Genomic DNA, 115343 nt, shown 5'->3' on the forward strand with positions numbered 1-115343 from the left:
TCAAATTGAACCGTATTATCAGGTAGTGGGGGATCGTCATCTTTACAAGCTGTAAAAATGCAGGCCGATATCATTAACATCAGCAAGAATGTACTTATTTTTTTCATGATGCTTTATGGTTATATATGTTTTAGGAATTGTTGAATTCTTATTAGTTTTTAGCCAGTCTGAAGTTTAAACCCAAGAAGAAGGAGCGGCCGTAACTGTATGGAACGGCCCCACCGCCTGTGCTGTGTGCACTTCCTGTATCAGTTGCAGTGTTATTCAGATTGGTTATATCCAACAGGTTTTTTACTCCCCCCGAAATCGTAAGGAAGTTCTTAATTGACTTACTGATAGTTATATCAGCCCAATTAAACGATTCGGTTTCGGCTAGTTTTATGCTGGTAATGCCGTTTGATGAACTATATTGATAGCTTGGGCTTTTTCCGGAGAACTTATAAGACAGACTAAATGTTGTTCCGATTTTTCTTGCCAGGAAAGAGAGATTACTGTTCACTTCAGGCGACCAAACAAACTCCGGAAGATCATTCATTTCCGAAAGTTCATTATATCTTCCTATGTAGGATAAGCCAAGTGATGCAGTCAGGTTTTTATAAATCAATGTGTTTTCAAAGGTTCCGCCGGTTGTTTTAAAGCGATCTACATTAATGGTCATTGTAACTGTCGGATCATTCGGATCTGTACCGTAATTGATCAGGTTATTGAAATCATTATAAAAACCGCTGATTACAGAACGATAAATGCCTTTGTTCCACTCGATCGATCCATTAAAACTGTTAGAATGTTCAGCCTTCAGATCAGGGTTTCCATTGATAGAATGACTGGCATCAAAGAAATTGAAGTAAAGTTCGCGCAGGGCAGGAGAGCGGAAACCTCTCGCATAGGCAAGCCTTAAATCAAGATGATCCGAGAGATTGAATTTGGTATTAATTGATGGAATTACAGGGGTAGCGTCGTAAACGGAATTATGAATAAAGCGTAATCCTGGACGTATGTTCATGAATGAAAGCGGTTTTATTTCAGCAGAAATAAAGAGCGCATAATCACTGATAGAAGGGAAACCTGCTATCCGTTGACCTGAAGCAGATTCCATAGTTAAATCCAAACCAGGCTGAATAGAAAGTTTATCCGAAATTTTGTATTGTGCTGTTGTTCTGAAAATAGTGCTGTTAAACTTGGAAGCATCCTGTTCTGCTGCATCGGTGGATAATGTCCTGCTGTTTGTAACCAGATCCAAAACTGTTGTTTGTGTTTTTCTTTTATAGTTAGTGAATGAAGCCAGAAAGCTTAGGTTAAGTTTATTAGTGACCATCCAGTTCGATTGAAGTTGATTAGTAAATCGATCTGTTGTGTATTTTTTATCGCGGGCAATTGGATTGTCATATAGCGGGCTTATAAGTTGTCCGCCATTTGCCAAAATATCTTCATTTAATACATCAATACGATAGTAAATATTGAAGTTACCAATGGTATAACCCACTTTGGCATTTCCTAAAAGTTGATTTTTGGGATGCCATTGCTTAACCCTGTCGCTCGTATCACCTTGCCAACCTTCAAAATTATTGTGAGTAAAACCTGCTGAGGCGTTCCATTCGCTCTTTTGCCAACTAAGGTTGATGTTTTGATTATGAATACCTTCATTGCTTAAGGTTTTATATTCGTTTCCAGCACTTTCTTCCTGGATTTTAGCAGTTATTAATAATTTTTCGGCTCCTGGTTTTTTGGTAATAATATTAATTACTCCGGCCAGCGCATCCGTTCCGTAAGAAACAGACATCGGTCCTTCGATAATCTCAATGCGGTCAATTGTATTTACATCGATTTGGTTTAAACTTTCTCGAGTCTCACCTCTGTCAACCATTGGAACTCCATCCAATAGAATTTTCACATTTCTTCCCGACATGCCCATCAGCTGAATATCCGATGTTCCTAAAGTCATGTCGTTTGAAAAGCGAATACCAAGTTCGGTGTTTAGTACCTGTTGAATGGAAGTTGCAGCCCTTGATTGTATAGTCTTGCTATTAATCGTACGGACCTGATATACCGATTTTCGCACGCTTTGTGGTTCATACTGCCCGGTCACAATTACTTCATCCAGTTTTCTTGCGGTAGAATCACTTGTTTTCTGTTGAGCGTAAACAGTTGAAGACCCAGCTAATGCCAGATAAAGTAGGCTGATAGTTTTCATGTTTTATTTAGATTTATTCTAAACAGTTGCAAACATAGCAGTCATTTTCTAATTCTGCAAGTGTTAAATTAAATTAGATTAAATAAAAATAAATTTGAATGTTTGGTATTACTTACCATAGCTTTGTCATTGTTTTAAATCAGATCAATTATAAATAATGTCAAAAGTTTTTTGATAACTATCTGATAGTTTGTTTAATACATCAGCTATTCAGTTGGTAATGCATCAACATATTAAGTCCTATTAAAGAATCAAGAATTAAGTAATCATTTAGAAAACATAAATAAAAACATGAAAAATTATCTTCTGGCAGCAGCACTTTTACTTGCGGGTACTTCTGCTTTTGCTCAAAAAACAAAAGACAAAGAGTCTATCAAATCGATGTGTGGTTGCTATGAGGTTAAGTTTGAATATGCAGAAACTTTTGCAAGTGATACGGCTTACAAAAAGGCTAAGAACTACAAAACTGGTGGTTTGGAATGGATTTTAGCGGATGTTGATACCGATAATAAAATCGTATTACAACATTTATTAATAATTAATGATTCAACTGTTATTAAACACTGGCGTCAGGATTGGCTTTTTCAAAATACAGATTTCCTGAACTACAAAAAAGGTAAATCATGGAAATATGCTACGGCAAATGCTTATGCTGTAAAAGGGCAGTGGACTCAGAAAGTATATGAGGTTGATGATAGTCCCCGTTACCAGGGTACTGCCACATGGGTGCATCTGGATGGTAAAAACTACTGGGAAAATATAGCTGACGCTCCGCTTCCTCGTCGCGAATACACAAAACGGAGTGATTATAATGTAATGAAGCGTACAAATCGTCACGAAATAACCTCGTATGGACATGTTCATGAACAGGATAATGCGAAAGTAATCCGTTCAGAAAGTGGAGATAAAATCCTTGCTTGGGAAAAAGGAATGAACACCTACAAAAAGGTGGATGATTCAAAATGTCAGGCTGCAGCGAAGTTTTGGGCTTCTCATGCCGACTACTGGAGAAAAGTTCGCGGTGCCTGGGATGAAATTTTAGCTCGCAAAACAGATATTACTTTATTGCCTAAAGTAAATGATAAGTATCTGTATGAAGTGTTGGATGAAATGGAGAAGGATAAAAATGTTACGCAGGCACAATTGGTAAAAACACTTGATGCATTTATCTCAAAAGAAGAAATCACTAAGAAATAGTTTACTTGTAATGATTTATTTGAAGAGATTATAGTACAAGTAATCTTTGTAAAAGCCGTGGTTATCTGATAACTACGGCTTTTTTGTTATTATATTTTAGTAAATTAATGTACTAAATCCATTCAGAAATGAAACTTATGAAAAAATGGTTCCCATTGATGGTCGCATTAATGTTTATGATCTCTTTAATGCCCACGAAATTGTTTGCTCAAGAGTTGAGTAAAGAAGAAAGGACATATTTGCTTGACTATCTTAACAAAACCAAAGATGATTATATAAAGTCTATAAAAGGGCTTTCTGACGCACAATGGCATTACAAGGAAGATACAAGCAGATGGTCTGTTGCTGAATGTGCAGAACATATCATTAAATCTGAAAAGATGCTGAGGGGGTACGTTCTGGACTCGGTATTAACCTCCCCGGTTGATCCTGCAAAGAAGGCGGAGGTAAAGGTTAAGACTGAAGATATTGCAAAAATGATTGAAGACAGGTCGAAGAAATTTAAAACCGGAGGCCCCTTAATACCTAAAGATATTTATGCAACACCGGCAGAGGCACTTAAAAGCTTTGAAGAAGAACGAAATAAAACGATTGAGTATGTTAAGTCAACGAAAGATGATTTGCATGGTCATGTAGGAAAAGCACCTCTTGGCACATTGGATGCTTATCAATGGTTGGTGTTTCTTACCGCCCATAGTGCCCGGCATATCAAACAGATAAATGAGGTAGAAACCGCTGCCGGCTATCCCAAATAAAAAATGCTGCTGCCGCTTTGCCAAAAGCAAAGGTCAGTTCGTTCTTATATACGATTGGAAATATTGAGGCGTCCCTGGCATTGGGCGCCTTTTTTTGCTTTAGCGAATTTGTACCTTATTTCGTGATAACAAGTTTTATATAAGATTCTTGTATATCATGGTTTTTGTCGATCATTATTTTATGAGCAAGTAGAGTGCTATTGTCCAGCCATTTTATCTCTCTGATAGCCCAGTCTGTAATTTCTTTTTGTTCAATTAATTTCACTGACTTACCATTGCTTTCCAATAATTCAATTCCGTTGAATGTAAACTGTGCTTCTAAATCTTCATTTACTGTGATCACATATTTTTTAGTAGGAGAAACCACAGGTAATCCAATTAAATGAGTTTGTTTTCCATTGCTTTTATCCACCAGGATGTAGTCATAAGCTTCGTAATAAATGGCAAAAACGAGCCATTGATTAATTGATTTCAGATCATCTGTTAAAGTATACCTCGCATAGTCATCACCTTCAGACACAGTATCATTTTTCAGAACAATAGTTCTTTTGGATAATGTTTTGAAGATCAGTGAATCATTGCTACGAAGAACTTGTCCGGCAGTGTTTTGCAAGCAATGAACCTCATTACTGTCAGATTTGTACGATGGAATTCGGTTAAATTCTTCTTTGGTTGACGGAAAAATCTGAAAGCGAACGCTTCCAATTGTTAGCATCTCTGAAGGAGAACCGGTAGTAACAGCGTCTTTTCCAAATTGAGTAAGTTCGTTAACCAGCGAGTCGGTTGCATTACTATTTGAGTTATCTGTTTTTCCTGATTTTGAACAACTGAACTGGATTGCTGCTAAAAGTATAAGTAAACTATATTTCATGTTAATAGATAAAAGTGGGTGCAAAAATGCAATGTTTGAAGTAAAGCAGCAAGAGGTTGGAGAGAAACAATACAGATGATTCCATTAAGAGATATCGCTCTATATGGAGCTTACATTTTTTGGAAATCTAATTACTATTGAGATTATGCTTCTGGAGCTGATGTGTCGATAATTCATCACATAGCATTCGGCTTCAGAGAAGCCTAATCTTAGTAGGCATAGAAGCAAAAAAGCACTTTACCTAACGATAAAGTGCTTTTTTGCATTAAACAGCAATTCTGAATTTATTTTACAGTAGCCATGTATTCTACTAAATCAACGATTTTGTTAGAATAACCCCACTCGTTATCGTACCAAGAAACAACTTTAACGAAGTTATCAGTTAAAGCAATACCTGCTTTAGCATCAAAGATTGAAGTGCGGGCATCTCCTAAGAAATCAGTTGAAACAACTTCATCTTCAGTATAACCTAAAATACCTTTTAATTCACCTTCAGAAGCATCTTTCATTGCTTTTTTAATCGCATCGTAAGAAGTAGGTTTTGCTAAACGAACAGTTAAGTCAACTACTGATACGTCGGCAGTAGGTACGCGGAAAGCCATACCAGTTAATTTACCTTTCATTTCAGGAATTACTAAACCAACAGCTTTAGCAGCACCAGTTGATGAAGGGATAATGTTTTGGTAAGCACCACGGCCACCTCTCCAATCTTTAGCTGAAGGACCGTCAACTGTTTTTTGAGTTGCAGTAGCAGCGTGTACAGTAGTCATTAAACCTTCAACGATACCAAAGTTATCATGTAATACTTTAGCAACAGGTGCTAAACAGTTAGTAGTACAAGATGCGTTTGAAACGATATTTTGAGAAGCAGTTAATGTTTTGTGGTTAACACCCATAACGAAGGTAGGAGTGTCATCTTTTGCAGGAGCTGAAAGAACAACTTTTTTAGCACCAGCCTGAATGTGTTTAATTGCAGTATCTTGTGTTAGGAATAAGCCGGTTGACTCAATTACATATTCAGCACCAACTTCATCCCATTTTAAGTTTGCAGGATCTTTTTCAGCTGTAACTCGGATAGTTTTTCCGTTAACTACCAAATGACCATCTTTTACTTCTACAGTACCGTCAAAACGACCGTGAGTTGAATCATATTTAAGCATATATGCCATATATTCAACGTCAATAAGATCATTGATACCTACGATTTCAACACCTGGTCTGTTGATAGCAGCGCGGAAAGCTAATCTTCCGATACGGCCGAATCCGTTAATTCCAATTTTCATGTTAATCTTTATTTAATAATAATAGTTTGTGATTCTGTTTGCTTGTTGCGATATAGTAATCTAACAAATTATAGCCACTTAATTTGAACAGATTGCTAAAAACCTCTTGGTTGAGAAGGTTTTGATTAGATCGCTAAAATGTTTACTAGTTCAATTAATGATTCGTCCATTTCTGTTTTATTCTTTATTGCAAGGTCAATGCTTGTGAGCGCAACTTTGTTGCTAATCATTCCAGCCATTTTGCGCGAATAACCTTTTAATAAAGCTTCTACAGCGGCTTGGCCTAAACGGCTTGCCAGTACTCGGTCGAAACTTGTAGGGCTGCCACCTCGTTGAAAGTGACCTAAAATGCTAACCTTGGTATCATAGTTAAAGCGTTCTTTAACTTTTTCAGCGATAGCCATCGCACCACCACCGTGTTCCCCTTCAGCAACAACGACAATGCTTGATGTTTTAGCATTTCCAAGGTCAATCATTAATTTATCAACAAGATCGTCAACCGACGTTTCTTTTTCAGGAATCAGAACAGCTTCAGCTCCTCCTCCGATTGCTGACCATAAAGCAATGTAGCCTGCATCACGGCCCATCACTTCTACAAAGAATAAGCGGTCGTGAGAGGCAGCTGTATCTCTGATTTTGTCAATGGCTTCAATTACGGTGTTGTTGGCAGTGTCGAAACCAATCGTGAAATCAGTTCCGAAAAGATCATTGTCAATGGTACCCGGAACACCCATTACCGGAATGTCATATTCTCGCGAAAAAATTTCGGCTCCGGTGAAACTTCCGTCTCCTCCAATAACAATTAAACCATCGATTTTGTGTTTCTGAAGATTTTCATAGGCTGTTTTTCTTCCTTCGGATGTTTTGAACTCCATGCAACGGGCTGTCTTTAAGATGGTTCCACCTCGCTGAACAATGTTGCTAACTGATTTGGAGTTTAATGGAATGATTTCATCCTGAATCAATCCTTGGTAGCCTTGCATGACGCCAAACATTTCAATGTGGTGGTAAATACCTGTTCTAACCACGGCGCGGATGCAAGCATTCATACCGGGGGCATCGCCTCCCGATGTTAATACTGCGATTCTTTCAATTTTTCTCCCCATAAAGCGATAAAATTACAAATTTTATTCAAAAACTTTGAGTAATTTCAATATTTGAATATACTTTTTGTGGCTAACGCAAAAATAATAATATTGCTGTTTGAATTTGTAAACTTAGTGTAATTTATACAATATCCCAATTTTTTTTGAATGGAAACAAAGGATCTACCTAAACTTCACTCCGATTTCTCGGTTGACTGCGTGGTGTTTGGTTTTGATAAAGGAGAATTAAGAATATTACTCATTGAACGAGCGGAAGAACCATTTAAAGATTATGTGGCTTTGCCAGGTAACCTGGTTTATGATAATGAAAATATCGATCAGGCAGCAACTCGCGTTTTAACGGAATTAACCGGTTTGAATGATGTTTACATGGAGCAATTGTATGCTTTTGGTGATGTAGACCGCCACCCGCAGGGACGAGTTATTACAATTGCCTATTTCGCATTGATTAAGGTTAAAAAACATACCTTAAGTCCGTTATCTGCTTATGCGCGAAAAGCTCAATGGTACACCATTAACGAACTCCCTCCGTTAGCATTTGACCATGCCCTGATTTTGGAGAAAGCGTATAAGCGTTTACAAAGTGGCATTCGTTATCAACCAATCGGGTTTGAGCTATTGCCTGAGAAATTTACGTTAAGTCAGTTACAACAACTTTACGAGGTGATTCTCGAAAAACCAATCGACAAGCGTAACTTCCGTAAAAAGATTTTAAGCTTTGGGCTTTTGGTTGAATTGGATGAAAAGCAAAAAAATGTTTCTCATCGCGCTGCCAAGTTGTATAAGTTTAACAAAACCCGTTATAACAATCTAAGGAAGATGGGATTTTCTTTTGAATTATAATTACAATTCAGCATATGACTATCAGAGAAGCATTACCGAATGATTTTATAGAACTACATGCGATAAGAGTCGCTGTAAAAGAGAATATATTACCTGATCCGGGTATGATCACAGCTGCCGATTATGAGTTGTATATGACTCAAAAAGGTAAAGGCTGGGTATATGAAACTGAGGAAGGAATTCTGGGATTCTCAATAGTAGATTTAGAAGATAAAAGTGTTTGGGCGCTGTTTGTGAAACCTGGACATGAAGGGAAAAGTATTGGGAAAACATTACACAAAGTTATGTTAGCGTGGTATTTTGATCAAACAAAGGATACCATTTGGCTTTCAACTGCGCCTAAAAGCCGGGCTGAACAGTTTTATAGAATGCAGGGTTGGAAAGAAGTTGGCGTAGAACGAAATGGCGACCTTAAGTTCGAATTGAGCGAAGAAGACTGGAAGAAGTAATATAATTTCAAGCTTCGAATTATTCGTTACTGATTTTAATTGTACAGCTATGCGAATTTAGCCTGATTTAAAATAAATAAGGCCGTAGATCAGTTCTTCGGCCTTATTACATATAATTAAAAACAGGACATTATTAATTCAAAACTCATAACTCACACACGTAATTAAATTACGCAACTGTAAGTTTCAATTCGTTGATATGATACTGAACTAAATCGTCAATAGGTGATCGAACAATTTTGCCCACTTTCATTCCATATTCTGTACTTACCTCAACTAAAACGTCACGGAAGTTATAGCCAACAGAACCAATACAGTTGAATGTATGTTTTTGATAATCAGGATAGCGACTAACTAAATCGCGGAAAAATGCAGTGAAAGAATCTTTTATAACACCACGTGCATAAGGCTGAACGTTGTTATTGTCGTATAGGAATTTACTGAAACTTGCTAAGAAACGATTAGGTAATGGTTTTTTGTAGATACGATCAAGAATTTCATCATGTGAATGACCATAGGTACGATCAAAAGCATCCATTAGTTCCTGCGGCATTGATCCTCTCATGTAGTCGCGTAGCAAACGACGTCCGATGTAAGAACCACTACCTTCATCACCTAACATATAACCTAATGAATCTATATTTAAAGTGATTTCTTGTCCGTCATAATAACAAGTATTAGTACCTGTTCCCAATATTGCTGCAAAACCTGCTTCGTTACCTAATAAAGCACGGGCAGCTGCTAATAAATCATGGCTAACAAATACTTTAGCTTTGGTAAATACGGTACGGAGAGCGGATGCAACTACTTCATTTTTTTCAGCATTTGAACACCCTGCACCATAAAAACTCACATGTTCAATACTGTTGATATCCAGATTGTCTGGAAGGTTGTTTCTCAATGATTGGATGATGCCTGGTGAATCGATAAAATAAGGATTATATCCCTCGGTGTTGAAGTAAACCTTTTTATTTTCCTTATTTAACAAACACCAGTTGGTTTTTGTAGAACCTCCATCGGCAATAATTATCATAATATACGGTCGTTAATATTAATTCCTATCGATCTTTTATCTAATGATTCATTAGAAATTTTTCAAAAATAGCAAAAAACAAGAATGTTTAATGTGAGAATTAAAAAAATATTAAGAAATCACCGTTTATTTTTTAACACATTAGCTAAAAGTTAAAAAATAGTTACGTAAATAATTGATTTATAGCGTTAAAAGGTGCAAATATTTGGTTGGCTTTAATTTTCTTCTTGTACGTATTACACTAAGGTTTTTTGGGGTAAATTAAGGCGTTTTATGACATAAATCAGGAAGTTTGGAGAGGCTTTTTCCTTTTGATAGGAAACTTGAAGAATTGATTAGAGATTTTTAATCGCAACTGCCTTTTGAAGGAGTGTTTTTAAACGTGTTTCATATTTGTAATCTGAATGCAAAAAATTAAGGATTCGGTATCTTTATAACGATAATCTTTTATTTTAGCTAAATGCTAAAGAGATTATCAGTTTTAGTATTATTTGCTTTACTCTCCGTTTTATGCAGGGCCCAGGTAGTTATTAAAATTCAATCGGTGCCGGCAAATACTTCCTCTTTTGATAAACTTTACCTTGCAGGAAATCTCAATAATTGGAATCCAGGGGATGAAAAGTTTATGTTTAAAAGGTCTTCAGATGGGACCTATTCACTAACGCTTAATTTAATACCCGGTAAATATGAGTTTAAAGTAACCCGTGGAAGTTGGGAGAAAACGGAGGTGGATAGTATTGGCAATCCGATCAGGAATAGGTTTGCTGAACTACAAGGTAATGAAACAATTGTTTTGGATGTAGATGGTTGGAGTGATACTTACATGAAACAATTGGTACATACCGCATCAAAAAACGTATACCTGATTGATTCAGTATTTTATATTCCGCAGTTAGAGACTCACCGTAGGGTGTGGATCTATTTACCAACCTCTTATTTTGATAAATCAACCAAAAAGAAAAAATACCCGGTGCTTTATATGCACGATGGACAAAATCTTTTCGACGATTATTATGCACCCTATGGTGAGTGGGATATTGACGAGATTCTGGATAGCTTAAAAAAGGAAATAATTGTTGTTGGTATTGATCATGGTGGAAATGAGCGATTGAATGATTACTCGCCTTATCAGAATTTAAAATATGGAGGTGGTAAGGGCAATAAATACCTTGATTTTGTAGTCAACACTTTACGCCCATACATTAATAGTAACTACCGGACATTAAAGGATCAGCAAAATACAGGGATTATGGGAAGCTCGATGGGTGGATTGATCTCATTTTATGGAGGTATTAAATACAATAAAATATTTGGGAAAATTGGCGTCTTTTCTCCTTCTTTTTGGTTTCATCCGATTATTTATGATTATGCAGAAAAATGGAAACCTGAACGCAAATCCCGAATCTATCTATTAGCAGGAGAAAAAGAGAGTGATTCGTTAGTTTACGAGGTAAAACGGATGGAAAACATTCTTGTAAAAAAAGGACTGAAAGATGACGAACTAAAAGTGGTTTTTAAGCCAGATGGCCGTCATGCCGAATGGTTCTGGAGAAGAGAGTTTCCTGAAGCAATAAACTGGTTATTTCCTGAGCCTCAAAATGCAACAATAGTGCGAAGGATTCTTCACCGTTTTAAATAAGATTAATTATTGTTTGTCTGATTAATGTACAGTTACTAACTTTGCGGCACAAAAAATCGAGGAACTTCGGGCAATAAACCACCAAAGTTCTCAAGAATTGATGAAGAAGCTCGTATCCATAGTTTTAATGATTGCAATTTTGCTGCAGACATTCAGCTCATGGGTTATTGTTTCAGGTTATCAAATGAATAAAAGCTTTATTGCAGCTTACCTTTGTGAGAACAAAAACAAACCTCAGCTTCATTGTAACGGACAATGTTATTTGATGAAGAATCTTAAAAAAGAGGCTCAAGAGCAGGAGCAAAAAGCTAATAACACCCTTCGCGATAAATTTGAGATCAATCACTTTGTCTCAAATTCTCAACAAAACTTTATCGATACAAGTTATATTGAATTAACTCAAATTAATTTCTTTCTGCAGAAAGAGCCTCGTAATATTTCTATTGCTATTTTTCAGCCTCCGCAAGTTTAAATCATCTGTTTTTCCGGATACTTATTAGACTTCTTCAAATTGGAAGATGAGCCTGTTGCGCTATATTATTTTGTGAATAGTACAAGCTGTAAGTCCTGTTTTCCGGAATATTCCCCTCATATAGTTTAATTAAAATTTTTAGGTGATCCTTAAGGAATTTCTTAAGCAGATCCTGAATTATTATTTATTAATCGGCAGGTTAATACTGCCAATTTGATGTATTATGAAGCTGAAAGTATACCTTATTATACTGTTCATATGTTTCTGTGCACCTGCTTTTGCACAGAAAATTATAAAAGGAAAAGTTTACGATGCAACTACGCTGGAGCCTTTGTCGGGAGTATCTGTTTACATTACAGGCACCACCAAAGGAGCAAACACAAATGCCCAGGGTGCTTTTGCATTTTCTGCAGATAACGACAATTCAATTACAGTATCGCTGCTAGGTTATGAAACCAAACTAGTAACGGCTAATGATAAAAGCCTGTCAATAGCCCTAAAGCAATCAACTGCTAATATGCAAGAAGTGATTGTAACAGCAAGTCGTGAAGTGCAGTTACGCCGGGATGCTCCTGTTGCAGTTAGCAAAATAGGGGCTAAGGTTATTGAGGAAACCCAGCCAACCGTTATCAATGAGTTGATAAATAAGGTTCCTGGTGTTGTAATGACCAATCTGAATAATGAACAGCACAGCATGTCTATTCGCCAACCCTTAACCACTAACCCTTACTTTTTATACATGGAGGATGGTATTCCGATTCGTCCGTTGGGAGTATTCAATCATAACGCATTGTTAGAGATGAATGTAACCTCTATAAATTCTGTAGAAGTAGTGAAAGGACCATCTTCATCATTGTATGGTAGTGAAGCTATTGGCGGGGCTATTAATTTCATCACACTTAAACCTTCTGCCATTCCTTCAGCAAAAGTTAGTGTACAGGGCGATAATTACGGCTATTTGCGTGGACAATTTAGTGCCGGTGGTTATGTAAATGAAAAATTGGGTGTAATTGCAAGTGGCTTTATTGCTCGTCAGCGCGACAGCTGGTTAACTTATAGTGATTATGATAAGGGCTCAATTAATCTTAGAACTGATTATAAGTTGAGTAACCGATCTAACCTGATTTTTTCGGCAACGTATGATAAATACTATTCAGAAATGACAGGGTCTGTTGATAGTTCAGGTTTCTACAATAAAAAATATAAATCCAATAATTCGTTTACATACCGTGATGTAATGGCGCTTAGAGCAAGAGTTACTCATGAATTTACAATAAACCCTTCTACCGCTTTGCATACTTCAGTTTACTATCGCAACAATAGTATTGGACAACTTCCAAGTTATGCGATTAAGAATAGTAAAAATGCATCTATTTCCTACGGGCAAATTAATGAAAACAGCTTTCGGAGTTTGGGTGTGATCTCACAGGGAAGTAAGCGATTTAAATTTTTAACCAGTAAACTAATAACAGGAGTATCTGTGGATTATTCTCCAAATGATTATATCGCCAATTTTGTCGAAATCCAAAGAGATCCGTCAACAGGGAATTATCCCGGCTTTACAAATAGGCCCGATTCTTTATTAACAGATTACAATGCCAGAATTTCAAATGTAGGCACTTATCTGCAGTATGAGTTTAGTCCTCTAAATCATTTGATTATTGTAGTAGGGGGCCGATACGATTATATCAATTATAATTTTAATAATCACTTGCCTTCAACCGCTTATACGGGTGCTGCTGATAGTAAGAATAGCTTCAATAAGTTTACCCCTAAGTTTGGTGCTACTTATAATTTCACTTCCGGAGTGGGGGGTTATGTGAACTTTAGCCAGGGATTTGTTCCTCCTTCGGTTAATCAGCTTTATAGTGGAGTTAAAGTGCCAACATTACAACCAGCTGTTTTTAATAATTATGAAGTAGGTGGATGGATAACCTTATTAAATGACAAGTTGTACGCAGATGTGAGTTTATACAGAATGTGTGGAAAGAATGAAATTGTAAACTACCGTTTTCCTGATAATTCAACCGAATACCAAAATTCCGGAGAAACTTTACATCAGGGAGTAGAATACAGTATAAACTATACGCCTGTTCACCAATGGACACTACGATTTGGCGGAACGAATGCGATTCATAAATACGAAGAGTATAAAATAAATTCGAAAGAAGATTTTAGTGGAAAATACATGCCTCAGGCTCCAAAATTTGTGGCCAATGCAGAAGTTACCTATCGTCCTGAATTTGTTAAAGGATTTAGAATTGCGGCTGAATGGCAACGCATAAGCACCTATTTTCTGGATAATGCTAATACGCAACAATACAGCGACGAAACGTTGTTTGGCTTTAAAGGTGTAAGTGCATTAAATCTTCGGGCCGGTTATAATTTCAAAGGAATTGAGATTTTCTGTAATGCCTTTAATATTACCAATGAGCTTTATGCACATACAGCAAGTTTGGGTGCTTATGGTAAAAATTATACCCCGGCAGCTCCCCGAAATTTTGTAATGGGTTTATCTTATCAGTTTTCCAGAAAATAAAAAATAGTGTCTAGCGATTTTGTTAGATACTTTAACTCATTGTCATGATTAAAAGAAATATCTATAAATGGCATCGTTCCCTAAGTGTATTAATTGCCTTGCCGGTAATTATGTGGACGCTCAGCGGAATTATGCATCCTGTAATGACATCCTTTAAACCAAAGGTGAAAAATCAGTTTTTGGCTTCGGAGAATATTGATTTGTCAAAAGCTAAAATTCCCTTGGATGCGGCATTACTTAACAATCATATAACTACTATATCAAATTTCCGATTGGTTGAAATAGGAGATAGTCTGTACTATCAAATTATGAAGTATGATGATCAATTGCTTTATATTAATGCAGAAACCGGAATTCTAAACAAATATGCAGAAGAGAGGTATGCAAAAAAGATTGCCCAGCAATTGTTAGGGGACTCAACTTCTAAGGCTGTTTCAGTAGAGCTACTAAAGGATTTTGATGAAGAATATTTAGCTATTAACCGATTGCTCCCGGTTTACAAAGTTTCTTTCGATCGTGCGGATGGAATAAGGTTATATGTCGATGCAACAACCGACCGCTTAGGTTTGGCGATGGATAATAATCGGGCAATATTTCATTCTTTCTTTCGAAATTTTCATAGTTGGGAGTTTTTAGATCATCTGGGAAATTTCAGGTTGTTTACACTCACCCTGATAGCTTCCATTGCTTTTGTAACTGCAATACTAGGTATTTATATCACCTTTATTACTAAATCTAACAAGGCAAAGAGCAATCAGAATTCTTCGGTAAAATACCGTAGACTACATCGTCAAATTGCCATTGTTGTTTCGATAACAACCTTGATGTTTACATTTAGTGGCGCCTACCATGCTATAGTGAAAATTGAGCCAGATACTCGTCAGAATTATTTTGTTAAAAATGATTTTAACGTTACTGAACTGAAGTTTGATTTGGATTCTGTTGCGAAACGTTACCAAGTTAAAAACATCTCCATCATAAAGATGAATGACACCACTTATTTGCGTTTAAGCTGCTCAGCTGATAAAGGCTTTAATAAGGAAGCGTGTTGTGAGAAAATGTTGGTTGCCGCATCTAAATTTGGACTTGAAAAGAAAAAGGATGCCCCGGTTATTCATTATTTAAGTCTCCATTCATTAACAGAATTAGCCAATGGTGATGTGCAATATGCACGTTTCATGGCTGAAAAATTCAGCAAAAATGAAGATATAGTTTCAGTCACGCCGATTACAGAGTTCAAAGGCGAATACGGTTTTATTAATAAACGTTTACCAGTTTACAAGGTTCAATATAAAGCTAATGATAATGAACGCTGGTACGTAGAACCCTCAACAGGTGAACTGGCTGCCAAAATTAACGACACAAACCTACGCGAAGGATTGAGCTTTGCCATGCTGCACAAGTTTCATTTCGTCGATGATATAGGAAAAACAACCCGAGATGTATTAACAGTAATAGCAGCTTTAGGAAATTTAGCAGTAGCGTTAATTGGCATTGTTCTACTAGTGTTTTGGTATAAGAAAAAGTACATAAAAGCAAGAGTATAACCTCACCCTAAATCCCTCTCCTCAAGGAGAGGGACTTTGAGACAGTGCTTTCAATTGATCAGTGCTTCAATATTGATTAGTCTTTTGTTTCAGTCAATTAAACAAGCGATTAAAACATTCCGAGCGCTCCCTTCTCCTTAAGGAGAAGGGCCGGGGATTAGGTGATCAAGCTATTTCCCCCAAAATCCTCATCAAAACATAATTTAAATCATACATAACCTCATCATTACTAAACCGAACAATTGTCAATCCCAATTCCCTCAGCTCAAAAGATCTTCCTTCATCATATTCTTGCTGTTCTTTTGTTAAGTGATATCCGCCATCAACCTCAATGATTAATTTATGAGAATGCGCATAAAAATCCACGATATAAGTAAGAATTGGATGTTGACGACGAAATTTTATCCCATTTAAATTTCGATCTCTTAAACAATTCCAAAGTAAATCTTCAGCTGCAGTAGATCTTTTACGTAATAATCGAGCTTTTTCAAAAAGAGAGGGATATGCATCAAAATGCAAAGAGTCATTCATAATAAAAATAGATAGCCTGTAACGTTCAATTAGAACAATCGCTATTTACAACGTTTGAGTGAAAAAATCAAGCACCTCACACCTCACCCTAAATCCCTCTCCTCAAGGAGAGGGACTTTGAGACAGTGCTTTCAAATACGTTTAATTCGTATTGTTCATTCATGTATTCAAACGATTAAGTATTCCGAGGGCTCCCTTCTCCTTAAGGAGAAGGGCCGGGGATGAGGTGTTATAGCGTTGGATCAATCCTCTGTTGCGAATTTTCCGGTTCATGATCTTGAGAAACCAATCGATCCGTATTATAACCTTTATCCTTACACCTTCTGATAATATCCTGAAAAAGCTTTGGCTCCAGGAAAGGCCTTCTTGATAAGATAAATAGCCATTTCTTTTTAGGGTGACCAACTACCGCATAAGAATAATCATCAGCCAATTCAATTATCCAATAGTCACTTTTGAAAGGCCATACGAACTGAATTTTCCATGCAGCATTGTTAGTTCCTCGAACAATAAAACCTTTTGCTGTTGAAGACTGCTGAATGCGATCCTTTATTCTTCGGTAAGTGGTAAGAATATCAATATAACCCTTTGAATTGATGCGATAGGTTTGCGTTGTTTCACGCCAGTTATTATCGAACCCAGTTGGGATTGAGGAAAGGGAATACCATTTACCGGAAAATTTTTCCAGGTTTACAGATTGAACCGTTCCATCCATTGAACTGCTTTGGCACGCTATGCTGAGAATAATCATAGTTAATCAAAAGAATAATGTGCATTGATTCACTTCTCTCACAAAACCCTAAGGTTTGTATCATGAAAATAGTGTTATTTCTCTGTAATTGTTGCTTAAAATCATGAAAACTTCATGCCGAAAGTCCTATATTCGTGGCACTTTAATAACCCAATAAATACTTTTAATATGAAAATAACTGTAGTTGGTGCAGGTGCTGTTGGTGCAACCTGTGCAGACAACATCGCTCGTAAAGAGCTTGCCTCAGAAGTAGTATTGCTAGATATCAAAGAAGGTTTTGCCGAAGGTAAAGCTATGGATATGATGCAAACTGCCATGTTATTAGGTTTTGATACTAAAATTACCGGCTCAACTAATGACTATACCAAAACTGCAGGTTCTGATGTAGTTGTTATCACTTCAGGTTTACCACGTAAACCGGGTATGACTCGTGAAGAGCTAATCGGTATCAATGCAGGTATCGTAAAAGGCGTTGCAGAGAATATTTTAAAACATTCTCCTGATGCTATTTTTGTAATTATTTCTAATCCAATGGATACCATGACTTACCTTGCGTTTAAAGCGTTAGGTTTGCCTAAAAACCGCGTTATCGGTATGGGTGGTGCGTTGGATTCATCTCGCTTTAAGTACTATTTAAGTCAGGCTATTGGCTGTTCTTCAAATGAAATTCATGGAACAGTAGTTGGTGGTCACGGTGATACTACCATGATTCCTTTAACTCGTTTAGCAACTTATAACGGTGTTCCGGTTTCTCAGTTCTTAGACGCTGACACATTGAAAAAAGTAGCTGCTGATACCATGGTTGGCGGCGCTACATTAACAGGTTTGTTGGGTACTTCAGCTTGGTATGCTCCAGGTGCAGCAGGTGCGGCAATGGTTGAAGCTATTGTTCGTGACGAGAAACGTGTTTTCGCTTCTTCAGTTTTCTTAGAAGGTGAATACGGTCAATCTGATATTTGTATGGGTGTTCCTGTTATCGTTGGAAGAAACGGTTGGGAAAAAATCATCGACTACAAATTAAATGATGAAGAGAAAGCTGCTTTCGCAAAAAGTGCAGACGCTGTTCGTGCAATGAACAACGTATTAAGCGATATGAAATTAGTTTAATCTAATTAACTTAATAAGAAAGAGGCTGTCTACAAAAAGGCAGCCTCTTTTTTGTTGGGTTCAAAACAAATTTGGTTCAATTATTATTCTTATAGTTTATCACCAATTGATTATACTTATCAGTATTGTCAAAATTTAAGTTCATTTTTGTGCTATGTTTTTCAATCTCACAATATTTAAGCCCGGTCCGAAGGAAGTAACATTGCCACTAGATATATTCAGTCTAGATGGAGATGGATATCATCCCAAAATTGAGGTAGTAATTAATGGAGTTAAGCTGAAAGCGATTCTTGATACCGGAGCTTCTAAGACAGCTTTGGATCATGACCTTTTACAATCCATTGCAGGAGAACAGGTGTTTCACCTCGACGAAAAACTTTCAACCGGATTAGGAACCAACTCGATGCAATGTTATAGAGCAACCGTTGATTTAAAGCTGGGCGAATTGGAAATATTGGAATATGACACTGCTGTATTAGACCTTTCACATATAAATATTGCTTATGAAAAGTTGGGATTAGAAAAAGTGATAGGAGTGATTGGAAGTGATATTTTGGTAAGGTATAAGGCCTTAATTGATTACGAAAAGAAAATATTGATTTTGAAGTCATAAAAAAGATCGAAAGGTCATTTTGTTACGACCTTTCAATCTTTTATCTACTTAATTAATCTTTTAAATGTCCACGTACAACGCCAGAAGGGAATGTTGTACTATGTGCATTTACATATAATGGATTATTGAATAACAGATCAAATTGTTCATCAGAAATGGAACGTGATTGGTCTGAACCAAATTGACTAGCATTGTCTGCAAGGTTTATAATTACTGGTCCATTTTCATCAGGAGCACCACTGTGAATATGAGCGATAACCAGTGCATCTCCAGCATCCAGATTATCCACTGTTATATGTGAGAATAGTATTTTGTCTATTGAAATACGAACGACTGCATGTCCTGAAGCCCCACTCACAACCGGGGGAACCTGATTGTCGGGTGATAAATCTACATCAGCTCCAAATTTTAAAGGATGATCTAATTGGTTTCTTAATAAGCCCGCAGGATGTTGTGTAGAGTGAATGTTAACGTACAGGTTATTTCCATCTAATATTCGATTATACTGATCAACTGTCAAGGCAATGGTTCCTGAAGCTTTGTTGCCACTAAAAGCTATAGATGATCCATCTACCAAGCCAACCACAATCGGACCCGCGTTGAGCGGATCTGCATCATGAATGTGTGCGACTGTCAATTGATCTCCGGCTAATAAATTCTTTACCTCAAGTTCAAAATAAAGTGTCATATCATCAAAAAGATGAACGCAAGCAGTTCCTGTTTCTTGTCGGTCCATGTGAGCAGGTACTTCAAAATTAGGACAAAGGGGGATGTCATCGTAAACCTTAATTTTTTCAGCGGTTGTGGTGGCTTTCTCTAATAATTGGGTGTCCTTCTGGCACGATGTAATTAAAAATCCGAGGAGTAAAAAGTATCCAATACTTTTTACAAATAATAAGTCTGGATTCTTCATAATAATTCAATTTAGTTTGAGAAAAACGGTTGAATGATTCTTCGAAGGTTTGTTTTGGTCAGCAGGAAGAAATGATTGGTCTGGTACCGAAGAATTGTATACAAATATATAATTTTTAATACTTAAAATATTATATATCAAATATTTAGTTAAAAACAAAAGGCTACCATTTGGCAGCCTTTCTACTCTATTTTCTAAAAAAAAGTTAACAAAGATTATGCATCAATTTTAGCGTATTTTGCATGTTTCTCAATGAAATCACGGCGTGGTGCTACTTCATCGCCCATTAACACAGAAAACGTATGATCACATTCTGCCGCATTTTCAATGGTTACCTGGCGAAGTGTACGTGTATCAGGGTTCATTGTAGTTTCCCAAAGCTGTTCTGCGTTCATCTCTCCCAAACCTTTGTAACGCTGAATGTTTACGCTATCTTCTTTACCATTACCCTTCACTCGTTCAATAGCGGCTAAACGTTGCTCTTCCGTCCATGCATATTCAAAGTCTTTTCCTTTTTTAACAAGGTAAAGGGGAGGAGTTGCAATATAGATATAACCTTGTTCTACTAAGGCTTTCATATAGCGGAAGAAGAAGGTAAGAATCAGCGTGGTGATGTGTGAACCATCAACGTCGGCATCCGTCATGATAATGATCTTGTGGTAACGAAGTTTTTCAAGATTCAATGCTTTATCATCTTCTGGCGTGCCGATACTAACACCCATAGCGGTGAAAATATTCTTGATCTCCTCATTTTCGTAGATCTTATGCTCCATTGCTTTCTCCACGTTCAAGATTTTACCTTTCAACGGAAGAATAGCCTGGAAGTTCCGATCGCGACCTTGCTTTGCTGTTCCACCCGCAGAGTCACCCTCCACAAGGTATAATTCACAAGCTTCCGGATCATTGTTAGAGCAGTCAGATAATTTACCAGGTAATCCTGAACCTGACATAACACTCTTGCGTTGCACCATTTCACGTGCCTTACGGGCTGCAGCTCGTGCAGTTGCCGCAAGAACAACCTTTTGAACGATCAAACGCGCTTCCTTAGGATGCTCTTCAAGGTAAACCCCTAAAATTTCACCTACCGCCTGGTCTACTGCACCTATAACTTCATTGTTTCCAAGTTTAGTTTTAGTTTGGCCTTCGAACTGCGGTTCAGCTACTTTAACAGAAACTACTGCCGTTAAACCCTCGCGGAAGTCATCGCCGGTAATTTCTACTTTTAAGTTCTTTAATAAACCACTTTTTTCGGCGTAACTCTTTAACGTACGTGTTAAACCTCTGCGGAATCCGGCAACGTGGGTACCTCCTTCAATAGTATTGATATTATTTACATACGAATGCACATTTTCTGAATAAGTGCTATTGTATTGTAAGGCCAATTCAACCGGAATACCGCTTTTGTTACCGTCGATATAGATTGGTTCCGGAATTAAAGGTTCACGATTACCATCAAGGTATGTAATGAACTCTTTTAATCCTCCTTCAGAAAAATAAGAGTTAACTACATATGAACCATCATCATTAGTTTCACGCTCATCTGTTAACGTTAAGCGAATACCCTTGTTCAAATAGGCTAATTCACGTAAGCGAGCTGCTAATGTATCGTAGTTATAAATAGTAGTGAGGGTGAAAATTTCTGTGTCAGGGGTAAATGTTACAATAGTTCCGGTGATGTTTGTTTCACCAACTGTTTTAACATCATATTGTGGTTTCCCTCGTTCGTACTCTTGTACCCAAACCTTACCTTCACGGTGTACCTCGGCTTTTAAGTGGGTTGATAATGCATTTACGCAGGAAACACCCACACCGTGCAAACCACCCGATACTTTATAAGTGTCTTTGTCAAATTTACCTCCGGCGTGAAGAACAGTCATTACAACCTCTAAAGCAGATTTTTTCTCTTTAGTGTGCATTCCTGTTGGAATACCCCGTCCGTTATCTTTAACTGAAATTGAATTGTCTTTGTGAATAGTAACGTAAATGTCATTACAGAATCCGGCTAAAGCTTCATCAATAGAGTTATCTACAACCTCGTAAACCAAGTGATGTAAACCCTTAACGCCAACATCGCCAATATACATGGCCGGGCGTTTTCTTACTGCTTCTAATCCTTCAAGAACCTGAATATTATCCGCTGAATAATTCGCAGCCTTTGTCTCCGCTGTTTCGCTCATATTATCCTATAGTTACAAAAGTTCAAAGATACGATTTTTTGGCCTCTTACTGAAATGAAAAAGGCGATTAAATGCTCGATATTAGTAATTTATTGTGGATAATTAAAACCCAATGATAGATAGTTATACACAATTTTTAGCTTAACGTTTGAACCCTCCCTCATCGTCTGTACATCCATAAATTTTAACAAAGCAATAGTTAAAAATCTATCTGGTCTCCCTTTATTCTTACTTGTTGATCCAAATATCGGAAAGCTTAATATTAAGTAGTTGTTTTTCAATATTTTACTAAATTATTTGTTGGTATGAGGATTGAATTTTACTTTGTTGTACCGATAATTCTGCAAAACTTTATATAGATTAGAACCTTTAACAAATCAACCAACCAAACCAAAAAATGAGAAGAAATGAGTTTTTAGCCAAATTAGGTATTGGTGCTGCTCTTGTTTGTACGGGCAATTTATTGCAAGCTTGTGGAAAGAGCGATGGCAATACTAATCCGGATGACGGTAATCAAGATCCTAAACCGGTAAATTTTACACTAAATATCACTATTGATTTACCAACTGTTGGAAGCTCGAAAACTAAGCAGGATATAATAGTTGTACGGACAGCAAGTGCACTTGTGGCAAGTTCATTTGTTGCATTGGAAGCTGTTTGTCCACATGAACAAGGCTCAATTTTTTATAATGTTAATAAGGCCAATCTTGAGTGTAGCTTGCATAGCAGCCGTTATAATCTTGATGGAACAGTAATTAACGGACCAGTTAATAGTTCTGGCAACACCAGAACGTTAAAACTGTACTATATTTCTGTAGAAGGGAATGTCATTACAGTAACTGATAAAGTTTAAATCACTTAAAAAGTCTTACAAAATAAGATTTTGAAAATCGTTTGAATAATTATATTTGCCGCAAACTGAATAATATGAATTTGAAAAAATCTTTTGCCCTTTTGCCTGTTAGTGGAATTGCATTATTAGGAATTATGGCTGCTTGTAATAATAACCAAGGTTCTAACACTGCAGCTAAAAAAGACTCAACCGGAACTAAAGTTGATGTAGCAAAATCAGAAGTGATCGTATATGTAAATTCTGATTCATTACAAAAACACTATGAGTACTTTACTGATATAAAAAAGAAACTAGATGATAAAAATACTGTTCGTCAGCAACAGTTTGAAAGTAAAGGAAAGGCGTTTCAGCAAGAAGTTGCCAATGCTCAACGCGCCGCACAAGGTATGTCTCAGGAGCAGCAACAACAATTGAGCTTAAATTTACAGAAAAAACAACAAGATTTAGGTCAGTTACAACAAAGCTTAGCAGGTCAGGCAGCTAAAGACGAGCAGGAGGAAACTGAAAAATTGTATGCTAAGATCACTGAATATTTGAAAAAATATGCAAATGAGCACGGCTACAAAATGGTGATTTCCTACTCAAAAGGTAATAGTGCAATTTTATATGCAGATGAAAGTCTAGATGTTACTAATGATGTAGTAAAAGGCTTAAACGAGGAATATAAAGCAGCTAAGAAATAATTACGAGTTGAGAGTTACGAGTTTAATCCGTAGCCCGTAACTCGCAATCCGTAATTTTTTTATTAATCTCCACTACCTCTTAAGTTATCCAGGTCGCGGCGTTCGCGTTTGGTAGGGCGACCGGTTCCTCGGGCTCTTGTAAATACCGGAGACGTAAATACCGACATATGTCTTGGTTCGGTGTTTACCGGACTCAAATCTTCATAGTATAGCACCGCTGTTTTTGCGTCAACCCGATTTTCAAGCAAACCGGTAACCTTAACTATTTTTTTATCAATTCCTTTCTGAATATGGTAAGTATCTCCAACTTTAACTACATGCGCTGGTTTTAGGTTATTACCATCTAGTTTTACTTTTCCACCTTTACAAGCTTCGGTTGCTAAACTTCTGGTTTTAAAAATCCGGATAGCCCATAAATATTTATCGATCCTTAATTTTTCATTTTCACTCATGGTACAAAAATAACGTATTACTAAATAGTTAAGTCGCTTTCAACGACAGTAATCAATCTTTTTATCCAAACACTTTAGGTTGATATTCGGTTTGTCTCTAAAAATTGCGTTATTTGCAATGTATTAACCTAAATATTGATTTTACCTATGTTTTTCAGATTTGAAATTATCAGGTCTGTAAATTTGTAAGTAAATTCATACTCAAATTCAAACATTTAAAAACGATAAAAATGCCTTTAAGCGCACTAAAAGACAAAGTTGAAAAAGCATGGGAAGATCGTTCTCTGCTAAATTACAGCGACATTATTTTAGCTATTGAAGAAGTTATTGAATTATTAGATAAAGGTAAGCTACGTGTAGCAGAACCTGTAATGGGTGGTTGGCATGTAAACGAGTGGGTAAAGAAAGCCGTTATTATGTATTTCCCAACTCGTGAAATGGAAGAGATCAAAGCAGGTCCGTTTGTATTCCATGATAAAATCAAATTAAAAACTGATTTTAAAGAGACTGGTGTGCGTGTAGTTCCTCATGGTTTAGCTCGTTATGGATCTTATTTAGCCAAAGGTGTGATCTTGATGCCATCCTATGTAAACATTGGAGCTTTTGTTGATGAAGGTACGATGGTTGATACATGGGCAACTGTAGGATCATGTGCGCAAGTTGGTAAAAATGTTCACTTAAGCGGTGGTGTTGGTTTGGGTGGTGTGTTAGAGCCAGTTCAGGCTGCTCCGGTAATCATCGAAGATGGCTGTTTTATTGGTTCACGTGCTATCGTTGTAGAAGGTGTTCGTGTAGAGAAAGAAGCAGTTTTAGGTGCAAACGTTGTATTAACTGCGTCTACTAAGATTATTGATGTAACCGGTTTAGAGCCTAAAGAATACAAAGGAGTGGTTCCTTCTCGTTCAGTAGTGATTCCGGGTAGTTATACAAAAGAGTTTCCGGCAGGCAAATACCAGGTTCCTTGTGCGTTAATTATTGGTAAACGTAAAGAAAGTACCGACTTAAAAACATCGTTAAATAATGCATTACGTGATTTTAACGTTGCTGTTTAATTGAAAATAAGTTAACAAGATAATCCATAAGGTATTAATTTACCTTGTGGATTTTTTTATTTTAAGGCTATGAATAAAGTTATTAAGTTACTCCTACTCATTCTTCTTGTATCTACATCTCAGGGTTTCGCACAAAAAGAAAAAGTTCTTGATTCTATTACAGCGAAGATGTGCAACGATATTAAGAAAGTTGATATTAATAAGGTTTCACCAGATTCGTTATCCATCATGTTCGAAACTATGATGATGAATGCCTGTACACCCCATTTAGGCGAGCTTATGCAATACTATGACCTGATGGGACCTAATTCAAGTGAAGCGGGAACTAAACTAGGTGAAGATGTGGCAAAAAGACTTTTTGCTAATTGCCCTATTGCGGTAAACTATGCTGTTAAGATGGCAGAAAATCAAAACAGCGCAAGTCCTCCTCCAATAGATATGACGAGCAGTAACGCTAATTTTAAAGGTAAACTGACTAAAGTAGTAAAAGGCGATTTTTACAAATTCATTTGTACGGATGATAAAGGTTTACAGGAAACATTTTACTGGTTCCAGAATTGCGGAGCTGAGAAATTATTGCCGGATCCATCAAAACATATTGGTAAAATACTGAAGATCAAATTTGTTGAGGTTAACTACTTCATTCCATCAGAAAATAATTATAAAAAAATTAAGATGATGGCTTTGGTGGAAGTGGTTAATTAATCTGTCGAAGTAAAACTCATAAAGTGATTTATGTGTAGCTTTGCGATGTAGCACATTCATGGATAAACGAACAGCAATAATAGGTTTTCTTGAATCAATATCGGAGTCATTACAACTTTTGGAAGATGATTTTTACTTAATCGGAAGCGGGGCCTTAGTGATGGAGAGAATTGAAATTGATAAAGTAAACGATATTGATCTGTTAACATCCGAACGAGATGCAGATAAACTTAAAAAGATTTGGAACGATAAATTGTCCCAAGGATATATTCCGGCCGATGGTCAGCTGTTCAAATCAAACTTCGGACGTTTTCGATTTAACACATTTGATTTGGAGGTAATGGGTGATTTAGCGGTAAATACTCAGAATGGATGGCATAATTTAAGAATTAACGAATATTTAACCGTCAATATTGCTGGGTTATCGCTCCGAATTCCAACACTTTTAGAACAATATCGTGTGTTTAAGTTGTTTGGACGGCCCAAAGATTTACATAAGGCTCAACTAATAAAAAATAGTGATCAATAGTCAATGCAAAAAGAAATAGAAAAATCACTGGAAGTAATTAAAGCAGGTGGAACACTATTGTACCCTACCGATACTATATGGGGATTGGGATGCGATGCAACAAATCCTGACGCAGTTGAAAAAATCATTCAGTTGAAAAAACGATCAGGAAAGAGTTTCATCGTTTTGCTGGACAATATCAATGATCTTTTCAAGTATGTTAAAGACGTTCCTGAAGTTGCTTATGAACTCATAGAGGTTTCGGATAAGCCATTAACCATTGTTTTTGACGGTGGTAAAAATCTTGCTCCAAATGTCTTAAATGAAGATGGAAGCGTGGGAATTCGTATTGTTAAGCACCCTTTTTGTGAGCAATTGATAAGAAAATTCCGCAAGCCAATTGTGTCAACCTCAGCAAATATTAGCGGAGAGCCCTCAGCAATGAGTTTTGACGAAGTTTCTGATGAAATTAAATCAGGTGTTGATTATGTGGTGGATTTTGAAAGGAGCAAAAAATCACATGCAGCTTCGTCAATCATAAAATTAGGCAGTGGAGGCTTAATTAAAATATTGAGAAAGTAATCGTGTTAAACTCATAGAGTGACAGTGCGATTCTAAGTACTTTTGTACAATACTAATTTTGAAATAATTACTTCCTGAATGGAAGTTGGAGGACTAAATGAGAAAACATCTCAATCATCCTATATTTAAAACCATATCGGAACAAGCCGCAAAAGCTAATGTTGAAGCTTATGTGATAGGAGGTTTTGTACGCGACATTTTTCTGAAGAGGCCGTCAAAAGATGTGGATATTCTGGTAATAGGTAATGGCGTTGAATTTGCCAAGTCTGTTGCTAAAGAAGTTGGATTGGAGAAAAGACTGGCGGTGTTCAAAAATTTCGGAACCGCTATGCTAAAGCTTGAAGACCTGGAAGTAGAGTTTGTTGGCGCTCGAAAAGAATCGTATAGGGCGCATTCCCGTAAACCTATTGTTGAAGAAGGGACATTGCAGGATGACCAGAATCGTCGGGATTTTACGATAAATGCCATGGCGATCCGTTTAAATGACGGCAGCACGTTCGGCGAATTGGTCGACCCTTTCAACGGACTTATCGACCTGGAATATAAAACCATTCGTACTCCGCTCGATCCGGATATTACTTATTCGGATGATCCATTGCGTATGATGCGGGCAATTCGTTTTGCAACGCAGCTACATTTTACGATTGAAGAGAAATCGCTGAAGGCCATTACGAAGAATAAAGAAAGAATAACGATCGTTTCGGCAGAGCGAATTTCCGATGAATTAAATAAGATCATTCTTTCTAAAAAGCCGTCGATCGGGTTTAATCTATTGTTTGATACGGGTTTGTTGGAATTGGTATTTCCTCAAATGGTGGCATTGTATGGGGTTGAAACAATAAATGGCCGTTCTCACAAAGATAATTTTTATCACACCTTAGAGGTATTAGATAATATTTGTAAGCTCACCGACGATCTATGGTTGCGCTGGGCAGCAATACTGCATGATATTGCCAAACCTGCGACTAAACGTTTTGAGCCAAATCATGGCTGGACTTTTCATGGGCATGAAGATAAAGGGGCCCGTATGGTATCTAAGATCTTTCGCCAATTGAAGCTTCCGTTAAATGAAAAAATGAAGTTTGTAGAGAAAATGGTACTGCTGCATCTTCGACCAATTGTATTGGCTCAGGAAATCGTAACAGATTCTGCTGTTCGTCGCTTGCTTTTTGATGCTGGTGAAGACATTGATGCATTAATGAAACTTTGCCATGCGGATGTAACCACTAAAAATGAGTACAAGATCAAGAAGTACAAAAAGAATTTTGAGCTTGTTCAGCAAAAGTTAAAAGACGTAGAAGAGCGGGATCAGATCAGAAACTGGCAGCCTCCTGTTAGTGGAAACGACATTATGGTGATGTTTCAGCTCCCAGCGGGTAAAGAAGTGGGTATTTTAAAGAACCTGGTTCGAGAAGCAATCCTTGAAGGAGATATAAAAAACGATAGGGAAGAAGCCCTCAACTTTATTGTTCAAAAGGGTGTTGAAATGGGGTTTATCGTTTATGACAGAGCTCCTGTTCCTGAAGAGGAAAAGGATAAGAAAGAAGTTTAATAAAATCACGCAAAGTCGCAAAGAATCGTTAAATCTTAGCGCCTTTGCGACTTTGCATGAATATATTTTTTACTTCAATTCTTTCCTCCGGAAATCATACCAGTCGACTTTACGTGAAACATACATCACGATTCCTAATATTACAAAGAGTCCGACACTACCTATCAGTAATGCATAATCTTCCATTTGCAATAAAATAAACAAGAATAAATACAATGCTGATAGCAATGAGCCCATCAGCACTGCCAATCCTTTGCTTTGTAAAACACTAGCGGTAAAGAGTGTGATCAATATAATTGTAGCTCCTGATGCAATTAAATAAGCCCATCCAAAGAACATGTGCTCTGTAATTGATAATAATAACGTATAAAAAATAACAAGGGAAATACCCACTAAAATGTATTGTATAGGATGTATCCGTTTTTTATTAACAAGCTCTATGAAGAAAAAGGCGGTAAATGTGAGTGCAATAAACATTAAAGCGTATTTAGCCGATCGGTAAACTTTTTGATAAAAATCGACTGGCATTAATAAATCCACACCAAATTCAAAACTTGACTTTTGAGCAGAGGTGGCAACTTCAGCTTTATTACCATCGTAAGCAAGCTGATTTTCATTAGCCGACTGAAATGAGTATTGATCTCCTGTCCATTTTTGAGGGAAGTTTCTGTTCAGCTCTAATACTTTCCAAGTTGCTTTAAACCCTTTTTCATTTACTTCGCGGGGCTCAGGTAAAAACGCACCTGAGAAACTAGGAGTTGTCCACGGAGATGAGAGATTAACAATAGTTTCTTTACCCAATGGCCAAAAATTTAAACGACTACTTCCATTAATATCCAGGTTAAAATTGAAGGTAATGGGCCGCTGATAAAAACTGGCATCAACTGATTGAACCGGAATGCTCAACCCCGAATCGAAAACTCCACCTATGCTTATTCCAGGGTTAACAATAAGCTGTTTTCCGTTGACTTCAAATTTAATAACCTCCTTGATACCTCTCAGGTCTGTAACTCCAATTGTAAAAAATGCATCGTTCCACATAACACTTTCAGGATTAACTTTTAATCCATTTAGGTCCGGAGCAATAAAACTGCCGGTACATGCTAATTTTCCATTGTAAAGAATGGCTTCATAAATCCCCCGATACTTAACAGATGGATTGAGTGTTCCATTAATCTTTAATTGCTCAGGCAAAAAATGCAGGTAATCAATCGATTCTTCAACTTTACCCTCCTTGTTTTTAATGAAAACTCGATAGGGTACATTCAAAATCGGTCCAGAGATGGTTTGTTGCTCACCCCATTTACTGTAAATGTCTTTTACTGCATTGTCACGGGTTTCAGAACGCTCTATTACTAGATTTTGAATCATTGCAGATGGAATCAATAGAAGCAATGATAGAATACCGATGGTGATAAGTTTTAACACGATCGCATTGCGTTCCCAAAAGTTCGGTTGTTTGAAGTCTGATAAGTGAGTTTCCATTGTTTTTAAGTTTAATGTGCTTCGAAATTCAAAGTTTGTTGACAAAAAATATTGATAACTTTTAGTGTTAATTAAGGTTGTTTAAATGAGTTGAAGGTGTCTTTTTGTTTTCTTGCGAGATCATAAAAGACGTATTGGTTTTATTTTCAATGAATTGTTTAATCTGATTGTTGAGCTCCATGGGAGATGCAGCACTTATATTCACCAGCCAAAAACTTTCATCGTTGATCAGGCATCTCTTTCTCCATTCCAGTTGATCTATTGTAAAGTGAACGTTGCTTTGGTACCACCAGGCGGTATACAGTTTGTCCTTTTTATTCGTTAGCTCGCCGAAATAGATTTTTTTGTCATCGATAGTTTTCACCGTAAAAAAATCCATTTTATACCCACTTCCTTTCCAGCAAATGGACGGATTGTGGTCTGTGCTATAAAAATTTCGTAACGGCTTTAAATAGATTAAGGATTGATCGTTACTTAATTTCACAATGCCATGTGTTAAGTTTTCTGATTTGAAACCGGAAACAGAAACAGTCGGATTTACCAGATACGTTTTTGTTCTCACAAAATATCCTGCAAATGCAACGATGCAAACTAGTATCAATGAAAAAACATGGAAACTAGTTGAATGATGACTGGCAAATGGTGTTACTGGATTTACTTGTTTTCCTTTACAGTATTTATTGATTAATAGTATAAGGGGCAATACGCAATAGCATAGTAAACAGATTATGCCTGCTGTATAATGGAAAGGGTGTTCGGGGCCAATATGAAATAGTACAAGGAAAATGATCCTGAAAAAATTAGCCACCAAACCGAGTAGCAGGGTTAAGGCAATCCATTTTAGTAGTTGGAGGAAACTAAGCTTGTAATGGTGTTTTTTACAAACATGAGCCAGTATTAAAATCACTAATAACATCGATGTTTCGAGCATTTTTAGACCCGAGCAAGCCTCATCAATATTGAAAGTAGCACCTTTAACTGTTATTAAATTGCCACCTGCTTGTATTGGATAACCAACTGTATTTAAGCAAATGGTTACCAACTGGGTTAATTGCAGGCGGAATGGAAAGGTTAGGGTGTTAAAAATATAATCTCCTATGGGTGATACAACCGTTAATGCAACAAACGGTAGAAGGTTAATTTTTCCATAGTAATTCTCAATGAGCCATCCTAGTGCTAAAACACAACTGATAAAATAGAATGTTTTAACACCTTGGGTGCTTAAGTAGAAACAAACAGTTAACGGTAGCAACCACCAATTGCGTTTACTCGCTACTTCAGTTGGTTGTAATGAATAAAGCATTATCAAAATGCCACCAATAAATAGCGGTCCTGTATTGAAATATGATTTTAAAACCGGAAAGGATGCTACAATCAATAGCACAATCCTGCTATAAAAGAACAATCTTTTATACATTTCATCAGGAATGGTCATTTTATTAGTTGCTATCATTATGATTATTGCTTATGAATGTTTAAGAATAGGAAGCCTTTCAATTTTGGATAAAAGATGTAAATGAATACTCCTGCTATCAGTATTATTAGCATCCATTCATGTGGTTCTGGCACGGCTCCTGAAGAATTCATAGCGGCATTTCCCAAGCTGTTGTCATATTTCTTTATGTTGAATTGGTCGTAGTCACTTTGTCTTTCCAATACGACTAAGCTTGATACCGGACTAACAATGTTGGTAATTCCGGCCTCTGAAATTAAGTTGGTTGCTACCGAATTAGTCGCCATGCCTTTATTTCCGATCTTAAATAAAAGATGGTTATAAGCAAAAAGCCGTAATAAATGGTCTGGAGCATTGTTCGTTAATGAAGTGTCTGTAGTTCGCTCAATTCGTAATCCTGCACTGCTGATAACTACACTATTTTCATTTTCAGGATAGGCAATGAACTGCTCTTTGTTTATTAAAGTGGATAAAGTTTCCCAATCTTGTTTAATGGATTGAATTACCCGAAGCTCTTTTAACGATTTAAGGTATATGCTCTCATTATCGCCAATCTGAATGACTTTTAATGGAGTTGGATTATTTGAGCAATATGTTTTCAGTTTATTATAGAATTCAGAGTCTTTTAACTCATCCAACGTAGGACTGTAAAGGGTTGAACTGGTGACGAGTAGGGCAGATGTGAGGTCGGTAACTTGGTGAATAGGGAACAACGAAAATGTTAGGGAAGATAATTTTTCAAATAGCGCATTTCTGTTTTGTGTTGTCACTTTCACAAACTTATTATCATAGATATAGACATCCTTGTTCCAAAATATCTTTAGTGCTGCAGTAAAATCTTGTTGCGACCAGGATGAATTAACATCAAGGTAAATTGATTTTGGGTCGAAATGTTGTATCTCAGGTTTTAAAGGGGCAAAATGGTACGAATAGCCATTAAAAGAAAAAGAATGCGGTAAAAGTGGCTGCTTCTTAAAACTTAACATCCAATCCGGTTGATAATCCCTGTTTGATAAATAAGTATTGGTAACTTCCTGATTAAAACCCGATGGAAGTTTTAAGTCCTCAGGCGTACGCATAAACTGAACCTTGACAATTTCTTTGGCATTACTGTTTTCCGGGCCTTCAAACCATATATTTTCATAGCTAACAATATTATCAGCTACTGGTAAAGGTGATGTAATACCAATCTTCACAATACGGTCCTCTTCATTTGTACAAGGAAAAACCCGTACAGTTACCGTATTTCCTTCTTGCCATTTTACTACAGAAGGATCTCTAACTTCAACTCCTACAATGGTTTCATAAGCCTTTTCGGCATTTGAGCGGGTAGTGATAAGCCCTTTTTCTTCTTTTCCATTGACCCATAATGAGAGGCTGGTAATAACACTTCCTTCAGGTAGGTGAAAAGTGAATAAAGCTTCCTGATTCTGATTCCATCCACGTTGATCATTGTTGTGGATACTGATTGTTTTCTCTGTATAGGCTAATTGAAGCTCTGGGTAAATTTTAACATTACTATTGATTCGGCTAACACTTAAATGATCGCCACTCCATAGTTGTTCCTGAGTCTGGTGACGGTTTCTGGAAAGTACCTTAAGCATGTTGATAGACGAGCTCCGGTCAAGCATCTCAGAAGGAGTGCCCAATGACGATAATACAATCAACGGATCATGTTTTTTTGGTTCATTGGTAAGTCCCGAAGGCATTTCAAAGAATCCAATATTATCCTGGAAGGTACGATAAAGCAAACCTGATTTCAAGATTTTAACCGTCAGGAGATCAGGAGCAAGTTGCTGACTTACAGTTACCCAATTAGGGAGCGAACTTTCAGAATTTAATAGAGATAGGGAAGTGGTGGTTTTAATTTTTTCAATCCTGTTTTGCCACACGAATACCCAAACAATGGCAGTAATTAAAGGAATGAGCAATCCAATACTGTATGATGGCCATAAACCGGTATGTTTCCGCTGTAGTGTACTGAATGAAGCAATTGTTACACAGAGCAAAAGGAGCGGCACCAATAAATGCAAAGACAGTCCTAGAACGATGGCTCCTAAAATTGCGATAGGGTAGGTACTTGCTAATAATAAAGCAAAATAGGCATACAGGAAAGTGGCTATTCCGAGAAAGAAACAAAGTAATGAGACAAGGAAGCCGCTTTCAAACTCAAAGGTGGCAAAGAGTAACAGACTAATTGATGAAACCATTAGTAGAAGGCATAGCCAATTTACGCTATCATCAAACACCGTAATTTCTTTGTTTAAAGCAAAAGCACTTATGTTAAAGAGTAAAAAAGAATAAATTACATTCGGACTTACAAGGTTTTGTATAAATGATTTACCTTCTCTAATTATCAAACTAAAAAATAAAAAGGAAATAGCAGGTAAGTAATGAAGCCAGAAAAACGTAAAGTTGTTCGCAGAGTGGGCCGGATTTCTTAAAGCAAACAATAGGAAAGAAAGTGCTATTAAAAGCAATCCTATCCGGTTCATGGTAGTTAAATGTTTTAGTTTCATTTATATTAAGTGAAAGTACTTTGAAATTCAAAGTATATAGATAAAAAAATTATTTGTTTGATTTTAGCAATAACTCAAGGCTGTTTAAGTGATCTGCAAAAGCCTTTTTTCCAATCTCAGTTGCTTCATATGTTGTGTTAGGTTTTTTTCCAATAAATTGTTTACTGATTTTGATATAGTTCAACTCTTCAAGTGCTTTAGAATGGCTGGCTAAATTACCATCGGTTACTTGTAGTAAATCTTTCAAAGTAGAGAAATCGACATTGTCGTTAACCATCAGGATCGACATAATGCCTAATCTAACTTTGCTTTCAAAGGCTTTATTGAAATTTTGAAACAGATTTACTACCATGGCTATTTTTTACGGTTATTTCCCTTACTACTTTTTAATTACCACTGTCATATTTTCTGTACATTACTGAACCGTAAATAATGTGCATGATTCCGAAGCCAAAGCACCAAAACCAGAAACCATATCCGATAATAAATAAGTTAATCAAGCCGAGTACTAACTCTACCATGCCTAAATAGCGGATATCACCGAAGGTGTACTTGCTGGCATTAATAAGCGACAAACCATAAAATATAAGCATGGACGGAGCGATCAGTTTATAATTTGACTGTAATAGCAATGCAAGTGAAAACATTCCGCCGGCAAATAATGGAATGCACAAATTAATGATCAAACGTTGAGCTGATTTATCAAGCAATGAGTGCTGAATTTTTCCGGCTTTTCTTTTTGACAGGATAAAGGCTGTACCTATTGATAAAAACAATACTAATAAAGCATCAATCAGGCAAAACAACATGAATTTGTTTTGCAATGTGAATACCGGAGCATACTCGTTCATTGGAACAAAACTCTTATTGTAATGTTGATTGGCCCAAAATGCTGCAGCTGCACCAAGCAGAGCGTAAACACCGGCAAATATTCCCGATAAACCATTTAATGAAATAAACTTCGATGAGCGTTCCATTAAACTTCTGATCTCCGTCAGTGATTCTAGATGTTTATTAATATTTGTGTCCATTTAAAAAGAACTTTGAGTTACAAAGTTAAAAAGGGAAATCTAATTTGCAAATGAAAGTTAAAAATGCTTTAAAGTGGCTGATTTTTAATGATATTGCTGCAATAGTAAAAGCTGAAAATAGTTTTATGGCTTTATAATACTAAAAGTTGAAATTCGTTTAATAATGATTTAAAGCGAAGATAAACAGGACGGTACTCACTTTTTGACTTATAGTTGTTTTCGTATTGCTGTCAGTTTCCTATTTTTGCATAAAATAAACAACAATGGCTATCTATAGATTCAGAGTTGCATTCGAAGATTATGATGCAGTAAGGGAAATCGATATTAAATCGAACCAAACGTTCGAAGATTTTCATTATGCTATTCATAAGGCAATTAATTATGATGCTAATCAGGCCTCATCTTTTTATGTGAGCAACGACCAGTGGATTAAAGGAGAAGAACTTGCTTTTATGCCTAATGAGCGTAAAGTTGAACGTGGTATAAAATTAATGAAGGATTTTAAACTAAGTAAGTTTATTGATGACCCTCATCAGAAATTCTATTATATCTCTAATTTCGATCGTCCTTTTGATTTTCATGTTGAACTTTCAAAAATTTTATTGGATCCGGAAGCTGGTGTTGAATACCCTGTTTGTGTAAAATCAACTGGAGAGCCTCCTAAGCAATTTAAGGCAGCAGCGGTGGTGGCAGCAACCAATAAAGAGCCGTTGGAGTCGTTGGATGATGAATTTGATATTGAAGAGCCAGAAGAACTGGATGAGTTTGGTATTGACGTTGAAGATTTCTCTTCAGGAGGAACTGCTACCAAAACCTCAGACGAAGAGGATGAGCAAAGTGAAGTGGAAGATGGAGAAGCGGAAGATGAGTTTGGAGAACTAGGATTTGGCAGTGGTGATGACGAATATGGTGATCGTGACGATTATTAATAGATAAATAAGTTCATGGTCCATGGACTATGGACTATAGACTTATTAGAGTGACCAAAGAGCATCGTAAAAAACTGATTGTAATTGTCGGGCCGACAGCCGTGGGAAAAACACGTACAGCGATTGAACTGGCAAAGCATTTTCACACCGAAATTATTTCGGCCGATTCAAGGCAGTTTTTTAAAGAAATCAGTATTGGAACAGCCAAGCCCGATATGGATGAATTGGCAGAAGCCAAGCATCATTTCATAAATTCCCATTCAATTTTTGATGAAATAAATGCCGGCCGTTTTGAGGTGGAAGCATTAGCTGTGATTGCTAAGCTGCATCAGCAATACAATCAACTAATTATGGTTGGCGGATCGGGGTTATATATTAATGCTGTTTGCGATGGTTTGGATGATCTTCCAAAAGCCGATGAAACACTGAGGCAGCAAATTGTCGATCAATATGAAAAAGAGGGGATAGTTTATCTGCAAAGTGAGGTTGAACGATTAGATCCTCAATATTTTCGGCAAGTAGATCAAAGTAACCCACAACGATTAATGCGGGCCCTTGAAGTTTGCCTAATGACAGGACAACCTTTTTCATCCTTCAGAAATAATTCATCTAAAGAACGTCCATTTGAAGTTATTAAAATCGGCCTGAATCTTCCTCGGGAAGAACTGTATGCCAGAATTAACCATAGGGTGGATTTAATGGTTGAAGTAGGGTTGGTAGAAGAGGCCAGGGCCATGTATCCTAATAAAGAAACGTATGCCTTGCAGACGGTTGGTTACACAGAATTGTTCGATTATTTCGAAGGAATGCATAGTCTGGAACGAGCCATTGAATTAATCAAACAAAATACCCGGCGGTTTGCGAAACGCCAAATCACCTGGTTTAATCGCGACAAGAATACAACGTGGTTTAAACCGGATGAAGTAGAAAAAATAATAACATTCTTAGGCTAAAAGCTCAATTCTTTTAAGATCCACTTAAATTCACTCAGCATCATAGCTGTTGCACCCCAGATTATTTTCCCATCAATTTTAAAACATGGTGCATCAAAATGAAGTCCCTGAGAGTTGGTTACCGGTACTGAAGTAACATATAGATCATCGAGTAAACTATCGACAGAAACATTGAATATCTCCTCCACTTCGATATCACTTTTAACGAAAATAGGATCAGTAGAGTAATAGCCAATGATGACATTCACCAAAAAACGACTTGGGGGTATATAAACCGGACTCAAATTGCCAATTACCTGAACTTTCTCTCTTTCAATTCCAATTTCTTCAAAGGCTTCTCTTAATGCGGTATCTTCCGGTGATAGGTCTTCAGGTTCTGCTTTCCCTCCGGGGAAGCTTATCTGACCACCATGAACTCCTTCGTAAACAGGTCGCTGTATAAAAGGGATAAATAGAGTGTTTTGACCAGTACAAAGTAATAATAGCACACTACTTTTACGCGCGTTCACCAAATCATAACCTTTTTCATAATCTGGCAACCTTAAAGCAGGAATCATTTGTAAATGAGCCTCCTTGCCAGGAAGTGGTTCTTGGAGTCGCTTTTCTAATAAGTCGATAAGGTTTTTTGGATGCACGGATATGATAACTAAAGATCGTTTTTATCGTCTTATAAAAGTAACAAAAAGATGCTTTAATGTGTTTCTCATTAAATTTCCACTATTTCTTTTTTAGCGGTTACAAGATTTTTGCTTGGAATTCTGCTGGCTGGAATTAATGCCAGTGTTACTAAAATACAGGATATGGTAAAACCTCTGTGTAAGGCAAATTGTTCGGCCTCTGCACCTGAAAAATCTAAATCTATTTTGTTGTTATAGACATTCTGATGGATGAAGGTTAAAATGGCTATGCCTAATGAGCCTCCAACTTGCAAAAGCAAACTGTTAATCGAAGAGGCCATGGTAACTTCTTCAAATTTTACTGAGTTTATGGTGGCGGAGGATAAAGGACTTATCAATAGGCCCAAGCCAACTCCACGAAGGCATACTGCCACTAACACCCACGTTAAGTTACTTTGTGCACCCAACTCCGAAAACAGGTACATAGAAAATGCTACAATAATTAACCCTGCTATGGTTAATTTTCGCGAGCCAAATTTATCGGCCATGGTTCCTGAAATAGGCATTAAAATACCCATAAATAAAGCTCCGGGAAACATTATAAGTCCCGACTCCAGTTCATTGAAATGCAAAAGGCCTTGTAATAAAAAGGGAAGCAGAAATAATCCACCAAAAAGCGCGGCTGATCTTACTACTGTTACCAATATGCAACTGGTAAACTTTTTATTCCTGAATAAACGGATATTGAGGAGGGGGGCAGTTGTTCGTAATTCAGTATGAATGAAGTAAGCCAAAGAAGCTATTAAAACAATAAGGAGAATTACCGTTTCATAAGATAATAGGCCTACACTTTCAACCCGAACCAATACAAACTGTATAAGCGAAAGAAAAATGGTAAGGCTTACGAACCCTTTAAAATCAAATTTTTCATATTTCTTAGGCACCTGTTTTAAGAAACCCAGGGAATAAAAACACATCCCTATAGCAATAACACTGATCGGTAAGTTGATCAAAAATATACTGTGCCATCCGAATTCCCGTGTTAAAAAACCTCCTAATGTTGGTCCAATGGTTGGCCCGAAAACAGATCCTAATCCCCACCATCCAATGGCTTTACCTCTTTCTTCTTTTGGGAAAACTGTTGACATGATCGCCATTGCGGTAGGATTTAAACTTCCTCCTCCAATGGCCTGTATAATTCGTCCGATGATCAGCGTTTCTAGGTTTTGTGCAATTCCACAAAATAAGGAGGCAATGGTAAATACGACTAACCCGCCAACATACAAGTTGAAGAAGCCAATGCGATCTTTTAGCCAACTCGTTAATGGCATGAAAAGGGAAAAACTGAGCATATAGCCTGTAACAACCCATTGAATCTGATCCATGCGACAGTTGAAATCTTCTTTGATAATTGGCAAGGAAACATTTACAATGCTTGAATCGAGAGAACCCATAAAGGTTCCGATCATGAGGGTAGAAAGGACTACATACTTGTTTTTCATTAATAATGAGTGAACATTTTACTAAATATACAAAAATGGCGTTGGGAAAAACATCATAAAAAAGGCCTGAAACTTTCATTTCAGGCCAAATTACAAACTAAACTATGGTATAACTAACTAACTAATTCCTTGATCTTGATCTTCCTTCGCTACCTCTGTTTGAATCATCATTGCTTACGCGTTGTACTCTTTGCGACGAATTATCTTGTCTTGAATCTCTATTAGGGCGTTCCATGCGCTGATTTTCGTTGCTTCTTCTTTCCTGCGGTTGTTCTCTTCTTTGTTCCTGTTGGTAACGATTTTCTGAGCGTGGACGTTCAGGACGATTTTGCTGTTCATTGCTTCGATTGTAATCACGCTGTCCGTTTCCTTGGTTTGGATAAGTAGGGCGATTATCGTTGCCAGGATTTCCATTTGAAGGTCGGCCACCATTATTATTCGGACGACTCTCATTTCCGTAAGACGGACGGTTATTATTTTCTATTCTATCAGTATTACCAGGGTTGTTAGGACGACGACTTTCATTGCCTTGATTTCCATAAGACGGACGGCCCGAGTTATTGTCTGGACGATTTCCATTACCTGGGTTCTCATACGAAGGACGACCTGAATTGTTATTACCCGGACGATTTTCATTGCCTTGATTTCCATAAGACGGACGACCCGAGTTATTGTCTGGACGATTTCCATTACCTGGGTTCTCATACGAAGGACGGCCTGAATTGTTATTACCCGGACGACTTTCATTACTTGAATTTCCGTATGAAGGACGATTGCGGTTGCTATTGCCCCATTGTCCATTATTATCTCTATCTCTCGGACGAGACTCATTTCTGTTTACATAATAATCACGGCTTCTGATTGTTTCCGGACGAGCAGAAGAACGCTGACTTACTCTTGGACGGTAAACATAAAGCTCTCTATTATCATAACGACTTCCTCTTGCATCATGGCATTCTCTAATAGGTACTGGACGTGCACTACAACCAGGTAATCTGTTATATTCATGCACTCGAGGTCCACATACATAACGGGTACGGTTATAAACGTTGTAGTTATTAACGATTGTTACATTTCTAACAATCGTTACATTGTTATACACAGGGGCACAATAACTATACAAACGTGGACTTGAAATATAACGTGGAGGTGCAAATACCCAATAATTGCTTGGAACGCTTCCAATGTTGATGGAAACATTGATGTTCCATCCCGGAGCCATTGGTGCCCATCCATAATAATCATTTGATGAACTCCAAATTACCCATGCAGGAGCCCATTCATATCCAGGAATCCAATACCATCCCATATAATTGTCAAATTTCCAGCGACCGTAGTGGAAAGGAGCCCATCCCCAGCTATAGTCAGATACCCAAGTCCAACCAATCTCACTCGACACCCAATGTCCGCCTGTTCTGTAAGGCATAAAATCCGGACCCATATCAGGTCTCCACACATATCCGTATTGGTTATCGTACACCCAATCACCGTAAGGACTCAATTCATCATAAAATGTTTGGTAGCTCACACCCTCATCATCCATATATTGTTGTTGCCCCACTCCACTATTCGCTGAAACGCCCATTGACGCTGCATATGAAGTAAACACTAAGGTCAGGAATGCAGCTACTAATGTGTATTTTATTGTTCTCATATTGTTCCTTTTTTTTTCGAAAAACCTTGGTAGGGTTCTTTATTACTAAGACGATTGAAACGAACTATGGTTGTATGAGAATTTAATAAATATTTAATATTAATGCAGAATGTGGTTCCTGATTATACAGAGCCATTTTTTACAAAATGAACATTAAAAATGTTACAATAATGACCCGTAAGAATCTTAATTAGTGATAAGATGAGGAGAAAAATAACGACTTAAACGATCCGTCAGATTTATAAAAAACGGATCGTTTAAGTCGTCAGTGTAGCTAAATTTTATTTGTATTGGAACACATTGAAAGGTTTCATACTTCCTTTAATTTTAAGGACTATTACCCCATGTGGAAGCACTTCAAATTTTTGCTTCTGATCACGCGTAAACGGATAATCTTTCTTTGACCATAAGTCTCGCATTATATACCCTTTATCGGGATCAATTCCAACTGCATTAAGGTCAAGAACAATCGTATCGTTTTTAGATGATCTGTTCAGGAGCGCAATCGCCACCATGCCACTCATGGTACCGTACAAAGGTTTTGCCCATAACTCAAGGTCTCCATTATCGACTAATCGTCTTGCCTGGTAAACTAAAGGGTCTTGGTTTAAAGCTATAACCTCTTTATTAGTTAATATTTCTATTGTTTGTTTCGACATCTTCCGCAGGTCGTTTCCTGCAAGAAGAGGGGAGTTCATCATACACCACATACTAAAATGACTTTTGTCTTCTTCATAGCTCATCCCTCGTCCTACTTGTAGCATATCCATATCATTTACATGACCTGGGGAAGCGTATTTCCATAGGTCTGCATTTAAATCAATGATTTTTAAAATCGATTCATACTGATTGTTGATATCTCCTGAAATTCTCCATGAATCGGCAATGTGAGTAGCCCACGCACCCGGAAATTTCCATCTGCAAATGTTATAAACAACCTTCGGATTGATAGCCCTAATGATTGTGCTAATAGCAGTGTACCTTGTTTGTTCATCAAGTTCCATCCATTCGCCCCCACACCAATCTACTTTGATAAAATCATATCCCCATTTATTTAACATCAACTCAAGATCCTGCTGATCATGCCCAAATAAACCCGAACCAGTGCTAATTGTATCTTTATCCCAGTAAGAACCACAAGTATTAATGCCTGCGTCTGAATAAATACCCGCTTTTAAACCTTTGGAATGAATATAATTGGCAATGGATTGCATTCCGTTGGGAAATCTTACAGGATGAACAAGTAACTGTCCATTACCATCGCGCCCGCCGAAAAAACCATCATCAATATTAACATAGCTATATCCGGCATCTTTCATTCCGGTAGATACCATATAGTCAGCCTGGGATTTTATAATTTCTTCATTAATATTTATTCTGAAGTTATTCCAACTCGACCAACCCATAATTGGAGTTTGAGGTCGTAAGACTTTCGGGTTATTTTGTGCACAGGTTTGCTTATTTAAAAGTAAAACGGACAATAGTAGTAATAGGAGTGACCTCATGAATTAGAGTTTTAGTTTTATACGACGTTTTTCAAGCCATCCCGTAATTAAGATGATAATTAATGAATAAAGAAGACTTTTGATGATGCCAATTGTGCCATCTCGCAAAACTTCTGGTAGTTTCCATCCAATTATAGTATAGATAGCATAATGAAAATAGGGTAATAGATAAGCGGTAAGGGTAGCAGTTCCTGCCGGTTTTAAAATCTTAAACCAACTTTCTTTCTTCCTTATATCCACCAGCCAAATTAGTAGCATAAAAACAACAATTATAATTCCTGAACAGATGGTGGTCCAAGAAGGCGTGCCTCGTAATTTCGAAATTCCCCAAATAGGACGGGTGCCAAATCCAAACGCGAATAAGACAATTGCAAATCCTGCCAATAATAACCATAAGTATAGATTATGGTTAGAATGTTTATTATAAATAAGGGCGGTTAAAATACCAGCCACCGTAATCGTTGCTGTTGATCCATCACCTACAACCCATAAATGTAAATGTGGAGGCATTAATTGTGCATGAAAGGCAGAATTTAATGCTATTAAGGCTATAAAACTTGTAATTAAAGCCACCAAATTGCCTTTTGACAGCACGTAGATGGTGCTACATAACAAGTAAGCCCAGCCGATCAAACCTAAGATTCCCCACCAGTAATGTTTCATCCAAACCGGATGCGTTGCGTCACCACCTTTATAAATTGCAGCAAGCAGGATAAGCATTGCAACTCCAATTCCCTGAAGTGTAAACTTTCTGCTTTTGATCATGTCCCGTGGATAATCCAGCCAAATCAGAAAGAAAGCAAGTGTGATCAGTATTTGCCAGATAGGTTTTGGTAATAAAGCACCCGGGTTATAGCTTTCAAGATTAACGTGGAAGAAACCAATTACCAATAGTGCAAATGAACGAATGAAAATGTGCTTAAGCAGCTGAATAGTTGAGTCTCCCTTTTTTATCCGGTTTTCAACCGAAAACGGAATTGATAAGCCAACGATAAATAAAAATGCTGGAAAAATTACATCCGACAATCCCATTCCATCAGTTTGAACATCAACATGTTCGAGCCATTTGGGGACATTAACTAACGACCAAAGATCATTTACAAAGATCATTAAAAACATGGTTAAGGCCCGTATTACATCAATAGAACCTAAGCGATTGATTGTTTTGGTCATTAGGTTGACAGACTTTTAGTTTAAATTGATAACAGCTGTTAAAATAATTAATAATTAGCCTGTTTAGTTGAAAAAATGAAAATAATATAAAATAGAAATGCCCCACTGTATGCATACAGTGGGGCATTTCTATTTTATATTTTAGTTTTTATTTGCTGCCAAAAAGGCCTTTTAACTTATTTTTTACTTCGCTTTTTACTTTTTCAGTAGCCTGTTTTTTAACGGTATCAACTTTTTGTTTTACTTGTTCAGTTGCTTGTTCTTTCAGTTTTGTCACTTCTTCTTTAGCTTTTGTCTCAAGTTCGGCTTTTTTCTCATCTGCCGCTTGCGCTAATACTGATTGTCCGGCTGATTTATCATTAGCTAGTTGAAGTTTAACGGTTGGCTTGGTAATGCTACCGCCTAAAAGAGCATTTACATTGATGGTTTCCCCAACAGAAACATTAGTACCTGCTTTGCTATTTAAAGATGCAACCAATGAATTTACCGTAGCATTTGCTTGTGAACCTAATAAACTACGAGGAACCTTTAATGCAAGTTTATAATCCATTGATTGATCCAAACCGTTAGAACCTTGAACATTCATTAAGAAATCACCTTTTTTAACATCAAACGGAGAAACTTTCAGACGACCTTCTTCGATACGGAACTTAGCCAACAGGTTGTTTACTTCCAGTTTTTTCAATTTATCCGTATTTAAGGCCATTGATAATTTATTCATTGGTTCAAATCCTTGAACTATAGCCTGAATAATATTGGTTAATCCTTCTGCATTTATTGAAGAATAAACAGGCATCATATTTTGGTTCAGGTCAGAATTGAACTTAAGATCTGTTGAGAAGGTTCCTGCGGTATATTTTGCAATTGGAGCCAATAATTTAACAGTATTAAAAGTTGAAAAGGCTTTCTGAATGTTCATGTTGTCAATTCCGAAATTGATATCAACCTTAGGTTTCTTTGGATTGGTGGTGGCATAATAACCATTCATTTTTACTTTTCCATCCAACATGTCCATCGACATATCCTTAAAAGTAATTGTTTGGTTTTTTACAAATAATGCACCGCGGGCATTTTGGATATCCATGTTATCGTACAATACACGGCCAACTTTTGCAGTAAGCGTAAAGTCGATATTGGCAGGGACTTCAATAACACTAAGTTTAGCTGTATCGTTTTTGGTTTCTACCGTAGCAGGGCCCATTAGTTCATTTACATTCACAAGAGTTGAAGAAACATCAAAAGTTCCTTGTAATGCCTGCCCTTTTTGGAAGAAATAAGCTAAGTAGTTGTTGATTGATCCGTTTGCTGCAAAATCACTTTCGCCAACTTTTGCTGAAAAATTAGTTAGTGAAATGTTTTTAGGGTTAAACGTAAGTTTAGCAGATGGAATACTTACTGGTTTTGGAACGTTTGCGCCTGAGTAATTGAAGGCAGAAACAACCATTTGTCCTGCAGCTTTAAATTCCTCATAACGACCTTTGTCTATAGAAGACTTATGTCCGTTGGCTTGTACATCCGCATCAAGAACACCACTTAGTTTCATGTCTTTTAACGGGAAAATAGTAGTCATTTGTTTTAAATCTACTTTTCCTTTTAAAGCCATATCTACATAAGGGTCAGATATAGGCGTTTTTACTAATAAACGACCATCCAAAGGAACGGCACCAAATTCTAAATGGAATGAAGGGATATTAACCTGAGTGTGATCAATAACACCGTCAGGGTTGCTGATCGTTGTTTTTACCTGGATATTATTAATTGCTGAAGGAAGAGAAGGATATTTGATTTTTCCGTTTTCAACCAACAAATTTACATTAAATGCAGGAAGTGATTTTTCATTATAAATACCTTTTGCAGAACCATCCATCGCAAATTTCCCTGAAGCTTCTAAATCTTTAAAGTTGGAAGCATAAATAGCGGGAATTAATGAAAGGAAGTTTTTTAATTCTGATTTTTTGGCATCAAACTTAAAGTCGATAGCCATATCCGTTTCATTCGGCATTGAAAGGCTACCAACAAATGAAAGCAATAACTCGTTCAACTTGATTTCATTTTCTTTCAAGGTAAACTTCATTTGCTTCATGTCGATATCGATTGGCAATTTAGCGCTTAGGTTTACTTTGTTCAGATAAGGAATACCTCCGTATTTAACCGTTAATTTCTCAATATCAGATTCGGTATCTAATGTGAAATTGTCTTGAGTGAAATCTCCTTTACCAGAGTGGTTTAGATTTTCAAGCGCCATAAAGAAGCCTAAAGAAGCATCATCATAAACCACCTTACCATTATTAATGCTATATTTTTTCAGAGCAGCTTTAAAGGTAGTAGGTTCTGCCGATGGTGTTGCCGAGCTATCTGGTTTGGCGATATCCCAGTTCGCTTTACCGCTTTTTAGCACTTTTGCGTAAATGGAAGGTTTATCCAATTCTACAGAACGGATTTCATAGGTTTCACCTTTGATTACGCTCATCAGATTTACATTTACCTGTAATTGTTCAATATTTGCAAGGGTATCAGTTGCAAAGCTATCAATACCAATTACAGTTAAATTATTAAGTCGTAAACCTAAATTTGGGAAAGAGCTTAGTATAGTAAGATCAAAATCTTTAAAATCTACTTTGGCGTTAACATTTTCATTGATAGATGATTTAACCTTAGCAACGATTTTGTCTTTAAACAGCAATGGAACGCATACTGCAGCCCCAAGCAAAACCACAATGAGTATTGCAATTGTGATAAAAACTTTCTTTAGCATTTTGGTAATATGGGTTTTGTTTGATTTGATTATAGTTTATTGTTTAAACGAATAATCTGAATAAGAGTTATGCTAAAGACAAAAAAACTGGTAAAATAATAGATAGGTTTTTATTGTATTGGTTAAATAAAATAGTTTAAACCTTTTGTTGATTCCTGTAAACCACAGAAATAACAGAACCGGCAATGAAAATTATTCCCCCGAGTATAGGAATCCAACTAATTTCTCTGTGGTCAGGATCATTCATTTCTACGCGCCCAACCTTAAAGTCTTTTTCTTTAGCGATCATACTGAATCCGCTAAATGCTAAAATGGTAATACCAATAAGTAGCAATGTTAACCCAAGTGTTCTCATCGTTTTAAAATATTAGTTCATAATTGTAAATTCAACGTTTTTTGCAAACTATCTGACTTTGTAAATGGTTGTTAACTTACTGTTGAGGACTACTGTTACCCTTAAATATGGAAAAGATTATAGGACTTCTTGGAATTATACTATTGATTTGTCTTGTTCGAAATTATCTCGGACTCAATAAAAAGACAACAATAAATCCTGATAATGTAAATTTAAGAACAATTCTTGAGGATAATGTTTTGTTTTACAGTAGATTATCTCCTGATCAAAAGAGGCTGTTTGAAGAAAAAATAAATCAATTTCTTGCTGAAATTCATATTGAAGGTGTGGGAATGGAAATAACTGATATGGATAAGGTGCTGGTGGCGGCAAGTGCAGTTATTCCTATTTTTCATTTTGATCATTGGAAATATAAGAACCTGACTAATGTGCTGATTTATCCAGATACGTTTAATGAACAATTTCAGTATGACAATGCGCAACGGAACATTGCCGGAATGGTGGGTACAGGTTACATGAACGGACAAATGATTCTTTCTCGTCGTGCATTGTATGAAGGATTCAAAAATCACCAGGATAAGTCAAATACAGGTATCCATGAGTTTGTGCATTTGCTAGATAAATCAGATGGCGAAACCGATGGTATTCCTGAGAGTTTATTAGATCATCAGTACACCATTCCATGGCTTACCCTTATGCGCGATGAAATCAGAGAGATCAGAAAAGGATCTTCAGATATCAATCCTTATGGAGCAACTAATGATGCGGAGTTTTTTGCTGTCGCATCAGAATATTTCTTTGAACAACCTCAAAAGTTTAAAGAGCATCACCCTGAGTTATATAAACTGATGTCCGATATTTTTCAGGTTGATGCTGTATGATTTGCTGAATATTAAAAATTATCCATGATATACTCTTGACGCTACTATTTTATCATCACTAATTTCTAATACCTCTGCAACTAATAAGTCAGGTTCATTTGCAACTCTTCTTACGTATTCCATAAATACTCGTTCATTATTTGCTGTTAGCGAAGTTGGAGTGTATTGTAAGGTTGGTAATCTGTCAAAAGCGTCTTTCCACCAGGCTCTTAATGCGTCTTTTCCCTGAACTAGTCCATTGGTTTCAGGATGTCTTATTTTTAGTTTGGGACTAAAGTGAACGGCTTCGTCATCATATAATGAAAGAAGCTGTTCAAGGTCATGCTCGTTAAATGCGTCAAACCACTTGCCGGCAATTGTTTCTAAAGAATTGGTTGTCATTTATTTGAAAAACTTTAGTTGTTTGTTCTCTGCGTTAATAAAGATGATGTAAGGCTTACCTTGTTCATCCTTTTCAAAAGAAAAGAATGTTTTCTGCATTTCCTCAATGAAATAATCTTTCTTAGAGCTGGCAAAAAGTTCAAAAGGGGTCTCATTAAATGTGGTTTTAAGGTATAGTTTCCTATCCTTCTCAAAGATTTCCATTTTAAGAGTGCTATCTGTTGGTGTAGTGTATACTCCTAAATAGGGTTTATAGGCTGTCGGACTTAAATCGATAGCCTTAGGCTTTTTACAATAACCAAAAGCGATTGCTTCTTGCATTACCTGTGCCAACCCGGACCCATGATTTGCTTTCGGTACTACTCCTGTTTCAATAATTAAGTTTTTACATTCTTTACTTTCAATATACTGTTGAAATAGCGACAGGTTTTTAACAGCATCTCGCTCGTATTCTCCAACACCGGCGTATACTTTGGCATTTAGATCATTATGGGTGGTAAAGTATTTTTCAGATTCAGAAAGTAAAGTTTTAGCGTAATTCCCCGGAGCTCCTATAAAAACCATGTTAAATAACTCTGGACGGTTAAATAGTACATAAGTGGTAAACATTCCTCCTAATGAATAACCGTAAATGGCTTTTTCATTCGTTGTTCGGTAACGTCCGCTTATCCAAGGCATAACTTCTTTTTCAATAAACTCCAGAAACTTTGGTCCGCCTGTATACGGATTTAAATCCCTGGTTCTTTTGTTCTGCCCTTTTCCATAACCTATTCCAACAATTATAGGTTCAGTAATAAAATAATCTTGTCGGAGCATGCTAAAGCAATTCATGGCAACAGTCATATTCCAATCTCCATCAGTCATGTATAAAACCGGATATTTATTAGTTGACGATGAATAATTATCAGGTAAACGAACATAAAGTTTGAAATCATCCGCTACAGCTGCCGAATGGATCATTCGTGTTTCAATGTAAGAAATGCAAAAAGGGGTTATAGAAGTATCTGGCGATTGAGCAAATGCCAATGAGTGTGTTAATAGATAAATAACACAATTAGATAATAGCTTTTGTAAGTTCATAGAAATGAAGAAATGATGTTTTTTAACTTTAATTAAAAATGCAATTAAAAGATTAAAAAACATCATTACTTCAGTAGTCCGAAGAAAAGATGCGAATCAATAAATAGCAATGATTATTAAACCACTACAAGGTTATACTCGTTGTAATCATGGCAAATCTGAGTGGCATACTCTTCATCAAAATATAGTTTAGCACCATATTTTGCGAAAACAGGATATCGTGTTTCCGGACGAGCTTTGTCGAGGAAGTTATATCCCGACAGGAAAAGATCGGCGGCCGATATTTTTACCTTATAGACCCTACGATGTTCCGCCTGGTCTAAAATGTCCATTAACTCCGTTCTTTCCAATTTACTTTCCGCTTCAAGTTTTACACGGAAAATCTCATCACCCGCTTTGGGGCGGTTGGTAAAAATCAAGTCAAAGTTTTTTACATAGCACGATAAGCAAAAGAGGTCATTGTAAATAATTGCCGGACAATTAGGGTCTCCCAATAATTTTACTTGAAACCCCGATCGTGTAAAAAAATCCACTACGCGCTTATTTCTTCGCTGAATATCAAATTCTGTAATCATAACCTGTAACGATCAGGAACTTTTAATTTTAAATAACTAAATAACTCATAGATTGAATGCTTTGTTAATTGTATACAAAGGTACAACCTATAACACAACAGAAACAAATTTGTTTGTCTTGTGATTACATAAAGAGCCTATACACAAGTTTAGGACCAAATGCTACAATGTTTGAAAAGAAAAAAACAAAACTGAGGAAATTATTTCTTTGGAGGTTGATAATGTTTTGTAATTGGTTGAAATAATTGCTGCTGATACTCTAAACGGGTTTTCTATTTAATTGAGATTACTATTGTTATAAAAAACTTGGCTACTATTTGTGTTTTATCAGCAGTAGTGATTTAGTTTGGTCGGGTATGAGGTGAGAAAGTGGGGGTATTTTTCCCCATATTTAAAGTATGGCCCTTTTTACCTTAGTATACAATTATTGTATTAACATATTCTACCTTTGTGCCTTCTTAAAACAATCATCTAATGTATTCAAAATATACTTTTTATTCTATTGGTAACATTATTAGAAGTCTGAAGGCGTATAATCTGAATAAAGTTATAGGACTACTTCTACTTACGATTCTCTCCTCATCAAACATTTTTGCACAAACTGATACTTCGAAAAACAATTCTCAAATGTTAAAGGAAGTTACAGTAAACTCCCAACGGAAGAAGATCTATTCGGCCCCAGGAAGAGTTATTTCGGTAATAACAGCTAATGAAATCAAGAATATGCCTGTACATACGGTACAAGATCTATTAGAATCAGTTTCTTCTGTTGATATAAGAACGAGGGGCGAAAACGGAGTTCAGGCTGATGTAAGTATACGCGGTGGATCATTTGATCAGGTGCTTATCTTATTAAATGGAATAAATGTTACTGATCCGCAAACTGGGCACCATAACCTAAATTTACCAGTTAATCTAGACGACATAGATCGGATAGAAATATTGCAAGGTCCCGGTACGCGGATTTTAGGACCAAATGCATTTACAGGGGCAGTTAACATTGTTACCGGAGAAAAGAAAACAAAGAAATTACAAGCTTCACTTGCTGGAGGGGAGAATGGTTATTTATTAGGTTCAGTGTCTGCATTTTATCATAAAAAAGAACTTTCAATTGGAAGTTCAGCAAATTACAGTCGCTCCGACGGATATATTCATAATACAGATTTTAATCTGGGAAATTATTTCCTACAGATGCAATATGAAAATGCTAAGGCCGGAAAAGTTAATTTTCAAGGAGGTTTTCAGAATAAATCTTTTGGTGCTAATAGTTTTTATTCACCTGCTTTTAAAGAACAATATGAGCATACACGAACAATTTTTTCAAGCTTACAGTGGAATAAAAATTATGAGAAGCTGATTGTGGATGCCTCTTTCTATTGGCGCCGTAATTATGACCGCTATGAGTTGATTAAAAACAGTTCTTTCGGTCGCAACTTTCACAGGACGGATGTGCTGGGTGGACAAGCAAAACTTTCTTATTTTTCACAAATTGGAAAAACCACTGTTGGTGTAGATTATAGTAATCAACAAATTGTAAGTACAGTTTTAGGAGTTACTTTAAATAATCCTTCTGAGGTGGATTTCGGAAGTGATATATCTCCAATTCCCCAATATGTAAAAGGTGATAATAGAAATGTGTTGAATACTTTTATTGATCACACGATAATTGTTGGAGCGCTTTCATTATCCGGTGGATTGTTAAACTCATGGAATGAAGATTATGGAAGTCATTGGCAGGGTGGGGCAGATGCTTCTTACAGGATAACATCAGATTGGCAGGCTTTTGCCGGAATAAACCAATCGATGCGTTTACCAACGTTTACAGATCTCTATTATAGAGGACCTGATTATGCTGCTAACAATAACCTTGTCCCTGAAACCGCGCTATCTTATGAAGCTGGGGTAAAATATGATAGATCTAAGTTCGGTGGTTCATTATCGGTATATCAACGTAACGGTAAAGATATTATTGATTGGATTAAACCACCTGATTCAGTAAAATGGCAAAGCAGTAACATTTCAAAAGTAAACACAACCGGATTGGAGCTATCGGTAAATTATAAACCTGCCACCAGCTTCATAAAAAGAGCACAGTTTGAATTAACATGGCAAAAAACCGATAAAGACACGAAAAATTATACTTCTATGTATGATCTTAGTTTTCTGCGATTTAAATCGGAGTTTATATTAGATCATGCGATAGTTAAAAATCTGATAGCAAGTTGGAGAATCTCTTATCAGCAAAGAGCAGGAAATTATAAGGATTTTAATACGAAAGCTGTAGTAGATTATAACCCCTTTACCTTATTGGATCTTCGGTTGATGTACACCTTATCAAATTATGCTGTTTTTGTAGAATCAAGTAATTTATTCAATACTACCTATTATGATTTTGGGAATCTGCAACAGCCCGGACGCTGGATGAAGGCTGGAGTTAAGTTTCGACTTTAACGAATAAATAGATGTTGACTTAATAAAAATGAAAATGCTCAGTACTAACCTGAGCATTTTCGATATATAGTAGTAGTTTGTGTGTGTCTTTTAGTTCTGTAGATCTTCCGCTGTTATTAGTTCATGCGTAGGTTCAATTGTTTTTTGAGGAAATGGCATAAGCAATAAAATGATGGCAATAACACCTAAGCCAATCATTAGTCCTACACCGGCAAAAGTAAACAGTTCGATGTAAGGAGTTACCGATTCCATTAGTTGAGTATAGTGCATTTTGGGTTGCTCGATTGTTAAGTATCCTTTTACCCATCCAGCAATAATTAAGGCTACCCAAAATATTCCAAGAAAATATTGGTTGGCTTTATGAGTAATATTAATAATCCGCTTGTATTTAAGCTGTTGTAAATCTGCTCGTAAAATATAACTGATCGCACCCAATAATATAAATGTGTTAATCCCAATGGTAGTACCCATTGCATGTGCAACAGTAATATGCGTTCCGTGCGAATAACGATTGAAAGCTGGAATGCTCATTAATAATGCTAAAATTAGGTTTGCAGCTACCCAAAACTCTGCAGCTGTTAGAAAACGGTAACTAACCAAATGACGTAATTTTTTGGCGGTGTCTAAGGTTTTACGAAAATCCCTAATGATCTTTAATAAGAAAAGCCATTCTGTCATACTTACAGCATAGGCAACGTGCCGCATCCAATTAGTATTTGGTAAATTATAAATATGATGCCCCCAGTTAAACATCAGGTTAAAGAGTCCAAGGAAATAAAAAAAGTAGGTTTGGCGTGAATGCAACATTTTTCGGTCTCCACTTATTTTATACATCATAAAGAAGGATAAACCGTATATCATCTGATTCCAAGCGCCAACCATTGAACCATTTGCTTTCCATTGTACCGTTATTTCACGGCGAAATGATTCTCTGAACCAAGGGATTTGCCACGCATTTTGTTCTAAGAAGGTGAATAGGAAGAATAATAGTCCTGTCATCCACATCCATTCATAGGCTGGTGTTGATTTGTTAAGAGGAGTGAAAAGCGAATAAATTAAAAATATCCAGGCCGCTAACAGCGGAAGATTTAAATACGGAGGAAATTCCCAATATTCTCTACCTCCGAATTGGTTTAGACCATAATGTATAAATACAGCAATAATAGTGAATACCCATAAGTACATAAAAGCTTTATTCCATCCCTTTTTTTCATTTAGAGAAGGGTTGCTTTCGTATTGAAGATAGCTAACGCAGCAAGCAGCGGCGCCTATAATCCAGAAAAGGGCTGCCGATGTATGTACTGGTCGCAGTAACTGAAATGGTAAAAAATGATTAAACAGATTGGGAAATAAATAGGCACAAGCTGCCAGCAGACCCGCAATCAGGGTTACTAACAGAAGGACTAATGAAAAACGTATAGTGAATCGTTGTAAAGCAAACATGGTTTAGTTGTTGATTATATAGGTTCCGGTCCAGTGTACCTGGTCTGCCGAAACATGGTTTTTTCCACTTTTATCTACCCATTGCAGAAATGCAATGATTTCATCGGTTTCAGTATCTGATAAATGAAAATCGGGCATCTTGGCTGATCCGCTTTTTATGAAAGCTTTCATATAATAATAGCCTTTGGTTGAATCGGACGCAATGTTGGTTAGATCGGGGCCCATATAGCCTCCGAGGCCATATAGTTGATGACAGGTATGACAATTATTTGCTTGCCATAAGTGCCATCCTTTAATTGCCTTTTCGGAAGGTGGAATATTGTTTGGTTGTGAATCACTTTTAAAATACACAATTACGGTATATATCATGAACATACCTGCCAGTGAAAGCCATACTTTTAATACCATTTAACGTTATTTGGTTGAGGCACGAAAATAATAGGCTGATTTTTTTTAGAATATGACAGATGTCATATAGTATATAGAAATAATAGATATTCGATGGTTAAGAATTGATCTGAAGGAGCGGGGTGTAAAGGATAATCTCCTATGCTTAGATATTATAAGCATAGGAGAAATGTATTAAAGCTCTGCTAGATTTTTTGCTGCAGGAACAACATTTTCAACAGGTTTTACTGTTTGGAGATAGGCAAAAATTGATTTAAGGTCAGTGTCGTTAAGTTGAGCATAAGACTGCCAAGGCATTGGTGGCAACAAAGGACGACCGTTCTCTAACCCTTTGTTTTTGCCCGTTCTGATACATTTAATAAACTGTTCTTCAGACCATTGTCCAATACCGGTTGCATCTGATGTAATATTAGCCGAATAACTAACACCCCATGGTCCGATTAAAGCAGTTCCCTGATAATTAAACAAAGCATAATTTTTGACTATTGATTTGTCAAATTTCATTATTGTTTCATTTGCCGGATGGCCGGATAATAAACGTTCGGAATCTAGTTCAGGACCGTTGGCGCCAAATTTTTTCGGGGAATGGCAGTCATTGCATCCCATCGCAACAACTAAATATTTACCTCTATTAATTAAACTGTCTTTTGTAATAACCGCTGATGTTTCAGTTTTTGCATCAGATGGTTTACAGGCAGAAAAATAGCCTAAAGATAATAGTCCCAAAAGGCCAATGTAGATAAGTGTTTTTTTCATTGTGAAAGTAGTAGTTTATGGATTTATTTACTCTAAACTAATTACTTTAACTAATTATTTATTAAGTATTTATACTTTATTTTTTAAGGTGATGAAATAGGTGGTGTTATGTAAAAATAAAGACCACTATTTAGTGGTCTTTATTTTGTGTTTTTATTTTTTAGGAGTTTCCAATAATTTGAAGAATTGGTCTAACTGAGGAAGAATCACAATTCTTGTGCGGCGATTAGCTGCTCTACCTTCGGCGGTGGTATTATCGGCAATTGGAATAAATTCACTTCTTCCTGATGCTGCCATGCGAGCAGGAGGAATTCCATAATCATTTTGAAGCACTCTTATAACAGATGTTGCTCTTTTAACACTCAAGTCCCAATTATCCTGAATACAATTGTTTTTTATTGGGTTAGTGTCAGTATGTCCTTCAACCATAAACTCAATCGCAGGTTGATTTATTAATACTTTAGCAACTTTACCTAATACAACTTTTGCCTGGTTGGTAATAGTGTAACTACCACTGTTAAACAAAAGCTTATCAGAAATATCGATGTAAACCACACCTTTATCTACTTTTATGTTGATGTCTTTATCGTTTAAATCTCCTACAGCACCTTTTAAGTTCATCACTAATGCCATATTCAAGGAGTCTTTACGGGCAATTGATTTTTGCAGATCTTGTATGTAAGCGTCTTTTGCGCCGATATTTTCCATTGATTTTTTGATACTCTCAGCTTGCGATGCAGAAATTACCGACATGTCTTGCAGTTGTTTCAAGGCCGCGGTATTATTTTCTTTTAAATAGGAAAGTTGTTGATTAAGATTCTCAATTTGAGAGTTAGCTTTACTTAACTGACCTTCGCAATCTTGTTGTTTTACCTGCAGTTGTTGATATTGGGTTGCAAGGTCATCTTTTTCTGCTTTTACGAATTTTAACTTTTTAGAACTCACACATGAGAATAAAAACGGAGTACATAATATGGCTAGCGCCATAGGTATTTTTCTCATAACTAATTTATTTAATGAAAGGATAATTTTCTATCGAAATGATAGAATTGCAACTATAATACCAATGATAATTATCACTATACTGTATTTAGGATTATAACGTAAAAGCAACCGTTTTAATTATGGTTGTTTTATGCGATAGGAAAGCTGGATAGAGATCTGAGTTCTGTTAACTCAATTGATTTACTTGCTGGGAAGTTTTGTGAAGATAGATATTGGGGTTATGATTAATTGAGCCGGCGGGTAACCACTCCCACCACTCACCCAGATCCTTTTTAATAATATTAATGTAAAATTGGGGAAGTACAGTGGTTTCTCCTTCAAAATATTGTCTGAAAGGCTTGTTTTCGATCAGGTTTTTTCTAACCTCGCGATAAAACCGCAAACGACCCCAACCCTCAGAAGATATTGCTCTCATTAAATTCATCCACTTCGACGTAAAGCTTGGTGTAGCTTTAATTCTTCTGTAAATTGCTTTTTTTGAAAATGAGTACTCCGTTAAGTCTATTACCTTGTTATAAAAATCGATCCACTCATAGTTTTTGGGTTTAACATTCATAGCCAAATGATTGTTCAAGAAATGGAATGGGAACGGTAATACCCTGTTAGTTTTTTGATATTCAAGATTCAAAGGCGCTGATTCTCCAAATGCAGATAATAACGAATAACCTGGAAATGCAGCTGGAGAAAGGTCTACAAATCGCTTAGTGAGTTCAAAAGGTTCATTTCCTTCATCACTGTCGAGTCCTAATACAAAATTGGCTTGTAAATAGGGGATATAGCGAAATATCATGTTAACATGTGCTGATATTTTCAGGAGCTTTTCTTCTCCGCAATTATGCGAGGTTCTGGATTTATTACCTAATTCATACCATGATTCAATACCGGGCAGCATTGCATTGAATCCATTTTGCTGCATCACTTTTAGATGATCTTCTGTAAGAATAGAAAGACTACTTTCAGCAATAAACTCGAAACTTTTGGGAGGTGCAACAGAAGCTATTGCATCCATGTAGCTCTCAAACCTAACCCCAAAATTGGGATCATGCCAAACGATTAATGGTTTTTTGAATTTTGTGAGTAAGAAACGTAAGTCATTTTTTAGTGTTTCAAAATCAAGGGCCTGATAGGGAACGGTTGCATCAATACAGAATGGGCAGGTGTATGGACAACCTACACTGCCTATCATGGGTACAATTTTAAGAAACGGTGCTTTTTTTAATGTAGATTCGATAAAACGCCAACGCTCTACCACTCCAGGTAGGCTAGCTGGTTGGTTCGCTTCCGAAAGATATTTGCCTAGCGGACGTTGTGGGGTACAATTATTTAGAATTTGAACAATTGTAGATTTGTGGGTAAATCCAGTTACATAATCAAAATATTTACAAGCATCATCCGGATAAGAACGCGAGTGTGGCCCACCTAATACGGTAACAATACCTTGGTTTCGGAAATAATTACTGAGCGCATAGGATAAAAGGGCTGCCTGGGTAAATGCACAGATAAATATTAGGTCCATGCCTTGTGGTAACTCTTTCCGCAAATCTTCGGTACCCGTATAACAAATTAATTTTACATCGTGCCCTTCCTGCTCACACCATGTTGCAACCACTTGAGGCATAATGCTCGCCATATTGGCATGCATTATTCTGGCCCATAACGTATTATTAGGTCCTTTACTAACCAAATCGATAACTCCAATCTTGAGCTTTGACATTTATGGGTCGAATTTGTTTCCTGAAACTCTTAAAACTTGATATGTCAAGGTCTTTAAAAGGAATCAAGAAATGATTGAAAAGTACTTGTGTATTAAGTTACTGTTTTTTAGGTATATATCATATAGATGGAAGTTAGGAAAAGGAGAATAAATAACTGATAGTTAATGCGATCAGTTTATTACCAGGGAGGTAAAATGAAGTAGGTACCTTGCAGGATGTCTTTTAAAAGCTGCTCTCCCTTCATCTCTTCTGAAGGGAGAGCAGATTTCTTATCGTTCCATAATGGCCTTAATTCCTGCAAGAAACTCTGCCATGCCATCTTTGGAATGATTATATCCATCTTCACTTCCAAAACCTTTCTGAGTCCAGGTAAATAAAGTTTTTTGGGCGTTAACCGGATTAATTGTGTAAGTAATTAATGAATAATTTTCAGGTTTATCCTCCAGTCCAGAAAATCCGCTCCAGATAGTAATGTTAGGTTCTTGTATAGGCTAGAAAAATAAATATTAATACAACAAATATAATTTCCGTAAGTATTTGAAGCCTATTTACTTTTCCACAACCTGAAGTAGAGTGTTTTATCAACATATTCTGAACAATTCCGGCTTTTAGTTACCTTTGAAATTCCTTTAATTGTTATTAGTTAATGGCTCATAGATAATCGTTTGTATAGAATAACGGCCTGTTATTCAGATTCTCAGAAGTCTACGAGTCATCAGCCATAAATTACTTGGTTAATTAAATTATGCCTGAATTTTCGCACTTACACGTACATACTCAATTTTCGCTGCTCGATGGAGCTGCCGATATTTCTAAGCTCTATAAAAAAGCGGCTAATGATGGCATGCGCGCTCTTGCTATTACTGATCACGGTAATATGTTCGGTGTGTTTAAGTTTGTTGCAGAAGCCGGGAAATTTGATAATAAGGTAAAACCAATCGTTGGCTGTGAATTTTACGTGGTTGCAGATCGTCATGAGAAGAAGTTTACCAAAGAAAAAAAGGACAAACGTTATCATCAGTTATTCTTAGCAAAAAATGCTCAAGGGTACAAAAACCTTACTAAACTGTGTTCTTATGGTTTTATGGAAGGTTTATATAGCAAATGGCCTCGTATTGATAAAGAACTGGTTTTACAATATCATGAAGGCCTTATTGCCACAACTTGTTGTATTGGAGCCTCGGTCCCTCAAGCTATTTTGAATGAAGGGGAAGAAGCCGGAGAGAAAGAATTTAAATGGTGGCTGGATGTTTTTGGAGAAGATTATTACATTGAATTGCAACGACATAATTTGCCGGAACAAGAAAAAGTGAATGAGGTTTTGCTTCGTTTCGCTAAAAAATACAATGTAAAAATTATTGCATCTAATGATTCGCACTATGTAGATCAAGCCGATGCCAATGCCCACGATATTTTGTTGTGTATTAACACGGGTGATATTCAGGCAACGCCAATTGCAACGGATGAAGAGGGTGGTAAGGGGTATCGCTTTGGTTTCCCTAATGATCAGTTCTTCTTTAAAACGCAGGCCGAAATGAATGCACTTTTTAGTGATATTCCTGAAGCCATTGATAATACCAATGAAATTGTTGATAAGGTAGACCTGCTAAAATTAAAGCAGGATATTTTATTACCAAACTTCCCGATCCCGCCAGGATTTGTGGATCAAATGCAGTATTTGGAACATATAACTTGGGAAGGTGCAAGAGCACGTTATGGTGATACACTTGATGCAGATAAGGAAGAGCGTATCAACTTTGAGTTGCACACCATCCGTACGATGGGTTTTGCCGGATATTTCCTTATTGTATCAGATTTCATCAAGGCAGGTCGTGATATGGGCGTATTTATTGGTCCTGGTCGTGGTTCTGCAGCAGGATCTGCGGTTGCCTATTGTATCGGCATTACCAATATCGACCCCATTAAATATAATCTCCTGTTTGAGCGTTTCCTGAATCCAGATCGTAAGTCGATGCCCGATATTGATACGGACTTTGATGATGAAGGCCGTCAGCGGGTAATTGATTATGTGGTTGATAAATATGGCAAAAACCAGGTAGCTCAGATTATTACCTATGGCTCAATGGCCGCTAAAATGAGTATAAAGGATGTGGCTCGGGCACTCGACCTGCCGCTTCCCGACTCAAACGCAATGGCTAAGTTGGTGCCTGATAAACCGGGTATTTCACTAGATAGGGTCATGAATGCGCCTTTGGATGGTGATAAATCACTAAAAGATAAAGAAGGCCTTGGTCCTGAAGATTTAGAAAACGTAAAACAACTTCGTGAAATTCGAGAAGGAAGTGATTTACGTTCAAAAGTAATTAAGGAGGCTTTAATTCTTGAAGGATCTATTCGTGGTACAGGTATTCACGCTGCAGGTATTATCATTGCTCCAGAGGACCTTACCAATATTGTTCCTGTAGCCGTAGCTAAGGATTCTGATCTGTTGGTTACTCAGTATGAAGGAAAAGTAATTGAAGATGCTGGTGTAATTAAAATGGACTTTTTGGGTTTAAAAACCCTTACCATTATACGCGATGCATTAAAAATGATCAAAGAGAATCATGGGGTTGAAATTGATATTGATTATATCCCATTGACGGATGAGAAGACCTTTGAATTGTATCAACGCGGTGAAACAAACGGTACGTTCCAGTTTGAGAGTCCGGGTATGCAGAAGTACCTGAAAGATCTGGTACCTGACAAATTCGAAGACTTGATTGCCATGAACGCCCTTTATCGTCCCGGACCTATTGAGTATATCCCTGACTTTATTGAACGTAAACACGGTCGTAAAGCCGTTGAATACGATTTGGCCGACATGGAAGAGTATCTTTTTGATACCTATGGTATTACCGTATATCAGGAGCAGGTGATGTTGCTTTCGCAGAAGCTAGCCAATTTTACAAAAGGTGATGCGGATGTGCTTCGTAAAGCAATGGGTAAGAAAGACCGTAAAACACTTGATAAACTAAAACCTCAGTTTATTGAAAATGCTAAGTTAAAAGGTCATGATGCCAAAGTATTAGAAAAGGTATGGACCGACTGGGAAGCATTTGCATCGTACGCATTTAACAAATCGCACTCTACTTGTTATGCATTTGTGGCTTATCAAACGGCCTATTTGAAAGCCCATTATCCGGCTGAGTACATGGCCTCGGTATTAACACATACCAAAGGGCAGATCGATAAAATTACTTTCTTTATGGAAGAATGTAAGCGTATCGGAGTACCTGTATTAGGTCCGGATGTAAATGAAAGCGATCTCCACTTTACTGCTACTAAAAAAGGTCAGATTCGCTTCGGACTTTCTGGTATTAAAGGATTAGGAGAGGCTGCTATAGAAAGCTTGGTAACCGAAAGAAAGGAAAATGGACCTTATGAATCAGTTTATGATTTTGCTCGCAGGGTAAACCTTCGTTCAGTAAATAAAAAATCATGGGAGAACCTTGTTTATTCAGGTGCTTTTGATTGTTATGATGAATATCATCGTGCTCGCTATTTTGGTGTTAACCTGGCTGATCGTTTAAACGGTATTGAACGTTTAGTAAAATATGGTAACGATTTTGTAAGTAATAAAAATAGTGCTCAAAACTCGTTGTTTGGAGGAACAGCAGATGCGCATGTTCCAGAACCACCAATGCCTGAATCGGAAGAGTGGAGTTTATTACAGAAGCTAAGTTTTGAAAAAGAGGTAGTGGGAATGTATATTTCTGGTCACCCTCTTGATGACTATAAACTGGAGATTGATAACTTCTGTAATGCAAAAATAACTGAGCTGGCTACTCCTAAACCAGGAACATTGGTTGTTGCCGGAATTATTACAGCTGCGGAAGAGCGTTTAACCAAAACGGGTAAACCGTTTGGCGGATTTACCTTCGAGGATTATTCGGGTAGTCATCGTATGGTCATGTTCTCCGAAGATTATTTAAAGAATAAACATTTTTTTCAATCGGGGTTATGTGTGTTTGTAAAGGGAATGTTTAAGCCACGTTTCGGGCAAGCAGATAACTTGGAGTTCAAAGTGGAGAGCATTCAACTGCTGTCAGAAATTCGCGAAAAAATGGCTAAGAATGCCACATTGTCATTTCCCTTGCATGAGGTTACGTTAGAGTTCATCGACAACCTTGAGACTTTGTGTAAGGCTCATCCCGGTAATTGCAAATTGAAATTAAATGTGGTTGATCCGATTGAGCGAATCGTCTTGGATCTACCTTCAAAATCAATAAAAATTGATCCTAATAATACATTCATGAATGAATTAAGTAAGTTCAAGAATGTAAATTTCACTTTGAATTAAAAACTGCTTTTAGTTTGATGAAAATAAAGCCCTCAATATTAATTTATTGAGGGTTTTTTGGGTACTGTAATTTCTTTTTTACAAACCATTAGGCGCTGTTAAATAACTATAGTTAATATTTGACAAATATTAACCAATGAAAATTAACTAAAAATGAAAAAACATCTATTTTTAATAGCTGCACTTATTGTAGCAACATTTACTGCAAATGCACAAATCAGTAAAGGAAACCAAGCTATTGGATTAAGTTTTTCAGGTGGTTCCAATAGTATTAAAAACCAGACTGGTAATGAAAATGAGGATGGGAAGAATAAAAATGCGGCTATTTCCTTCGATTACAGTTATTTTGTAGCTGATAAAACGGCAATTGGTGCATTCTTAGGATTTACCCATTCTGATGCTAATTCAATCTCAAATGGCGATGATGTTTTGGACTCAAAAGGAGATTCATATGCATTCGGTGTTTTTGGGAAAAAGTACTTTATGATTTCAGATAAATTCGGGGGACTTGGACAATTATCACTATCCGGATCAGATTTTAAAAGTGAAAGTACAAATATAGTAGCTGATGTTTCGTCAAAGTTTAAATCATGGGCTTTAGGAACAGGAGTTAATGCAGGATTTGTATTTTTCCCTTGGAAACGATTAGGAATTGAAACCAGTTTGAATGTATTTAATCTTTCTTACAATGAATCCACTACAACTCATTCTTCTGGAGTAATTACCAAAGGTTCTGGATATAATCTATCGTCATCTTTTACTCAAAGTTTTGAAGATATCAAATTCACCCTGCGTTACCATTTCGGATTTAAGAAGTAATTCTGTCAGTTAAATTTCTTCAAACATTCGTTGGAACAATTATTGACTCAATCTGTTATATTTGCAAACGTAAATTTTTAAAAATATGGCTTTAGTAATAACCGACGCAAACTTCGAAGAAGTTGTATTGAAATCAGATAAACCTGTATTAGTTGATTTCTGGGCAGAATGGTGTGGCCCATGCCGCATGGTGGGTCCAGTTGTTGAAGAGTTAGCGAATGAATATGCTGGCAAAGCAGTTATTGGAAAAGTTGATGTGGATAATAACCCAGAAGTTTCAATGAAATTTGGTATCCGTAACATTCCAGCTTTGTTATTCTTCAAAAATGGTGAAATTGTAGATAAACAAATTGGCGCAGTTCCAAAATCGGTTTTAGCCGGTAAATTGGAAGCTCAATTAAGCTAATTATAAATAACGCACTAATTTTATAAAGGCCCCGAAGTTTTTCGGGGCCTTTATTTTTTAAAATCGTATTTTGCTGTCAATACCATTTTGAATAAGGAACAGATTAACATGCTCGAAAACAAAGAAGAACTACAGCAAATAAACCTTGAAATTTTGGCCAACCAGGTTGTTGAAGGATTTATTACGGGTTTACATAAAAGCCCGTTTCATGGTTTTTCTGTTGAGTTTGCCGAACATCGCTTATATAATACAGGTGAGTCGGTAAAAAACATCGATTGGAAGTTATTCGGTCGTACTGATAAGTTATTTACCAAGCGATTTGAAGAAGAAACCAATTTACGATGTCAGTTGGTTATTGATGCGTCTTCGTCCATGTATTATCCTGAAGGAAAAGATAATAAGCTTCAATTCTCCGTTTATTGTGCAGCTGCCCTTATTAATTTGTTAAAACGTCAGCGTGATGCATTTGGATTAAGTGTTTTTGCTGACAAAGTAGTATTGTCTACTCCTGCAAAATCGACAACACCGCATCAACGCTTTCTATATTTTGAATTAGAAAAATTAATGGCCGACCGGCCTAAGCAAAAGACTACTGCGATTGTAAATGCTTTGCACGAGATAGCTGAAAATATTCACAAGCGATCAATGGTGGTTATTTTTAGCGACATGATGGAAAGTAAGGAAGATGAAGACGATCTTTTTTCAGCGCTCCAACATTTAAAGCACAACAAACATGAAGTGATCCTTTTTAATGTTACTGATAAACGACATGAACAGGATTTTAGATTTGAAAATCGTCCTTATTTGTTTGTTGACGTTGAGAACGGTGAAGAAATAAAAGTGCAGCCCGGACAGGTTAAAGAGCAGTATTTAAAAGCCATGACTGAGTTTAAGCATAATCTGATGCTTAAATGCGCTCAGTACAGGATTGATTTTATTGACGCTGATATGAATGAAGGGTTTTACCCGGTGCTTAATTCGTACCTGGTAAAAAGAAACAAGATGATGTAATAAACCTTCGATTTTTGACTAGTCCTGAAATAGGTTGACTCTTTTTGGAGTTACTAATTTGGCTTAAAAACCTCAAACATCCTCAAAAATGTTTGAGGTTTTTTTGTAAGTCTTTATGATTATTTCTTGTTGCTGATGCATTTGTTGAGGTGTTAATAGCTGGCAGCTACTGTGCGGACGCAGTGTGTTATAAAGGTTGATACTTTGTGAAGTTTGCCGAAAAGCTGCATTCAGGTCTTCTAACTGTTCACTTAATCCAAATTCGTCTTTTAAGATTCCGTTCATTCTTTCTGCTATTGCATTTTCGTAAGGACTTCCGTTTTCTGTCATACTGATTTGAATGCCATTCTCCTGTAGGATGCTGACATACGCCTTACTACAGTATTGCAGCCCCCGATCAGAATGATGAATCAGAGCAGAGGAATATTTTCGGTTCTTTAAAGCCATTTTCAAGGCCTTGGCCGTAGAGGCGGCTTCCATATTATCGCATAGTTCATACCCCATAATTTGTTTAGAATAGGCATCGGTAATTAAATGAAGGAAGGCATTGCCTTCTACTGTATCCAGATAAGTTATATCTGCAACCCATACCTGCTCCGGCCGACTTATCCTGATGTCTTTAATTTGGTTTGGGTATTTATGCATCCAGTGCCTTGAATTAGTCGTGACTGTATACCGCTTTCTTTTCGTGATAAGCAGCCCTTGTTTCCTTAAAAGGGTAAAAAGTTTATCCCGGCCGATATCGATTTCTCCTTTTAGCATATAATGAAGCTTACGAGTTCCCAAACGGGGCAGCAGCCTTCGAAGCTGTAATACAGCCCTTGTTGTACCATCCTCCCTTAAGGCCTTATTTTGCTTGCGCTTGCTTTGCTTATAATAGGCCTGTTTGCTAAAGCCAAACAATTCACAAAACGTACCTACTCGTGGCGGGTAGGTTTTGGCAAGCGCATGGATTGTTTGGCCGCGTCTTTTTTTAGGATATTGATCCCTTCTTCTTTCTCTGCAATCGAAATAAGCTTCTCATAGGCTATTATTTTAAGTTTTGCCTCTTCTAACTGTTTTTCAAGTTCTTTGATGCGCTGCTTTTGGGGATCTTTCATGGGACGGCCTAATGAACCTGCTACAGGATAGTGCAACTTACCATATTTACGGCACCATTCCAATACTCTGGAGTTGCCTCCTATACCATACTTGGCCTGAATCTGGTCTTTGTTGAGCAAGCCCCGTTCATAATCTGCAACGACGGCTCGTTTAAACCATTCACTGTACTTGACTGCTCGGCTGTTGCCTTTGGACTGTTCTTTTTGATTTTCATTTTGTTGACTAGATTTTAGTCAACTTTTTTCAGGACGAGACATTTAATCAAAAAAGCCCGGCAGCTTTTACACAACCGGGCCCTCTTCTACTATTAATTACCTAATGAACTGTATTAAGCTTTAGGTTTTGCTGTTTTAGCATCTGATTTTTTCGCAGGTGCCGGTTTACTAGTTGCTTTAACTTCTTTCTTAGCGTCAGTAGCTTTAGCAGTAGCTTTTACCTCTTTAGTTTCTTTTTTCGTGTCTGCTTTTTTTGCAGGTGTTGTTTGTGCAAATGCGCCAGTTGTGAAGGCTGCTAAAGCAACCAATGCCATGAATTTTTTCATCTTTACTATCGATTTGATGAATCTAAAGTCCACAACTTACATGAAGATTTTATGAAGAAATCAGATTATTTTAAAATCTGGGTGAGGGAGTTGCTAGGATGGGAAATGAAATATGAAACTGGTGCCTACTTGTGAAACTGAATTAATGTCTATTTTAATTTTATGGAAATTTGCCACACTCTGAACAATCGATAAACCTAAACCATGACTGTTTTCACTTGTGGAATCCAGCTTTTCAAAACGATTAAATATTACTTTCAATTTTTTAGGGTCAATGCCAATTCCCGTATCGCTAATTGTTAATTGGTAATGTCCGTTTTCGAAATCATCGGTAATAGTAATAGTTCCTTCTTGCTTATTATATTTTATTGCATTCGTAATCACATTGAAAAGCATGGTTCTAATAAGTGATGCATTGCCATAAAAATGATATTGATGCTGCAAGTTTAACTGAACCCGAATTGACTTTTCTTCGAGTCGATGTTCCACATCTTCGTAAATTTTCTCCAGTAGTTTATCCAGATCAATTTCCTCATTTTGTTCAAATTGCTCGTTTTCAATTTTTGAGATGAGCAATAGACTATTTACAATATTCTTTAACCAATGTAATGTGTTTAATGAAGAATAGATTTGATTCTGCATCTCCTCGTTGATATCTTCTTCATTTAAAAGATTTTCAAACCTTGTTTTAAGAATTGATATTGGTGTTAAAAGTTCGTGTGAAACATTGGCGATAAATTCTTTTTGAGTAAAAAAAGAATGTGAAATCCGCTTCAACATATCCTTCAGTTGATTATCCAGGTGTTGAAAATCAGTTGTAGAGGTCTTTATCATTTCATAGTTGAAATGAGATGGATCATTAACGTTCTCAAGACGCTTGTTAATAATAGAAGACAGAGGTCGCAACAGAAAACCGGTGAATAAAAAGTCGGTAAGTAATGAAAGTAAAACCGCAACACATAAAACAATGGTTGTATAAGTCCTTAATGAGGTTTGAAATTGTTTGATACTAGCCAGACTTTCTCCAATCTCCAATTGATACTGCTGACCTTGAAAGTCAAAGTCATATGTTAAAATGCGATAGTTACTGGTTTGGTTTTCAATTATCCTTTGTTCATCCGAAAAATTGCCAACTGTAGTCTGCTCTTTTACAGGTGGAATAACTTTAAGTAAAATGTATTCTTCTTTTAAAATATTATAACTGGCAAAGTCGGTGTCTTGTTCAGAAATATATTCAGAAATACTTTTACTTGATAATTTGCTCATAATCAATTCTTTTTTCTGAAGAATACGAGCATCAAGGTGATTATAAGCAACACGTTCAACGGTAAGCTCAAATAAAATATAAACCGACAGTATAATAGCAATTTTTGTCAGGATATTATATAAGGCAAATTTGGCTTGTAAACGCATCACTAATGAAGATCAAAGTTTATTTTGGAGTCGAAAATCTAAAATCTAATAGCTCATTATCTAATTATTAATCTTATAACCAATACTTCTTACCGTTTCAAACCAATCGATAGGAGTGTGGGCTTGTAATTTTTTGCGAAGATTTTTTACATGAACATCAACAAAGTTGGAGTCACTGTTTATCTCTAAAACATCACCCCAAACATGTTCAGTTAATTGAAGGCGAGAAATAACGCGGTTTTTATTTAAAACTAAGAAGTTTAAGATATCAAATTCCTTTTTTGTAAGGTTAATTTTGGAGTCCTTAAAACTTACTTCCCGGTTCTGAATATCAATTACAAAACCGTGCAAGTTAATATCATTTTTAACGAGACGATGCTTGCGTCGTAAAATAGCATGCATCCGTGAATGCAATTCAGAAAGATCGAATGGTTTACCCAGGTAATCGTCGGCGCCCAGATTCAGGCCTTTTACCTTGTCTTCGGTAGCACCCCTGGCAGTTAAGACAATAATTGCATCTTCGCGGTTAGGAAGTTGCCTGAATTCCTTTAGTAAATCTAATCCATCTCCATCAGGTAAACCTAAGTCGAGTAAAACAAAATCATAAGTGTTTACGAAAAGTTTTTCGGCAGCCTCTCTTTTATTGTAAGCTAAATCACAAAGAAAACCCTCATACTTAAGGAATTTTGCTATTTCATCAGACAAGCTGTACCTGTCTTCAATAATTAGAACGTTCAATTTATATTAGATTTTAAGGATCAATTATACAATTTATGATAATTCTATAAAAGGCACAAAATCAGCTATTCAGAATTTCATTGATGCTTTCTAAGATAATGGAGCAAGCTTTCCTTATTTCAGCTTCTGTAATGATTAAAGGGGGCGCGAGCCGTAGTGAGTTACTGCAATGCAAAAACCAGTCGGTAATTAGTCCTTTTTCGATACAGCGATCAATAATTTTCTTATTGGTTTCAAAACTTTCAAACTCGATGGTAAACATTAATCCTTTTCCTCTAAAATCAAGAATTGCCGAATGTTGTAACAACTGTTTAAATAGTTGATGTTTAGCTTCGACTTGATCTATCAGGTTTTCTTCTAATAAAGCTTCAAAACCAGCTAATCCTGCCGCACAACACACCGGATGACCACCAAAAGTAGTAACATGACCCAATATTGGGTCGTTTTTTAAACTCGACATTATTTCTAAGGAAGAAATAAATGCTCCGATTGGCATTCCTGCACCTAGTGCTTTTGCTAAAAGAAGCACATCTGGAACAATATTAAAGTGCTCGAACGCAAATAATTTCCCGGTACGCCCCATTCCTGCTTGTATCTCATCAAGAATTAACAATGTTCCAGTTTCTGTACAGCGTTTTCTTAAAGCTTGCATGTATTCGATAGCCGGCACTCTGATACCTGCTTCACCTTGGATTGTTTCCATAATTACACAAGCCGTACGCTCAGTAATTTGTTTTAAATCTGGTAAATGATTAAAGTTGATGAAGCGAACATCAGGTAAGAGGGGGCGAAATGCATATTTATAATCCTCATTTCCCATTACACTCAGCGCTCCGTTAGTGCTTCCATGATACGCATTTTTACAGGCAATTATTTCTGTTCTCCCTGTAAAGCGCTTAGCCAGTTTTAAAGCACCTTCAGTAGCCTCTGCACCCGAATTAACAAAGTATACAGATTGTAATGATGAGGGTAAATGAGCTGCAAGTTTTGCTGCAAATAAGGTTTGTGGAGCTTGAATAAACTCTCCGTATACCATTTGATGCATAAATGTGGCAGCTTGATCTTTAATTGCTTTAACCACTTTTGGATGGCAATGGCCAATATTGCTAACCCCAATACCGGATATAAGGTCGATAGAAGGACGATCATTTTTATCATACAGATAAATTCCCTGAGCTCTGGTGAACTCTAGCATTAAAGGAAAATCGGTAGTTTGGGCGTTATGTTGTAGGAATTGCTGACGTAATGGAATCATTCTGCAAATTTCGTCAAAATAGTTTAATCCACCTGCTTGTCGAATGTATCATTTTTTATGGCTGAGCTAGTTTTTTGTACCAATTTTTTCAAAAATAGCGTTTATACCTGTTCCGTTTTTTATCTTCATTTTATGATTACTACCTTACAAGAAAGAGAGGTTTCTGGTTTTACCTGGATCGATGTTGAAAACCCGACACCCGAAGAGCTTAATGATATCGCATTAAAATATAACCTGCATTATACTTCTGTTCAGGATTGCCTTGATCCGGAGCATTTGCCTAAGTATGAGGTTATTGATGATGTGATTTTTATTATAGCCCGTATCTTCGACCAGAATGCAAAGGTAGAGGCATTGGATATAAACTCCATTACTCGCAAGATCGCTATCTTTTCTTCAGATGGTTTGGTTATAACCATTCATCGTTCTTCCCAACCTTTTTTAATTCATCTGCAGCAACGGTGTGAAAGCATGAAAAAATCGCCGGGTAGGTTTCAGTTATTAGCATTGATCATGGATCATGTGGTAATTTCATTTGAAAGTCCGTTGGATAAAATAAATGAGCTGCTAGAGTTTTATGAAGAACGTATGTTCCTTAAAACACGTTTGCCTAATTTATTGCAACACTTCTATCAATTGAAGAGGAAAGCTACATCTATTAAAAGGACGGTTTTTCTTACTAAGGATATCGTATTTCGGATTTCAGAGAACCTGAAAGGACCCATAATGCAAGATCTTAAGGATACAATAATTGAGGTGGAAACAAGTACGGAGCAGGTAATAGATTCTGCTAGCAACTTGTTGAGCATCTATATTTCATTAGCTTCTCAGAAAACAAATGAAGTAATGCGTGTTTTAACGATTTTCTCCGTGTTCTTTATGCCTTTAACTTTTATTGTGGGGGTGTACGGGATGAATTTTGAAAACATGCCCGAAATTAAATCGCCACATGGTTATGGAGTAACATGGGTTGTTATGATCTTAGTGACGATTATTGTTTATTTCTGGTTTAGAAGGAAAAGGTGGCTGTAATTAGGCTATTCGCTTTTGGCCTTTAGCAATTAGCAATTTATAAGGCAGGTAATGCTAATAGCTAATACCTAATAGCTATTAGCTAATCATTAATTTTCAGGAGGTTGTTGTGACTGACTTCTTAGGCGTTTTATAAGCTCACGCTTAAATTGTTCTTCGGCCATGTAAAACTTCGCGACTTTCTTCATTGAAAGTACTTTCTTGAATTTGTCGTAATATTTACGCTCCAGATCAAGTTCGCGTTGTTTAACGGAGAAGTCATTCAAAATCACATCTTCTAATTCTTTGTCGCTCAAATTATCGGCATTCATTCTTGCCATTACAATCTTCTGACGACGTTCCTTTAGCAAACGCTGCTTTTCTGCGTCATATTCATTATAAATTGGCCAGAAAACTTTACCTTCTTCTGTGGTTAAGCCCACTTTTGTAGTTATGATGGAAACTTTAAGTGCGTCAATATCAGCCTTTCGTTGATTAAAGTTTTGTGCTTTTACCAGAAAAGGAAGGGTTACAAATAAAATGAGCAATAAAGTAGATAAGTTGAGTTTCTTCATTTGTTATAGTTCCTGTAGTAATAAATCTTCGTCTACGTTATTTAAAATATAGTTTTCCAGCTTGTTGTTTTGATCAGTTTTTTGTGTGTTATTTTGAGAAACCTTAGTATTAATTACTTCATCTATAATCATTGATTCATCGAAATAATTAAGGTCATAATTATGATTACCAATTTTTACCACATTTACAGGACTGCTCATTTGTTTATCGAGTAAGCTCGTATGATAAATATTAGAGCCAAACCAAAATAGTAAGGCTCCTAAACAAGCAGTAATTGCTAGTTTATAAAATCTAAATACAAATATTTTTTGAGCTTGTTCAAACTCAGAATTAGCAATATCATTAAAAATCTGCTCTTCAATTGCGATGGGTAGATTATTAAAATACTCATCAGGAACAGTAAAAGGGTTTTTATTATTTAAATCAGGAATCGAAAGTCGTACATCATCATCTTTTAACTGATTTTCAATTCTGGTTGAGAGCTCGTTAAAATAATCATCAGGTGTTTTGAACGGATTTACATTGGTAAGTCCTTCGATAGTTGGTCCGGCATCTTCCATTTCAATGCGAACCATGATACGAGATGCCAAAGAATCAAAGTAATCCTTAGGTACTGTATACGGCGACGATTGTTGTGGTTTGGGAATGCTATTTTCAAATTCGTTATTTTCCACCTCGAAATCCTTTGTTATTATTTTGTGAGCTTTTAGATTTAGATTGAAAAAACTCTGAATGGTTTAATTAAAATGTAAAATTCGGATTTTATTTATATTATTGTAGAAACGATTACTCGTTTTGTTTGAAATATTCTTCAATTTTTTTGACTGCATGATGATAAGATGCTTTTAATGCTCCTACGCTTGTATCCAAAACTTCAGACATATCTTCATATTTCATTTCGTCAAAATATTTCATGTTAAAAACAATCCGCTGCTTTTCAGGCAATGTTAATATGGCACGTTGGAGTTTCATTTGGATGTGATTACCATCAACATACATGCTGTCCGTTAACTTGTCAACTAAATATCCTGCGTGATCCTCGAAACTCTCTGAAGCACGCATTTTTTGACGATTTAAAAAAGTAATGGATTCATTAGTGGCAATCCGATAGAGCCATGTGTAGAGTTGTGCGTCTTCCCTGAAATTATCAAGGTTTTTCCAAACCTTAATAAAAACTTCTTGTATCACATCGTCAGCATCATCATGATCGATAACTATACGACGTATATGCCAGTAAATGCGTTTTTGATATTTTTCTATAAGTTGACTAAAAGCAAGATTTCTGGTTGATTCATCGCGAAATCTTGTTAATAAGTCTTTATCACTAAAATCTTCTTTCATGAAGTTATTATATCAATTAGCTGGTAGCAGCCTAAATTAGTAAAAAATTAAGACCAAACAAGGTTAATAAAAAAGCCTTTGTGGTAACACAAAGGCTTTCAAATTGATATACAACTATTGAAATTATTTACGAGCCATTACAGCTTTAACAGCTTTAACAATATGATCTTTGTCAAGACCATATTTCGCCATTAACTGATCCGGAGTACCACTTTCACCAAATGAGTCATTCACTGCAACATATTCCATTGGAGTAGGTAATTTTTGCGATAATACTTGAGCAATACTATCTCCTAAGCCTCCAATACGATTATGCTCTTCACAGCTTACAACGCAACCTGTTTTAGCTGCAGAAGCTAATACCAGTTCAGCATCTAATGGTTTAATTGTGTGGATATTAATGATCTCTGCGCTAATGCCCATTTCTGCCAACATTTCACCTGCTTCAATAGCTGGCCATACTAAGTGACCGGTAGCGAAGATGGTTACATCCGTTCCTTCATTTAACACAATACCTTTACCGATTTCAAACTTCTGATCAGCTGGAGTGAAGTTAGGAACTGTTGGGCGACCGAAGCGCAGGTAAACTGGTCCAACATGCTCTGCAATGGCAATGGTGGCAGCTTTGGTTTGATTAAAGTCACAAGGATTGATAACGGTCATTCCTGGTAACATTTTCATCATTCCGATATCTTCTAAGATCTGGTGGGTAGCACCATCTTCTCCTAAGGTTAAACCTGCGTGAGAAGCACATATTTTAACGTTTTTGTCGGAGTATGCAACCGATTGACGAATCTGGTCATAGACACGACCTGTTGAGAAGTTTGCAAAAGTTCCGGTAAAAGGAATTTTGCCACCGATGGTCATACCTGCTGCTAAGCCAATCATATTAGCTTCTGCAATACCCACCTGGAAGAAACGCTCAGGAAAATCTTTCTTAAACGCATCCATTTTTAATGAACCGATCAAGTCGGCACACAAAGCAACTACGTTAGGATTGGTTTTGCCTAATTCAGCTAAACCGGCACCAAATCCCGAACGGGTATCTTTTTTCTCTGTGAAAGTATATTTTTTCATTTTGAGTAAGGGTCTCAGTAATTAGTCATCATTAGTTGTTGGAGACGAGCTAATTGCTAGTTGTAAGGTTTTTATTGAAATTAGTTTATCGCTAATAACAAAAATTAATAATCGCCTAAATAATTATAACCGGTAGTTTCCTCTAGTTGGGCCAAAGCTTGTGCTAACTGCTCGTCGTTAGGAGCTACTCCATGCCATTTGTGTGATCCCATCATGAAATCAACACCTGCACCCATTTCGGTTTTCATTAAAATAACAACCGGTTTGCCTTTACCAGTTTGAGTTTTAGCGTAGTTAAGTGTTTTTACAACTTCGTCCATGTCATTGCCCGACATATCGATTACTTCCCATCCGAAAGCTTCCCATTTAGCGCGAAGATTTCCTAATGAAAGTACCTGATCTGTAGAACCATCAATTTGCTGACCGTTTACGTCAACTGTAGCAATAAGATTATCTACTTTATTGTGAGCTGCATACATTGCAGCTTCCCAAATTTGTCCTTCTTGTAATTCTCCATCACCGTGCAAGCTAAAAACAATGCTCTTGTCATTGTTTAGTTTTTTAGTTTGCGCAGCTCCAAGAGCAACAGACAGTCCCTGACCTAATGAACCAGACGCCATACGAACTCCTGGCAGGTGTTCATGCGTAGTAGGGTGTCCCTGTAAACGTGAGTTTAGCTTACGGAAAGTAGCTAATTCTGAAATAGGGAAATAACCCGAACGGGCTAATACACTGTAGAACACTGGTGAGATATGTCCGTTTGAAAGGAAGAAAACATCCTCTCCGATGGCATCCATGTTAAACTCAGGGTTATGATTCATCACCTCGAAGTATAAGGCTACCAAATAATCAGTACAGCCCAGCGAACCTCCCGGGTGACCGGAATTTACTGCGTGAACCATCCTAACAATGTCGCGACGTACTTGCGAAGCAATCTTTTTTAACTCTTCTGTAGTTGGCATTTCTTGGATTTTAATAGTTAAAATGAAGATACTGAACGATTTATTTTTTGCGCGCAAAAATAAGGATTTAATTGAGCATTAATGTCTTTTTTGTGAAATAGTTCGTATCAATCTTATTGCTGGTTAATAAGAAAAGGAATTTATTTGAAGTAAAAAGATGAATTAGCTCACCAATTGTAGAATGGCTCCAAAGTGAAATGAGGCACCTCCTAAAACAAATAAATGCCAAATAGTGTGGTTGTAAGCAATGCTGTCATTTCGATAGAAATAAACGCCAATTGTATATAGCATTCCTCCGATGCCCAACAAAGAAACGATAGTTAAGGGTACAGCATTCATGATCGGCTGTATGATTAGCATACCCATCCATCCTAAGGCCAGATAAAGAGCAGTGGATAAAAAAGTATACTTGCCGGTAAAGAAGATCTTTAATAAAATACCGCTTACAATGATGGTCCACATTGCCGTTAAGAACATGCTTCCGGTTTCATTCTTAATGTAATGCATGATGATGGGCACATAAGTCCCGCCGATAAGCAGGAATATGCAACAATGATCTACAATTTGCCAGAAATGTTTTCTGTCCGGCTGTCGTGTTGCATGATAAATACTTGAAACCAGGAACATAGTTATAAGCGATGCCGTATAAATTCCGATTGGAAGTAAAAGGTTTTGTTTACTCGAATAGCATTGCCATACTAAGTAGATGCCTCCAATCAAAAAAGCGGCTGTCCCAATGAGGTGAGTGAGCGTATTTAAGCGCTCATGTTTCTCTTCATACGAGGGATAAGTAAAGATATTCATAAGCTTAGTTTTGAGCTTTAATTTACGAAACTAAGCTCAGAAGATAAAGAGGAGAGCTACGATTTATACCAATAATGACTTATTTTTTGCAACCTCAATTAATTGCAAAAAAAGGTCCCAAAGATCATCAGAACCTTGTTCAATGATATTAAGTCGATTCAAGGCTTGTTCAACTCTAACACCCGCTTCGGTCCAGCTTTGGCCACCATTTACAGAGTTTAGCAGAAAAGGAGTAATTCGGTCAATCGTGTTGGCAAATATGGCTTCCTGGGTCGACCGGTGTTCAAATTCAGTCCATAATGAGATAAATTCCTCCTTTTGGTCAGCCGGTAAAATTCCAAATATTCTTTCGGCTGATAAGGTTTCGTTATCGTATTTACCCACATTGGCCTGTTCATCAAAAAGGAAGACATCCCCAGCGTAAATTTCAACCAAATCATGCACAGTAAGCATTTTAATAACACGCAACAGATCCATATTTTTCTCCTTTGCGTATTCTGAAAATGTTAGTGTGATGAGAATTATTTGCCATGAATGTTCAGCCGTATTTTCCCGACGACTTGCATCTGCAATAAAATTTCTACGAATAACTTGCTTAAGTTTATCCGTTTCGAGTATAAAATGTAATTGTTGTGAAAGACGATCTGTAATATTCAGATCTTTAGTAAGAGCATGCATAATGGAGGCAAAGGTAGGAAATTAGTTTTATAGTCTTGAGTCTTGAGTCTTGAGTCCGGAGTCCGGATTATAGACTCAAGGCTCGAGACTCAAAACTCATGACTAAATCAGAACCTCAAAAACATCCTTGCTATTTTAATTTTTTCCTTAAATGGTGCATAATATACTCCACTGTCGAACCAGGTGCCTGTTTTTACTACCGATTTAATTCTGCTGAAAGCTTCAAAGCTGAATTTTCCGTGGTAATGACCCATGCCACTATTGCCAACACCGCCGAACGGGATATTGCTGTTGCCTAAATGAACTAATGTATTGTTAATACAACCACCGCCAAAAGCAAGATGCTTGGTGTAAAAATCAGCTGTACTGCTATTTTTTGAAAATAAATAAAACGATAATGGATTAGGATTACGTGCAATAATATTCATCGCTTCTTCATGTGTGTCGAAGCCAAAGATTGGAAGGATTGGGCCGAAAATCTCGTCATGCATTAATGGAGCGTCCAGTGAAACATTGGTCATTAAAGTAGGTTCTATAAAAAGCTCCTCTTCATTTGTATGTCCACCATAAATTATCTCTCCATCCGCTAAATAACCAGCTAATGTTTTAAAACGTTTTGTAGTTATAATTCTTCCGTAATCAGCTTTTATTGCTTGTTCACCAAAGAAACTAACGATGGTTTCCTTTATTAATTCAATGAGTTTTTCTTTTTGAGAATTATGAATAAGAAGGTAGTCAGGTGCCACGCATGTTTGTCCGGCATTGGTAAATTTACCCCATACAATTCGCTTAGCCGCATGATTTAAGTCCACATCTTTATCCACTACACACGGACTTTTACCACCCAATTCAAGTATAACGGGTGTTAATTTCTTAGCAGCCATTTCTGCAATGGAACGGCCAACAGGGATACTTCCTGTAAAGAATACTAAATCAAAACGATGGTTATTCATCATTTCAGGAATAACTACATGACCTTCACCTTGAATGGTTGCTACATATTCTGGTGAAAACGTTTCTGAAATGATTTTTTCAATAATTACTGCAGTTGCCGGAGCAAGCTCTGATGGCTTTAATACAGCGCAGTTGCCACCCGCAATTGCACCAACAAGTGGATTGATCAATAATTGAAATGGATAATTCCATGGAGCGATGATTAATACGCAACCTAACGGATCTTTATACAGATAACTGCTCGAGGGAAACAATACCATCGGAGTGCTTTTTCGTTCAGGCTTCATCCATTTTTTTAGATGGCTGATCGCAATATTCAACTCTTCATAAACAAGCCCTACTTCGGTGCTATACGATTCAAATTCATGTTTATTTAAATCTGTTTTTAATGCATCGAAAATGTCCTGCTCATGATTACGAATAACCTGCTTTAATTTTTTGAGTTGTTGAATTCTGAATTCATAACTTAAGGTTGCACCCGAATTGAAATAAGAGCGTTGGTTATTGATAATTTTTGATAAGGTTGAAAGCTCGATTTCTGCTATCATAATAGTTTATTGATAAGTAAATAAACTAAAAAATGTTCAAACATAAAAGCATCTGGAGTGTGCATTTACGCTTGAGTATTTTGGTATGATAAGTAATGAAACTACCCAACTAAATCCAATACTTGTTGTGTTGAATTCTTAGTGTCTACCTTTTCGATAATGTGAGTAATTACACCTTCTTCATTGATAATAAATGTTGTGCGGGCTGTTCCCATATAAGTTCTCCCATACATGCTTTTCTCCACCCAAACTCCATAATCCTCCACCATTTTTTTATCAGGATCAGCAATTAAAGTAAATGGAAGATTATACTTATTTACAAACTTAGTGTGTGATTTTTCAGAGTCAACACTAACGCCAATAACTTCAAAGCCATTACTCTTCAAGCCTGCATAGTTATCTCTGAAATCACAAGCTTCGGCAGTACAGCCGGGAGTATCATCCTTCGGATAAAAATACAACACTACTTTTTTGCCCTTGTAGTTAGCCAAAGAAACCGGATTTCCGTTTTGATCAACTCCTGAAAACTCAGGCGCTTTATCGTTTATGCTTAATTTTCCCATAGTCTTTATTTTTAGATGTGAGATATGAGATGTGAGATTTCTTTATTAGTCCGATAGACTTACCAGACCCAGCTTATCTCAAATCCCATATCTAATTATTTATTAGTCGGATAATCTTATAGATAATATCTCAATTCCTCGACCAGTTATATCTCAAATCTCACATCCCACATCTCAAATCTAATTATTTATAAAATTCGGCCTCATACAGTGAGGAGTTATTTTTAACGTCAGTAACAACTAATTGCAAGGTATGTTTGCCTGCTGCTGTACTTTCAGTAAATGTATGTTTTAAAATATTGGTTTTTCCGTCTAATTCAAACAATACCCATTGACCATCAATCATGCCTTTCCAGTCTTTCACACCCGATAAATAATCCGCCACTCTAAATGTGATGGTGGATGATCCACTCATGTTTTTTCCGTTAATAATATTAATAGGTGTTATTCGAGGAGGCACCGTATCGACCGTAACATAATAGGTTCCGAAAGTTTTGATGCTTGCTTTTACATATCCATTTTCATATTCACCACCCTGGTAGGCTTTACTATCGTTCACAATTACTGCTTTATGTGGAATAGTAAGCTCAGGATCAGGTTTGATCTGTAATATAAAAGGTTTATTTATAGGTACATATTTATTATGCAACGTATGAAGATTTGAATAAGCACCATAAATTTTTCCTCCCAATTGATACTCGAAATTGAAATTATTAAAGAAACAACCTTCAGGAAATGTTGCTATAATATTGTTTGAAATAAACTGATCTTGTTTGTTCCAATAAAAAGGTATAGAACCAGCTTTAACTGATTTAGTAAAAATCTTTTTAGTTGATGTACTATTTACATTAAATGTTAACGACGAAGTGTTGCCGGCAACATCTTTTACAATGTATTCCATCTTGCTTGTTTCTGATCCTTCAAAATTCTGGATGCCACGGTTCGGGGAAATTTTGAAAATGGGCAAAGAGTTACCCGGATCTACAAACGATTTCTGAATAAAGTTTCTATTCAGTAAAAATGAATTAAAATCAATATATGAATTGATGGAACGCTGTAAGTTAAAATCAAGGTGATCAAACACTGCTTTATAAACTGTTTGTTCATTGCGTTTTAATTCGATGGAATAAATACCATTCAGGTTTCCTGCTCCGTCCTGCATATCACTAGTGATGATTCCGAAACCAACTTGTCCATTTGCATTAATTGTGGTAGCCTGACTAACTGCATAATTACCAGCTCCTCTTGCAGCAATAGGGAAGCCTGTTCTGATATTGCTACCGTTAACAGTACTACTATCGTTCATTGGATAAACGTATAAGCCTTTAATTAATGGAGTTTTACTGTCTCTTACAGGTAAACCAAATAATAATGGATTTATAGGTTCTTCAGTTTTGGTATCACGGATTTCAAAGTGTAAATGCGGACCGCCCGAACCTCCTGTATTCCCTGAATAACCAATCAATTCACCTTTTTTTACAGGAATTTCAGCATACAATAAATTAAAGTCAACTTCAAAAGACTGACGGCCATATTGAGCGGTTCTTAATACTTTTTCTAATCGAGGTGCAAAACGCTGCATATGTGCGTATACAGAAGTATATCCGTTCGGATGGTCAAGGTATGCGGCATTGCCAAATCCCCAAACCTGAACCCTTATCCGCGATACAAATCCGTCGGCTATTGCATAAATAGGAAAACCTTCACGTTGCTGCGTTTTGAAATCTAAACCTGTGTGAAAGTGGTTAGGCCTAAGTTCACCGAATGTTCCGGAAATTGCTATTGGAATATCCATAGGCAAACGGAAATATCCTTGCGGATAAGTTCTTTCGCCGCTGGATTGCTTAAATGTAGAGTCGTTTTTATCAGCTTTTGAAAACATAAAGCCCAAGCAAACAGCAGTACCCAACGTTACTGCAACAACGCTTTTCAATAATTTCATGAGCGGAATTTTTTAGAAGGATAGTAAGTTCAAAAAGAATAAAAACACTCTTTTTAACTTATATTAATTAATGCATTAAATTTATTTGATTTCGAAATCAAGCAGTTTCTTGCCTTCCAGATACCCTGTTAAGCGGTCTCCAATATTTACTTTGCCAACACCTTCGGGAGTACCGGTAAATATAAGATCGCCTTTTTTTAGGGTAATATATTTTGATACGAAACTGATCAAGTGTTCAAAAGGGAATATCATATTTCCAGTATTGCCCTTCTGCACTTCGTTATCGTTGATCAATAAGTTAAAATTGATGTTTTTTAGATTCGAAAATTCAGATTTCGGAATAAACTCGCTTACCGGTGCCGAATTGTCGAAGCCTTTTGCCAATTCCCATGGCAACCCTTTTTCTTTAAGATTTTGTTGAAGGTCGCGAGCAGTAAAATCAATCCCCAAGCCTATTTCTTCAAAGTAATTGCCAGCAAATCTTGGGTCTATATGTTTTCCTTCTTTTGCAATCTTTAATACAATTTCAATCTCATGATGTATATCGGTTGAAAAATCGGGATGATAGAAAGGATTATTGTGTTTAAGTACTGCGGTATCCGGCTTCATGAATATTACCGGAGATGCTGGTACTGGATTGTTTAATTCTTTTGCGTGTGCAACGTAATTTCTTCCAATAGCAATTATCTTCATGCGTGTAGTATAAGTGTAATTGTAGTGCGATTTGTACAATAAAGGTCAATGACCAGAATCGTAAAAATATAAAATACCCGAATATTAATGATGAATCGGGAGAAAAGCGCAAAAAGAAAGTCCTGCAAAATGATTCGCAGGACTTTCCGATGGTACTAAAATATTTTAGAGTACTGATATTCTTTTTGAAACAGATTCATTGCCAACAGTCAACCTTACAAAGTAGAAACCTTTTTGAAGGGTATTGCTCACATTAAAGGTGATTTCCTGTGTTCCGGCAGAAGTACGTTGTTGAGAAACCAAAGTGGATATTTCGTTGCCCAGCAAATCCATTAATTTAATGGTTACCATGTTATCTCTTTTCAGGTTATAGCTAACTGTAAAGGCGTCGTTAACAGGATTTGGGTAAACTTTTACATCACTGATGTTTCTTTCTTCTTCTTGCGCATTTGCAAACATAATTGACCGGCCAGGTGTTGTTGTACTGGCAACAGGAAGCATATTTTTAGCGTTATAAAGAAGCTTGGATACTGAATATGGCTTAGGGGCAGAGTTCTTCAAAACATAATTTCCTTTCTTTTCAGAAAGGACTGACTTGCTGAATGAACTTAATGTATCTGTAAATCCAGGGCCTGAATTGCCTGGACCTACCCCCTCTAAGTTATGCGCAATAGCAGCTATTGACGCACTAAGAGCCATTAAAAGTAATAATGTATGTTTTTTGTAAATATATTTCATCGCATTGGCTACAAATATAGATAAATAAAACTTTTCGAGAGCAGCAGATTGTTTTAAATTTACTAATAATACTTCAAAAATATAAAAAGGTTTAAACCTATTTTATAAAAATATTAATACAATTATTAATCCAAAAAACATCGCCGTTTTAATTGGGTGATTTATAGTCAAAAAGTATATTTGCGCACAATTCTTATTTACTACTTTGAGCAGTCATAAACTTAACCGCGTAAGTGCCGCTGGTTTATTAATCAGTTTAGGTATAATTTATGGCGATATTGGAACATCGCCTCTCTATGTTTTTAAAGCCATTATTGATGGTAGGGCAATTAATGAAGTTTTAGTGTTAGGAGGAATCTCCTGTGTTTTCTGGACATTAACGTTGCAAACCACGCTTAAGTATGTAATTGTTACGTTACAGGCCGATAACAAAGGTGAGGGAGGTATTTTTTCACTCTTTTCATTAGTAAGGCGCAAGGCAAAATGGCTGGTTGTTCCTGCCATGATTGGTGGTTGTGCCCTTTTGGCAGACGGGATTATTACTCCACCCATTACGGTAACCTCAGCAATTGAGGGATTGCGTTTGGTTCCCAGCTTGCAACATGTACCAGTGGTGCCGGTTGTACTGATCATTATCACTTTGTTGTTTTTTATTCAGCAATTCGGGACTAATATCGTTGGTAAATCATTCGGACCCATCATGTTCCTTTGGTTTTCGATGTTGGGGGTACTGGGTGTAATGCAATTGATCACCAATCCAATGGTTTTAAAAGCCTTGAATCCATATTGGGCTTATAAGATCCTATTCGAAAATCCTCATGGGTTCATCATTCTCGGAGCTGTATTTTTGTGTACAACGGGTGCTGAAGCTTTGTATTCAGATTTGGGGCACTGTGGTAAACACAATATCCGCGTTAGCTGGACTTTCGTAAAAACCATGCTTGTGCTTAATTATTTAGGACAGGGGGCCTGGTTGTTAAAAGAGCATATGGGTACAGTTGTAGGCGAAAATCCATTTTACGGAATGATGCCTGATGCTTTTAGGTTATTTGGAATTGCGTTAGCCACTGCTGCTGCAATAGTAGCCAGTCAGGCTTTGATAAGTGGTTCCTTTACCCTGATTAGTGAGGCTGTGCGCATGAACCTATGGCCTAAAGTAAGAATTAACTATCCTACTGAATCAAAAGGACAATTATATGTGCCCAGTGTTAACTGGTTACTTTGGGCGGGCTGTTGTTTTGTTGTCTATCATTTTGGTGAATCCAGCAAGATGGAGGCGGCTTACGGCCTTTCAATTACCATTGCCATGTTAATGACCACCGTTTTAATGTGTGTGTTCTTGTTAACTCGCAAGGTTGCATTACCAATTGTAATTGTCTTTGTAGGGATGTATATAGTTGTAGAAGGTGCGTTTTTGTTAGGTAACCTTTCGAAATTTATGCACGGAGGTTATTTTACAGTGATTTTAGGAAGTTTGATCTTCTCCGTTATGTGGACTTGGTTTAAGGCTCGCAAGATCAAAAACCGTTATGTTAAATTTGTTGAGATTGAAGATTATTTTGAAATCCTTGAGGACCTTAGTAAAGACTCAACAGTTTCTAAATATTCATCACAACTGGTTTACCTTACCAGTGCAAACTTTGATTCGGAGATTGAATCGAAAATTATTTATTCTATACTTCAGAAACAACCCAAAAGGGCAGATGTCTATTGGTTAGTTCATGTGGACGTGCTTGATGAACCTTACAAAAAAGAATATCGTGTAGTTGAAATGGTTCCCGGAGTACTGTACCGTGTCGATTTCCGCTTAGGTTTCCGTGAAAGTCAGCGCATTAATATCTTATTCAGAAAGGTTGTAGAAGAAATGGTGAAGAATAAGGAAGTAAGCATTACAAGTCAATATCAGTCGTTACGCAAACATAATCTGGTAGGCGACTTCCGATTTGTAGTTCTTGAGAAAATTTTGTCTGATCCACGTGCACTATCATTCATTGAGCGTATGACCATGTACTATTACTTCGTTCTTAAAAAGCTTAGCTTATCTGAAGAAAAAGGGTTTGGCCTCGATCTGAGTTCGGTAGCTGTTGAAAAAGTTCCACTAGTATTAACAACCACTGATAATGTGGAGATTAAACGGGTTGATTTTGAAGGAGGAAATGGAGTAGATGCGCTTTATAACCCAAAGGCGGCAAAACATTCTGAGGTTTAAGTTAAACTTAGCTATAAAAAACGCCCGGTTATTACCGGGCGTTTTGTTTTAAGAGCATTTGTTTTTAATTAATGAAACTGTTAGGACTAACAGAAATAAGACAGATAAATGTAGTATTTATTAAATCACTTTTGTAGTTATTGCTGATTAAAATATTCAAATTATAAAGAAAACCGCCTCTGTTATGAAGCGGTTTTCCTTTTATAAAATCAATCGGTTGCCCGAGAATTATTGAATAGTTTGAACACTTTTTAGTTGAGCTAACTTGCTGTTTTTATAGCCATATGCAAAATAGATAACTAAGCCAACCAGTAACCATATTCCGAATCCAATCCAATTGCTTACACCCAATTCGCTCATCATATATAAGCAGGATAAGAAACCTAAAACCGGGATAAGCGACAAGCTCTTTTTGATACACAGAAAAATAGTGTACACGGCAATGATCATAAATATCCAAAATGGAATCTTGTGTTTAAACAGTGACCATCCGCTTTCATATTTTTTATCCCAAGATACCTTGGCTTCATCAACAAAAGCTTTATACTCTGTGTTATTTAAATTGCTCAGAAAAGCTTCTGTGTCATCACTTCCATGTCCTTTTGATGCTGCTAATTGTTTCACAGCAGAAAGCTCTTCTGCGTTAAGAGAAGTTACGAAAGAAGCAGGTGAATTTAATTGTGGCTCATTCTTCAGGAAAGCTATTGTTTCGGCCTTCTTGTTGGTAAACGCAAAGATTAATCCGCCAATTAAGATAAGCGGCATAATAAAACGGGAGTTAATATAAGGGGTTCTGAATTTACCTCTTGGAGCATTTGGTGTAGTTTGTAGTTTTAATACACCTGCACAAACCAATACAAAAGCGAATAGGGTTCCAATGCTGCATAAATCAGTAACAATGGTGAGGTTCATGAAAAGGGCTGGAACAGCAACAACAAACCCCGTCACAATTGTGGCAAAACTAGGTGTTTTAAATCTTGGGTGAATGTTAGAGAATTTTTTAGGCATTAATCCATCTCTACTCATACTCATCCAGATACGAGGTTGGCCCATTTGAAATACCAATAATACACTTGCCATTGCAATAACTGCACTAACCGCAATAATGCCTGATAACCACTTTAAGTTTAATTTGCCAAATACAAAGGCTAACGGATCTCCAACATTTAAAGATTCGTAAGAAACCATTCCAGTTAAAACCAAGGCAATGGCTACATATAAAATGGTACAAATAATAATGGCCCACATCATTCCTCGAGGAAGATCGCGTTGCGGGTTTTTACATTCTTCTGCAGTAGTTGAAATAGCATCAAAGCCAATATAGGCGAAGAATACGGCCGAAACACCTTTTAGTACGCCCGAAATTCCATTAGGAGCAAAAGGGTTCCAGTTATTAGTATCCACATAAAAAATGCCTACGGCTAATACCAGTAGAATAACGGCTAGTTTTACAACAACCATCGCATTCCCGGCATTTTTTGATTCTTTCATACCACGATAAACCAGCCAGGTAATGATAATAATGATTAATAAAGCAGGAATATCCAGGATCAGGTGAAGTCCACCGATTTGTGGTGAGGCATTCCATGCATTATAGGCCATCTGTAAGTGAGGATCAAGATTTTCGAATGATTTTCCACTCTGCATTAAAGCCGTTGCACTTTTGTATCCTTGAGAAATGGTCAGATAGTCTGTCGACATCCAATCAGGAATATGAATACCCCCGCTGTCAAGAAGTCCTGTAAAATAATCAGACCATGATATGGCAACAGTTATATTTCCGATGGCATACTCCATAATCAATGCCCATCCAATGATCCATGCTGCTAGTTCACCGAAAGCTACATAGGAATACGTATAAGCACTTCCCGAAACCGGAACCATTGAAGCAAATTCCGCGTAGGCAAAAGCTGCAAAACTACAGGCGATTGCTGTGAAAATGAATAAGAAAATTACGGCTGGACCTCCATCAAATGATGCTTTTCCGATCGTACTAAATATACCTGCACCAACAATAGCAGCTATTCCAAATGACGTTAAATCCCTCACACTTAATGTTCGGTGCAATGATCCATCGTCATGGCCGTGGTCTCCATGTCCTGCATGGGTTTCATTTAAAATGGATTCTACTGATTTCTTTCTAAAAAGATTTTTCAACATAAGTTTTCAGATTGGCTCTATGCTTTGAAGCATGAAAGATAAAAAGTTTATTGAATAAGCATTGCACAAAATAACATTGTGATAAATAAAAAAATCATGGTCTGTTAATTGGTTTTAGTAGTATTCAGAAGAATGAATATTGTATACAGGGTTGAACTAATGTAAAATGAGCGTTTAAATGGTAGATTTGTTAAAAAATCGCCGCATAATTTTTATATGATTAAACTAATCTCTACCAATCGAATTTTTTTTGTTTTAGTTATTTGCTGGCTTTTAATAGGTGGATTTTCATTGGCTGTTTACGGCAGTCCACAGCTGTTTTTGAGGTTGCGCGCAGATTTAGGACCTATTACTGATTTAATTTTCAGATCTATAACAGAACTGGGTAGTGCAACATTTTCTGTACTCGTAGCATTGTTTTTGATTTACAGGAATAAGAGATCGGGTCTTTTCGCATCGTTAGCGATGATAGTGGCGACAGTGATCACCCATTTAGTTAAGTTTTGGGTAAATGCTCCTCGTCCTTCTATATTTTTTGCCAATACCAATCCAATAAAGAGTATTGATGGAGTTCAATTGTTAACCGAACACAGTTTTCCATCAGGTCATACCACAGCGGCATTTGCATTGGCCTGTGTGCTAACTTTCATTACGGTTGATAAACGATGGAGTATTTTCTACTTCTTTATGGCTTTAATGGTTGGATTTTCACGTATTTATTTAGGACAGCATTTCCCAGTGGATGTATATGCCGGGAGTTTGATCGCTGTGGGTTCCTGTTCATTGGTTTGGGGTGCTTTTGAAAATAGGTCCCAAAATTATAAACAATACTAAATTAGTATCTTGTTATCAGATCAATTTATAAACCATATGACTCATCTTTTTTCACGTACTGTTATGTACACGCTTGTTTTTATAATTGGTGTTATTGTTAATAGTGGATGTGCTACTGCTCAAAAGAACTACAAAATGTCTGATGCTGAAATAAAAATGATTGTTATTTCCCGTGGAAGTTACCAATACCTGGTTAGGATAGGGGAGACCACTTATTTTCCAAAGAATCTGAGTGAGGAATTTAAGCAGGATGGGCTAAAAGTTCATTTAACTTATAAAGTATTGGAATTAAAAGAAAAGGTTTATAAGCCTTCACCAACAGATGTTCCTGAAGTTGACTATGAAGTTAACGTTATTGAGATAAAAGAGATGAAGCTGAAATAACTTAAAAAAAGAAAAGTCCCGCTCTCCCACGGGACTTTTCCATATAAATCGAAATAATTTAATTAACCCCAGCAGGCTGAGCGAATGAATTACGTGGTCCGCCAGCAGCAAACACAGCTAAAGCTCTTGTTTTTTGTCCCGCAGAGAACATGTACATACATGCGTCATCTGTATAATCCATGTAGTTCATGGTCATTTCAACAGGAGTACCACTACAAGTACTTAAATGAGGATATGAAGGACAACCAAAGTTGGCGGTATTGTGAGTTGGCGTGTCATTAACCAAGTCGCTACCGCAAGCTGCATCGCCCCAAATATGACGTAAGTTTAGCCAATGGCCAACCTCATGCGTTGCAGTTCTTCCTTTGTTAAATGGAGCTGATACAGTTCCAACGCGTCCAAAGAAGTTATAACCAATTACAACACCATCAGTTGCTGCACTTCCACCCGGAAATTGAGCATAGCCTAAGATAGTTTGACCACCAGAAGTCATTTTGTTTACTACCCACATGTTAAGCTTTGTTGTAGGGCTGGTAGGATCAATTCCTCCTTGCGACGATTTTTTCATCGCATCGTTTGTGCCCCAGCTTGATTTACTAGAAGATTTACGAACAATTTTATCAAGTTTAAATTTGACACCCACGGCAGCTTTTACGCCTGAGAATGCTGCAGGAACATTTCCATAATCAGCATTTGTACCTCCAAAATCTTCGTTTAAAACATCGATCTGTGACTGAATCTGAGCATCAGAAATATTCTGAGCAGCGGTTTTGTAAATAACATTTACAACAACCGGGATTTCAATGGTGCCGTCCGGCAATAAAGTGTTTAGTTCTTTCTCATTAGATGAAACACGTTGAGTAAAAGCCTCAATGTCGTTCATACGTTGCTGTAATTGAGGATCAGCATGTAATTGAGCATTAAGAACTTCCATTGATCCGCATTCACGTTTTACGGTTGCATTGGCTTCAAGATCGGTTCTTTCTTCTTTGGCTGATTCCATTTTGTTACAGCTCATTGCCAGAATCCCTCCGGTCAACACAAGGCTAAAAATTACATTTTTCTTCATGTGATTGTAATTAAAAGTTAATTATTGATTGAATTTGTAAGTGTGACATAAGTAAGGTGCATGTGTAAATGCAGACTCCGGGTGGAACAATACAAGACTCTCCCATGCCCTGGAAGAGAACTCTTGTAATTTCTAATAATTCCAACCCTGAGATTATTATTGATAGGTGAGATATTGAGCGTTTGTATAGAAGAAGGTGAAACCTATTGATTTGATTTTATCACTAATGGAGGTCTGGTTGTTAAGTGTTTTCATAAGAAATAATAAGCAGAAAAGAGAGTTTTAAACGTTTTTACTTAATTAACTTTCTTGATATAAATGTGTGATCGTGTTTGTAAAAATAATGATACGTTTTTTTTCTATCTTATTAAAATTCTGTGAGTTGAATAAAGTTTAAAAAATGCTTAAAAGGCATCTTTCTGGTTATTAATTGATTAATAAAAAATATATTATCCTGAAAAGATGTTAATGCTAAATTGAGTTTGGTTTTCATCTTTTCAAAATAATTTATAATTGATTTAAAACTTTTGAAAAATAATATTTTGCTGTAATTTATTTATGTAAAATAAAAAACGGGGCAATGTTTCCACAGCCCCGCTATACAAAATATTATGGTAAGTAACTTAGTCGAGTTTACTTAATTCTGATTTTACAAACTGCATTAGTTCGTGCACATATTCTTTACTGAAATTAAACGGAATACCGGCAGTTTTATAGATTTCACCAATAGGCTTTGTATATCCAAGTTTTAAAGCGCTTAAATAATTATCTAATGCTTTCTCTGGATTTTCCTTATAATTTCTCCATACAGCGATAGCTCCCAATTGTGCGATGGCATATTCAATGTAATAAAAAGGAACTTCGAACAAATGAAGCTGTTTTTGCCATAAATTGGTTTTAGCCTCTTCATATCCTGTCCAGTCGACAAAGCCGGCACCGAAACGATTGTAGATACTGATCCATGCTTCATTTCGTTCTTCTACAGAATGTTCAGGGTGGGTATAGATCCAATGTTGAAATGCATCAATTACTGCTACCCATGGAAGCGTTTTAAGAACATCTTTTAATTGATCTTTTTTGGCCCGAATCAGGTCTTCTTCCTTGTCAAAAAATACGTCCCATTGGTCCATTGAAATTAATTCCATCGACATAGATGCAAGTTCTGCGATCTCAGATGTCAGATGCTTAAAATCATTCAATTCAAGATCAGATGAAATAAAAGTATGAACAGCATGACCGCCTTCATGCACCATTGTGCTTAAGTCACGCATTGAGTTAGCTGAATTCATGAAAATGAAAGGCATTCCGGTTTCAGCTAATGGATAATTATAACCTCCTGGCGACTTTCCTTTGCGCGATTCAACATCAAACAGGCTGCGTTCTTTCATGGTGGTTAAACATTCACCCAAATAAGGATGCAGTTGTTCAAAGCATAAAATGGATTTGTCTACCAGCTCTTGTCCGTTGTTAAATGGCTTTAGCATCGGTTTTCCTGAAACATCTACATCAGTATCCCAAGGCTTCAACTCATTTAAACCTAAAGCGTCTTTTCGCTTTTCTGCTTGCTCTTTTAATAAAGGAACTACTTCTTTTTCAATTGCTTCGTGAAACTGAAAACAATCTTCAGGAGTGTAATCAAAGCGTCCCATTGAAGCGAAAGCATAATCTCTGTAATTGTCAAAACCTGCATTTTTTGCAACCTGTTGGCGCAGATTGATCAACGTAGTGTACAATTCATTAAGCTTGTCCTTGTCTTGCAGTCTGCGTGAGCTGATCGTTTCATAAGCTTGCTGACGAACTTCTCTGTTAGTATCTTTCAAGAAATTGGAAGCCTGTTCAAGTGTATATTCCTTATCGTTGATTATTACACTCATTGCTCCTGAAATGCCTCCAAACTTCTGTTGCTCAACCTGAAGCTGGCTCATTAACGGAATATTTTCTTCCCTAAATAATTCCAATTGTTTCTTGATTCCCCGAATAAGAATAAAGTATTTATTCTGATCCAGTTCTTTTAAGGAAGGAGCATTGATGAACTTTTTATTAAGTTCATTAGTGTATGGAGCAATTTTAGGTTCAATTTCAGTAGCAAAGTATTGAAAATCGGCTACTAGCTTTTCATCTGTAGTATCACATGTCATCTTAATATAACGCCATGCAAAATCTTCTTCTAAGGCAGCCTCAAGCTCGCTTCGATCAAGCAGCCATTTTTCCAGATCTGCTTTAGTATCAAAATTAGCGATGAGCAATTGTTTATAATAAGACTCGATACTTTCAAATGTTATGTTGAATTGTTGAGGGATGAAATTTCTCATTGTTGTTAAGTAATTACGTATTGCGTATTACGAGTTACTGGTTTTTACTGAATTTAATGATTAATTGATTAGCTATTAGTGATTAATCAATTATTAATTGAACTCGAAACACGTAACCCGCAACTCGAAATCTATTTTAAATACACATCTGCGAGGAAAAATACAGCGAATACAACGCTTGCAATTCCGTTTGCGGTCATAAAGGCTAAGTTTACTCTACTTAGATCGTTTGGTTTAACAACAGAATGCTGATAGATAAGCATGCCGATATAACCTGTAACACCTATCCAGTAAAAAATGCCGAAGTTTCCTAAGTAACCTGCAGCTATTACAAATAGTGCAGAGAAAACGTGTAAAACCGACGAAAAGTTTAACGCTTTTTTTGTTCCCAACCATTCCGGGATAGAATGTAGTTTTTGAGAACGATCAAAATCTTCGTCTTGTAATGCATAAATAATATCAAAACCGCTTACCCAAGTAATTACTGCAAACGAAAATAAGATGGGTAAAACCGCAAATTCACCTGTAACAACTAAATAGGCGCCAATAGGAGCTAATGAAAGGCCTAAGCCTAAAACCAAATGACAAAAGGAGGTAAAGCGTTTAGTATAACTATAGCCTAAAACCACTAATAAGGCAATTGGTGATAAGTAAAAACAGATGCTATTAATAAAGTAAGTAGTAACTATAAATGCGGCACAGTTAAATACAGTAAAAAATAAAGCTTTCTGTGGACTAATAACTCCGGCTGGTATTTCACGTACTTTGGTGCGTGGGTTTTGTGCATCAAAATCACGATCTATATAACGGTTGAAAGCCATGGCTGCACTTCGGGCAAAGACCATACACGCTATCATCAACACAAATTTTTTCAAATCAAACGCCACTCCAGTTACTGATACGGCCAAAATGAATCCGATAATAGCAAATGGCATTGCAAAAATGGTATGACTGAATTTAATGAGGGATAAATAATTTTTCATTTGTTGGTTTATGGCTTCTTTGTTTTTATAAATCAGTATCTTCAGTTGATTTGATTTGGATATCGTCTAAATTAAAACTCTGGTTCACGCTATCAATGAATTCAAGTAATTCTTCACGCCCGCTTTTATCCTCGGCGGAGGTAACAAATAGCTGCGGAACCTCTTCCCAGGTTTTCAATAGTTCATTTTTAAACAACTGAACGTTTTGAGCGGTTTTTCCTTTTGATTGCTTATCCGATTTGGTAAAAACAATTACAAAAGGTAATCCCAATTCTCCCAATGAGTCAATAAACTGTAAATCAATTTTTTGCGGCTCAAGTCTGGAGTCCACCAACACCATTACGCATTGCAGGTTTTCTCTTTTTGATAAATACTGCCTGATAAATTTACCCCATTTTTCAGCAGAAGTTTTTGACACCCGGGCAAAACCGTAACCAGGTAAATCCACCAAAAACCAATTGTTATTTATCTGGAAATGATTTATTAATTGAGTTTTACCGGGAGTTTGCGAAGTTTTAGCCAGTCCCTTTTTGCCCGTCAACATGTTAATCAATGATGATTTACCAACATTAGAACGGCCAATAAAAGCGTACTCGGGCAACGACGGAGGAGGTAATTTGCTTACCTGAGTGTTGCTGCAAACAAATTCAGCAGATTTTATGATCATTCTGCAAAGATAGTATTTATTGATTATTGTGAGATTACACTGATTATTGTGGGATTACACCGATTTTAATAGCGAAAGATCTCACATGGATATTATAATCATAGGTGTAATCAACAAACAATAATCTGTGTAATCAAAAAATCAATAATCAGTGTAATCCCAAATAATCATATCTTTGCCTCACGATGGCAGAAGCAGTTAAACCTTACAAAGAATTAGATTCGACTAAGAAAGAGCAAGTAGCTCAAATGTTTGATAAAATTGCAGGAAAGTACGACTTCCTGAATCATTTTCTTTCATTCGGAATTGATATTTGGTGGCGAAAAAAGGCGATAAGTGAACTTAACGCTATTAAACCGAACTTGATTTTAGATGTTGCAACCGGCACCGGTGATTTAGGTTTTAAAGCAATTGAAATGTTAAAGCCTGAAAAAGTTATTGGTATCGATATTTCGGAAGGAATGCTGGCTTTTGCAGAAAAGAAAATAGCAGAACGCAACCTACAGAACGTTTTTTCAGTACAGGTAGGAGATTCTGAAAATCTGCCATTTGCTGATAATACATTTGATGCAGTAATAGTGAGTTTTGGGGTTCGTAACTTTGAAAACTTAGAAAAAGGGCTGGTAAATATTCAGCGTGTATTGAAACCGGGAGGAAAAGCTGTAGTATTAGAATTCTCCAAACCAACAATGTTTCCTTTTAAACAATTATATAATTTCTATTTTTTTAACTTACTTCCGTTTTTTGGAAAATTTGTTTCAAAAGACAACAGTGCTTATACGTATTTGCCGGAATCTGTTTATGCATTTCCGGACGGTGAAAAATTTACAGATATTATGAAGCGCTCAGGATTTCAACAAACTAAAATTAAAAAACTAACGTTAGGAATAAGTTCAATCTATACAGGAATTAAATAACCAATGAAAAAAGCCTTACTGTTCGTAATTTTTGCGCTTCTCAGTCTTTCAGTTAATGCTCAGTTTTTAAACACAGGCGGCGACATTGATCATGAACGGTTAAACTTCGGTTTTTTATTGGGCATAGACAGAGGGTCATTTGTAGTTGCCAAACAGAGTGATTTCAGTATACCTGGTTCAAATCCATACACTCCCAATGATACGCTACAGGCTATCAAACCTTTGGGCAGCATGGGGTTTAGTCTTGGGCTACTAGCTAACTTAAACCTTTCAAAGAACTTCGACCTGCGTTTTACACCTAAATTCTCTTTCATCGACAGACAGTTGGAATTTGAGTACAATAAAGCCTCTGATCGAAAAGTTTATAATAAAAAGGTTGAATCGACATTTTTGGAACTGCCACTATTATTGAAATTTAAATCAGACCGCCAGCGTGATGTGCGTATGTACATTATTGGAGGGATTAAATTTGTGACAGACATTCGTTCAAAAAAGAAAAAGAACGATGATTCTGATTTTAATCCTGACGATGATCGTAAGTTGGTTAAAATCAATAACAGCTTTTTTGCTGTTGAAGCAGGCATCGGAGCTGATATCTATTTGGAGTATTTTAAATTTTCACCTGAATTTAAACTCTCCCGCAGCATGACCAATGTGATGAAAAAGGGAGACGATAACTTATTTACACGTCCATTAGCAGGTCTGTTCGCTGAAGCATTTCACTTTACGATGTATTTCGAATAATATTAATTGGCGGAAACTCCGTTATTCAACTTACACTCAAAAATTATTACCAATGAATAAGATAGTAATGATTACAGGTGCCACCGCAGGGATTGGTGAGGCCTGTGCTCATGTATTTGCCAAAAATAACTACGATCTGATACTCACAGGAAGACGTGAAGGCCGATTAATGAGCCTTACCAATGAGTTGAAAGAAACCTATAAGATCAATGTACTTCCAATGGTTTTTGATGTTCGTGAGTTAAGTGAAGTGAAAAATGCTATTGATAGTCTGGATGAAAAGTGGAAAGCAATAGATATTTTAGTGAATAATGCAGGTTTGTCGGTAGGACTTGAGCCAATTCAGGAAGGATCTTTTGATGATTGGAACCGAATGATAGATACTAATGTTAAAGGCTTATTGCATATTACACGTTTAGTAAGTCCTTTAATGATTGCACGTAAAAGCGGACATATCATCAATCTTGGGTCAATTGCCGGTAAAGAAACTTATGCAAACGGTAATGTTTACTGTGCAACAAAACATGCAGTTGATTCATTAAATAAAGCAATGCGCATTGATTTATTACCCCATAATATAAGGGTAAGTGCAATAAATCCGGGTGCAGTTGAAACAGAATTCTCTCTTGTGCGTTTTAAAGGGGATGATGAACGTGCTAAAAACGTTTATAAAGGATTCGAACCCTTAACAGCTGCTGATATTGCCGATACAATTTATTATGTCGCTTCATTACCTCCGCATGTAAATATTAATGATTTAACCATTATGCCAACTGCACAGGCAAATACAGTTTATTGGAATAAAAATTAATGTGAATTAATGATTATGAGTAGTGTATTGCAAAGAAATAATACGTAACTCGCATCTTTAAACCCCTAATAGATTAAATATGTCACTTTTAGAGAAAATAGATCAAGATATAAAAAAAGCGATGTTAGCAAAAGAAGAAGCTACACTTCGCGGATTAAGAGCAATTAAAGCTGCATTGTTGGTAGCAAAAACTGAAAAAGGCGCAGCAGATACTCTTTCTGAAGATACCGAAATTAAGGTTTTACAAAAGCAAGCTAAACAACGCAAAGAATCTGCAGATATTTACTTAACGCAAAATCGTCCGGATTTAGCTAAAATTGAGCAGGAAGAGTTGGAAGTGATTGAAAATTATCTTCCAAAACAAATGAGTGAAGAAGAAGTTGAGGCAGTGGTTAAACAGCTAATAACCGATACTGGTGCAGCAGGAATGAAGGATATGGGAAAAGTGATGGGAGCTGCCACCAAGCAACTGGCAGGACAGGCTGATGGTAAAATAGTGTCGGCTGTTGTAAAAAAATTATTGTCGTAACTTTTTTAGACATAGATGTTTATTGTTTAAAAAAAATAACTGGGAATTTATTCCACGTGTTATTTTTTTGTTTTTAATCGGCCATTTTTAATTTTAGCTATATATTTGGTCGACATTTAGAATAATTATGAGTTATCAGCTACGAGAAGAGGACGGTTACCGGTACATTGACGAAGGGCAAGGGGAGGTATTAATCTTATTACACGGACTTATGGGTGCGCTTAGCAACTGGGAGCCTGTGGTAGACCGTTTTTCTAACAATTACAGAGTAATTATTCCGATGTTACCCCTGTATGATATGCCCTTGCTTACCACAGGAGTTAAAACATTGTCTAAATTCCTGCACAAGTTTGTTGAGCATTTGAATATTTCCAAATTTACCCTGATGGGTAATTCATTGGGCGGACATGTGGCTTTGATTTATGTGTTAAATCATCCCGAGTTTGTGCACTCTTTAGTACTAACCGGAAGTTCAGGCTTATATGAAAATGCCATGGGAGCATCTTTCCCACGTCGTGAAAGTTATGACTACATTAAAGAAAAGGTAGCGTATACTTTTTACGATCCAATAATGGCAAGTAAAGAATTAGTCGATGATGTATTTGCTACAGTTAACGACCGAAATCGCGTAATCCGAATATTGGCAATGGCAAAATCAGCTATTCGCCATAATATGGAGAAAGATTTGTATAAGATAAATATGCCTGTTTGTTTGATTTGGGGTAGAGATGATAAAATTACACCGCCTGATGTTGCGGAGGAGTTTTTGAAACTACTACCCAATGCAGAACTAAACTGGGTTGAAAAATGCGGGCATGCTCCAATGATGGAACGCCCGGAAGAATTTAATGAATACCTGGATAAATTCTTGAAAAAGGTTTATCCGGTTAATGCCTAATACTTTCTTAAGTTAGAAAATAGGCAGTTAACTATTTATGTAATAATAGTGTTTAACTATGGTTGATATTTTGATTTTAACTGCATATTTTCTACTTTAATATATACTAAATGTTAACCGTATGGTAGCCTCTCAATTAGCCAGCGATTTCATTCCTCCATTGAAGACTTCTGATTCGGCGCAAAAAGCACTTGACAGAATGGCGGAGTTTCGTGTGAGCCATTTACCAATAGTTAACGAAACAGAATTCCTTGGCCTTATTTCCGATCATGATATTGCTGAATTAGCAGATTTGAACGAACCTATTGGTAGTTCAGGGTTGTCAATTATTTACCAGTCGGTAAATGAGGATCAACATTTATACGATGCTATCAGGCTGATTCATGAGCAAAAATTAACCGTGGTGCCTGTAATAGATCATCGCAATCAATACACAGGATTAATCACCCTTACTTCACTTGCTGAGTACTTTTCTGTAATTACTGCAATTGAAAGTCCGGGAGGAATAATTATACTGGAGTTAGGCGTGCGTGATTTCTCTTTATCGGAAATTGCACGTTTGATCGAATCTGACAATGCTATGGTTTTGAGTTCATATGTTAAAACATTTAGTGATTCAACAAAATTGGAACTTACGATCAAAGTAAATAAAACAGACCTTACATCTATTCTTGCCTCTTTCCAACGATTTGGGTATACAGTTAAGGCGTCATTTTCTCATGTTTCGAGATCTGACGATACGATGGATCGTTTCGATTCATTTATGCATTATCTTAATATGTAATACTTCCTAAAAAGAAAATTTATATCTTTCACCCCTGAATTATTATCACACTTTGCTTAAAGTAGATAAAGTAAAAAACTAATAGATGAAAATTGCCCTTTACGGACGACAGTTTAGCAACAATTCTCTACCATTTGTACAAGAAATTATTGATAGTCTGGTTCAGCATGGGGTAGATATACTTATCTATAAAGAGTTTAAAGAATTTATTGAAGCCAAACAAATTAACCCATTTAATGCAGAAACCTTTGCTGATCATACTGATTTAACAGGTCATGTGAAATGTATGTTAAGTTTGGGTGGTGATGGAACTTTGCTGGATACGTTGGCATTGGTGAGAGATTCGGGCTTACCTGTATTAGGGATAAATCTTGGTCGTTTAGGTTTTCTGGCAAGTATTAATAAAACAGAAATCAAGTTGGCAATTGCGGCTTTGGTAAATGATGAATATACGCTTGATACCAGGGTGCTTATTAATCTTGATTCAACAGAAACGGATATTTTTGGTGAAGTAAACTATGCATTGAACGAAATAACGATTCATAAAAGAGATACCTCACCAATGATTATTATTCATACCTATATTAATGGTGAGTTTTTAAATTCATATTGGGCAGACGGACTGATTATCTCAACCCCTACAGGGTCTACGGCTTATTCATTAAGTTGTGGCGGGCCGATTGTTTTTCCACAATCGGGAAATTTTGTGATTACTCCAATTTGTCCGCATAATTTAAGTGTACGTCCGATCGTTATCTCTGACAGTAGTGTACTTACCTTCCGGATCGAAGCACGCGCCTCGCAGTTTTTGGTGTCGCTTGATTCGAGGACCGAAACGGTAGATACAAATGTGGTTTTAACAGCCAAAAAAGAAAATTTTTCTATAAATCTGATACGCCTCTACAATGAAAGCTATTTAACCACGTTAAGGAACAAGTTAATGTGGGGACTGGATTCAAGAAATTAAATCAGATACCTGACTAAATAAATGTTTAAGAAGATAACAGCCGTTTTAACGGTTTTGGTTTTAATAGTTAGCATTAATGCTAGTGCACAAAAATATGAGCTGGGTGCATTTGTTGGCGGGGCAGGTTATAAAGGCGATTTAAGTCAGTTTAACTATTTCCGTTTTACAGATGCTGCATTTGGAATTATTTTTCGTAAAAACTTTAACCCACGTAATGCTTTAAAGGTTACATTAACACACGGTAAAGTGCAGGCTAATGATGCCACATCAGGGATTCCTGATCAGGAACGTAGGAATTTACGTTTCGAATCACCAATTAATGAGCTTTCTGTTCAATATGAATTTAATTTCTTTAGTTTAAATCCGTTTAAAGAAGGCGAAGTATTTTCACCTTATCTGTCAGCAGGCTTATCTGTTTTCAATTTTGATCCCCAGGCTGAAAATGGTCAGCGTTTGCAACCATTAGGAACTGAGGGACAAGGATTGGAAGGTTACGAGAAACGTTATAGGCTAACAACACTTTCGGTTCCTTTAGCTTTTGGGCTGAAGTATCAAATGACTGAACGCTGGAAATTATTCAGTGAGTTGGGCTACAGAATCACTTTTACAGATTATATAGACGATGTAAGTGGTTACTATGCTAATTTGAGCTCAGTACCATCTACGTTAACAAGAACATACGCCGACAGATCAGCAGAAGCAGGATATGCATCAAACTTACCAGGCAATCAGCGAGGAGATCTATTGAAAAAAGATATGTATATGTTTGCCGTTGTTGGCATTACATTTAGTTTTGTATCTTCGCGCTGTCCAACTTTTTAGCATAGTAGGGTAAAAATGAGTTTTAAGGAAAAGATCGATATGGATCGCTTACCGCGACACGTTGCAGTAATTATGGATGGCAATGGCCGGTGGGCAAAAGAGAAAGGAAAACTACGCGTTTTTGGACACCAAAACGGCGTAAAGGCGGTGCGCGATACAGTTGAAGCTGCAACAGAGTTAGGAGTAGAATACCTTACTCTTTATGCTTTTTCTACTGAAAACTGGAATCGCCCAGCTTTTGAAGTAACAGCATTAATGGAATTATTGGTATCTACAATTAACAAAGAGACCAAAACATTGATGGAAAACGGTGTTCGTTTGAATGCTTTTGGTGATTTAAAGTCTTTGCCTTCAAGATGTTACAAAGAATTAATGGAGGCGATAGACAAAACTAGCACTAATAAGCGTTTAACATTAAATCTTGCATTAAGTTACAGTGCCCGTTGGGAGTTAACTCAAATGGCAAAACAGCTTGCTGCCAAGATTGAAAACAAAGAAATGAGTGCCGCAGATGTAAATGAAGACATAGTTTCTTCATTATTATGTACGGCAGGAATACCTGACCCTGAATTATTGATCCGCACCAGTGGTGAATATCGTATCAGTAACTTTATGTTATGGCAAATTGCATATTCTGAGTTATATTTTACAGATATATTCTGGCCTGATTTCAGGAGGGAGCATCTGTATGAAGCTATAGTAAATTATCAAAGCCGTGAACGACGTTTCGGCAAAACAAGTGAACAAGTTATCTAATATCGATTCGAACTGACTGAATGAAGAGGACCTTATTAACAGCGTTTTTAACTCTATTGCTGTTCAACTTAACCAATGCCCAAATTATTTATAAACCGCAAGCAAGGCCCCAAGTTGATCCGAATGCACCTAAGGAATACATTATTGGCGGCATTACCGTTAGCGGTACGCAGTCATTAGATAAAGATGTGCTTATCACTATTTCTAAATTAAAAGTTGGAGATAGAATAAAAGTTCCTGGTGATAAAATGGCTGCGTCAATTAAAGATTTGTGGGCGCAGGGCTTATTTGATGATGTGCAGATCAACATCACTGATATTCGTCAGGATTCTATTTTCCTTGATCTTTATCTGTTGGAGCGACCGCGTTTATCAAAAGTAATTTTCCGTGGATTAAAAAAATCGGAAGTAGATGATCTGAATGAGAAAAAATTGAAGGATGCTACAGGAAAAGTAGTAAACGACAATCTTATTCAGTCGACATCATTGATCGTAAAGAAATACTTTGTAGAAAAAGGGTATTATAATACAGAAGTATTTGCTACACAACGCCCTGATTCAGCTTCTGGCAGAACCGCATTGGTTTTAACTGTAAATAAGCACTCGAAGGTAAAAGTAAATAGTATTACTGTTGAAGGCAATACAGCTATTTCTGATGCGAAGATCAAGAAATTTATGAAAGGTACCAAAGAACGTAAGTTCTATAAGATCTTTGGTTCAAAAAAATACCTTGAGTCTAAGTATGATGAAGATAAGGCAACTATCGTTAAAAAATATAATGAACGAGGTTACCGTGATGCTAGTATTACAATGGATACTGTGTATCGTCACGATCTTAATTCATTAGATATTACCATGAAAATCTCAGAGGGACATAAATACTACTTCGGAGATGTTAAGTGGGCTGGAAATGCTATTTATAAGTCGGAGCAACTAAGCCAGATATTAGCTATCAAAAAAGGTGATGTTTACGACGAAGAAAAAATGGAGAAACGTTTACGTAACAGTCCTTCTGAAGACGACGTTTCATCATTATACATGAACAATGGTTATTTGTTCTTTAGTGTAAATCCGGTTCAAACCAGTGTTAAAGGTGATACCATTAACCTTGAAATGCAGATTTATGAAGGAGAACAAGCAACAATCAATAAAGTTGTTGTAAACGGTAACGACCGTACAAACGATAAAGTTGTTTTGCGTGAAATTAGGACAAAACCGGGTGATAAATTCAATAAATCATTATTGATCCGTACCATTCGTGAGTTAAATCAGTTAGGTTATTTTGATGAACAAAAGACTACTCCTGATGTAAAACCTAATCCTCAGGACGGAACAGTAGACCTTGCCTTCAATGTTACAGAAAAACCTTCTGACCAGTTAGAACTTTCTGGTGGCTTTGGTGGTGGCCGTATCATTGGTACCTTGGGCTTAACGTTCAATAACTTCTCCCTACGTAAATTATTTACAAGCGATTGGGGTGGTATTTTACCAGCAGGTGATGGACAAAAATTATCACTTCGTGTTCAATCAAATGGTAAATATTATCAGGCCTACAGTTTCTCATTTTCTGAGCCATGGTTAGGAGGAGATAAACCAAGATACTTTAGCTTGTCATTTACTCACACCAATCAAAATGTGACAGGTGCAAGTAAATCAAGTTCAAGTTATCAGGCATTGCAGTTAACAGGGGTTACATTAGGATTAGGACAACGCTTAAGATGGCCTGATGACTATTTTACCTTAAATACCTCATTAGCTTTTAACCGATATAACTTTACTAACTATCCATATTTTACGCAGTTTAGTACCGGTACTTCTTATACTTTTAGTTTAACAGAAACATTAGGACGTAACTCTATTGACGCTCCTATTTATCCTACTTCAGGATCTAATATTCAGTTAAGTGTTGAGTTAACTCCTCCATATTCACTAATAAATGGAAAGAACTATGCTGATCCTAATATGTCTCCTCAGGAGAAATATAAGTTCACAGAGTTTCACCGTTGGAAGTTCGATGCTGGATGGTACACCAAAGCTTCTGCATCAAGTAAACTAGTGTTCCACATGGGAATGCACTTAGGATTCTTAGGTTATTACAATAAAGACATTGGTACAACACAGTTTGATCGTTGGAAAGTGGGAGGTAGTGGATTACAAGGTTACGATTATATTCAAGGGGTAGAGGTTATTCCATTGCGTGGTTACGCTGATAACTCAGTTACTCCGGTTGGGAGTTCATCTTCAAGCTATTATAATGGTAGTCCGATCTATGCTCGTTACTTATTAGAACTTCGCCATCCAATTACCTTAAACCAGCAGGCTACTATTTTTGCATTAGCATTTGCTGAAGCAGGTAATACTTGGGATAACTTTAGAACGTTTCAGCCGTTTAATGTTAAAAGATCTGTGGGTGCCGGTGTTCGTATCTTCTTACCAATCTTTGGTATGTTGGGTCTTGACTATGGTTATGGATTTGATTCGGTTCCTCCGATCCCTGGTGGTGGTAAAGCTAATAAAGGGCAATTCCACTTCTCAATTGCACAGCAGTTAGGTGCCGGATTTTAATAATTAGTAAAATGAAAAGATTACTCTTAACAATAGTTTTAATTGTAAGTTTTGGTGTATTTGCAGCCCATGCACAAAAAATTGGTTATGTAGATACTGAATATGTATTGAAGCATATGCCTGAGTACAGCGCAGCTCAGAAGCAAATCAACTCTTTATCTGAACAATGGCAGAAAGAAATAGATCAGAAGTTTGATGAGGTTGATGCATTGTATAAAGCTTACCAGTCAGAGCAAATGTTGTTGACAGATGCTATGCGCAAGAAACGTGAAGAGGAAATAGTGAAGCAAGAAAAGGATGCCAAAGATTTGCAAAAAGCTAAATTTGGACCTGAGGGTGAATTATTTTCGAAACAAAAATCATTGGTGAAACCTATTCAGGATAAGGTTTATAAGGCAATTGAGCAAATTGCTGAAGAAGGTATGTACGCAATTATTTTTGATAAGTCAAACGGAATGCTATATTCGAGCCCTCGTTTCGATAAAAGTAACGATGTACTGGCAAAGCTTGGTTTAAAGCCAGGTGAGTTTGCTAAGTAAAATAATAACCAAGAGAACATTTTATAGAAAACTGAAAATTAAAAATGAAAACAATTAAAGTTTTAGTTGCGGCAGTAGTGCTGTTGATTTTTGCGGGTAATGCTAACGCCCAAACCAAATTTGGCCATATTAACGTAAATGAGTTAATTGCTGCTATGCCTGACATTAAAGTTGCTGATAAAGCAGTTCAGGACTTTGCTACTACGTTGGATGGTCAGATGAAAACTATGACCACTGAGTACCAAACTAAAATTGCTGATTACCAGTCAAAAGAAAAAACTATGACTGATGCTATTAAAGAAGCAAAGGTTAAAGAAATTCAAGATTTAGAAAAACGTATCGGTGAGTTCCAGCAAAAAGCTCAGCAAGATATTGGTAAAAAACAAGAAGAAGTTTATGCTCCGGTATTGAAAAAAGCTGAAGATGCGGTTAAAGCTGTAGCTAAAGAAAACAACATTGCTTACGTTTTCGATTCAAGCAAAGGTGTGTTGATTCAATTCCCTGATGGTGACAACATTTTACCTTTAGTAAAAAAGAAATTAGGTATTCAGTAAGCTAAGAAATTAGTTTGAATAAAGATGTTTAAAGCGTCCTGTTCCGGTTAACGGAATAGGACGCTTTTGTTTTTTACATTGGCAACTTAGCTATTAGAAATCAGCTACTTACTCTTAGTCTCATTTTTAGTTAATATTTCAGAATACTTTAAATTTTCATTTTTCTGTAAGTAACGTTTTGGAGGTATTGCGATATGCTGAAATGAAAGTTTTATTTTAGCAGATATGACGAAAAAAAAGACAGCTTATGCTTTGTTGCTTCGGAAGTTTATGTTAATAAGCTTTTCGTTGTTTTTAGCTGTTTTTATTTCATGCCATGTTCGTAAGGCTATCAAGTTTGAGTTGGGCATTCCAGTTGTGTTGGGACAAACAATAGAGAAGAGTTTGTCAACAGACAATTGTCAGATTAATGAGTACTCCGGCTCTGTCGAATGGGAGCTTAACGATCAAAAGGCCCCCACACAATTATTATCTGGAATATTAACAGTAGCAATATTGTTCTTTGCCATTCTTTTCGTTGATGGTAGCAGACAGTTATTCCCGCATCAAACATCACCATTACTTAATCAACTACCTTTATTTCTTCTCTACCGAAAACTACTAATTTGATTTTTCATTGAGCTGAGCTTTCAATTCAGCAATTATTAAGCTTTTATCAGAACTATCGTTTATGAGGCAACCGCTTGTTTGTGGATGGCCTGCTTATTATTAAAATCAATGGTAAATCATTTTCATAACAATAAAATTTCAGCTAGCCAATATGGCTCAATTACATTAGCATTAAGAGTAGTTACCGGGTGGACTTACTTTTCCGCATTCTGGCGCAGGTTAATTCTTGAAAACAAGTTGGATCCGGATGCTCCTGGATATATTGGAGAAAAGTTCAACCATTTTCTACCAAACGCATTATTAATAAAACCTCAGATAGAGTTCCTTGTTACACATCCCGATTGGTTATGGTGGGCGATGCTCGTGTTTACAATTATAGAGGGTGTTGTTGGATTGTTATTTATGCTGGGACTCTTTACCAGATTAATGAGCATAGGAGTTTTTAGCCTTGCTATGGGTATATTGCTGGGAGCAGGATGGTTGGGTACAACATGTCTTGACGAATGGCAAATAGGAGTGTTAGGCGTGGCTGCAGGGTTTACTGTTTTCCTATCGGGAGGTGGGGCTTATTCTGTGGATACAGTTCTTCAACAGAAAATAGGAAGCAGCAAACTGATGAATTGGTTAAGTTCAGGAGAATTCAGTTTCTCAGAAAAAATATTGAAGAAAATAGTGATAGGAGGTACCGTCTTTATCACTGCTTTAACTTTATTTACCAATCAGTATTTTCATGGTGGTGTGTGGGGTAAACTTCATAATCTTTCGGTAAAACCCAATATCCACATTTCTGGTGCACAGATTGAAAATGGGAAGTTAAGTTTTACCATTTTTAGAAATGAAGGTGCAGATGTTTACGGCTCATTCTTAATTAAAATAACCTTGAAGGATAAGCAAGGAAATATTTTGATGGAACGTGCAGCAAATGAACTGGCCTCGATGAGTAAAAGTGATATAAAAAATTATTACGTAGCTAAAGTAAAACCAGGTAAACTGAGTATAGTTGTTCCGTTGGGTGCAAAGGCAACCTTACACTTTATTGAACCTGTATTTCTGCAATCGCTAAATACTGACGATCTGATTCTTGAGCTCACTGACATAAGTGGAATAATATGGACCTCAAAAATCAATTAACCATGCAAGAGACTGGTCAATATAAAGTGGTTTTTCAATTATCGAGCAATGATAGTGCAGTGCATAAGGTACTGATACAGCAGCTTCATAATCTCCTAAATGCTTTGAATAATGTAATTATTGAAGTCGCAATCAATGGTCCTGGAATTGACTTTGTTTACAAGGGATCTGTATTTGCAGACGTAATTCAAGAATTAAACCGAAAGGATGTAACTTTCTTAATCTGTAATAATACATTGAACGGTTTAAGAATTACGACTGAGCAATTAATTGATGATATTAAGGTAATTCCTGCTACTGTAGCCCATTTAGTGACGCGGCAGTACGAAGGATGGGCCTATATTAAAGCCGGATTTTAATTTATTATGATAGAAGCTCTTTCACATTGAAAGTGCTTCTGTCTTTTCATAAAAAATCAGATATTACCTTATGAAATTGATTGGATAGTAATATCAGGTTTGTAGGCTCATATTGGATTTTCTATGTGTACTAATTGAAATGCGATTAAGTCATTTGTGCAATACATTTAATCTGTTTTTAATAACGTTGTGAACATATACCTTGTAAGTGGCTTAGGAGCCGATAAACGTGCATTTCAGCGAGTGACATTTCCTGCTAATTATCGCATCCACCATGTTGAATGGATAGAACCAAAATGTGATGAATCTATATCATCTTATGCCTTGAGATTATCAACTCAGATTAATATAAGTGAGCCATTCTGTTTGATCGGATTATCTTTTGGAGGAATGATCGTGGTAGAAATGTTGGATTTTCTTCAACCGGTAAAAACGATCATTATTTCAAGTGTTTCGAACTCTGGTCAGATTCCGTGGTTTTATAAAATTAAGGGCACTGTAAAGCTGTTGCGATTCATTCCGTTGTCATTTTTTAAATCGTCCAATACAATTATTCATTGGTTATTTGGATTGAGTAATAAAGGCGAAAAGCAATTATTCAAAGAAATCATCAACGACTGTGATCCAAATTTTATGAAATGGGCGATAGCTCAAGTGCTTTTATTGAAAATGGATAGGGCTGCTTATGAGATTATTCATATCCATGGGAATAATGACAAAATTTTGCCAATGCCCACAATTGGTGTAAATTATGTCATTGATGGAGGCGGGCACTTTATGGTATTTAATAAAGCTTTTGAAATCTCTACTATTTTAGCCTCATCATTAAACTAACAACCCTTCACATGAATTCTATTTTTTTATCTGCAGAGTGGCGCAAACTGGTAATGGCTAATTATGTAGTTGATCCTTCTCTATTGTTGCCTTACCTACCTTATAAAACAGAGTTGGATTGTTTTAATAATCAGTGTTATTTAAGCCTTGTTGGGTTTAGGTTTCTTAATACTAAATTAAAAGGAGTTAAAATTCCTTTTCATTCTAATTTTGAAGAAGTAAACCTTAGGTTTTATGTTCGTTTTAAATCTAATAATGAATGGAAGAGGGGAGTGGTTTTTATTAAAGAAATTGTTCCAAAACCGGCCTTGGCATTTGTTGCTAATACACTTTATAAAGAGAACTACGATACAATGCCAATGAAGCATGAGTGGAAGACTACCGAAAATAGCCTTTTTGTTTCCTACCAGTGGAATTGGAATGATAAATGGAATCAGCTATCGGTTTCTGCGGCTAATAAACCCATGCCGATTTTGCAAGGAAGCGAAGCGGAGTTTATAACTGAACATTATTGGGGTTACACCAAACTAAATGACAAGAAAACATCTGAATATGAAGTTGAACATCCACGATGGAAAACATACCTCATTAATAGCTACGAAATAGATGTGGATTTCGCGAGTATTTATGATGAACGTTTTAGTTTTTTAAACAAAGCTACTCCGACGTCAGTTTTTCTTGCAGAAGGTTCTATTATAAATGTACGTTCAGTTACTACGGTAGTATAAGCATATGTCCGTTCTCAATAATTGATAACAATCCTGTTTTACGTTAGCTATCAATAATTATTTTAATTATTTTGCGGGTTGACCAATGAATTGACTTTATGAAGTGGGGTTATTCCGTTACACAAAAAACGAAAGCGGCTGCGCTTTTGGTTTTGGTTTTCGTTATTGTACTTGCCAAAAATATTATTGATCGTAATAATGTTTTAGAGTTAGGAGATTCTTTTTCGGCCGTTTACAAAGATCGTTTGATGGCTGAAAGTTATATCTATCATTTTTCAGATCATTTATACCAGAAGAAGTTATTATTAGCAACCAATCAAAATATGGATGGTGGTGTAAAACAGTCGCTGGATCGTCATAATAAAGAAATTAATGATATTATAACCAAGTATGATGAAACCAAGCTTACGGAAATAGAATCCAATTATTTCAAGGAATTTAAAAAGAACTTACATGATCTGATGGCATTGGAAACGGATTACCTCAGTAAGGCCAGCAGCACAACCAAACAATTGATTGATCAACAATTTACCGTTGCACTGAGCAACTTAAACCAGCTTTCAACTATTCAAACCGCCGAAGGTAAAAAGTTAATGGAAGGTTCTCAAAAGATAATCTCCGAGTCAACTCTTTTGACCAAACTTGAGTTGGCTATTCTAATTATCATTGGTTTAATAATACAGGTGCTAATTTTTGCTTCAGGTTCTTTGGTTCCTAAAACTCAACCTAGAAATCAGCATCTTAATTAATTTTCTTTATAGGATCAGTTCTTTACGGTATTGTGAGGGATTTATGCCTGTGTGAGTTTTAAAGAATTTATTGAAATGACTGAGATCGGAAAATCCCAACTCATTGCAGATATCTTTAATTGAAAATGAACTATACTTTAGGCGATTGGTTATTAGATTCAATTTGTAATTGTTTATATAATCACGAAGATTGATGCCAGTTTTTTCTTTAAAGTAGATCCCCAAATAATGCTTTGATAGTCCAAATACATCGCCTAAATGATCTGCCTGGGTCATTTCAAGATGGTAGATGTTTTTGTGAATGTAATTGATAATTGCAGTTATTCGATCGTTAATTGCACCATTCGTTCGTAAACTGCTGATATTCCTTTTTATTATTGATAATGTAGCCTGAATAAGAAAAAATATGGTTTCATTCGTTTCGTTCCTCGTCTCTTTCCATTCGTCTGCAATCAGTCTTAATAAACCATCGGTTTTCTTCGCGTCTTCCTCATTTCGCAATATTGGGGCATCCATAAGTGAGTTGAGCATTAAGAGCTCATCCATGTGCTGATTCCAATTAGTTTGAACTTGTATATTTCCAATTCCACTTAAGTATACATTATTGAACTTTAAAAAAGTAAATAAAGTCTTTTCATGAATGTCAAAAGAGTGATAATCAGAAGGTCTTAACAGAAACAATGAATGCTCTGAATAAGGTTGCTCGTTGCCTGAAAGATAATGAACTCCCTTTCCTGCGTGTATGAAGATGATTTCGAAATGATTATGATTATGAATCGGATGTTCCCATTTTGTTGCCTCAAAATGAGAAATCTTTAAAAATTCATGTTGAATGTATCTTTTCATTCTTGCCAAAATACCATTTTTTAATGAAAATGTACAAGTTATTGGGAGACGACAGAACTACCTTTACAAAAAATAATCACAATATGAATAACACAATAGTTGCTTATCTTTTGCTTCGAATAGCAGTAGGAGCAAGTATGTTTGGACACGGTTTAGTAAGGCTGCCCAAATTACATGGCTTCAGTCAATGGATGGTTGGAACTTTTGAAAAATCCATGCTACCCAAAGTCTTAGTGCTTCCCTTTAGCTATATTTTACCAATCGCTGAATTCAGTATCGGGCTGTTTTTAATTCTTGGATTGTTTACCCAACAAACGCTGATTGCCGGAATCATAGTAATGATTTTCCTTGTTTTTGGCTCTTGCACGATAGAAGAATGGGGCGCTGTTCCTTCACAATTAATGCATGCAGCTTTTTTTGCCATGCTTTTACTTTTTATTAATCACAACCAATTGACTATTAAATCGCTTTTAACAGGTAAGTAATTCAATTACTAAATTAGAATGACAACACGCCGCGACTTTATAAAACAAAGCAGTATGGTTGGCTTGGTTAGTTTGGTTCAACCTGCTTCCATAATTTCAGGAATAAGGAGTAAAAATGTTAATGCTATGAATAATGAAAATACATATTGGCCAGATGGTTCCAGGTTAATGATTTCAGTTTCGATGCAGTTTGAGGCTGGCGGACAACCAATTGATGCGGAAAGTCCGTTTCCACCAACAATGATTAAAGGATTTAACGACTTACCGGCTCAAACCTGGTATGAATACGGATATAAAGAAGGAATTCCTCGAATGTTGGAGCTATGGGATAAGTTCAACATCAAGGTAACGTCACACATGGTTGGGTCGGCTGTGTTGAAGAATCCTGCATTGGCAAAAGAAATTGTTCAGCGCGGACATGAAGCTGCCGCACACGGTATGAATTGGTCTTCACAGTATAATTTACCTTATGAGGATGAAAAGAAATTTATATCCGATGGGGTAGAGGCTGTAAAAAAGGTTACCGGAATAAGACCTGTAGGTTATAATGCTAATTGGTTACGCCGGGGAGAAAACACATTGAAAATCTTGCAAGAATTAGGTTTTACGTATCACATTGATGATTTAAGCAGAGATGAACCGTTTATCATTAAGGTGAATAATAAAGATTTTGCAGTTGTTCCTTACACACTTCGATGCAATGATATCATGCTCATCGAAGGTCGACAATTTTCAGCCGATCAATTTCTTGTGCAACTCAAGATGGAGTTTGATCAACTATATAGTGAGTCGTTCACCAAAAGAAGGATGATGTCAATTAGCTTTCATGACCGGATTGGAGGTACACCACAAATGGTTGATGCAGCCCGACAATTCTTTGAATATGCAACAAAACAAAAAGGAGTTGTTTTTAAACGGAAAGACGAGATTGCTCAATTAGCGCTAAAGAATAAAGATACGATAAGAGAATAATGAAAAAGGTTAGGTGATAGCTCATCTAACCTTTTTCATTTATAGCCCTTGCATAATTAATTGTTAGAAAAATAGACGCCATTTTATTGGGAGTTAACATTTCTATATCTATTTTTAATTATTCACATATCTGTTATTCATGAAAAATAGTAAGCTTAATAAAATCCTGATTACATTCATTATTTCCTTCGTTTTTAATAGTTTATCAGCACAACAACTGACTTTTAAAGATCAAATTGACCAAATTGCTAAAGAAGCTAAAGGAGATGTAGGGGTGGCATTGTTAAATTTAGAGGCGGGGGATACATTCTTGTATAATGAAACGATGCATTTTCCAATGCAGAGCGTTTATAAGTTCCCGTTAGCAATGGCCGTGTTAAGTCAGGTAGATGCCGGAAAGTTAACGATTGATCAAAAATTGCATTTAACTAAAAGGGATCTTTTACCAAATACCTGGAGTCCATTGAGAGAAAAATACCCTAATGCTAATGCTGATGTTACATTGATGGAAGTGTTGAAGGCCACCGTTTCCGAAAGTGATAATAATGGTTGTGATATATTGTTCAGGCTGTTAGGCGGACCGAAGAAAGTTGAAAAGTATATCCATGGAATTGGTGTTAAGGAAATTGCAATTGCAGCAACTGAAGAAGAAATGCACACAGCCTGGGACGTACAGTTTACCAATTGGTGCACACCCGTGGCAATGCAACAGTTGTTAAGCACATTTCATAAAGATGATAAATTATCAGAAAAGAGTAAGCAGCTGCTTTGGGACATGATGGTTGATTCACCAACCGGAGCAAAAAGAATTAAAGCATTACTGCCAGAAGGAACTGTTGTGGCGCACAAAACCGGAACTTCGGACACTAATAAAGAGGGCGTTACTGGAGCAATTAATGACGTGGGGATTATTGTATTACCTAATAAGCATCATTTAGCGATCACTGTATTTGTGGCAAATTCTAAGGCAAGTACTGGTATAATGGAAGAAACCATTGCCAAAATTGCCAAGGCGGCATACGATAATGAGATAAACAAGCAGTAATAAAAAAGGAGGTTTAAACCTCCTTTTTTGTTTGATTAAAATTGACGGACAACTTTTTCGTACCAGTTGTCAAAATCTGTTATACTTTGGTCGTGACTGGTAAGCCACACTTTTGCTTCGCTATCGGTTGTTGAGTTAGCATCTTCATTTGCCAGACTAATGAAATAGCAAAAGGTTTCTGTATGATTTTTCTTTTGCATATCGGAAAAGAAATCAACGTAAAAATTCCACCAAAAGTTCGATTGTTCCTTTTTTAATTCACTCAATGTTGCAAAAAATGATTTCGTATTTTCAAAAAATAGCTGACCAGCTGTTTTTCCTTTATTTATTTCTGCGAGGTTACTTGCCTGCGACATTGATAACATCAATTCTGCAGCGGAAAACTCATCATTACTATTGCTAAGGGTAATTGTTATATTTTTCTCTGATTCCTTCTTTACACCTTCTTTTCGTAAAGTCTCCAGTCGTACAAAAGCATTTACTGCCCGTTCACTGGTTGGCTCCAAAAGTAAAAAGTTGTATAAAGCTAATAGTGTCTTAACCCGGTTTCCTTTCTTTTCCATTGCTTTGCTTAGTAACAGATGACTACTGGCATGTTGCGGATTTAACTTTAATGCATTTTGTAGTTCAACTTCCGTATTCTCATATTGTTCCATTCCGTAGTAGGTAACTGCCAGATTATAATAAAGCAAGTAGGTGGGCTTAACCTTCGTCAAGGCTTTTTTATAGATTTCTACAGCTTCTTTGGGTTTGTCGGCTAAATCAAGCGAATTTCCGATTAATAGATAAGCATCGTCTGTATCTTCAGAAAAAGGTAACTCCAATACTTTGTTACAGTAAGAAATTGTTTTATCGTAATCTTTTATAGCATGATAGGTGTATGCAATTTCATAAAGAACCGCTGTTGATTTACTATCAATTTTCAGTGCTTCCCCATAACTTTTTAAAGCACCTGTATAATCACCATTATCATGCATTCTGATACCTCTGTTTATCAGTGTATCAATATTTTGTGTTTGTCCGAATGAAAAGATAGAAAACGAACATAACAGGAAAAAAAGGAAGAGTTTTTTCATTTGCGATTAGCTATTAATTTTTAGGAACAAAACAATAAGGAGAGTAAACAGATGTTTTTGAGCTTAGATGAATATGTGAAAAATATAGCACTACTTCAAAATTAAAAATGATTTTAATTTACTGTAAATCAGGTTTTGTAGAGTTTAATTCTTATTTGTTAAAAGTAAACCAAAAAAGCTGTAACATTTTGAAGCTTGTTGTATCTAAAGGGAAATTTTAAAAAGATACTACAATGAAAAAGATCACATTTTTAATCGTATTGTTTGCCTTCATATTATTATATATTAACGTATTTGCTGCAACTAACCAACCTTTTGAAGTTAAGGTTACAGGAAAAGGAAAACATACAATTCTATTCATTCCCGGATTTGCATCTTCCGGAGATGTTTGGGATGAAACCATTGAAACATTCAGTCCGGATTTTAAGTGTTATAAATTAACAATGCCTGGGTTTGCAGGTACAAAAGCGCAGGAAAATCCATCATTAAAGCAATGGGTAGAAGATATTTCGGCTTTCATCAAAACTGAAAAAATTAACCTTCCAATCGTTATGGGTCATAGTATGGGGGCAGTTATGGCAATGATGCTAGCAGCAAAACATCCTGAGCAAGTGAGTAAAATTGTAATTGTAGACGGACTGCCTTGCCTGCCTGCCGTTTTTAATCCGGCTTTTAAAAGCAATGATAGTCCGGATTGCAACCAGTCGATTAACCAATTTACAGGAATGAGTGATGAAGCGTTTAAAAAAGCACAAAATGCAGGTATAAAACGTCTTATGATAGATATCAGTAAGTTTGAAACAGTGGTAAACTGGACCTTACAATCTGATCACAGAACAGTAGGTAAATTGTTTTGCGATATGTCTAATATTGACCTGCGTGCTGAAATAGCAGGCATTCAATGCCCGTCATTAGTGCTATTAGAAGCTCCATTTAAGCAATTTGAAGGAGCAATGACAGCTCAGTTTGCACAACTTAAAGGAGCGCACCTGCTGTATGCTAATAAAGGCCTACATTTTATTATGTTTGATGATAAAGAATGGTACCTTAAACAACTATCTGCTTTCATAAAATAGCACATTAAATGACCTTTGAAGAAATTTATCAAACGTTTTCACCCAGGGTTTTTAGGTTGTGTATGGGATATGTGAATGATAATAACTGGGCAAAAGATATTACACAGGAAACATTTATAGCCGTGTGGCAAAATCTTCCAAAATTCAGGAATGAGTCATCTGTTGATACTTGGATTTTCAGAATTGCATCCAATAACTGTTTGATTCAGATAGAACGGGAAAAGAAAATGGAGAAAACGGAACTTCCATTAGAGTTAACGGAGAACACATCTGAAGATAATTCTGAACAGGAAAAATTCCTTTATAAATGTATTTCTGAACTGGAAGAAACCGACAGATTGATCATTTCGCTAGAACTAGAAGAATTGCCACAAGTGCAAATAGCAGAGATCGTAGGTATTTCCGAAGGGAATGTAAGGGTGAAAATTCACCGGATTAAGGAGAAAATTCTTAAAAAATTTCAACAGCATGAACAATTTCAACGAGATAAAGAATCTGTGGCATAGGCAGTCAGTACAGGATTTGCCAAACGTACAGGAGATCATTGCCCAGGCTAAATCTTTTCAACATAAAACCCGTATTTCTATTCTTTTGAATAATAGCCTATTAGCGTTAACCATAGTTTTTGTAATGGGGGTATTATTCTATTACAAACCTGATTACCTTACCACCAAGTTAGGTGTAGTTTTGGTGGTAATTGCCATGGTAATGTCAATTGTCTTGCAAAACAGGATTATGCAATTGCTTTTCAAGACAAAAGGAGTTAACGATGATGATAATCAGCATTATTTGCAAAAAATGATTGATTTTAGGAACAGGCAAACAGATTTTCAAAACAAAGTAATGTCAATTTACTTTATATTACTGTCTGCCGGAATTGCGCTATACCTGATTGAATACACCGTGAGAATGAAATGGCCTTATGCGGTATTGTGTTATTCGATTACAACAGCGTGGATTGCTTTTAACTGGTTTTATATTCGCCCTCGTCAGATTAGAAAACAACGTGAAAAAGTGAATAATGTAATAGCCAATCTTGAAAAGATCCAAAATCAGCTTATTGAAAACTAAATTATATGAAACCTTTAATTGTACTTCTTGCTATTTTTTGTCTTGCATTAGTCGGTACACGAGTTGTTGGGCCTGACTGGAATCCAACATTTGCTGGAAATTTAGCAATGGCCGTTATGCTAATGTTTACTGCTTTGGGTCACTTCAAATTTGCTGATGGAATGGCTTTAATGGTACCTGAGTTTATGCCCTTCAAGCGCGAACTGGTTTTAGGAACTGGTATAATTGAAATTATTGCTGCTATTGGATTATTAATTCCTGCTTATCGCAGCCTCACCGCACTACTTCTGATCATTTTTTTTATTGTACTTCTGTCAGCTAATATAAATGCGGCTGTAAAACACATCGACTATGAAAAAGCTACAACAACAGGACAGGGAACAAGCTATTTATGGTTTCGTATTCCGTTACAAATTTTATTTATTGGCTGGGTTTATTATTTTGGGATAAACTAATCTCAATGCTAGTAAAATGAAAAATCTGTTAAATGCTGCTGTCAACAAAGAAATTATCGATCGGCTAAATAGCCTTACCCCATCAAGTCAGGCCCAATGGGGGAAAATGGATGTTGCACAAATGCTTGCACACTGCCAGGTACCCATGCAGGTTGCAGTTGGTGAGGTAAAACTAAAGAAAGGGTGGATCGGTATTTTTTTCGGGAGATTAGTGAAAAAACAACTGATGAGTGATAAGCCTTTGAAAAGGGGACTACCTACCGATAAAAGTTTTTTAGTAGTTGATCAAAGAGATTTTGATGTGGAAAAGGAAAAACTGGCAGTGCTTATTAATCACTTTGTTGCAAAGGGTCCGATGGGCATTTCAAAGAATCCGCATCCCATTTTTGGAGATATGACTCCGGATGAATGGGGCTATTTAGCATGGAAACATTTAGATCACCATTTGACACAATTTGGTGCCTAAGTGTTATGTAACTAAAAAATTGCATTGTCGTTAAATGCGTCATTTTAGCTGAAAAATTACACAATTAACAATCTTTGTCAGGTCTGATTGTATACCTTACATTTCAGGGCTTTTTGTTTTGCAACAATTAAAAAGGAAATATTATAGATTTGTTCCTCTCAAGTACCCTGAACTATAAAAAGCAGGGTTGTTTTCCTGAACCAGTATGTTGCAATGAATTCCGGTAAAGAAATAAATGAAGAAGCGCAGTTGTGGGTTGCCTTTAAAAAAGGTGATCAGAAGGCGTATGAGCGCATTTATTCGGCTTATTACCCGATTTTGTACAATTATGGTTATAAATATATCCGGAATACTCATCTGGTTACCGATCTGATTCATGATCTATTTCTGAAATTATGGACTAGCAGAGAACGACTGTCAGACCCGGCTTCAATCAAAAATTATCTGTTCAAATCTTTCAGAGGTCACTTATTTAATCACTCAAAAGCATCAAAAAATATATTTGTTGGTGATGGAAATCAATTGAATGATTTTAATATTGAATTGAACGATAGTCCGGAAAGTAATTTTATTGCAGATGAACAGATGACCGGTTTACGAAAAAAAATCGGTCAGGCTCTTCAAAAACTTACAGATAGACAACGTGAGGTAATCTACCTCCGTTATTATGAGGAATTTTCCTATCCCGAAATTGCTGAAATAATGGGCCTTACGTTAAAAGGCACTTACAAGCTTATGGGGAGGGCAATTGAGACATTGCGCTCGCAAGAATCAATAGGTAATATTATTTTATTCCTTATCACACAAAAACATTTTTACAAAAACCACCTGAAAGACCATCATCGTTTAGAAAATGTTGATCACCAAAAATCAGCATAGAACGACTCCTGGGCGCTAAAAAAGCAAATAACATTTTACTGGGATTACATTTTTTAAAATTTTTCAGATTTCGTGGGGTAGAAATTCTGCTGAAGTTGTATTAAGCGAAATATTCCAGAAAAATGTTAAACGGGAAAGAGTATTCAGCGTATAAGGTCGAAGATTTTTTAGGTGATGAATCGTTTGTTAATTGGGTAAAATCAAATGCTGACAATTCAGATTGGCAACAGGTTTTAGCTGAAAATCCTTCTATAGTATCATTTGCTGAAGAAGCAAGAAAATGGGTGCTTCAATTGAATATTGCTGTTGCTATGGCTCCTTTTTCAGAGCAAGTTCGGTTTAAAGAGAAATTAAAACTTTCCATTGAAAAGGCTGAACAAAATACCAAGGTTCGCCAGTTACGTATTGCTGTTCAGCGAATAGCTGCTGTTTTTGTTGCAATAATGGTAATAGCTGCAGCTATTGGTACTTACAATTATTACCGTTATGAACATCTTTCAACTGCTTACGGACAAAATCTAAAGATCACGTTACCAGATCAATCTGAAGTTGTAT

General features: G+C 36.5%; 113 protein-coding genes and 1 pseudogene (2 of these 114 cut by a window edge). 57 read left to right on the forward strand and 57 right to left on the reverse strand.

The window, feature by feature from the left end; all coding sequences use genetic code 11:
- Both SOLCA_RS02285 and SOLCA_RS02290 read right to left on the reverse strand, forming a co-directional pair.
- Positions 1-107, reverse strand: the 5' end (the start) of a protein-coding gene (locus tag SOLCA_RS02285) for an HmuY family protein (protein WP_014678831.1). 1294 nt of this gene lie to the left of the window's left edge; only the first 107 of its 1401 coding nucleotides appear in the window; its start codon is at positions 105-107; its stop codon lies off the left edge, out of view.
- A gap of 44 nt (positions 108-151) precedes the next feature.
- On the reverse strand, positions 152-2191 hold the full coding sequence (locus SOLCA_RS02290; protein ID WP_014678832.1) for a TonB-dependent receptor plug domain-containing protein: 2040 nt from the start codon (positions 2189-2191) through the stop codon (positions 152-154).
- A gap of 291 nt (positions 2192-2482) precedes the next feature.
- On the opposite strand from SOLCA_RS02290, the gene SOLCA_RS02295 reads away from it, so the two are divergent.
- Positions 2483-3388 carry a DUF6607 family protein gene (locus SOLCA_RS02295; protein WP_014678833.1) on the forward strand — a complete coding sequence of 302 codons (906 nt, stop codon included), beginning with the start codon at positions 2483-2485 and terminating at the stop codon, positions 3386-3388.
- A gap of 128 nt (positions 3389-3516) precedes the next feature.
- The gene (locus SOLCA_RS02300; RefSeq protein ID WP_014678834.1) at positions 3517-4143 is read left to right on the forward strand and encodes a DinB family protein; all 627 of its coding nucleotides are present in this window, start codon (positions 3517-3519) and stop codon (positions 4141-4143) included.
- Positions 4144-4258: 115 nt separating this feature from the next.
- Here the strand turns inward: SOLCA_RS02300 and SOLCA_RS02305 are convergent, their stop codons facing one another.
- The 3 genes from SOLCA_RS02305 to pfkA form a co-directional block, all read right to left on the reverse strand.
- Positions 4259-5014: a hypothetical protein gene (locus SOLCA_RS02305; RefSeq protein WP_014678835.1), complete on the reverse strand. Its 756-nt coding sequence runs from the start codon at positions 5012-5014 to the stop codon at positions 4259-4261.
- A 284-nt stretch (positions 5015-5298) separates the two neighbouring features.
- Positions 5299-6297: a type I glyceraldehyde-3-phosphate dehydrogenase gene (gap, locus tag SOLCA_RS02310; RefSeq protein ID WP_014678836.1), complete on the reverse strand. Its 999-nt coding sequence runs from the start codon at positions 6295-6297 to the stop codon at positions 5299-5301.
- Positions 6298-6422: 125 nt separating this feature from the next.
- Positions 6423-7403, reverse strand: coding sequence for a 6-phosphofructokinase (pfkA, locus tag SOLCA_RS02315; protein ID WP_014678837.1), 981 nt, complete (start codon positions 7401-7403; stop codon positions 6423-6425).
- A gap of 147 nt (positions 7404-7550) precedes the next feature.
- Here pfkA and SOLCA_RS02320 point away from each other — a divergent pair, with 147 nt between their 5' ends.
- Together SOLCA_RS02320 and SOLCA_RS02325 are read left to right on the forward strand one after the other, a co-directional pair.
- On the forward strand, positions 7551-8246 hold the full coding sequence (locus SOLCA_RS02320) for an NUDIX hydrolase (RefSeq protein ID WP_014678838.1): 696 nt from the start codon (positions 7551-7553) through the stop codon (positions 8244-8246).
- Positions 8247-8260: 14 nt separating this feature from the next.
- Positions 8261-8695: a GNAT family N-acetyltransferase gene (locus SOLCA_RS02325; RefSeq protein WP_014678839.1), complete on the forward strand. Its 435-nt coding sequence runs from the start codon at positions 8261-8263 to the stop codon at positions 8693-8695.
- Positions 8696-8864: 169 nt separating this feature from the next.
- Here the strand turns inward: SOLCA_RS02325 and SOLCA_RS02330 are convergent, their stop codons facing one another.
- The gene (locus tag SOLCA_RS02330) at positions 8865-9728 is read right to left on the reverse strand and encodes an N-acetylglucosamine kinase (protein WP_014678840.1); all 864 of its coding nucleotides are present in this window, start codon (positions 9726-9728) and stop codon (positions 8865-8867) included.
- A gap of 460 nt (positions 9729-10188) precedes the next feature.
- Between SOLCA_RS02330 and SOLCA_RS02335 the strand changes: the two genes are divergently transcribed.
- The 4 genes from SOLCA_RS02335 (at position 10189) to SOLCA_RS02350 (ending at position 15925) form a co-directional block, all read left to right on the forward strand.
- Positions 10189-11367 carry an alpha/beta hydrolase-fold protein gene (locus SOLCA_RS02335; RefSeq protein WP_014678841.1) on the forward strand — a complete coding sequence of 393 codons (1179 nt, stop codon included), beginning with the start codon at positions 10189-10191 and terminating at the stop codon, positions 11365-11367.
- A 100-nt stretch (positions 11368-11467) separates the two neighbouring features.
- Positions 11468-11839 (forward strand): hypothetical protein, encoded by a 372-nt coding sequence (locus tag SOLCA_RS22080; RefSeq protein ID WP_157604498.1) that lies wholly within the window; start codon positions 11468-11470, stop codon positions 11837-11839.
- Positions 11840-12062: 223 nt separating this feature from the next.
- Positions 12063-14378, forward strand: a complete 2316-nt coding sequence (locus tag SOLCA_RS02345) for a TonB-dependent receptor (RefSeq protein ID WP_014678843.1) — start codon at positions 12063-12065, stop codon at positions 14376-14378.
- A 44-nt stretch (positions 14379-14422) separates the two neighbouring features.
- Entirely contained in the window at positions 14423-15925 is a 1503-nt protein-coding gene (locus tag SOLCA_RS02350; protein WP_014678844.1) for a PepSY-associated TM helix domain-containing protein, read from the forward strand.
- Between the two features lie 165 nt (positions 15926-16090).
- Here the strand turns inward: SOLCA_RS02350 and SOLCA_RS02355 are convergent, their stop codons facing one another.
- Together SOLCA_RS02355 and SOLCA_RS02360 are read right to left on the reverse strand one after the other, a co-directional pair.
- A complete protein-coding gene (locus tag SOLCA_RS02355; RefSeq protein ID WP_014678845.1) occupies positions 16091-16456 on the reverse strand; it encodes an endonuclease domain-containing protein in 366 nt (121 codons plus the stop codon).
- A 229-nt stretch (positions 16457-16685) separates the two neighbouring features.
- Complete coding sequence (locus SOLCA_RS02360; RefSeq protein ID WP_245536745.1) at positions 16686-17207, reverse strand: lipocalin family protein; 522 nt, start codon at positions 17205-17207, stop codon at positions 16686-16688.
- A 168-nt stretch (positions 17208-17375) separates the two neighbouring features.
- Between SOLCA_RS02360 and mdh the strand changes: the two genes are divergently transcribed.
- Both mdh and SOLCA_RS02370 read left to right on the forward strand, forming a co-directional pair.
- The gene (mdh, locus tag SOLCA_RS02365) at positions 17376-18314 is read left to right on the forward strand and encodes a malate dehydrogenase (protein ID WP_014678847.1); all 939 of its coding nucleotides are present in this window, start codon (positions 17376-17378) and stop codon (positions 18312-18314) included.
- Positions 18315-18468: 154 nt separating this feature from the next.
- Positions 18469-18927 carry an aspartyl protease family protein gene (locus tag SOLCA_RS02370; RefSeq protein WP_014678848.1) on the forward strand — a complete coding sequence of 153 codons (459 nt, stop codon included), beginning with the start codon at positions 18469-18471 and terminating at the stop codon, positions 18925-18927.
- Positions 18928-18979: 52 nt separating this feature from the next.
- Here the strand turns inward: SOLCA_RS02370 and SOLCA_RS02375 are convergent, their stop codons facing one another.
- Entirely contained in the window at positions 18980-19840 is an 861-nt protein-coding gene (locus tag SOLCA_RS02375; protein ID WP_014678849.1) for a CHRD domain-containing protein, read from the reverse strand.
- 215 nt (positions 19841-20055) lie between these two features.
- Entirely contained in the window at positions 20056-22017 is a 1962-nt protein-coding gene (gyrB, locus tag SOLCA_RS02380; RefSeq protein ID WP_014678850.1) for a DNA topoisomerase (ATP-hydrolyzing) subunit B, read from the reverse strand.
- Positions 22018-22414: 397 nt separating this feature from the next.
- Between gyrB and SOLCA_RS02385 the strand changes: the two genes are divergently transcribed.
- Positions 22415-22870 carry a QcrA and Rieske domain-containing protein gene (locus tag SOLCA_RS02385; RefSeq protein WP_014678851.1) on the forward strand — a complete coding sequence of 152 codons (456 nt, stop codon included), beginning with the start codon at positions 22415-22417 and terminating at the stop codon, positions 22868-22870.
- 74 nt (positions 22871-22944) lie between these two features.
- Positions 22945-23553 carry an OmpH family outer membrane protein gene (locus SOLCA_RS02390; RefSeq protein ID WP_014678852.1) on the forward strand — a complete coding sequence of 203 codons (609 nt, stop codon included), beginning with the start codon at positions 22945-22947 and terminating at the stop codon, positions 23551-23553.
- 62 nt (positions 23554-23615) lie between these two features.
- Here SOLCA_RS02390 and SOLCA_RS02395 read toward each other — a convergent pair whose 3' ends face one another.
- Positions 23616-24005, reverse strand: coding sequence for an RNA-binding S4 domain-containing protein (locus SOLCA_RS02395; RefSeq protein ID WP_014678853.1), 390 nt, complete (start codon positions 24003-24005; stop codon positions 23616-23618).
- Positions 24006-24235: 230 nt separating this feature from the next.
- Between SOLCA_RS02395 and SOLCA_RS02400 the strand changes: the two genes are divergently transcribed.
- The 5 genes from SOLCA_RS02400 to SOLCA_RS02420 all read left to right on the forward strand — a co-directional run bounded on the left by SOLCA_RS02400 (position 24236) and on the right by SOLCA_RS02420 (position 28404).
- The gene (locus tag SOLCA_RS02400; protein WP_014678854.1) at positions 24236-25057 is read left to right on the forward strand and encodes a 2,3,4,5-tetrahydropyridine-2,6-dicarboxylate N-succinyltransferase; all 822 of its coding nucleotides are present in this window, start codon (positions 24236-24238) and stop codon (positions 25055-25057) included.
- Positions 25058-25126: 69 nt separating this feature from the next.
- On the forward strand, positions 25127-25762 hold the full coding sequence (locus SOLCA_RS02405; protein WP_014678855.1) for a hypothetical protein: 636 nt from the start codon (positions 25127-25129) through the stop codon (positions 25760-25762).
- Positions 25763-25820: 58 nt separating this feature from the next.
- Positions 25821-26291: a nucleotidyltransferase family protein gene (locus SOLCA_RS02410; RefSeq protein WP_014678856.1), complete on the forward strand. Its 471-nt coding sequence runs from the start codon at positions 25821-25823 to the stop codon at positions 26289-26291.
- A gap of 3 nt (positions 26292-26294) precedes the next feature.
- The gene (locus SOLCA_RS02415; RefSeq protein WP_014678857.1) at positions 26295-26852 is read left to right on the forward strand and encodes an L-threonylcarbamoyladenylate synthase; all 558 of its coding nucleotides are present in this window, start codon (positions 26295-26297) and stop codon (positions 26850-26852) included.
- Positions 26853-26949: 97 nt separating this feature from the next.
- A complete protein-coding gene (locus tag SOLCA_RS02420; protein WP_014678858.1) occupies positions 26950-28404 on the forward strand; it encodes a CCA tRNA nucleotidyltransferase in 1455 nt (484 codons plus the stop codon).
- Between the two features lie 69 nt (positions 28405-28473).
- Here the strand turns inward: SOLCA_RS02420 and creD are convergent, their stop codons facing one another.
- From creD to SOLCA_RS02445, 5 genes are all read right to left on the reverse strand, one after another.
- Positions 28474-29889 carry a cell envelope integrity protein CreD gene (creD, locus tag SOLCA_RS02425; protein ID WP_014678859.1) on the reverse strand — a complete coding sequence of 472 codons (1416 nt, stop codon included), beginning with the start codon at positions 29887-29889 and terminating at the stop codon, positions 28474-28476.
- Positions 29890-29956: 67 nt separating this feature from the next.
- Positions 29957-31342, reverse strand: a complete 1386-nt coding sequence (xrtN, locus tag SOLCA_RS02430; protein WP_014678860.1) for an exosortase N — start codon at positions 31340-31342, stop codon at positions 29957-29959.
- 5 nt (positions 31343-31347) lie between these two features.
- Positions 31348-33861 (reverse strand): XrtN system VIT domain-containing protein, encoded by a 2514-nt coding sequence (locus SOLCA_RS02435; protein WP_014678861.1) that lies wholly within the window; start codon positions 33859-33861, stop codon positions 31348-31350.
- A 49-nt stretch (positions 33862-33910) separates the two neighbouring features.
- Positions 33911-34213, reverse strand: coding sequence for a winged helix-turn-helix domain-containing protein (locus tag SOLCA_RS02440; RefSeq protein ID WP_014678862.1), 303 nt, complete (start codon positions 34211-34213; stop codon positions 33911-33913).
- A gap of 34 nt (positions 34214-34247) precedes the next feature.
- Entirely contained in the window at positions 34248-34838 is a 591-nt protein-coding gene (locus SOLCA_RS02445) for a hypothetical protein (protein WP_245536746.1), read from the reverse strand.
- A gap of 317 nt (positions 34839-35155) precedes the next feature.
- Between SOLCA_RS02445 and SOLCA_RS02450 the strand changes: the two genes are divergently transcribed.
- Both SOLCA_RS02450 and miaA read left to right on the forward strand, forming a co-directional pair.
- Positions 35156-35821, forward strand: coding sequence for an IS1096 element passenger TnpR family protein (locus SOLCA_RS02450; protein WP_014678864.1), 666 nt, complete (start codon positions 35156-35158; stop codon positions 35819-35821).
- Between the two features lie 29 nt (positions 35822-35850).
- Positions 35851-36774 carry a tRNA (adenosine(37)-N6)-dimethylallyltransferase MiaA gene (gene miaA, locus SOLCA_RS02455; protein WP_014678865.1) on the forward strand — a complete coding sequence of 308 codons (924 nt, stop codon included), beginning with the start codon at positions 35851-35853 and terminating at the stop codon, positions 36772-36774.
- On the opposite strand, the gene SOLCA_RS02460 is transcribed toward miaA, so the two are convergent.
- The 7 genes from SOLCA_RS02460 to SOLCA_RS02490 all read right to left on the reverse strand — a co-directional run bounded on the left by SOLCA_RS02460 (position 36771) and on the right by SOLCA_RS02490 (position 46335).
- Complete coding sequence (locus SOLCA_RS02460) at positions 36771-37409, reverse strand: NUDIX hydrolase (protein ID WP_014678866.1); 639 nt, start codon at positions 37407-37409, stop codon at positions 36771-36773. The genes miaA and SOLCA_RS02460 overlap by 4 nt on opposite strands.
- 71 nt (positions 37410-37480) lie before the next feature.
- The gene (locus tag SOLCA_RS02465) at positions 37481-38893 is read right to left on the reverse strand and encodes an MDR family MFS transporter (protein WP_014678867.1); all 1413 of its coding nucleotides are present in this window, start codon (positions 38891-38893) and stop codon (positions 37481-37483) included.
- A 121-nt stretch (positions 38894-39014) separates the two neighbouring features.
- Positions 39015-40547 (reverse strand): DUF6600 domain-containing protein, encoded by a 1533-nt coding sequence (locus SOLCA_RS02470; RefSeq protein WP_014678868.1) that lies wholly within the window; start codon positions 40545-40547, stop codon positions 39015-39017.
- A 281-nt stretch (positions 40548-40828) separates the two neighbouring features.
- Positions 40829-42052, reverse strand: coding sequence for a glycoside hydrolase family 27 protein (locus SOLCA_RS02475; RefSeq protein ID WP_014678869.1), 1224 nt, complete (start codon positions 42050-42052; stop codon positions 40829-40831).
- Positions 42053-42055: 3 nt separating this feature from the next.
- Positions 42056-43225: a heparan-alpha-glucosaminide N-acetyltransferase domain-containing protein gene (locus tag SOLCA_RS02480; protein WP_014678870.1), complete on the reverse strand. Its 1170-nt coding sequence runs from the start codon at positions 43223-43225 to the stop codon at positions 42056-42058.
- Between the two features lie 148 nt (positions 43226-43373).
- Positions 43374-45980, reverse strand: a complete 2607-nt coding sequence (locus SOLCA_RS02485) for an AsmA-like C-terminal region-containing protein (protein ID WP_014678871.1) — start codon at positions 45978-45980, stop codon at positions 43374-43376.
- Positions 45981-46116: 136 nt separating this feature from the next.
- On the reverse strand, positions 46117-46335 hold the full coding sequence (locus SOLCA_RS02490) for a hypothetical protein (RefSeq protein ID WP_014678872.1): 219 nt from the start codon (positions 46333-46335) through the stop codon (positions 46117-46119).
- 107 nt (positions 46336-46442) lie between these two features.
- Between SOLCA_RS02490 and SOLCA_RS02495 the strand changes: the two genes are divergently transcribed.
- Positions 46443-47216 (forward strand): M90 family metallopeptidase, encoded by a 774-nt coding sequence (locus SOLCA_RS02495; RefSeq protein ID WP_014678873.1) that lies wholly within the window; start codon positions 46443-46445, stop codon positions 47214-47216.
- 18 nt (positions 47217-47234) lie between these two features.
- On the opposite strand, the gene SOLCA_RS02500 is transcribed toward SOLCA_RS02495, so the two are convergent.
- The 3 genes from SOLCA_RS02500 to SOLCA_RS02510 form a co-directional block, all read right to left on the reverse strand.
- A complete protein-coding gene (locus tag SOLCA_RS02500) occupies positions 47235-47597 on the reverse strand; it encodes a nuclear transport factor 2 family protein (RefSeq protein ID WP_014678874.1) in 363 nt (120 codons plus the stop codon).
- Complete coding sequence (locus tag SOLCA_RS02505; protein WP_157604499.1) at positions 47598-48677, reverse strand: alpha/beta hydrolase; 1080 nt, start codon at positions 48675-48677, stop codon at positions 47598-47600.
- A gap of 116 nt (positions 48678-48793) precedes the next feature.
- Positions 48794-49252 (reverse strand): hypothetical protein, encoded by a 459-nt coding sequence (locus SOLCA_RS02510; RefSeq protein WP_042479177.1) that lies wholly within the window; start codon positions 49250-49252, stop codon positions 48794-48796.
- Between the two features lie 627 nt (positions 49253-49879).
- Between SOLCA_RS02510 and SOLCA_RS02515 the strand changes: the two genes are divergently transcribed.
- On the forward strand, positions 49880-51703 hold the full coding sequence (locus SOLCA_RS02515; RefSeq protein ID WP_052308534.1) for a TonB-dependent receptor: 1824 nt from the start codon (positions 49880-49882) through the stop codon (positions 51701-51703).
- Positions 51704-51793: 90 nt separating this feature from the next.
- Here SOLCA_RS02515 and SOLCA_RS02520 read toward each other — a convergent pair whose 3' ends face one another.
- The 7 genes from SOLCA_RS02520 to SOLCA_RS23885 form a co-directional block, all read right to left on the reverse strand.
- Positions 51794-53146 carry a cbb3-type cytochrome c oxidase subunit I gene (locus SOLCA_RS02520; RefSeq protein WP_014678877.1) on the reverse strand — a complete coding sequence of 451 codons (1353 nt, stop codon included), beginning with the start codon at positions 53144-53146 and terminating at the stop codon, positions 51794-51796.
- A gap of 3 nt (positions 53147-53149) precedes the next feature.
- Complete coding sequence (locus tag SOLCA_RS02525; protein WP_014678878.1) at positions 53150-53554, reverse strand: c-type cytochrome; 405 nt, start codon at positions 53552-53554, stop codon at positions 53150-53152.
- Positions 53555-53728: 174 nt separating this feature from the next.
- Positions 53729-54310 (reverse strand): c-type cytochrome, encoded by a 582-nt coding sequence (locus SOLCA_RS02530; protein ID WP_014678879.1) that lies wholly within the window; start codon positions 54308-54310, stop codon positions 53729-53731.
- Between the two features lie 153 nt (positions 54311-54463).
- The gene (locus SOLCA_RS02535) at positions 54464-55312 is read right to left on the reverse strand and encodes an OmpA/MotB family protein (RefSeq protein WP_014678880.1); all 849 of its coding nucleotides are present in this window, start codon (positions 55310-55312) and stop codon (positions 54464-54466) included.
- 169 nt (positions 55313-55481) lie between these two features.
- Positions 55482-57029 carry a B12-binding domain-containing radical SAM protein gene (locus tag SOLCA_RS02540; protein ID WP_014678881.1) on the reverse strand — a complete coding sequence of 516 codons (1548 nt, stop codon included), beginning with the start codon at positions 57027-57029 and terminating at the stop codon, positions 55482-55484.
- A 179-nt stretch (positions 57030-57208) separates the two neighbouring features.
- The gene (locus SOLCA_RS23015; RefSeq protein ID WP_157604500.1) at positions 57209-57349 is read right to left on the reverse strand and encodes a hypothetical protein; all 141 of its coding nucleotides are present in this window, start codon (positions 57347-57349) and stop codon (positions 57209-57211) included.
- Complete coding sequence (locus tag SOLCA_RS23885) at positions 57300-57518, reverse strand: SRPBCC domain-containing protein (protein ID WP_407635812.1); 219 nt, start codon at positions 57516-57518, stop codon at positions 57300-57302. Before SOLCA_RS23885 ends, SOLCA_RS23015 begins: the two co-directional genes overlap by 50 nt.
- Positions 57519-57775: 257 nt before the next feature.
- Here SOLCA_RS23885 and dnaE point away from each other — a divergent pair, with 257 nt between their 5' ends.
- The 4 genes from dnaE (at position 57776) to SOLCA_RS02560 (ending at position 63569) form a co-directional block, all read left to right on the forward strand.
- On the forward strand, positions 57776-61333 hold the full coding sequence (gene dnaE, locus SOLCA_RS02545) for a DNA polymerase III subunit alpha (protein WP_014678882.1): 3558 nt from the start codon (positions 57776-57778) through the stop codon (positions 61331-61333).
- Between the two features lie 153 nt (positions 61334-61486).
- Positions 61487-62152, forward strand: coding sequence for an autotransporter domain-containing protein (locus SOLCA_RS02550; protein ID WP_014678883.1), 666 nt, complete (start codon positions 61487-61489; stop codon positions 62150-62152).
- An 85-nt stretch (positions 62153-62237) separates the two neighbouring features.
- Positions 62238-62558, forward strand: coding sequence for a thioredoxin (trxA, locus tag SOLCA_RS02555; RefSeq protein ID WP_014678884.1), 321 nt, complete (start codon positions 62238-62240; stop codon positions 62556-62558).
- Positions 62559-62666: 108 nt separating this feature from the next.
- Positions 62667-63569: a DUF58 domain-containing protein gene (locus SOLCA_RS02560; RefSeq protein ID WP_014678885.1), complete on the forward strand. Its 903-nt coding sequence runs from the start codon at positions 62667-62669 to the stop codon at positions 63567-63569.
- A 72-nt stretch (positions 63570-63641) separates the two neighbouring features.
- On the opposite strand, the pseudogene SOLCA_RS02565 reads toward SOLCA_RS02560, so the two are convergent.
- From SOLCA_RS02565 to SOLCA_RS02590, 5 genes and pseudogenes are all read right to left on the reverse strand, one after another.
- A pseudogene (locus tag SOLCA_RS02565) lies at positions 63642-64861 on the reverse strand (IS3 family transposase); the annotation flags it as partial.
- A gap of 137 nt (positions 64862-64998) precedes the next feature.
- On the reverse strand, positions 64999-65211 hold the full coding sequence (locus SOLCA_RS02575; protein WP_042479183.1) for a hypothetical protein: 213 nt from the start codon (positions 65209-65211) through the stop codon (positions 64999-65001).
- A 93-nt stretch (positions 65212-65304) separates the two neighbouring features.
- Complete coding sequence (locus SOLCA_RS02580; protein ID WP_014678887.1) at positions 65305-66624, reverse strand: sensor histidine kinase; 1320 nt, start codon at positions 66622-66624, stop codon at positions 65305-65307.
- Positions 66625-66684: 60 nt separating this feature from the next.
- Positions 66685-67362, reverse strand: a complete 678-nt coding sequence (locus tag SOLCA_RS02585; RefSeq protein ID WP_014678888.1) for a response regulator transcription factor — start codon at positions 67360-67362, stop codon at positions 66685-66687.
- Between the two features lie 61 nt (positions 67363-67423).
- Entirely contained in the window at positions 67424-68617 is a 1194-nt protein-coding gene (locus SOLCA_RS02590; RefSeq protein WP_014678889.1) for an aspartate aminotransferase family protein, read from the reverse strand.
- Positions 68618-68749: 132 nt separating this feature from the next.
- Here SOLCA_RS02590 and SOLCA_RS02595 point away from each other — a divergent pair, with 132 nt between their 5' ends.
- A complete protein-coding gene (locus SOLCA_RS02595) occupies positions 68750-69649 on the forward strand; it encodes a magnesium transporter CorA family protein (protein ID WP_014678890.1) in 900 nt (299 codons plus the stop codon).
- A gap of 89 nt (positions 69650-69738) precedes the next feature.
- Here the strand turns inward: SOLCA_RS02595 and SOLCA_RS02600 are convergent, their stop codons facing one another.
- The 12 genes from SOLCA_RS02600 to SOLCA_RS22085 all read right to left on the reverse strand — a co-directional run bounded on the left by SOLCA_RS02600 (position 69739) and on the right by SOLCA_RS22085 (position 80504).
- A complete protein-coding gene (locus SOLCA_RS02600) occupies positions 69739-70203 on the reverse strand; it encodes a hypothetical protein (RefSeq protein WP_014678891.1) in 465 nt (154 codons plus the stop codon).
- A gap of 3 nt (positions 70204-70206) precedes the next feature.
- Complete coding sequence (locus tag SOLCA_RS02605; protein WP_014678892.1) at positions 70207-70878, reverse strand: hypothetical protein; 672 nt, start codon at positions 70876-70878, stop codon at positions 70207-70209.
- A gap of 112 nt (positions 70879-70990) precedes the next feature.
- The gene (locus tag SOLCA_RS02610; protein WP_014678893.1) at positions 70991-71545 is read right to left on the reverse strand and encodes an RNA polymerase sigma factor; all 555 of its coding nucleotides are present in this window, start codon (positions 71543-71545) and stop codon (positions 70991-70993) included.
- 123 nt (positions 71546-71668) lie between these two features.
- A complete protein-coding gene (locus tag SOLCA_RS02615; RefSeq protein WP_014678894.1) occupies positions 71669-72622 on the reverse strand; it encodes a transketolase family protein in 954 nt (317 codons plus the stop codon).
- Between the two features lie 104 nt (positions 72623-72726).
- On the reverse strand, positions 72727-73584 hold the full coding sequence (locus SOLCA_RS02620) for a transketolase (RefSeq protein WP_014678895.1): 858 nt from the start codon (positions 73582-73584) through the stop codon (positions 72727-72729).
- 162 nt (positions 73585-73746) lie between these two features.
- Positions 73747-74388: a PAQR family membrane homeostasis protein TrhA gene (gene trhA, locus SOLCA_RS02625; protein WP_014678896.1), complete on the reverse strand. Its 642-nt coding sequence runs from the start codon at positions 74386-74388 to the stop codon at positions 73747-73749.
- Positions 74389-74451: 63 nt separating this feature from the next.
- The gene (locus SOLCA_RS02630) at positions 74452-75066 is read right to left on the reverse strand and encodes an HD domain-containing protein (protein WP_014678897.1); all 615 of its coding nucleotides are present in this window, start codon (positions 75064-75066) and stop codon (positions 74452-74454) included.
- A 107-nt stretch (positions 75067-75173) separates the two neighbouring features.
- The gene (locus SOLCA_RS02635; protein ID WP_014678898.1) at positions 75174-76568 is read right to left on the reverse strand and encodes an aldehyde dehydrogenase; all 1395 of its coding nucleotides are present in this window, start codon (positions 76566-76568) and stop codon (positions 75174-75176) included.
- A 101-nt stretch (positions 76569-76669) separates the two neighbouring features.
- Positions 76670-77131, reverse strand: a complete 462-nt coding sequence (gene bcp / locus SOLCA_RS02640; protein ID WP_014678899.1) for a thioredoxin-dependent thiol peroxidase — start codon at positions 77129-77131, stop codon at positions 76670-76672.
- A 184-nt stretch (positions 77132-77315) separates the two neighbouring features.
- Positions 77316-79073 carry a M23 family metallopeptidase gene (locus SOLCA_RS02645; RefSeq protein ID WP_014678900.1) on the reverse strand — a complete coding sequence of 586 codons (1758 nt, stop codon included), beginning with the start codon at positions 79071-79073 and terminating at the stop codon, positions 77316-77318.
- Between the two features lie 81 nt (positions 79074-79154).
- The gene (locus tag SOLCA_RS02650) at positions 79155-79766 is read right to left on the reverse strand and encodes a fumarylacetoacetate hydrolase family protein (protein WP_014678901.1); all 612 of its coding nucleotides are present in this window, start codon (positions 79764-79766) and stop codon (positions 79155-79157) included.
- Positions 79767-79931: 165 nt separating this feature from the next.
- Positions 79932-80504 (reverse strand): T9SS type A sorting domain-containing protein, encoded by a 573-nt coding sequence (locus SOLCA_RS22085; RefSeq protein WP_014678902.1) that lies wholly within the window; start codon positions 80502-80504, stop codon positions 79932-79934.
- A 205-nt stretch (positions 80505-80709) separates the two neighbouring features.
- On the opposite strand from SOLCA_RS22085, the gene SOLCA_RS02660 reads away from it, so the two are divergent.
- Entirely contained in the window at positions 80710-82713 is a 2004-nt protein-coding gene (locus SOLCA_RS02660) for a KUP/HAK/KT family potassium transporter (protein ID WP_014678903.1), read from the forward strand.
- Between the two features lie 228 nt (positions 82714-82941).
- Here SOLCA_RS02660 and SOLCA_RS02665 read toward each other — a convergent pair whose 3' ends face one another.
- Entirely contained in the window at positions 82942-84873 is a 1932-nt protein-coding gene (locus SOLCA_RS02665; RefSeq protein ID WP_014678904.1) for an amino acid permease, read from the reverse strand.
- 216 nt (positions 84874-85089) lie between these two features.
- Here SOLCA_RS02665 and SOLCA_RS02670 point away from each other — a divergent pair, with 216 nt between their 5' ends.
- Complete coding sequence (locus tag SOLCA_RS02670) at positions 85090-85707, forward strand: phosphatase PAP2 family protein (protein ID WP_014678905.1); 618 nt, start codon at positions 85090-85092, stop codon at positions 85705-85707.
- 36 nt (positions 85708-85743) lie between these two features.
- Entirely contained in the window at positions 85744-86091 is a 348-nt protein-coding gene (locus SOLCA_RS02675; RefSeq protein ID WP_014678906.1) for a hypothetical protein, read from the forward strand.
- Between the two features lie 58 nt (positions 86092-86149).
- Here SOLCA_RS02675 and SOLCA_RS02680 read toward each other — a convergent pair whose 3' ends face one another.
- From SOLCA_RS02680 to yihA, 4 genes are all read right to left on the reverse strand, one after another.
- Positions 86150-87160 carry a zinc metalloprotease gene (locus SOLCA_RS02680; RefSeq protein ID WP_014678907.1) on the reverse strand — a complete coding sequence of 337 codons (1011 nt, stop codon included), beginning with the start codon at positions 87158-87160 and terminating at the stop codon, positions 86150-86152.
- A 623-nt stretch (positions 87161-87783) separates the two neighbouring features.
- Positions 87784-89472 carry a M3 family oligoendopeptidase gene (locus SOLCA_RS02685; protein WP_014678908.1) on the reverse strand — a complete coding sequence of 563 codons (1689 nt, stop codon included), beginning with the start codon at positions 89470-89472 and terminating at the stop codon, positions 87784-87786.
- Positions 89473-89603: 131 nt separating this feature from the next.
- Positions 89604-90455 (reverse strand): UbiA-like polyprenyltransferase, encoded by an 852-nt coding sequence (locus SOLCA_RS02690; protein WP_014678909.1) that lies wholly within the window; start codon positions 90453-90455, stop codon positions 89604-89606.
- A 25-nt stretch (positions 90456-90480) separates the two neighbouring features.
- On the reverse strand, positions 90481-91122 hold the full coding sequence (yihA, locus tag SOLCA_RS02695; protein WP_014678910.1) for a ribosome biogenesis GTP-binding protein YihA/YsxC: 642 nt from the start codon (positions 91120-91122) through the stop codon (positions 90481-90483).
- A 185-nt stretch (positions 91123-91307) separates the two neighbouring features.
- Between yihA and ubiE the strand changes: the two genes are divergently transcribed.
- The 18 genes from ubiE (at position 91308) to SOLCA_RS02785 (ending at position 106417) form a co-directional block, all read left to right on the forward strand.
- A complete protein-coding gene (gene ubiE / locus SOLCA_RS02700; RefSeq protein ID WP_014678911.1) occupies positions 91308-92039 on the forward strand; it encodes a bifunctional demethylmenaquinone methyltransferase/2-methoxy-6-polyprenyl-1,4-benzoquinol methylase UbiE in 732 nt (243 codons plus the stop codon).
- A 3-nt stretch (positions 92040-92042) separates the two neighbouring features.
- Entirely contained in the window at positions 92043-92783 is a 741-nt protein-coding gene (gene porT, locus SOLCA_RS02705) for a type IX secretion/gliding motility protein PorT/SprT (protein WP_014678912.1), read from the forward strand.
- Between the two features lie 52 nt (positions 92784-92835).
- On the forward strand, positions 92836-93594 hold the full coding sequence (locus tag SOLCA_RS02710) for an SDR family oxidoreductase (protein WP_042479190.1): 759 nt from the start codon (positions 92836-92838) through the stop codon (positions 93592-93594).
- 79 nt (positions 93595-93673) lie between these two features.
- Positions 93674-94123 carry a GatB/YqeY domain-containing protein gene (locus tag SOLCA_RS02715; RefSeq protein ID WP_014678914.1) on the forward strand — a complete coding sequence of 150 codons (450 nt, stop codon included), beginning with the start codon at positions 93674-93676 and terminating at the stop codon, positions 94121-94123.
- 127 nt (positions 94124-94250) lie between these two features.
- Positions 94251-95021, forward strand: coding sequence for an alpha/beta fold hydrolase (locus SOLCA_RS02720; RefSeq protein WP_014678915.1), 771 nt, complete (start codon positions 94251-94253; stop codon positions 95019-95021).
- A gap of 121 nt (positions 95022-95142) precedes the next feature.
- Positions 95143-95805: a CBS domain-containing protein gene (locus tag SOLCA_RS02725; protein WP_014678916.1), complete on the forward strand. Its 663-nt coding sequence runs from the start codon at positions 95143-95145 to the stop codon at positions 95803-95805.
- An 85-nt stretch (positions 95806-95890) separates the two neighbouring features.
- Entirely contained in the window at positions 95891-96772 is an 882-nt protein-coding gene (locus SOLCA_RS02730; protein ID WP_014678917.1) for an NAD kinase, read from the forward strand.
- Positions 96773-96793: 21 nt separating this feature from the next.
- Positions 96794-97594, forward strand: coding sequence for a type IX secretion system protein PorG (gene porG, locus SOLCA_RS02735; protein WP_014678918.1), 801 nt, complete (start codon positions 96794-96796; stop codon positions 97592-97594).
- 15 nt (positions 97595-97609) lie between these two features.
- Entirely contained in the window at positions 97610-98350 is a 741-nt protein-coding gene (locus SOLCA_RS02740) for an isoprenyl transferase (protein WP_014678919.1), read from the forward strand.
- 20 nt (positions 98351-98370) lie between these two features.
- Positions 98371-100914 (forward strand): outer membrane protein assembly factor BamA, encoded by a 2544-nt coding sequence (gene bamA / locus SOLCA_RS02745; protein ID WP_014678920.1) that lies wholly within the window; start codon positions 98371-98373, stop codon positions 100912-100914.
- A gap of 11 nt (positions 100915-100925) precedes the next feature.
- The gene (locus tag SOLCA_RS02750; protein WP_014678921.1) at positions 100926-101453 is read left to right on the forward strand and encodes an OmpH family outer membrane protein; all 528 of its coding nucleotides are present in this window, start codon (positions 100926-100928) and stop codon (positions 101451-101453) included.
- A gap of 44 nt (positions 101454-101497) precedes the next feature.
- Entirely contained in the window at positions 101498-102007 is a 510-nt protein-coding gene (locus tag SOLCA_RS02755) for an OmpH family outer membrane protein (protein WP_014678922.1), read from the forward strand.
- 225 nt (positions 102008-102232) lie between these two features.
- Positions 102233-102616 (forward strand): hypothetical protein, encoded by a 384-nt coding sequence (locus SOLCA_RS02760; RefSeq protein ID WP_014678923.1) that lies wholly within the window; start codon positions 102233-102235, stop codon positions 102614-102616.
- Positions 102617-102724: 108 nt separating this feature from the next.
- Entirely contained in the window at positions 102725-103747 is a 1023-nt protein-coding gene (locus SOLCA_RS02765; protein WP_014678924.1) for a TQO small subunit DoxD, read from the forward strand.
- Positions 103748-103749: 2 nt separating this feature from the next.
- Entirely contained in the window at positions 103750-104106 is a 357-nt protein-coding gene (locus SOLCA_RS02770; protein ID WP_157604501.1) for a DsrE family protein, read from the forward strand.
- Positions 104107-104295: 189 nt separating this feature from the next.
- Positions 104296-104940, forward strand: coding sequence for an alpha/beta hydrolase (locus SOLCA_RS02775; protein ID WP_014678926.1), 645 nt, complete (start codon positions 104296-104298; stop codon positions 104938-104940).
- An 11-nt stretch (positions 104941-104951) separates the two neighbouring features.
- On the forward strand, positions 104952-105668 hold the full coding sequence (locus tag SOLCA_RS02780; RefSeq protein ID WP_014678927.1) for a YqjF family protein: 717 nt from the start codon (positions 104952-104954) through the stop codon (positions 105666-105668).
- 98 nt (positions 105669-105766) lie between these two features.
- Positions 105767-106417, forward strand: a complete 651-nt coding sequence (locus tag SOLCA_RS02785; RefSeq protein ID WP_014678928.1) for an MCP four helix bundle domain-containing protein — start codon at positions 105767-105769, stop codon at positions 106415-106417.
- Between the two features lie 6 nt (positions 106418-106423).
- On the opposite strand, the gene SOLCA_RS02790 is transcribed toward SOLCA_RS02785, so the two are convergent.
- On the reverse strand, positions 106424-107263 hold the full coding sequence (locus tag SOLCA_RS02790; RefSeq protein ID WP_014678929.1) for a helix-turn-helix domain-containing protein: 840 nt from the start codon (positions 107261-107263) through the stop codon (positions 106424-106426).
- Between the two features lie 83 nt (positions 107264-107346).
- Between SOLCA_RS02790 and SOLCA_RS02795 the strand changes: the two genes are divergently transcribed.
- The 3 genes from SOLCA_RS02795 (at position 107347) to bla (ending at position 109765) form a co-directional block, all read left to right on the forward strand.
- Entirely contained in the window at positions 107347-107748 is a 402-nt protein-coding gene (locus SOLCA_RS02795) for a DoxX family protein (protein ID WP_042480565.1), read from the forward strand.
- A gap of 18 nt (positions 107749-107766) precedes the next feature.
- Entirely contained in the window at positions 107767-108720 is a 954-nt protein-coding gene (locus tag SOLCA_RS02800) for a polysaccharide deacetylase family protein (protein ID WP_014678931.1), read from the forward strand.
- 139 nt (positions 108721-108859) lie between these two features.
- Positions 108860-109765 (forward strand): class A beta-lactamase, subclass A2, encoded by a 906-nt coding sequence (bla, locus tag SOLCA_RS02805; protein ID WP_014678932.1) that lies wholly within the window; start codon positions 108860-108862, stop codon positions 109763-109765.
- 35 nt (positions 109766-109800) lie between these two features.
- Here bla and SOLCA_RS02810 read toward each other — a convergent pair whose 3' ends face one another.
- Positions 109801-110841, reverse strand: coding sequence for a tetratricopeptide repeat protein (locus SOLCA_RS02810; protein WP_014678933.1), 1041 nt, complete (start codon positions 110839-110841; stop codon positions 109801-109803).
- Positions 110842-111074: 233 nt separating this feature from the next.
- Between SOLCA_RS02810 and SOLCA_RS02815 the strand changes: the two genes are divergently transcribed.
- The 7 genes from SOLCA_RS02815 to SOLCA_RS02845 all read left to right on the forward strand — a co-directional run.
- Positions 111075-111917 (forward strand): alpha/beta fold hydrolase, encoded by an 843-nt coding sequence (locus SOLCA_RS02815; RefSeq protein WP_014678934.1) that lies wholly within the window; start codon positions 111075-111077, stop codon positions 111915-111917.
- Between the two features lie 8 nt (positions 111918-111925).
- Positions 111926-112423, forward strand: a complete 498-nt coding sequence (locus tag SOLCA_RS02820) for an RNA polymerase sigma factor (protein ID WP_014678935.1) — start codon at positions 111926-111928, stop codon at positions 112421-112423.
- Positions 112386-112988: a hypothetical protein gene (locus tag SOLCA_RS02825; protein WP_014678936.1), complete on the forward strand. Its 603-nt coding sequence runs from the start codon at positions 112386-112388 to the stop codon at positions 112986-112988. The genes SOLCA_RS02820 and SOLCA_RS02825 overlap by 38 nt, the downstream gene beginning before the upstream one ends.
- A 5-nt stretch (positions 112989-112993) precedes the next feature.
- Positions 112994-113443: a DoxX family protein gene (locus SOLCA_RS02830; RefSeq protein WP_014678937.1), complete on the forward strand. Its 450-nt coding sequence runs from the start codon at positions 112994-112996 to the stop codon at positions 113441-113443.
- Between the two features lie 16 nt (positions 113444-113459).
- The gene (locus tag SOLCA_RS02835) at positions 113460-113909 is read left to right on the forward strand and encodes a DUF1569 domain-containing protein (RefSeq protein WP_014678938.1); all 450 of its coding nucleotides are present in this window, start codon (positions 113460-113462) and stop codon (positions 113907-113909) included.
- 213 nt (positions 113910-114122) lie between these two features.
- Positions 114123-114788 (forward strand): RNA polymerase sigma factor, encoded by a 666-nt coding sequence (locus tag SOLCA_RS02840; protein WP_014678939.1) that lies wholly within the window; start codon positions 114123-114125, stop codon positions 114786-114788.
- A gap of 122 nt (positions 114789-114910) precedes the next feature.
- Positions 114911-115343, forward strand: the beginning of a protein-coding gene (locus SOLCA_RS02845) for a FecR family protein (RefSeq protein ID WP_014678940.1). The gene runs 599 nt beyond the window's last position; only the first 433 of its 1032 coding nucleotides appear in the window; its start codon is at positions 114911-114913; its stop codon lies off the right edge, out of view.

It is taken from the genome of Solitalea canadensis DSM 3403 (assembly GCF_000242635.2).
Taxonomy (GTDB): domain Bacteria; phylum Bacteroidota; class Bacteroidia; order Sphingobacteriales; family Sphingobacteriaceae; genus Solitalea; species Solitalea canadensis.

Coding starts and splice junctions, on each gene's coding strand:
- SOLCA_RS02715 (WP_014678914.1), top strand. CDS start 93,674: ATGTCACTTTTAGAGAAAATAGATCAAGATATAAAAAAAGCGATGTTA.
- SOLCA_RS02320 (WP_014678838.1), top strand. CDS start 7,551: ATGGAAACAAAGGATCTACCTAAACTTCACTCCGATTTCTCGGTTGAC.
- dnaE (WP_014678882.1), top strand. CDS start 57,776: ATGCCTGAATTTTCGCACTTACACGTACATACTCAATTTTCGCTGCTC.
- SOLCA_RS02395 (WP_014678853.1), bottom strand. CDS start 24,005: ATGAGTGAAAATGAAAAATTAAGGATCGATAAATATTTATGGGCTATC.
- SOLCA_RS02595 (WP_014678890.1), top strand. CDS start 68,750: ATGATTACTACCTTACAAGAAAGAGAGGTTTCTGGTTTTACCTGGATC.
- SOLCA_RS23015 (WP_157604500.1), bottom strand. CDS start 57,349: ATGGCATGGCAGAGTTTCTTGCAGGAATTAAGGCCATTATGGAACGAT.
- SOLCA_RS02300 (WP_014678834.1), top strand. CDS start 3,517: ATGAAACTTATGAAAAAATGGTTCCCATTGATGGTCGCATTAATGTTT.
- SOLCA_RS02725 (WP_014678916.1), top strand. CDS start 95,143: ATGGTAGCCTCTCAATTAGCCAGCGATTTCATTCCTCCATTGAAGACT.
- porG (WP_014678918.1), top strand. CDS start 96,794: ATGTTTAAGAAGATAACAGCCGTTTTAACGGTTTTGGTTTTAATAGTT.
- SOLCA_RS02405 (WP_014678855.1), top strand. CDS start 25,127: ATGAATAAAGTTATTAAGTTACTCCTACTCATTCTTCTTGTATCTACA.
- SOLCA_RS02510 (WP_042479177.1), bottom strand. CDS start 49,252: ATGATTACAGAATTTGATATTCAGCGAAGAAATAAGCGCGTAGTGGAT.
- SOLCA_RS02470 (WP_014678868.1), bottom strand. CDS start 40,547: ATGAGAACAATAAAATACACATTAGTAGCTGCATTCCTGACCTTAGTG.
- SOLCA_RS02785 (WP_014678928.1), top strand. CDS start 105,767: ATGAAGTGGGGTTATTCCGTTACACAAAAAACGAAAGCGGCTGCGCTT.
- SOLCA_RS02550 (WP_014678883.1), top strand. CDS start 61,487: ATGAAAAAACATCTATTTTTAATAGCTGCACTTATTGTAGCAACATTT.
- SOLCA_RS02375 (WP_014678849.1), bottom strand. CDS start 19,840: ATGAAGAATCCAGACTTATTATTTGTAAAAAGTATTGGATACTTTTTA.
- SOLCA_RS02765 (WP_014678924.1), top strand. CDS start 102,725: ATGGTAAATCATTTTCATAACAATAAAATTTCAGCTAGCCAATATGGC.
- SOLCA_RS02465 (WP_014678867.1), bottom strand. CDS start 38,893: ATGAAAAACAAGTATGTAGTCCTTTCTACCCTCATGATCGGAACCTTT.
- miaA (WP_014678865.1), top strand. CDS start 35,851: ATGGACTATAGACTTATTAGAGTGACCAAAGAGCATCGTAAAAAACTG.
- SOLCA_RS02710 (WP_042479190.1), top strand. CDS start 92,836: ATGAATAAGATAGTAATGATTACAGGTGCCACCGCAGGGATTGGTGAG.
- SOLCA_RS02680 (WP_014678907.1), bottom strand. CDS start 87,160: ATGAAGAAAAATGTAATTTTTAGCCTTGTGTTGACCGGAGGGATTCTG.
- xrtN (WP_014678860.1), bottom strand. CDS start 31,342: ATGATAGCAACTAATAAAATGACCATTCCTGATGAAATGTATAAAAGA.
- SOLCA_RS02650 (WP_014678901.1), bottom strand. CDS start 79,766: ATGAAGATAATTGCTATTGGAAGAAATTACGTTGCACACGCAAAAGAA.
- SOLCA_RS02350 (WP_014678844.1), top strand. CDS start 14,423: ATGATTAAAAGAAATATCTATAAATGGCATCGTTCCCTAAGTGTATTA.
- SOLCA_RS02440 (WP_014678862.1), bottom strand. CDS start 34,213: ATGGTAGTAAATCTGTTTCAAAATTTCAATAAAGCCTTTGAAAGCAAA.
- SOLCA_RS02720 (WP_014678915.1), top strand. CDS start 94,251: ATGAGTTATCAGCTACGAGAAGAGGACGGTTACCGGTACATTGACGAA.
- SOLCA_RS02690 (WP_014678909.1), bottom strand. CDS start 90,455: ATGAAAAATTATTTATCCCTCATTAAATTCAGTCATACCATTTTTGCA.
- SOLCA_RS02825 (WP_014678936.1), top strand. CDS start 112,386: ATGAACAATTTCAACGAGATAAAGAATCTGTGGCATAGGCAGTCAGTA.
- SOLCA_RS02500 (WP_014678874.1), bottom strand. CDS start 47,597: ATGACAACCAATTCTTTAGAAACAATTGCCGGCAAGTGGTTTGACGCA.
- SOLCA_RS02790 (WP_014678929.1), bottom strand. CDS start 107,263: ATGAAAAGATACATTCAACATGAATTTTTAAAGATTTCTCATTTTGAG.
- SOLCA_RS02575 (WP_042479183.1), bottom strand. CDS start 65,211: ATGAAAAAATTCATGGCATTGGTTGCTTTAGCAGCCTTCACAACTGGC.
- SOLCA_RS02560 (WP_014678885.1), top strand. CDS start 62,667: ATGCTCGAAAACAAAGAAGAACTACAGCAAATAAACCTTGAAATTTTG.
- SOLCA_RS22080 (WP_157604498.1), top strand. CDS start 11,468: ATGAAGAAGCTCGTATCCATAGTTTTAATGATTGCAATTTTGCTGCAG.
- yihA (WP_014678910.1), bottom strand. CDS start 91,122: ATGATCATAAAATCTGCTGAATTTGTTTGCAGCAACACTCAGGTAAGC.
- SOLCA_RS02835 (WP_014678938.1), top strand. CDS start 113,460: ATGAAAAATCTGTTAAATGCTGCTGTCAACAAAGAAATTATCGATCGG.
- SOLCA_RS02290 (WP_014678832.1), bottom strand. CDS start 2,191: ATGAAAACTATCAGCCTACTTTATCTGGCATTAGCTGGGTCTTCAACT.
- SOLCA_RS02415 (WP_014678857.1), top strand. CDS start 26,295: ATGCAAAAAGAAATAGAAAAATCACTGGAAGTAATTAAAGCAGGTGGA.
- SOLCA_RS02480 (WP_014678870.1), bottom strand. CDS start 43,225: ATGACCAAAACAATCAATCGCTTAGGTTCTATTGATGTAATACGGGCC.
- SOLCA_RS02360 (WP_245536745.1), bottom strand. CDS start 17,207: ATGATTATTCTCAGCATAGCGTGCCAAAGCAGTTCAATGGATGGAACG.
- SOLCA_RS02740 (WP_014678919.1), top strand. CDS start 97,610: ATGAGTTTTAAGGAAAAGATCGATATGGATCGCTTACCGCGACACGTT.
- porT (WP_014678912.1), top strand. CDS start 92,043: ATGAAAAAAGCCTTACTGTTCGTAATTTTTGCGCTTCTCAGTCTTTCA.
- mdh (WP_014678847.1), top strand. CDS start 17,376: ATGAAAATAACTGTAGTTGGTGCAGGTGCTGTTGGTGCAACCTGTGCA.
- SOLCA_RS02390 (WP_014678852.1), top strand. CDS start 22,945: ATGAATTTGAAAAAATCTTTTGCCCTTTTGCCTGTTAGTGGAATTGCA.
- SOLCA_RS02645 (WP_014678900.1), bottom strand. CDS start 79,073: ATGAAATTATTGAAAAGCGTTGTTGCAGTAACGTTGGGTACTGCTGTT.
- SOLCA_RS02635 (WP_014678898.1), bottom strand. CDS start 76,568: ATGATAGCAGAAATCGAGCTTTCAACCTTATCAAAAATTATCAATAAC.
- SOLCA_RS02435 (WP_014678861.1), bottom strand. CDS start 33,861: ATGAAACTAAAACATTTAACTACCATGAACCGGATAGGATTGCTTTTA.
- SOLCA_RS22085 (WP_014678902.1), bottom strand. CDS start 80,504: ATGAAATATATTTACAAAAAACATACATTATTACTTTTAATGGCTCTT.
- trxA (WP_014678884.1), top strand. CDS start 62,238: ATGGCTTTAGTAATAACCGACGCAAACTTCGAAGAAGTTGTATTGAAA.
- SOLCA_RS02295 (WP_014678833.1), top strand. CDS start 2,483: ATGAAAAATTATCTTCTGGCAGCAGCACTTTTACTTGCGGGTACTTCT.
- SOLCA_RS02525 (WP_014678878.1), bottom strand. CDS start 53,554: ATGGTATTAAAAGTATGGCTTTCACTGGCAGGTATGTTCATGATATAT.
- SOLCA_RS02670 (WP_014678905.1), top strand. CDS start 85,090: ATGATTAAACTAATCTCTACCAATCGAATTTTTTTTGTTTTAGTTATT.
- SOLCA_RS02530 (WP_014678879.1), bottom strand. CDS start 54,310: ATGAAAAAAACACTTATCTACATTGGCCTTTTGGGACTATTATCTTTA.
- creD (WP_014678859.1), bottom strand. CDS start 29,889: ATGGAAACTCACTTATCAGACTTCAAACAACCGAACTTTTGGGAACGC.
- SOLCA_RS02730 (WP_014678917.1), top strand. CDS start 95,891: ATGAAAATTGCCCTTTACGGACGACAGTTTAGCAACAATTCTCTACCA.
- SOLCA_RS02610 (WP_014678893.1), bottom strand. CDS start 71,545: ATGAAAGAAGATTTTAGTGATAAAGACTTATTAACAAGATTTCGCGAT.
- SOLCA_RS02755 (WP_014678922.1), top strand. CDS start 101,498: ATGAAAACAATTAAAGTTTTAGTTGCGGCAGTAGTGCTGTTGATTTTT.
- SOLCA_RS02305 (WP_014678835.1), bottom strand. CDS start 5,014: ATGAAATATAGTTTACTTATACTTTTAGCAGCAATCCAGTTCAGTTGT.
- SOLCA_RS02535 (WP_014678880.1), bottom strand. CDS start 55,312: ATGAGAAAAATACCTATGGCGCTAGCCATATTATGTACTCCGTTTTTA.
- SOLCA_RS02685 (WP_014678908.1), bottom strand. CDS start 89,472: ATGAGAAATTTCATCCCTCAACAATTCAACATAACATTTGAAAGTATC.
- SOLCA_RS02750 (WP_014678921.1), top strand. CDS start 100,926: ATGAAAAGATTACTCTTAACAATAGTTTTAATTGTAAGTTTTGGTGTA.
- SOLCA_RS02675 (WP_014678906.1), top strand. CDS start 85,744: ATGACTCATCTTTTTTCACGTACTGTTATGTACACGCTTGTTTTTATA.
- SOLCA_RS02490 (WP_014678872.1), bottom strand. CDS start 46,335: ATGAGAACACTTGGGTTAACATTGCTACTTATTGGTATTACCATTTTA.
- bamA (WP_014678920.1), top strand. CDS start 98,371: ATGAAGAGGACCTTATTAACAGCGTTTTTAACTCTATTGCTGTTCAAC.
- SOLCA_RS02355 (WP_014678845.1), bottom strand. CDS start 16,456: ATGAATGACTCTTTGCATTTTGATGCATATCCCTCTCTTTTTGAAAAA.
- SOLCA_RS02665 (WP_014678904.1), bottom strand. CDS start 84,873: ATGTTGAAAAATCTTTTTAGAAAGAAATCAGTAGAATCCATTTTAAAT.
- SOLCA_RS02400 (WP_014678854.1), top strand. CDS start 24,236: ATGCCTTTAAGCGCACTAAAAGACAAAGTTGAAAAAGCATGGGAAGAT.
- SOLCA_RS02540 (WP_014678881.1), bottom strand. CDS start 57,029: ATGTCAAAGCTCAAGATTGGAGTTATCGATTTGGTTAGTAAAGGACCT.
- SOLCA_RS02615 (WP_014678894.1), bottom strand. CDS start 72,622: ATGAAAAAATATACTTTCACAGAGAAAAAAGATACCCGTTCGGGATTT.
- bcp (WP_014678899.1), bottom strand. CDS start 77,131: ATGGGAAAATTAAGCATAAACGATAAAGCGCCTGAGTTTTCAGGAGTT.
- SOLCA_RS02450 (WP_014678864.1), top strand. CDS start 35,156: ATGGCTATCTATAGATTCAGAGTTGCATTCGAAGATTATGATGCAGTA.
- SOLCA_RS02820 (WP_014678935.1), top strand. CDS start 111,926: ATGACCTTTGAAGAAATTTATCAAACGTTTTCACCCAGGGTTTTTAGG.
- SOLCA_RS02345 (WP_014678843.1), top strand. CDS start 12,063: ATGAAGCTGAAAGTATACCTTATTATACTGTTCATATGTTTCTGTGCA.
- SOLCA_RS02420 (WP_014678858.1), top strand. CDS start 26,950: ATGAGAAAACATCTCAATCATCCTATATTTAAAACCATATCGGAACAA.
- ubiE (WP_014678911.1), top strand. CDS start 91,308: ATGGCAGAAGCAGTTAAACCTTACAAAGAATTAGATTCGACTAAGAAA.
- SOLCA_RS02795 (WP_042480565.1), top strand. CDS start 107,347: ATGAATAACACAATAGTTGCTTATCTTTTGCTTCGAATAGCAGTAGGA.
- SOLCA_RS02630 (WP_014678897.1), bottom strand. CDS start 75,066: ATGCATGCTCTTACTAAAGATCTGAATATTACAGATCGTCTTTCACAA.
- gap (WP_014678836.1), bottom strand. CDS start 6,297: ATGAAAATTGGAATTAACGGATTCGGCCGTATCGGAAGATTAGCTTTC.
- SOLCA_RS02325 (WP_014678839.1), top strand. CDS start 8,261: ATGACTATCAGAGAAGCATTACCGAATGATTTTATAGAACTACATGCG.
- bla (WP_014678932.1), top strand. CDS start 108,860: ATGAAAAATAGTAAGCTTAATAAAATCCTGATTACATTCATTATTTCC.
- SOLCA_RS02760 (WP_014678923.1), top strand. CDS start 102,233: ATGACGAAAAAAAAGACAGCTTATGCTTTGTTGCTTCGGAAGTTTATG.
- SOLCA_RS02485 (WP_014678871.1), bottom strand. CDS start 45,980: ATGCTAAAGAAAGTTTTTATCACAATTGCAATACTCATTGTGGTTTTG.
- SOLCA_RS02335 (WP_014678841.1), top strand. CDS start 10,189: ATGCTAAAGAGATTATCAGTTTTAGTATTATTTGCTTTACTCTCCGTT.
- pfkA (WP_014678837.1), bottom strand. CDS start 7,403: ATGGGGAGAAAAATTGAAAGAATCGCAGTATTAACATCGGGAGGCGAT.
- SOLCA_RS02780 (WP_014678927.1), top strand. CDS start 104,952: ATGAATTCTATTTTTTTATCTGCAGAGTGGCGCAAACTGGTAATGGCT.
- trhA (WP_014678896.1), bottom strand. CDS start 74,388: ATGAATATCTTTACTTATCCCTCGTATGAAGAGAAACATGAGCGCTTA.
- SOLCA_RS02600 (WP_014678891.1), bottom strand. CDS start 70,203: ATGAAGAAACTCAACTTATCTACTTTATTGCTCATTTTATTTGTAACC.
- SOLCA_RS02830 (WP_014678937.1), top strand. CDS start 112,994: ATGAAACCTTTAATTGTACTTCTTGCTATTTTTTGTCTTGCATTAGTC.
- SOLCA_RS02590 (WP_014678889.1), bottom strand. CDS start 68,617: ATGATTCCATTACGTCAGCAATTCCTACAACATAACGCCCAAACTACC.
- SOLCA_RS02815 (WP_014678934.1), top strand. CDS start 111,075: ATGAAAAAGATCACATTTTTAATCGTATTGTTTGCCTTCATATTATTA.
- SOLCA_RS02385 (WP_014678851.1), top strand. CDS start 22,415: ATGAGAAGAAATGAGTTTTTAGCCAAATTAGGTATTGGTGCTGCTCTT.
- SOLCA_RS02475 (WP_014678869.1), bottom strand. CDS start 42,052: ATGAGGTCACTCCTATTACTACTATTGTCCGTTTTACTTTTAAATAAG.
- SOLCA_RS02505 (WP_157604499.1), bottom strand. CDS start 48,677: ATGAACTTACAAAAGCTATTATCTAATTGTGTTATTTATCTATTAACA.
- SOLCA_RS02445 (WP_245536746.1), bottom strand. CDS start 34,838: ATGGAACGCTCATCGAAGTTTATTTCATTAAATGGTTTATCGGGAATA.
- SOLCA_RS02410 (WP_014678856.1), top strand. CDS start 25,821: ATGGATAAACGAACAGCAATAATAGGTTTTCTTGAATCAATATCGGAG.
- SOLCA_RS02800 (WP_014678931.1), top strand. CDS start 107,767: ATGACAACACGCCGCGACTTTATAAAACAAAGCAGTATGGTTGGCTTG.
- SOLCA_RS02840 (WP_014678939.1), top strand. CDS start 114,123: ATGAATTCCGGTAAAGAAATAAATGAAGAAGCGCAGTTGTGGGTTGCC.
- SOLCA_RS02520 (WP_014678877.1), bottom strand. CDS start 53,146: ATGTTTGCTTTACAACGATTCACTATACGTTTTTCATTAGTCCTTCTG.
- SOLCA_RS02770 (WP_157604501.1), top strand. CDS start 103,750: ATGCAAGAGACTGGTCAATATAAAGTGGTTTTTCAATTATCGAGCAAT.
- SOLCA_RS02495 (WP_014678873.1), top strand. CDS start 46,443: ATGGAAAAGATTATAGGACTTCTTGGAATTATACTATTGATTTGTCTT.
- SOLCA_RS02515 (WP_052308534.1), top strand. CDS start 49,880: ATGTTAAAGGAAGTTACAGTAAACTCCCAACGGAAGAAGATCTATTCG.
- SOLCA_RS02810 (WP_014678933.1), bottom strand. CDS start 110,841: ATGAAAAAACTCTTCCTTTTTTTCCTGTTATGTTCGTTTTCTATCTTT.
- SOLCA_RS02330 (WP_014678840.1), bottom strand. CDS start 9,728: ATGATAATTATTGCCGATGGAGGTTCTACAAAAACCAACTGGTGTTTG.
- SOLCA_RS02580 (WP_014678887.1), bottom strand. CDS start 66,624: ATGCGTTTACAAGCCAAATTTGCCTTATATAATATCCTGACAAAAATT.
- SOLCA_RS02370 (WP_014678848.1), top strand. CDS start 18,469: ATGTTTTTCAATCTCACAATATTTAAGCCCGGTCCGAAGGAAGTAACA.
- SOLCA_RS02620 (WP_014678895.1), bottom strand. CDS start 73,584: ATGCCAACTACAGAAGAGTTAAAAAAGATTGCTTCGCAAGTACGTCGC.
- gyrB (WP_014678850.1), bottom strand. CDS start 22,017: ATGAGCGAAACAGCGGAGACAAAGGCTGCGAATTATTCAGCGGATAAT.